Raw genomic sequence first — 115,343 nt, 5'->3', positions numbered from 1 at the left:
GCCACGCGCGCCACAAGCTCCACCATGCCGGGGGACCGCCGAAGCAGACCGTCATCACCGAGCAGCCCCCATGTCAACGCGCGCATCTGCGAAGAGGTGGCGATGGGTCGCCCATCGCCGTGGCGTGCCCAGAGGGATTCGAACCATGCCCGCGGGGTCGCGACATCCACGCGCAGCGCGATTGCCACATCGGCCAGTGCTCGACGCACCTCCAGGGCGGCACGGGCCGATGGCACGAGCACCGTGACAACGCCGCCGTCGAGTAGCTCGGCCACGTGCCCCTGCAGAACCGGCCCGGCCAGCTGCCCGGACTCGTCCACCAGCGTACGGAACCCCATCGCCCCTCGCTTTCTCACGATAGAGTACGTTTGTTCTTGACAGGAGCCTAACACAGAACTACCGTTCCAATGCAAGGGATCCCTCAGTTTTTTTGACCGCTATCGGGGCTCACAGACTCCAGTTGGGCTCCGCGTCCATAGACAGCTCAGCGAGACGCCCGGCCTGAACGTCTCGCAACGCCACGAGCGCAATCATCGCGGCGTTGTCGGTACAGGCCGAGAGAGGAGGAACCGTCACGCGCACGCCCCGTTCGCCGAGCTTCTCGGCATAGGCGGACCGCAGCGCCGGGTTGGCCGCCACGCCGCCCCCCACACAGAAGTCGTCCAAGCTACACGCCTCGACCGCTGTGAGCGCTTTTGACACCTGCACGTCGATCACGGCGGCCTGGAAGCTCGCCGCCAGATCCGGCATGTCGATGGGGCGTCCGGCGCGGTTCTCGGCCTCGATGTACGTGATCACTGCGGTCTTGAGTCCAGAAAGGGAGAAGCGATAGTCATGGCTGTGCAAGAGCGCCCGCGGGAACGCGATGGCGCGCGGGTCGCCCTCGGCGGCGAGCTTGCTGATGACGGGCCCTCCGGGGTATCCGAGCCCCAAAGCCTTCGCCACCTTGTCAAAGGCCTCGCCCACCGCGTCGTCGATGGTCTGACCGAGCACCTCGTAGTCGCCCCAGTCGCGCACATGCACCAGCATGGTGTGTCCGCCGGACACGAGGCTCGCCACGAACGGCGGCTCGAGGTCGGGAGTCTCGAACAGGTTGGCGTACAGGTGCCCCTCCAGATGGTTCACGCCCACAAGGCCGATGCCGGCCATAGCCGCGAGCCCCTTGGAGAAGGCCACGCCAACCACCAGAGCGCCGACAAGCCCAGGGCCCTGCGTCACGCCCACGGCAGCGAGGTCCGTTGCCTGGAGCGGCGCTGTTCCGAGCGCCTCGCCCGCCTGCGCCATGGCCTCCTCGAACACACCCACCACGGCCTCGGTGTGCTTGCGGCTCGCGATCTCGGGGACCACGCCGCCGAAGCGCGCGTGGAAGTCGATCTGCGTCGCCACGACGTTCGCGAGAATCCGCCCGTCACCGGCGATGACGGCCATCGCGGTCTCGTCACAGGAGCTCTCAACGGCCAGCACGATGGGCTGTGCGCCCGCGATAGTCTGCAAGGCCTCATGAGACCGGCTCGGCCGCATCGGAGGCCAGGGGCGCACCTGCGCCGTGGGATCCGGGCGGTCGTCGGCGGAACCCACGGCCAGCGGCAGCGGAGCGTCCATCAGGAGGGCGTCGCGGCCGCTCCCGTAATAGTCCGGGCGCACGGCCACGGTGGAGAACCCGAGCGCCTCGTACAGGGCGACAGCGCCGCGATTCTCGGAGAAGACCTCGAGTGTGGCCTTCTCCGCGCCGAGCATCTGAGCGTCGTACGTCACACGGGCGAGCAGCCTCCGGGCGATGCCCTCGCGCCTCCTCGGTTGTGCGACAGCGACGTCGAGGATCTCCACGGCACCGTCCACCACCATGCCCCCGGCCACGCCCACCAGTTCCCCTTGGTCGTGGGCGACCCACCAGGAGCGCCCGGACTGGGAGAGCTCGTCGGCGAAGAGCGCGGCGGACCACGGGGTGTGCGGCGAGTCCGAGAAGACCGCCACGTCGAGCTCGGCCACTTGGGCCACGTCGTTCAGACCCATGGGGCGCAACTGAAGATGTCTGTCGGCCAGCACATCGTCGCATCCCGTCGTTGCAACGGTCGCGGGTTCCTTCATCCCCAGACGGGCCAGCTCGTTCTCCTCGGCGTCCGAGAGTCGCGTGTACACAGGAAGCACGAGCGCCGGGTCGCCCGACCCGGCTGCCGCCAGACCAGCTGGCGATGCTGCGGCGCGAATCAGGGACTCGCCGGAGGGCGCCCACAAATCCGCAGGGAGCACCGCAGTCAGACCTGCTTCGGCGTAAAGGCCCTGGTACTTTTTGAGCCCGTCACCCGTGAGCTGGATGGACGCCGCATCCGAGCGGGCGGCCCATTCCTCCACCGCCTTTGGCGCCTTAAGGACCCGCTCGGTGCCGAACAACCTCGTGGGGCCCCCATCGTCCAGCTGGTACAGCCCGGGGTAGACCTCACCGCGCATCGCGTCAGCCACCACGCCCACAAGTCCGCGGGCGCCACCCAGCCACGCGCGCCAGGCCACGGCGTCGAGGGTGCTCGCACCATAAAGTGGCAGGTCGCGACCGCAGGACAGACCTTTGGCCGTCGCGATCCCGATACGCACGCCCGTGAACGAGCCCGGGCCTCGCCCGACGATGACGAGCCCCACGTCCTCCATCGTTCTTCCTGCTTTTCCGAGAACCTCAAGGCAGGTCGGGACGAGCTCGACGTTCCCGCGCCGGCGACAGGGGAAGTCGGAAGAGGCCAGGACGGCCACATCCGCGCCATTGCCATCCGGACGCAGCGCCCAGGTGGCCACGGCGCACGCCAGTTGGTCGGTGGATGTGTCGAAGGCCAGGGCAACCAGGCCCTTTTCGTGGTTAGGCATCGAGGAACTCCATCAAAGCGCGAACGGATGAATCGAGCGAGCGGGCGAGCGCGCAGCCGCGCGGGCCGGAGGGCGAGAGCGAGAACAGGCGCGCGGGCTCTTCGCCCGGCGGGCTCGACACGTCGCGCGTTATCGAGATGTCGAGACGGTCGGCCCCGAGGGCGTCCGCGAAGTCCTCCCCCCATTCGACCAGCGATGCGCCCTCGACGCCAACGACGTCGAGCACGCCCGCATCGCCGAGCTGATCCGGGTCGTCGAGCCGGTAGAGGTCAAAATGAAAGAGCGTCAGATTGTCACCCTCGTGCACGGCCTGAATGTTGAAGGTGGGGCTCGTTACCGGCTCGGTTACCCCCAGGGCCGCGGCTGCCCCTTTGGTCAGGTTGGTCTTCCCGGCGCCCAGGTCACCGGAGAGCACCACGACGTCGCCCTCCTCAAGGGACGCACCCAACAACGACCCGAGCGCCCACGTGCCCTCCGGGCCGGTCGTGCGAAAGTGGCCGTCGCCCTCCCACATGACGCAGCGAGCGCCGGACGGCTCGATCTCGGTCGCCCCGGCGGCAAAACGGGTCTCACTCACAGTGCCTCCTCGAGCTGGACTGACAAGGCGACGCGGCAACGCGTCAGCAGGGATGATTGTAGGGCTCCACCCCGTTCTTCATGTCATTGTGAGAGCTCCACCGGGAGACAGGGGCAACCGAGGTGAAAGCGACCCTCGAAGAGCCCCTCGTTCTCCAGGCTGTTCTGAGAACCGTGGCTGCCGAGCGATCTCGTAGGATCCCGTCAAAACAGCAGGAAGAACGGCCGTCAGACCCCACCGTCCGAGCGCGGGAAACGCAGGTCCGGATGCTCTGCCAGCCAGGCCCCGAGCATCGCGAAGTCCGCTTCCAGACTCGCCTGCTTAGTTCGATCATAGATTGCAGCCGCAGGATGGAACACCGGCAGCACGAGAAAGTGGCCGGCCTGGTGGAAACGGCCCCGGAGCGACGTGATGCCCTGGTCGGTCTTGAGGACGAAGCGCGTCGAGAAGTTCCCCAGCGTCACGAGCACATCCGGCCAAATGGACCTGATCTGCTCCCGCAGGAACGGCGAGCAGGCCTCGATCTCTTCGGGACGTGGGTCACGGTTTCCCGGCGGACGGCACTTGAGGACGTTGGCGATGTAGATGTCCGGTCGCCGGAGGCCGGCGACCTCCAAGAGCGCGTCGAGCTTTTTTCCTGCTGCTCCGACGAACGGCTCGCCGGTGAGGTCCTCGTTCTTGCCTGGCGCCTCGCCGATGACCATCACGCGGGCGTTGGGCGACCCCTCACCGAACACGATGTGCGTCCGGGTCTCCCCGAGCGGGCACCGCCGACAGTCGCCGAGCACCGCGCGAATCTCTGGAAGCGTGATCTCCCGGGGACGGGGCTGGGGATGGCCGGGAATCTGGACGAAGCTCACGGCGGTGCCTTTCTCGCAATGACCGGAAGAACGGGGCAGGAGGCGCAGAAACGTCGCCCGCTCGCAACAGCAGGAAGAACGGCTCCCGCGCCAGGCTCGCAAAGCGCGGGCACGACGGGGCTAGCGATAGACCTTCTCGAGGCGCAGGCCGAAGTCGCAGACCACCTCGTAGTTGATGGTGCCGAGCAGCGCCGCCAGGTCGTCGGCCGTGATCGACTCGTCGCCGTCGCGCCCGACCAGCGTGACGACGTCCCCCTCTTGCACCGGACGTACCGGCTTGTACTGACGGGCTGTGTTCACCTCGACCGCGAACATGAACTGGTCCATGCAGATGTTGCCGACCTGCGGCAGCCTCTGCCCGCGGCAGAGAACGTCGACCTTGCCCGACAGCGCGCGGCTATAGCCATCGGCGTAGCCGACCGGCACGGTCGCCACCTGCAGGTTCCCCTTGGTGACACGCCACTTCATGCCATAGCTGACACCCGCACCGACCGGTGGGTACACGGCCCGGGTCACGCGCGCCCGGACGCTCATGACTGGATCGAGCGACAGGTGCGGAACCGTGGCATCGCAGGGCTGCAGGCCGTAGAGCCCCACGCCGACGCGCACCATGTCGTAGTGCGTTTCAGCATGAAGAACGGTGGCGGGCGTGTTGTCGCAGTGCACGAGTCCAGGATCGAGCCCCGCATCGCGAAGCCCGGCCACCGCCTCATCGAAACGGTGCCGCTGCAGCTCCCAGTCCCAGTCCCCCGGCACGTCGGCGGTCGCGAAGTGCGTGAACGTCCCCGCGCACTGAAGGCCGCGGTGGAACTCGAGTTGGTCGCGTACATCGATGACGTCACGCCAGTCCACCCCGGTGCGCGTCATGCCGGTGTCGATGGCCACGTGGTACCGCCCGACCTTGCCCGCCTGAGCGGCCGCCTCGCCATAGGCGAGACCGAAGGAGACGTCGAACACCGACGGCATCAGGTCATATTCGATCAGATCCGGGATGGACGTGACGGGAGGCTGAGAGAGCACGAGGATCGGCTCGGCGATGCCGCTCTCGCGCAGCGCCCGACCTTCGGCAACCGTCGCCACCGCGAACTGGTCCGCGCCCGCCGACCTCATCACGGGCGCGCACGCCGCCGCCCCGTGCCCATACGCGTCGGCTTTGACAACGGCCATGAGCTGGACGCCAGGCTCGAGGCGCGACTTGAACGTGCGCACATTGCGCCGGAGGGCGCCCCGGTCGATCTCGACCCACGCCCAGCGGTCGTCCGGACAGTTCTCGACCATGTCGGCCATCGTCGCGCCTCTCTCACGCGGTTCTCAAATCGGCAGGAAGAACGGAAGCGCCAGCCACCCGGCTCCCCTTCCGTTCTTCATGCTGTTTCGTGTAATCCCAGCTCATCGGCCGGGTCTCGGATCAGCAGGAAGAACGGCAGCGGCATTAGGCCGGTGCGTCTTCGGCGCCGTCGTCCTCCGTCGCTGCCAGCGACGCGCGCTCTTCGAACGCGTCGACCGCCTGCCCGAGCACATCGACCAGATCGCCGGCCATCACGCCCCGCAGCCCGTGCTGCTCGGCCGCCAACGAGCCAGCCACTGCATGCGTCTCCACAGCCATCGCGCATAGCAACGGCAGGAGCTCCTCGTCGGCTAGACCACGAGACAGGAACGCCGCCACGACGCCGCCGAGCACGTCGCCGGAACCGGCCGTTGCAAGACTCGCGGGGCCCGGCTTCGGCAGGAGCGCAATCTCGACGCCGACGCACGCCGTCGTGTCTCCCTTGGTCATCACACAGATGTCGGACCCTCCGTCCGCCCAGACCACGCGGCGCGCGGCCTCGAGCGCGCTCGTCAGCGAATCAGGAGGGGTGTCGCTGAGACCCACCAGGCGTCCGAGCTCGCGGCGATGGGGGGTCAGCACGAGCGGTTGCTCGCGCCGGATCAGCTCGGGGAAGTTGTCGAGCCGGCCCGTCGTCATGCGGGACAGCGCGTTGAGCGCGTCCGCGTCGAGCACGAGCGGGACGTCCGTCTCCAGAAGGCCGGTCACGATGGAAACGGTGTCCGCGTTCACGCCCATGCCGGGGCCCGCCAGGACGCAGTCGCGCTCCTTGGCCATGCGAACGATCTCGGTCTTCGCCTCCACCGAGAAGGTGCCGTCATCGTTGCACGGCAACCCAACCACGGGGATCTCGAGCAAATGCGTGCGACAGACCGTCGCGATGCACTGGGGCACCGCGAGTGTCACATAACCGGCGCCAGAGCGAGCGGCCGCCAGTGCGGCAAGGACCGGCGCGCCGGAGAACCGCTTGGACCCGCCCACCACGAGCACGGTGCCGCGCTCGTACTTGTCCACGTCGGACGTCGGGACCGGCACGACGTCGATGTAGTCGGCCGGGTCGCAGCGCCAGGCCACAGGATCGGCCTCGACTACGAGCCGGTCGGTCTGGTCGGCCAAGGGCGCGAGCACAATCGCGCCGCACGCGTCGCGGCCGCGGCCGGAAAGGAGACCAGGCTTGAGCGCGATCATCGTGACCGTGAGGTCCGCGAAGACGACGGCGCCGGGCGCGTGGCCGGTCTGTGCGGAGAGGCCGCTCGGCACGTCGATGGAGACCACCCGCAAGCCGGAGGTGTTGATCGCGTCGATCCAGATGTCGAACGGCGCGGCCGGCTCGCCGTGGAACCCCGTACCGAGCAGGGCGTCGAGCACCACGGAGGACTCGGCGAGCAGCTGGTCCAGCTCGTCTCGGCTCGGGCCGACCCAGTATTCGACACCTTGGGCCACGGCGCCCTTGGCCACCATGAGCGCCAGAGAGCTCTTGAGGTCGTCGGGTTCTTGCGGGGTCACGACCGTGACCTGCACACCGGCCCGATGGAGGAGCTCGGCGGCCACCCATCCGTCGCCCCCGTTGTTCCCGGTGCCGCAGAACACGGTCACCTTCGTGACGCTGCCGAGGTCGAGGACCTCCTGGGCCGCCGAGTGGCCCGCGCGGCGCATGAGTTCGGCCAGACTGACGCCCTCGAGCGTCAGAGCCTGCTCGACCCTGCGAACGTCCTCGACGTTGAGAACCGGCTGCATGTGAGTGCTCCTTTGTGCACGGGGCCGTCGGGTCCCCGCGTTCGTTTTTCCTGCCAATGCGAGCATACCGAGGTTCGCCCGCCGGCGCCGTGACGTCGCCTCTCCAGTCTGCGGTACCGTTCTTCCTGCTATTCCGACACTCCCCCGTCGCGACCTGACCTCTCGGAACGACAGGAAGAACGATCCAGGTCCTCCGCGTGTTCGGAACGACAGGAAGAACGAGCCGGGTCCGGGTCCGGCTCCACGCGCTCGAGGTCGAGCAGAATCTCCCGGGCCTCCTTGAACGACGCCCTCAGCTCCTGCTCCGCGCTCGGCCGCTCCTCTTTGGGCGGCCTCGCCGACTCCGTCACCGCCACCGCGTTCGCGACGGCCACCTCGTGCGTGTGGGACAGCGAGATCTCCACCTCGACCACGCCCTGCCGCTCGGCCGCCTCGCGCGCCCGCCCTGCCAGCACGGCACTCGGACGCCCCGCGTCGTCGAGCGCCACGGAGACACCCGAAAGCCCCACGCCCCGGAACCCTGTCCCGAGCGCCTTCAGAACGGCCTCCCGAGCAGCGAACCGCGCGGCGTAATGCTCCGCCGGATGCGCCCGCGAGTCACAGTAGGCGCGCTCCTCGGCAGTGAAGAGCCGCTCCTTGAGGCGCGGCGTGCGCTCGAGCGCCCGCTCCATGCGGGGAATCGACACCAAATCGACCCCCACGCCAGCCGTCGGCATGGCTACTCCACCGTGACGGACTTGGCCAGGTTGCGGGGCTTGTCGATGTCGCAGCCTCGGGCGAGGGCCACGTAGCGGGCCAGCATCTGCAGATGCACCACCGCCACGATCGGCACCAGGTACTCCGGAGCGGCCGGCACGAGAAGCAGGTAGTCCGAGAGCTGGGCCGTCTTCTGGTCGCCGTCGGTCGCGACGGTCACGACGGTCGCCCCGCGCGCCTTCACCTCTTGGATGTTGCTCAGGGTCTTGTAGCGCACGCGGTCGTCCGGGCAGATCACGACCACCGGGAACCCCGGGTCGATCAGCGCGATGGGGCCGTGCTTCATCTCGCCCGCCGGGTACGCTTCGGCATGAAGATAGCTGATCTCCTTGAGCTTGAGCGCGCCCTCGGCGGCCGTGGTCGCGTTGAGGCCACGACCGAGGAACAGCGCCGAGCTCGACTCGACGAACGCACGGGCGGCGGCCTCGTCCTGCCAGCTGCGGTGGAGCACCTCGCGGATCATCGCCGGCACACGCTGCAGCTCGTGGAACCGACGCGCCACCTCGCGGGCGCCGAGGTTGCCGTTGCGCTGGGCCAAGAAGAGGGCGATGAGCTCGGCCGCCACCATCTGGGCGGTGTAGGCCTTGGTGGAGGCCACGGAGACCTCGGGGCCCGCCTGCACATAGAGCACGCCGTCGGCTTCGCGGGCCGCAGAGGAGCCGATCACGTTGGTGACCGCGAGCACCTTGGCGCCCGCCGCGTGCATCTTTCTGGCCGAAGCGAGCGTGTCGGCGGTCTCGCCGGATTGCGTGATGATGATGCAGAGCGTGTGGTCCGTGACGAGGACGTCCTCGTAGTTGAACTCGCTCGCCGGCTCGACCGCGACCGGGATGCGCGCCCACTCCTCGATGAGCGGCCGAGCGATGAGGCCCACGTGATAGCTCGTGCCGCACGCGACGATGAAGATGCGGTCGATGGCGGCGATTTCCTCGTCCGTCATGGCGAGCTCGTCGAGACGGACGCCGTCGGGTCCGAGGCGGTCCTTGAGCAGGCGCTCGATGGCCTCCGGCTGCTCGGCGATCTCCTTGGCCATGAAGTCCGGGTAGCCGCCCATGGTCGCGGCCGAGGCGTCCCAATCGATGTCGAACGCGTCCGGCTGATCGACCGGCGACAGGTCGCTCTCGAAAACCTCGATCGTGCCGTCGAGAGACAGGCGGGCCAGCTGCCCGTCGTCGAGGTTGATCACGTGGTTGGTCACGCCCGCCAGGGCCGTGACGTCGGACGCCGCATAGGCACCGGCATCGGTGGACGCGAGGACGAGCGGCGATCCCTGGCGCGCGCAAACGATGGTGCCCGGCGCATCAGCATAAAGAACGGCGAGGGCCCAGGAGCCGACAAGACGGCTCGTGGCGAGCTGAACCGCAAGGAGCAGGTCGCCCTCGGCGTCGCCGGCCAGCGCTTGCTCGATCAGGTGGGCGATCACCTCGGAGTCCGTGTCGCTGGCCATCGTGTGGCCGGCCGCCTCGAGCTCGGCGACGAGCGCCTGGTAGTTCTCGATGATGCCGTTGTGCACCACCGCGACGTTGCCGGTGCAGTCCTGGTGAGGGTGAGCGTTCTTGTCGCTCGGCTCGCCGTGGGTGGCCCAGCGGGTGTGGGCGATGCCACAGGGAGCCTCCGCGTTCTTCCTGCTCAAACGAGAGCAGAGGTCGGCGAGCGCGGCGACGCGCCCCTTGCATTTGACCTGGAGCAGGCCATCGGGGGTCTCGAGCTCCACGCCGGCCGAGTCGTAGCCGCGGTACTCGAGGGTGGTCAGGCCGTCGATCAGGAAGGGAAGCGCCGGTTTGCTACCGGTGTAACCGACAATGCCGCACATGGGGCCTCCTAGAGCCGGGAGACGAACGGGGTGGGCCGGGTCGGGCTCGGCCGTCTCCCATTGTCTCTCTGATTCTCGTTCTTCATGCTGTTTCGCCTACCGTGGCGGTCGGCTGAAAACGCACCGGCCGCGACCGTTCTTCCTGCTATTGCGACTACAGGATTGAAGGGAGGAGGCAGCATGGGAGCATACCCGGCCGCGACCGTTCTTCCTGCTATTGCGACTACAGGGTCTTTGACCTGCGACTTCTCAAAACAGCAGGAAAAACGAACGGGCACGGGGCTCCGATGTCACGCGACGGAGCGCACCACATCGGCCACCGCCGCCGCGATTTCCGAGGCCTCGCCCTCGGTCTCCGCTTCCACCATCACACGCACGAGCGGCTCGGTCCCGCTCGCACGCACCAGGATGCGGCCGTTGCCGGCAAGCCTCTCCTCCGCCTCAGCCACCGCCTGAGCGATCGCCTCGCTGGCCATCACGCCGTCGCGATCCTCCACCGTGACGTTCACAAGCGTCTGCGGGTACAGCCTCACCGGCCGCACGAGCTCGGACAGCGTCTCGCGCTCGGCGCGCATGACCTCCATCACGCGAAGGCTCGTCATGATGCCGTCGCCCGTCTTCTCGATGTCGCCGAAGATGATGTGGCCGGACTGCTCGCCGCCGAGCGAGTAGCCGTTCTCGCGCATGCAGGCGAACACGTTCTTGTCGCCCACGGCGGTCGTCACGTAGTTGAGGGACGCGATGTCGAGGGCCTTGAGGAACCCGAAGTTGCTCATCACCGTGGGCACCACGGTGCCTCCCGAGAGGCGCCCGTGCTTGTTGAGGTACTTGCCGCAGATGTACAGGATGAGGTCGCCGTCCACCACGTGGCCGTTCTCGTCCACGGCGAGGCAGCGGTCGGCGTCGCCGTCATAGGCGAAACCCACGTCGAGCCCCTGCTCCACAACGAGGCGCTGGAGCCGCTCGATGTGCGTGGAGCCGCAGTCCACGTTGATGTTGAAGCCGTCGGGCGCGTTGCTGATGACGCGCACGTCCGCGCCGAGCGCGTCGAAGACCGGCTTGGCCACCGAGGAAGCGGCACCGTTGGCACAGTCCAGCCCCACCTTCACGCCCTGCAGCGAGAAGTTGGCGCTCGAGATCAGGTGCGCGATGTAGCGGTTGCGCCCCTGCATGTAGTCGACCGTACAGCCGATCTGGTTCGCGGTCGCCAGGGGGATCTCGAACTCGTCGTCGATGTACGCCTCGATCTGCTCGAGGACCTCCTCCTCCATCTTGTAGCCCTCGCGGTTCACGAGCTTGATGCCGTTGTCCGTATAGGGGTTGTGGCTCGCGCTGATCATGATGCCGCAGTCGAAGCTGCCGTCGACCACCTCGTAGCAGACGCCCGGGGTGGGGATCACGTGGAGCATGTAGACGTCGGCGCCGGACGCGACGAGGCCGGCGATGATCGCGGACTCGAACATGTAGCTCGAGCGGCGGGTGTCCTTGCCGATGACGATGCGGGCCTTCCTGCCCTGGTCGAGGCCGTAGTGCCAGCCGACGAACCGGCCGATCTTGAAGGCCTGGTCTACGTTGAGCCCCTCGTTGGCGCGCCCCCGGAAGCCATCCGTGCCGAAATACTTCATGGAGTTCGCTCTCCTCCTGCTACGTTGTTGGCATGTTTTGAGGCCGTTCGGCCGCCTATATGGTACCGAAGGCAGAAGAGCGCTCCTGAGCCGACGCCCCCTCTCTAGACAATCTCTTGCTCTCGTTTTTCATGCTGTTGTGAACCGGCACGCCGGCTGGAAGCCTGGCAAAAGCAACGAGCCGCACGGCCGAAAGCCCGCACGTTATGCAGCCTCGAGCATCACGACCTCGAGTCCGGCATCGCGGTACCCCGCCACGACCCGGAATCGCTGCTTCCGCGGGTGGTCGATGCAGGGCAGCCTCGGGGTCATAATCACGTCAACGTTCGGCTCGCCCACCTCTCGCATCGGAATGCCAAACTCGCGAAGCAGCGCGGGAAATGCGAGGGGATCCATAGCCTGCTCGAAGGTGAAGTGCATCACGCGCACCCCCTGACGCTCCAGGCGGTCGTCTCGCAGCGCCTGCGCCGCCCGCACCTCTTCCTCGGAACGGCCGCCGGTCATCTCGAAGTCGCGGTACTTGGCCTTGCCGTCCAGCTCGCCAGCCACAAGGTCGCCGGTCGGAAGCCGCCACAAGTAGTCCACGCGGTACCAGCCAAGACCGTCCGGATTGGCGAATGTCACCTGCAGCTCGGGCACCACGCGGTTCAGCTCGAAGAGCCGCGCCCGCACCTTGGACTCGCCGCCGTTCTCCGAGCGAGCGTCCGCCTGACTCGCGACTACGCGAGCCACACGAATCCCGCGACATCCCTTGTGGCCGCGCTCGAAGAGGGACACCAGGTGCTCCTTCGCAACCCCGAGAACCCGCAAGGCAGAGTCCGCCAAGGCCAGACCGTCCTCGAACCCGAGCCGGCGGATGCATCCGAACAGCAAATCGTCAGCAACGAGGGTCGGCACGCCGTCAACCAGGCGCGCCCGACGGATGTCAATCTCGTGACGCACGAGCCCTGGGATGCGGTGGGCCAGCGACCCGTACTCCACGGCAACGTGCACGGTGTCCAGCTCGGCCTCAGGACATTCGAGGCCAAGCAACAGCGCCGCAGACACGTCGCAGAACACCCAGTCAGGGTGCCGTCGAGACAACCCCCTGACTATGGACAGGTGACGCTCGGCCACGCTGAGGCGCCGCCAGGTCTTCGCACGGATATAGAGGCCCCGCAGAGGGCGCACCAATTCGCCGGCAGCATAGAGACGCCGAAGCCGCGAACCTTCCTGGGGACGCCGCGCGAACGCGCACCGACACTCCTGCTCGGCCTCGTCCAAAAGTCTCTCGACACGCTCCGCCACATCGCCCATGGGTCCCTCCTTTTCTTGATGGAACGACTGTACCATATACAGAACTGTCGTTCTAGTCAAAGGAAGGAATCGGAACGGCACCGCTACCGTTCTTCCTGCTGATGCGAGCGATCCATCCCCGGAAGCACAGCGCTCAGAACAGCAGGAAGAACGGGAGAAAGCCCGCATGAGGCACCGCGCCAAGCAAAAGGCCCGCCGGCTTCTCTGCCAACGGGCCTCCCACAAACCAGATATCGAATCCAGGCTTAACGCTTCGAGAACTGCGGGCGCTTGCGGGCCTTCTTCAGGCCGTACTTCTTGCGCTCGACGGCACGGGCGTCGCGGGTCAGGAACCCAGCCTTCTTCAGCTCGGGGCGATAGTCGCCGGCCTTGAGCAGCGCGCGCGCGACGCCCAGACGGACGGCGCCCGACTGGCCAGAGATGCCGCCACCGTCGCAGTTGGCGAGAACATCGAACTGACCCTGGGTGTCGGTCACACGGAACGGCGCGAGAGCAGCGTCGACCAGCTGCTGACGGCCAAAGTACTCAAGCGCGGGCTTGCCATTCACCAGGAACTTGCCGGTGCCGGGCATGATGCGCACGCGGGCGACGGCCTCCTTACGACGGCCAGTGCCCCAATAAACAACGGTCTTCTCAGCCATCGGTTAGCCCTCCAGCTCAATCTTGACGGGGTTCTGAGCAGCATGCGGGTGCTCCGGGCCAGCGTAGACCTTGAGCTTGGTGAACTGCTTGCGGCCAAGGCGGGTCTTGGGGAGCATGCCCTTCACGGCGTGCTCGATGACACGCTCCGGGTGACGGGCCATGGCCTCCTCGAAGGACTCGAACTTGAGGCCGCCGAGGTACCCCGAGTAACGCCAGTAGGACTTCTGGGCGGCCTTGTTACCGGTAAGCTGGACCTTATCGGCGTTGATGACCACCACGAAGTCACCGGTGTCGGTGTGCGGGGTGAACTGCGGCTTGTTCTTGCCGCGCAGGATCATCGCGATCTGCGTGGCAAGACGGCCGAGGACCATGCCGTCGGCGTCGATGAGCACCCAATTGCGGGCGACCTCGCCGGGCTTGGCGTACTGGGTCGACTTCATTCTTGAAACTCCTCCACGTGCTCGTGCATCGCATTCTTTTAAAGAGGTTACGGGGCTCAGCAAAAGAAGCCCTAGAAGTGTACACCAGGGAGCGGGGACCGCCGACGGGTTTCTCGGCCGCTCCGCAGGCGTCAGGGCCTCGTCACAATCAGGCGGGGTGACCCTTTCCGTTCTTCCTGCTGTTCCGCGCTCTTGGCCGGCCGGAGGCCGAGCGTCGCAACAGCAGGAAGAACGGAGCGAGGTCGGACACTTCGCAATAGCAGGAAGAACGGGTCACGTTCGGGCGCGTCGAAACAGCAGGAAGAACGAACCCGAGTCGAACTGGCGCGACTACAGGCGGTCGAGCAACGACGCCCCCATGCGGCGCCCGTCCACGTACAACTCCAACAGACCGTGGCCATCCGACCCCAGCACGGACATCTCCACCGGCTTGGTCGGAGCGACAACCTCCGCGACGCCTTCCGTTTGGAGCCGACCGATCGTCTCGCGCTGGGCATTGTACCGTTCGGCCCGTGTGTCGAGTGCTTGCAGGTAATACGGATAGTCAGCATAGAGCCGCTTGGCCATCGGCATGAGCGAGTAGCCGTGCCTCTTCTGGTAGCCCCAGTGGCGCGTGAGCACCACCACCAGGCGTTCCGCGCCGTCGGCGAGGGCCCGCTCGACCGGGACGGAATCCGACGTGCCGCCGTCAAGCAGGCGGTTCCCCTGATACTCGACCGTCTCAGAGAGGCAGGGCAGGGACGAGGAGGCCACGATCGCGTCCATGTGCTCCGGCAGGCTTTCCACGTCCAAGTACACGGGGGTTCCGAACGTAAGGTCGGTAGCAACCACCGTGAAGGGTGTCTCGTTGCGATTGAAAGTGGCGTAATCGTAGGGGTCGTAGGACTTGTTGACCTTCTCGTAGAGGAACTCCCGGCTGCTCACATTGCCCGTGGTGGCGTAAGACCACGGCCCCATGAAGTTGGGGTCGTCGCGGTAGGCCAACACGTCACGGCAGAACCGCCCGGGTTGCCCGGCCAAAAAGTTGGCACCATTGATGGCTCCCGCCGACACCCCGTAGACATGGGAGAAATCGGTCTTGCCGTGCTCCGCCAGGACATCGAGGACGCCGGCGGTGAACATGCCGCGCATCCCGCCGCCTTCGAGCACCAGGGCCGTCTTCGTTGCCATGAGATCCTCCTTGAGGTTGAACGCGCTGCAGAGCGTGGGGCGCCGCGTCGCTAAGGGGAGCGACCGGAGAGACGCCCGGAGCGTTTTTCATGCCGTTTCGAGAGCATGGTACCTGACCAGCGATTTCGCGAAACAGCATGAAGAACGGCCGCGGCTCGGCGGCGTGGACCGACCCGGCGAAATGCCACGACCCGTGCCGTGGCCCCCGCGCCGCCGGCCTAGGCCTCTAGCTTGCGCCTGAGCACCTCGAGCCCCAGAATCGCGAGGCCGCCGATAAGGAACGCAACGACGTTGAACGTGGCCAGCGTCATCATCGGCAGCGGCTCATCGAGCGTGGTGGGGCCGCAGACGATCGCGTAGACAGAGCCGACCATGAGGCCGATGAGCACGTGAACCGTCTCGTTGCGGTGCCGCTCGAGCGCCCGCTTCACGAGCTTCACCACCGTCAAGAGGCCGCAAACGCACCCGAGCGCGAACAGGGCCAACGCCGGCACCGTCGAGAAGTCGCCGCCCAGGCAGGCGCGGATCCCGGACATGACCGGCAGGTACAGGCCGAAGATCAACAGGAACGTGGAGCCGGAGATGCCCGGCAGAATCATCGCGGAAATGGCCACCATGGCCGCGAAGAACACGTACAGGCCCGAGCCGAGCGAAAGGCTCGACAGGTCGAGGGCCGGCTGCTCGGCGATCGTCGTGCCACCGGTCGTGTTCGCGAGCGTGATCGCGACGACCGCGCCCGCGCCCAGAAGCACCCAGAGCACGCTGGAGATGCCCCAGCGGAGGTTGGCGCGCTCCTGGCGCACGATGAGCGGAATCGAGAAGACGATGAACCCGAGGAAGACCGAGCTCACCACGTAGATGTGGCTTTCGAAAAGTCGCGTCAGGACGAGCACGGCCGCCACGAAACCGCAGCCCCAGCCGCAGAACAGCTTGACGAGGAAAGCGACCGCGGCCTTGCGCTCCGCGCTCGTGCCCGAGACGAGACGGTCGAGTGACGCAAGCAGGCTGTCATAGATGCCGAGGATGAAGGCCACGGTCCCGCCGGAGACGCCGGGCACGCTGTCGGCAAGTGCCATGAGGAAGCCTCCGAAAGGCACCTGGGGGCCCCTTTTGATGGCGATGGCCTGAGTCACGGGCGTCGGCTTGGCGTGGCGGGGCTGGTGGTCGTTCTGAAGTTGGCTCATGGAGAGGAGTCCCCTTCATCGAGAGTTCAGCAAAAACTTTTTGAGCATACCAGCGGGATTCTCGGAACAGCAGGAAGAACGAGAGACCCGGGGAGGAAAGCCGGAGCGGTCCACGACATCGGCGTTGTTCCTCCACAGGGCGCCCACGACCAGCAGGCGCGCCCCGTTCTTCCTGTCATTGTGAACACGGACGCTCTGACCGTTCTTCCTGCTGTTCCGAACACGGGCGCTCGAGCCGTTCTTCCTGTCATTGTGAGAACTCGTCAGACGGGGCGCTAAGCACCACGTAACGATTCGCCCGGTCGGCGTCGAAGGCGTCGAGAAGATCGAGCCCCGTCACCGTGGCCAGCCGGGCGCACTCGTCGTTCGAAAAGCCGTGGCAATACCTGACGACGTCCTCGCGACCCTGCCACGGGAGCAGCCAGTCGCCGGGGTCCAATTCGACGTTCGGGTGCGTCGCGAGGAACCGGGCGGTCGTCTCGCGCGCCTGCCGCAGCTGACGCTCGCTCTTCTGGAGCTGCCAGAGACTCAGAGCCAGGAGACCGCCGGGCGCGACACACCGAGCCAGGTCGCGAACCAGAGCCTCCCGAGCCGGCGTCCCCGGAATATGGTGCAGCACGCCGAAGCAGACCACGAGGTCGAACCGCCCGCGTTCCTCACGTGCCGGACGCCAGTGGGTCAGATCCGTCTCTCGAAACGCGCTCCCCAGCGGCGGGTCGCCGGAGAGGAGTCGGCAGGAGTCCAGGCCCAGCGCCCGCCACGGCTCGTCGACGGCTCCTCGGAGGAAGCGTTCGAACCGGAAGTTGCCGCAGCCGACATCAAGCACGAGTGGAAGACGACCACGCAGTTGGGCTCTCTCAAAACAGCAGGAAAAACGGGGCACGAGCGTACGCCAGCCTTCCCAGGGTCTTTTCCGAGTGGCCCCGAAGGACGCGGCACAGCTGTCGTAAAAGTGCTCCGTCTCGTCGCGCAAGAGCCGCGCGGTCGCGTCGTCCACCAGCAACTCCCCTCCCGTTCTTCCTGCTGTTCCGAGAAACACCATGTAGAACGCCATGTTCTCAAAACGACAGGAAGAACGGGAGGGGCGGCGATATGCTGGTTCACCGGTCGAGCCGAGGAGTGACATGCCAGCAGAACCCGACATCCTGCGCGAGGCGCTCACCCGCGCCCTGGCCGCTCTTGTCACGGAGCTCCGCACGAGGGCCGAAGGCCCCATGGACGACCAGTGGATCGTGCGGTTCTGCCGAGAGCAGAACCGCGGCGTCTCGGACGTGAGCGCCCATGTGAAGAAACGCGCGCTGCTCCCCGCCTACTGGGATCTCAAACGCAGCCGCCCCGATCTCTGGCGAAGCTGGAACGTGGACGACGAGCTGGAGGCGCGGCTCGTCTCCGTTCTTCAGGCCAAACCGAGAAGGACCGCCTCCGGGGTGGCGACGGTCACGGTGATCGCAAAGCCGTGGCCCTGTTCGGGCTCCTGCCGTTTCTGTCCGAGCGACCTGCGCATGCCCAAAAGCTACCTCGCCGACGAGCCCGCCTGCCAGCGCGCCGAGCAGTGCCTCTTCGATCCGTACCTGCAAGTCAGCAGCCGAATCCGCGTCCTGGCACAGCTTGGGCACCCCGTGGACAAGGTCGAGCTCATCGTCCTTGGCGGCACGTGGACGGACTACCCGGAGGCGTACCGCCGATGGTTCGCCGCCGAGTTGTTCCGCGCGCTCAACGACGGGCTCGGCGATGCGGCCACGCTCGGTCGGAGGAATCGGCGGCGGCAGTACGAGCAGGCAGGGTTCACGCTTTGGCAGGAAGAACGGGAATGGACGGCTCCGAGCGACCCGCAGCTGCGCACGGAGCTCCAAGCCCGCGTGAACGCGGGCGAGCTCACGTACAACGAGGCGTTTCCCCAGCTCTACGGGCCCGCGACGCCATGGGCCGAGGTGTCACGCTGGCAGCGCTGCTCTTCGAACGCGCTACGAGCGGTGCAGACCATGAACGAGACAGCGCCGTGCCGCTGCGTGGGACTCTCCTTTGAGACGCGACCGGACTGCGTCGACCCCGAGACCCTCTGGTCCCTTCGCGAGCTTGGGTGCACGAAAGTACAGATCGGCGTGCAGTCGACCGACGTTTCCCGGCTCGACGGACTTAGTCGCGGAATAGCAGGAGAAACGATTGATGATGCGTTCGCGCTGCTGCGGCTATTCGGCTTCAAGATCCAAGCCCACCAGATGGCCAACCTGCCCGGCGCGACGCCGGCAACGGACCTCGACGACTACCGTCGGCTCGTCTCAGACCCACGGTTTGAACCGGACGAGGTCAAGCTCTACCCCTGCTCGCTCATCGAGGGGACCGGCCTGGTCGAGAACTATCGAGAGGGGCGTTGGCGCCCCTACGAGACGGAGGAGCTTGTGGGGCTCCTCGTCAACGAGCTGGCAGCGACCCCGCGGTTCGTGCGCGTGAGCCGCATGGTACGGGACTTCTCGGCGAAGGACATTGTGGCGGGGAACCGCCAGGCGAACCTGCGACAGGACGTCGAGCGGCGCCTGCGCGACCGGGACCTCCCGGTGCAGGAGATCCGGTTCCGAGAAGTGGCGTTGGCGCCGGAGGGTCCCAGTGATCTGCGCCTGCGAACTCTGCGCTACTTCACCACCGTGTCCGAGGAGCGGTTCCTCGAATGGGTGGCCGAGGATGGGACCCTGCACGGCTTCCTGCGCCTCTCACTCCCCGTTCTTCCTGCTGTTGCGACGGAGCCCGTTCTTCCTGCCGTTGCGAGACCCTCCTCGACACCGGCCCGAGCCGATGCGGCGATGATCCGAGAGGTGCATGTGTACGGACGCGCAGCGCGGCTGGACCAGGAGGGGCAGTGGTCCCAGCACCGTGGCCTCGGCCGCGAGCTGGTGGAGGAGGCGTGCCGTCAGGCACGGGCAGCCGGACGGGTCTCCGTTGCCGTGATCAGCGCGGTCGGGACGCGCGGCTACTATCGAGCGCTCGGCTTCGAGGACGACGGCCTCTACCAGCGGCGATTCCTGGATTGAGACGCCTTCCGTTCTTCCTGCTGTTGCGAGAGCCGCTGCTGCGTCGCATTGGCAAGAAGAACGGTGCGCCACCACAAGCTCCGCTGCAGCAGAGCGGAGGGTTCGCCACAACGCGAAACGACAGGAAGAACGGAAGCGGGCGCCCTTGAGGAGCGCCCGCTTCACGAAACAGCAGGAAGAACACCAACTCGCAACAGCAGGAAGAACGAAACCGCAGGCCAGATGCTAGAACAGCGGCACCACGGCACCGTCGTAGGTGTCCTCGATGTACTGCTTGCACGTGTCGCTCGTCAGCGCCTTCACCAGGGCCTTGGTCTTCTCGGAGTCCTCGTTGCCCTCCTTCACGGCGATGACGTTGCCGTAGGCCTTGGCCGCCTCGCCCTCGTCGCTCTCCACGGCAAGCGCGTCGCTCACGTTCAGCCCCGCGCCCAGCGCGTAGTTGCCGTTGATCGCCGCAAGGTCCACGTCCTGCAGCACGCGCGGCAGCTGGGCGGCCTCGACCTCCTCGATCTGCAGGTTCTTGGGGTTGTCCTCGATGTCCACTACCGTCGCGTTGAGACCGGCGCCGTCCTTGAGCGTGATCAGCCCCTCCTGCTCCAGCAGCAGGAGCGCGCGCGCCTCGTTGGTGGTGTCGTTGGGCACGGCGACGGTGGCACCGTCGGCAAGGTCGTCCAAGGAGCTGGTCTTGCCGGCGTAGAGGCCGAACGGCTCGAAGTGAATCGCGCCCGCGCTGGCCAGGTGCGTGCCGTTCTCCTCGTTGAAGTCGTTCAGGTACGTGATGTGCTGGAAGTAGTTGGCGTCCAGCTCGCCGTCCTCGAGCGCCGTGTTCGGCAGCACGTAGTCGTTGTACTCGACCACCTTGAGGGTGTAGCCGTCCTTGGCCAGCTCGTCCTTGACGGCGTTGAGGATCTCGGCGTGCGGGGTCGGGCTCGCGCCGACCGTGATGGTGGTGTCGCCGGAGGAGGCGGAGGCGCCAGTCGTGGCATCGGCGGTCGAATCGGAGCTGCCGCAGCCGACGAGCGGGGCGGCAAGGGCGGTCAGAGCAAGGGCGAGGGCGCCGCGGCGCTCGATGTACAGGTTCTTCATGTCTCTCTCCTTCAGGTCTTCTGGGCTCCGGCGCCTCTCCCCCGAGGAGCGCACAAACCGCAAGGTCGGAGCCACAATGCACGAAACAGCAGGTAGAACGGAGCCGGCGCAGCGGCTCCTCTCGCAATAGCAGGAAGAACGGGCGGGACAGGACGGCTAGCGGGTCCGCTTGTCAATTTTTGAAACCAACTTGAGGCCGCCCTCTTGGAAGATCTGCACGATGATCACGAGCAGGGCCACCGTGACGAGCATCATGTCGGACTGGTAGCGGTAGTAGCCGTAGTTGATGGCGATGGCGCCCAGGCCGCCGCCCCCGACGAACCCGGCCATGGCCGAGTAGCCGAGGATCGTGGCCAGCGAGATGCAGGCTCCCACGAGCAACGACGGGCCGGCCTCCGGAATGAGGACCTTGGTCACGATCTGCCACGGCGACGAGCCCATGGCCCGCGCCGCCTCGATCACGCCGCTGTCCACTTCCTTGAGCGAGCTCTCCACCATGCGCGCCACGTAGGGAGCGGCAGCCACCACGAGCGGCACGATGGTCGCCGTGGAACCGATGGTGGTGCCCACCACGAGGCGCGTGAAGGGCAGGATCGCGACGAGCAGGATGAGGAACGGCACGGAGCGCAGGATGTTGACCACCACGCCCACGATGAGGTTCACCACGCGGCTCTCGGCGATGCCGCCGCGCCCGGTGATATAGAGGACGACCCCGAGGGGCACGCCGATCACATAGGCGATGGCCGTCGAGACCAACGTCATGTACAGCGTTTCCCAGGTCCCCTGGACCAGGAGGTCGATCATCTGCTGGCTCACGCCGCCCTACCCCTTCTCCGTCGCATCACGATCCGTCGTTGGTGCCATCGCCGCCGGGCATTCGCGCGTCCCCGTTGGCGTCGCCGGCACGGCTGGACATTCGTGCGTCGCCGTTGGCGTCACCGGCGCGGACAGAAGCCGGCGAGAGGGACGGCCCCTCCTCGAAATGGATGTCATGCTCGTGCAGGTAGGTGCGGATCTTATCGCAGGCCGTTTCGTCCTCGGGCATCTGCAACAGCATCTGGCCGAAGGCGTGGCCCCCGATGTCCTGCGTGTTCGCGCCCATGATCGAGACCTGCACGCCACAGGTGAGGGACAGGTCGCTCACCACCGGCAGCGACGACTGCTCGCCGTTGAACGCGATGCGAATCATGCGCGGGGGCAGCTCGCCGCCGAGGCGCCCCTCGATATGGTCGAGGGCGGGCTCGATGAGGCGCTTGGCCGTCTCGCTCCGCGGGTGCAGGAAGACCTCGCGGACGGCGCCTTGTTCTTGGACCGAGCCGTCGGCCATCACGGCCACGCGGTCGCAGACCTGCTCGACGACCTTCATCTCGTGGGTGATCACGACGATGGTGACGTTGAGCCTTTGATTCAGCGACTTGAGCAGGTCGAGCACCGAACGAGTGGCCTCGGGGTCGAGGGCGCTCGTGGCCTCGTCGCAAAGGATGATGTCCGGGTCGCTGGCCAGGGCGCGCGCGATGGCGACGCGCTGCTTCTGGCCGCCGGACAGCTGGGCCGGGTAGGCTTTGGCCTTCTCCGCGAGGCCCACGGTCTCCAACAGCTGCAGGGCCTTCTGGTCGCCCTCGGCTCGGGGGACGCCATCGATGTCCATGGGGTAGCGGACGTTGGCGAGCACCGAGCGTTGCTCCAACAGATTGAACTGCTGAAAGATCATTCCAATCTTCTTGCGGGCGGCACGGAGCTGCTTGGGGCGCAGGTCCATAAGGTTCTGGCCGTTGACCACCACTTCGCCGGACGTGGGACGCTCGAGCAGGTTGATGCAGCGCACGAGCGTGGACTTGCCGGCGCCCGAGAAACCGATGATGCCGAAGACCTCCCCGTCGTTGACGGTGAGCGAGACGTCGCGCACGGCATGGAGGGTGCCGCCGTCGGCGGCCTTGAACTCCTTGTTGAGGTGCTTGAGCTCGATCACGGCGGTTCCTTGGGTGCGGGGTTCTCTGTGGGGCCACTATGAGTGAGACGGAAGCGAAAGTCCACCCAGGGCGCGGGGTTCTGCGGGCGGTTGTAACAAACCGGAGGGCGCGGCCGTTCTTCCTGCTATTGCGACAATGGCGGCCGCACGCTGCGGATTCGCGCAACAGCAGGAAGAACGGATGCGGTTCGACGGCACGTCCGGAACGGCAGGAAGAACGAGCCAGTCCGCAACGACAGGAAGAACGGGCAGGCCCGTCTACTGGGCGTCCACCGCGCCCTGCCAGTCCAAGGCCATCATGTTCCACGAGCCGAACAGCTTGCCGTAGAGGTACTTGTTGCTCGCGGCCTCGTTGGTGAACCACACCCGGCCGTCCTTCTCGACGAGCCCCTCGCTCATGGGCGGCGCGGTCACGGCCCCCATCAGGCTCCGGCTGTCAAGGTACGTCAGCGGCACCGCCTCACCGTTCACCTCGTACGTGCCATCGTCCACGAGCTTGTCCACCGCAAAGCCCGGCAGCTCCGACGGCGACAGCCCCCAGGACTGGGACAGCACCATCACGCCGTCCACCACGCACACACCCTGCACGAGCCCGGGAATCGAGTACACACGAACCGGCTGTTCGCCGTAGTTGCCGTCGCTCGACGGCTCACGCTCGAAGCGGTACATCACGGCGTTGTTCTCGGTGCCGTCTGGGCAGGTGAGGTGCATCTCGTCAGGCGTGTCGTACGGCCCCGCTTTGTAGAAAACGCCGGCGTAGAGGTCCCCGTCGATAATCGTGAGGAAGGCCGGGTCGATGCCAAGGTTGCGCAGGCTCGTCGTTTTGACGGTCGCACCGTCCTCGGCGGACAGCACGTCGTCGAGCGGAGCGACCAGGTAGCCGTTCTCCTCGGTGAGGTAGAGGAACTCGTCGTCGCAGGTCACGCCGCCGCCATGGCCGTCATAGACAGAGCCGTCGGGACGTTCGATAAGGATCTTACTGGTCCGCATGCCATCGACACGATAGAGCGGCGAGGCCGACCCGTCCGTCTCGTAACCGCTGAACAGCCAGCTGCCGTCGGGCGCCTGGACCTCGTCTTGGACGATGAAGCCGTCGTTGGTGCCGGGGATTCCCAGCTCGGCGGTCGCGTGGTCGTAGAAGTTCGCGAACGTGACGCGGCCGACGATGGCGAGCGCCGCCCACGCCACGAGGAGGGCGCCGACAAGGGCTCCCACGACGACGAGGACAACGCGGCCGGGCGCGAGCCGCTTCTTGGGGTGCTGGGACATGGGCCCTCTCTTTGGGTCGGGAGAACGGCCCGGAGCCGTTCGCGAGGTGGCAGCAACAGGCGGGCCTCGCAGAGCGGGCGCCGCGCCGGTTCATTCTGCCTGCTGTTTCGAGCAGAGGGCCAGCTAGCAGCAAATGCTCACAACAGCAGGAAGAACGGGCCGGGCGGGTCGACCCCGTTCTTCCTGCTGTTGTGAGAACCCGCCGCGCCCCTATGAAAAAGGCCCCGGCTGTGCCGAGGCCCCAAGGTTCGGTTTCCGAGCGGCCTAGCGGCCCTCTTCTTCCTTCATCTCTTTGTGGTGGCGGTTGTGCTCGAGCTTGCGCTCCGCCGCACGCTCGGCCTTGGCCTCGCGCCGCTCTTCCTTCTTCTCGTGGCGATCCTCGCGACGCTGGGAGCGGCCCTCTTCCATGACCTCTTCCTCGGCGTGCACGTAGTCGATCTCTTCCTGATCCACGTGGGCGTTGTTCTTGGCGTCCTTCTCGTTCTCGAGAATCTCCTCCTGAACCTCGACGTCGTTCTCGTTGATGTCCGGGTTGCCCGCGACGAGGTCCTGAAGCTCCTCGCGCTTGTGGTTGGCCATGTGCTCGATGTGCTCGGCCTCGACCTTGGTGTGATCCTGCTCATGGGTGTACGGCATCGTGATGCTCCTCGTTGTGCTGGAAAAGCGTGCAGCCGACATATACCCAACCACGCAGATGTTTCCCGGTCACCGAGTGGACTCCGCTCAATTCTCGTTTTGGCAGGAAGAACGGAGGAGCAGCCATCGGGTTAAGCGCCGTTCTTCCTGCTGTTTCGCACACCGGATCCCCCCGCCCGTTTTTCCTGCTGTTCCGCGCACCAAGCCTTCGCGCTGGAAATGTGCGGAACGACAGGAAGAACGGAGGGGCAGGCGCTAGCCGTCCAAGTACCGCGACAGGAACTCCCGCGTGCGGGGCAGTTGCGGGTTCGTGAACATCTGCTTCGGGTCGCCCTGCTCGGCGATCACGCCCCGGTCCATGAACACCACCCGGTCGCTCACGTTCTTGGCGAACGCCATCTCGTGCGTGACCACCACCATCGTCATGCCGTCGGCAGCCAGCTGGCGCATAACCTCGAGCACCTCGCCCACGATCTCGGGGTCGAGGGCGCTCGTGGGCTCGTCGAAGAGCATGATCTCCGGGTTCATGCAGAGCGCCCGCGCGATCGCCACCCGCTGCTTTTGGCCACCGGACAGGCGCCGCACGTCCGCATGCGCGAAGTCCGCGAGGCCCACCTGCTCCAAACGCCTCATCGCCGTCGCTTCTGCCTGTTCTTTCGAGCACAGCTTGAGCGTGAGCGGCGCGAGCGTGCAGTTGTCCAGAACGTCCTTGTTGTTGAAGAGATTGAACGACTGAAACACCATGCCGATCTGCTCGCGCAGCCGGTTGACATCGGTGCTCGGGTCCATGAGGTCCTCGCCATGGAACCACACATGACCAGCGTCAGGGCTTTCCAGCAGGTTGAGGCATCGCAGGAGCGTCGACTTGCCCGAGCCGGACGCGCCGATGATCGTCACGACCTCTCCGTGGGCGACAGAAAGGTCGATGCTCTTGAGCACCTCGTGGTCGCCGAAGCTCTTGCGGAGGCCTTGGACCGAGATGAGCGGGGCCTGTGTGGAAACGGGATAAAGCGGAGAGGTCATGGGCAGCTCCTCGGGTTCTCAGATCAGCAGGAAAAACGGATGGTGCGCGCGCCACCGTTCTTCCTGCCGTTTCGCGCAGCCGCACCCGAAGCTCGGCGCCGTCGCAACAGCAGGAAGAACGGGTCGGGAGCGCCCTAGGCGGTCGTGCTTCCCACGGGGCCCGGGTCGCCCAGGTTGAAGGCCCGCGCCACCCTCGTCAGCAGCCACGAGAACGCCATCGTCAGCACGAGGTAGATGAGCGCCGCCGTCACGTAGTTCTCCAACTGGCTGAAGTAGATGCCCACCACGCTCGTCGTCGCGAACATGAGGTCGAACACGCCAAACACCGACAACACGCTTGAGTCCTTGATGTTGACGATCAGCTCGTTGGACAGTGCGGGAATCGAGTTCTTGATGCCCTGCGGGAACACCACCCGCCGCATGGCCTGCCACTGCGAGAGCCCGAGCGACCGCGCGGCCTCCAGCTGTCCGGGGTCCACGGCCTCGATGCCGCCGCGCAGCACCTCCATCATGTAGGCGGTGGAGTTGAGGGAGATGGTCACGAGGCCGGCCCAGAACGGGGTCCAGATGCCGTTGACCTCGCTCGTCGTAAGCCCGGCACCGCGCAAGATCGCCAGCCCGAGCATCCAGATGATCAGTCCCTGCACCATCATCGGCGTGCCGCGAACCACGGTGGAGTACACCTTCGCAAAGGCGACCCCGAGCCACTTGAAGAACCGGGCGCCGTCGTTGTCGGAGCGGTCCGGCGTTTGGATGCGCAGGAAAACAAGGAGGAGCGCCAGGAAGAACGCGATGATCGTGCCGAAGAACGCCAGCTCAACGGTCGTGAGCACGCCGGTCAGGAACAGCTGACGGCCGTTCCAGAGCATATAGATCATCGCATCGAGAAAGCCCTCGGGCTTGGTGGAAGCCTGCGTGGCCGCGGCGACCGTCTCGCAGAGGTTCGCCACCGGCGCCGCGCAAAAGAGCACAAGAGCGGCAGCCCAGACCACATAGCTGCCGATTCGCAGCGCGGTACGTCCTGTTTGCGTACAGAATGGGCTCTTTGCTCGGTACTGCCTGCCCCAGGCCAGCTTCATCGCGAGCGCCACGAGCGAGACAAGCCACCAGACCGCGAACACGCAATAGCAGGAAGAACAGAAGGCCGGGCCGGGGACGTTCCAGCTCATGAGGGCCACGCACGCCGCGAGCGCGCTCGTGCCGAGCAGCACGTAGGGGTGGTCGTCTCGGAACAGCCGGAAGAACGAGCCGCGACGCTTCGGAGCGCCCGCCGGCACGCTCGGGGCATCGAGCGGGTCAGGCGTCTCAGCCGACCCTTCCAGCCCTGCCTGGCCGGTCAGCGGCTCCGAGTACGGATGGAGGTTCTCCTCCTCTTCGATGACCGCGTGCTCTTTGGGGTCCTGCATAGGCGCTCCTCAGGTGTGACTTCGACGGAAGCGGGCTCGAACAAAACAAAAGGGAAGCAGCCCCAACCCCGCGCGCGGGATGGGGCCGCCTCGAGAACGATGACCGTTGCGCTAGGCCGGCTGGCGCTCGCAGGCCCCGTCCCAGTACTCCTGACGGTCCGCGTCGGAAATGCCCGAGAGGACCTCGTTGATCGAGGCGAGCATCTCGTCCTGGCCCTTGGCGATGCCCACGCTCGCAGGATTGGTGGTCTCGAAGCCGCCGTCCTCGGAGAGCGGCAACGAGACGAGCTCGCTGTTGGTGCTCATGAAGCCGGCCTCGTTCATCTTGCCGTAGGTGCAGGCGTCGCACGCGCCGGCGGCGAGCTGGGAGAGGACGCCCGGCATCGTGTCCACCGGGGTGGCGTGGACAACGCCCTCGATCTCGTCGATGCACTCGTCGTAGAGGGTGCCCTTCTGGCCCATCACGGAGGCGCCGGAGAGCTCCTGGATGTTCGTGCACTCGGCATACGGGCTGCCCTCGAGCACAAAGATGCCGATGGTGTCCTCGATGTAGGGGTTCGAGAAGTCGATGGACTCGCGGCGCTCCTCGGTGTCGCTCATGCCGGCGATGATCACGTCGATCTGACCGGACTGGAGGGCGCCGATAAGGCCGTCCCAGCTGAGCTTGACGGCAACGGGGCTCATGCCGAGGCCTTCGGCGACGGCCTTCGCGATCTGGACGTCGTAGCCGTCGGCGTAGGCGCCCGAGACGTTCTCGATGGGGATCGTGTACTCGGTCTCCTGGGTGGCCTGCCAGTTGTAAGGGGCGTACGCGGCCTCCATGCCCACGCGAAGGGTGGAGGAGTCGGTGGCCTGCTCGGCGTCGGCGCTGGCGGGGCCGCTGGCCGACCCGCACCCTGCGAGCGCACCGGCGAGGACGGTGAGGCCGCCCACCTGGAAGAACTGGCGGCGCTTGAGCAGCCCCTCGAACGAGGTCGACTGCGGCACCTGCGGGGTGTTCTGGTCGTTCATGGCTGCTCCTTCGCAAGCTCTCGGGGCGCACGCGCCCGTTTCAAGACCTTTTGAGCCTAGGCCCGAGTGCGAGGAGGGCCCCGGTCTGTGTATCAAAACGTGACTGCATAGCAACAGTATGCAGAGGGTGGTTTATGCAAACTGACGGAAGAGCGGGCGGACTACGGCGTTATCGCTGGTAGATTGCGCGCCGACCAGGGATGATGCTCGCAAAACGCAGGGACGGACAGCTTCGATATACGCCGCGATATCCACCTGATGGGGAGTTTGTGCGCATAATCGCAGGTGATGATCGAACGGGCACGGCTTCTGCCGCCGACTCTTTGAATACTCTGAAATCCGAGCCGCCCGCCCGTTCTTCCTGTCGTTGCGAGGCGCGCCGTTCTTCCTGCTGTTGCGAGGCGCTCCGTTCTTCCTGCTGTTGCGAGGCGCTCCGTTCTTCCTGCTGTTGCGAGAACCCTGGCGCGTCGCATTGACAGGAAGAACGACCCCGCACGCCGTGCGCGGATTAGCAGGAAGAACGGGCGCGGCTCCCGATGCGCGAAACAACAGGAAGAACGATCCCACAGGCCGGCACGTCGGAACAGCAGGAAGAACGAGGAGGGCGGGGCGGGACCCGTTGGCCCCGCCCCGCCCCACAATGCCCACTTCCGTACGCGCGCCCGCTCCGCGCTACTTGCTCGCCCTCCGGCCACGCCCGCGCGGCGCCGCCTTCTTCTCGGCCTTTCCGGGGCACTCCATGTTCACGCAGATGCGCCACGGCCCCCGCTCGGTCTCAATCTCCACCACGGGCGCCCCGCAATGCTCGCAGGTCTCCCCCGTCGCGCTCAGCTTGCCGCGCGCCGGAAGCGGATAGCTCGTGCCGCACTCGTCATAATTGGTGCACCGGATGAACCGCTTGCCCGTCCTCTCGGACTTGTGGGCCACCAGGTCGCCGTGCCGCCCGGCCTCCGCGCATGCCGCGCACGTGCCCACGACCACGTCCTCCTCGACGTTCGTCGGGCACTGCGGGTTCACGCACTGCTCGTAGGCCTTGCTCCGGAACGGCTTCACGCGCAGACGCGGCGCGCCGCACTCGGGGCACGGCTCGTCGAGCGGCTCGATCTTGTCCCCGTTCCTCCCCGGCACCGGGTACGTGACGTCGCAGTCTGGCCACCCCATGCACCCGATGAACCGCGAGCGTGTGCGCGGCGAGTCCTTCACCACCAGATCCTTGCCGCACTTGGGGCACGTGCCCACCCGGGCATCGGCGGTCACGGCGTCCGAGATCGCGTTGCCCAGGTCGTCCTTGTGCTCGATCAGCGAGTCCATCATGCCGGCGAGCAGCGCGCGGCTCTGGTCCACCACCTGAGACTCGGTCAGGCCGCCCTCGGCCACGTGCGTCATCGACTCCTCGAGCTCGCTCGTCATCTCGGGCGTCGTCACCGTGGGGGCGTACTCGTGCAGCGCCTCGATCACGGCCATGCCCAGCTGGCTCGGCTCGACGGGGTTGTTCTTCAAATACTTGACGTCGAAGAGGCGGTCGATGATCGACGCGCGCGTGGACTTGGTTCCGAGGCCGCGCTTCTCCATCTCTTGAATCAGCTTGCCCTGGCTGTAGCGCGCGGGCGGCTCGGTCTGCTTGGCGTCGAGCGAGAGCGAGTCGACGGCCACCACGTCGCCCGTGGCCAGCTCCGGCAGCTGCTCGTCCTTCTTCATGCCGTAGGGATAGGCCAGACGATAGCCCGGGTACGCCAGCACGTCGCCGGCGGCCGAGAAGGGCTCGCCGTTGATGTCGAGCGACACCTTGGTGCCCTCGATCACGGCCGCGTCCATCAACGTCGCAAGGAAGCGGCGCGCGATGAGATTGTAGAGCTTCCAAGCCGCAGGGTCCAGCTTGTCCGGGTCGCCGACACCGGTGGGATAGATCGGCGGATGGTCGGTGGACTCCTGCTTGCCGCGCGTCGCGTGAATCTGACCGCCCGCCAGGATCTTGTCGCAGGCAGGGCCGTAAGCCGGCACGCCCTTGAGCATCTTGACCTGCGCCTTGAGGTCGAGGGAGCTCGGGTACACGGTGTTGTCGACGCGCGGGTAGCTGATGAGGCCATCCATATAGAGGGACTCGGCGATGCGCATGGTGCGCCCGGGTGCCAGGCCTTCGGCCGCGGCCGCTGCCTGCAGCGACGTCGTGTTGAAGGGCGCCGGCGGCTGAGCCTTGCGGGACTTCTTGGCGACGTCGGTCACCGTTGCCTGCTTGGCGTCCTGGACACGGGCCCAAGCGGCGTCGGCCTCGTCCTTCTTCCAAAAGCGACCCTTGGTGTGACCGACCTTGAACGGCTCGCCGCCCTTGGAACAGGCGCCGGTGATGACCCAGTAGTCCTCGGGGACAAAGGCCTGGCGCTCCTTCTCGCGCGCGACTACGAGGGCAAGCGTGGGCGTCTGCACGCGTCCGGCGCTCCGCACGTTGCCGAGGCCGCCGAACTTGGCCATCGTCAGGTACCGCGTGAGCGCGGCGCCCCAGATGAGGTCGATGTACTGGCGGCTCTCGCCGGCGTCGGCAAGGTCCTGGTCCAGCTCGACGAGGTGGTCGAACGCGTGCTCGATCTCTTGCTTGGTGTACGCAGAGTAGCGGGCGCGGAGGGCAGGCGCGGTCTGGTTCACGTCGCGCACCATCGCGAGGGCGTCGGAGCCGATGAGCTCGCCCTCGCGGTCGAAGTCCGTTGCGATGATGACCTCGTCGGCCTTTTTGGCGAGGTTCTTGAGGGCGCGGATGATGCCCTTCTCGGCCGGCTTCTTCTCGACGGGCGCCCACACGAGGTACGGGAGGCTCGGCACCTTCCAGCCTTTGATGTCGACGCCGTCGGCCGTGAAGGGCTTCTTGGGCTTGCCGGCCTTGGTCACCTGGTTGGCGCCCGAGAAGGGAGGTCGGTCGAGATTCTCGGGCACGCTGGCGGGAAGCACCTCGCCGTCCTCCGTGACCGAGAACCAGCCCTGGTCCGGAGCGTACTGGAGCGCCGTCGGGAAGTCCGGCGCCAGGATGTGGCCGCGAAGGCCGATGCAGACCCAGTCCTCGCCGCCGCGACGGAACCGGTAGATGGGCGTGTCGTAGACCTTGTCGTTCTTGGGCTTACCCGACTCGCTGAGCAGCCGGGCGATTTGCTTGGCCGCGTCGTTCTTCTCTGCGATGACGAGGATCACTGGTGGGCTCCCCTCTGGAGCGGGCCTCGGGACCCGCGTGGATGACCTGGATGGCTCGTGGGTTTGTATCACCGGAGGACGATCTCAAACCTCGAAGCCTGCTCGTGGGGACTCACTATACGGGGATTTCCCAAACGGGCAAGGGGCGAGCCGGCAAACGTTCAGGGGATTTGCAGCGCCTGCGGGCGCCCTCTCGTTCTTCCTGTCGTTTCGCGCATCCGGGGTCACGAACCCTTTTTCCTGTCGTTTCGCGCATCCGGAGCCGCGCCCGTTCTTCCTGTCGTTTCGCGCAGGGGCTCAGAGTCGAGGAGCTCCAACAGCAGGAAGAACGACCATCTCAAAACGGCAGGAAGAACGCTCCCCTCGCAACAGCAGGAAGAACGAAAACGAGAGGGGCACCGTCGCCGGCGCCCCTCTCAAAACAGCAGGAAGAACGAAACCGCAGGTAGATTGGGCAGGTCGAGCAGGATTAGCGCGACTTCGCGATGGCCTTCTCGGCCTTCTCCTCAGCCGCGCGCTCGTAGTCCTCACGATCCCACTGCAGGGCCGCCGCGCCGTCCCGCCGCACGATCACCACGCGGGCCACCGTCAGCGACGCCTCGTACAGCAACACGAGCGCCGCGAACATGAAGAACATCGTCACCGGCGACGCGTCGGGCGTCACAACGGCCGAGAAAACGAGCAGCCCCACATAGATGAAGCGCCAGTTGGTGCGGAACGTCTTGTACGTGACGATGTGCAGGATCGACAGGTAGAAGATGATGAGGGGCACCTGGAACGCCACGCCGAAGCCGATCTCCAACAGCATGAATATGTTGAGGTAGTCCTCGGCGTCGGCCACCTGCACGGCAAAGTCGCGGGTCTGCTCGGCCATCCAGCCGAACGCGGCCGGCTGAATCACGAAGTAGCAGAACACCATCCCGAGGAAGAACAGCGCCACCATGGCGCCAACGGTCGGCACGACCCACTTCTGCTCGTTGGGCTTCAAGGCCGGCAGGATGAAGGCCATGATCTCCCAAATGATGATCGGCGAGCACACGATCATCGCGATGAAGCACGCCACCTTGAAGCGGATCGTGAAGCCGCCGAGCGAGCTCAGCACCGTCAGCTGGCCGCCGTTGGGCAGAAACTGACGGATCGGGTCCATCATGATCTGAATCAGCGTCGGTGTCGCCATATAGATGACGATGGCGGCGACGAGAAGGGCGACCACCACGATGGTCAGGCGCCGGCGGAGTTCGCCGAGGTGGTCCATCAAGGGCATTCTCTGAGGTCCGATAGGCATGGTCGTAGGCCTTAGGCGCGAGCGCTCTGGCCGTCCTCCTCTCCAGCGTTGGCAGGGGCGTCCGCATCCGAGGCGCCGGCGTCGATGTCCGCGTCGTCGTCCGAGACGGGCGCGGCCGGCGTCGCGGCGGCCTTCTTGGGCGCGAGGCCGTACAGGGACGCGACGCTGCGGCGATCCTCCTCCGGCTCCGGCTCGGGCTCGTCCGGCGCCTCCACCGTCGCTGCAGCGGCCGTCGCAGCGGCTGCGGCCTCGGCGGCCTCGCCGCCCGTCTCGGGGGCGCCGCTCGCGAGCGCATCGGCCGCGGCCTCGTCGGCGTTCGCTGCAGCGGCGTCGGCCGCGGCCTGCTTGGCGGCCTTCTCCGCAGCCAGCCGGGCCTTGCGCTCGGCGAAGGTCTCGGTGCGGGTCTGCTGGACGGTCTCGATGTCGAGGTCCGCGTCCTCCTCCACGCCGGCCTTGGCCTTGGCGGCACGCGACCCTTCGTTGGCCGCCTCCTTCATCGGGTCGAGGACCTCGTTCTGCACCACCTTGGTGACGCTGTCCTGCGCGGTGCGGAACTGGCGCAGGCCCTTGCCGAGGGTCCTGCCCATGGCGGGCAGCTTGTCCGGGCCAAAGAGCAGAAACGCGAAGACCAGGATGAGCAGCAGCTCGGTGTCTCCGATGCCGAACACGCGGGCACCTCCTGTCGGGATACAAGGCGAATAGACAGGAGAAGGCCGCCTCGCGGGCGGTCTTCTCCCCATGGGTCGTCTGAACTTATGCAGTGTATGGCCTCTGGCCTCCGCCGTGCAAGGAAGCGTTCAGCCCACGGGCAAAGAATCCCCAGCTATCACGCCTCGTTCACATGGAACTCGGAACCAACGCCCAAAAGCGTCAGCACGCGCAGCACGTTGGGCTGCGGATGGCTCACCGTGAACTCGCTGCCCATCTCGGTGGCGCGGTGCGCGGCCGCCACGAGGACGCCGATACCGGTCGAGTCGATGTACGGCACGGCCTCCAGGTCCACGTCGATCACGGGCGCCTTGTCCTCGAGAACGGCGTCCAGCGCGTTCGTGAGCTCGGTCGCGTTCGAGACGTCGACCTCGCCCTCGATGACGACGCGCGCGCCGTTGTTCACGGCCTGGGTATCGATAGCAAGGCTCATAGATGTGCTCCCTCTTGGCTCTCAGGCGGGCCTCCAAGACCCGCCGGGTCTCTCTTCTCCCCCGCGATCACTTGGTGGTGCCGGCGGTGCCGTCCAGCTTGCTTGCGAGCCCGGCCGCGCCGCCCGAGGACTCCTGGGCGTTGGCGCGCAGGTTCTTGAGCTGCGACTCGGAGTAGGACCTCACGCTCTGGTCCGCCTCGCTCGAGCCCGCCTCGTCGATCGCCTTCTGGTACGCGGCCTCGGCCTGCGAGGTGTCCCCGTTCTTCTCGTACATCATACCGAGGTTGGCCCACACGGTCGCGGAATTCGTCTCGTTGGCGAGGTCTGCTAACAACTCCGTAGCCTTGTCCTTCTCGCCCTCGTAGTAGTAGCAATAGGCGCGATTGATGGCCGCGCCCCTCGCGTCGTCCGAGTCCAGGTTCCCGGCAGCGTCGAGGTAGTCCGTGTACGTGGTCTCCGCGTTCTTCAGCAGCTCAGAGGCCTTGGCCGTCTCGTCGTCGCCGCTCGCGTAGCTCGTCGCGTAGATGCCCCACTCGTAGTAGGCGTTGGCGAGGCGGAGCATCGCGGCCTGGTCGTCGGGGTGCTTCTCAAGGTCCGCTCGGCGCTCCTCCACCTGCGGGCCGTAGGTGCTCGCCGCCTCATCGTAGCTGGCGGGAGCGGTGGAACCCGAGCCGCCCGTGGCGAAGATCTGCGAGAAGGACGGCAGCAGGATCGAGACCACCATGATCACCGAGACCACGATGACGGCGATCTCCTTGCCGGTGCGCTTGCGGCGCTGCTTCTTGGGCAGGGGCGGCAGCTCGTGGGCGGCCTCTTCGTTGGCCTCCTCTTTGGTCTCGGCTTCCACCCGGGCGTCCTGCTCGGCCTCTTCGGCCTGCTTGGAGGCCTCTTCGGCCTGGTCGCGGGCCGCCTTGCGCGCGGCGCGCTCCTCGGGCGTGAGCGGGGTGGGTTTCTGGTGCTTCTTGGACTTGGCCATCGGACGGGTTCCTCCGAGAAGAAACGGACGGACGCCCCGGCGGGCGCCCGGAAACGATCGCGGACGATCGATATCGACGATCACGAACGGTGCGTATTCTACACGGAGCCTTTTGACGGACGCGGCCACGTATACTGACGCGCAGCAGTCTCGAGACCCGCTCGCCCCGTCAAAGGAGGAGCCATGCCAACCTGCTACGAAACCATGGACGACGCCGCGCTCGCCCGAGAGACCGAGCGGCTGCAGGCCGACGTCGACGCCCTGGCGGCCCAGGGTCTCACGCTGGACATGGCGCGCGGCAAGCCGTCGCCCGCGCAGGTGGACCTGTCGCGGCCGGTGCTCGACGTGCTGACAAGCGAGTCGTCGCTCACGGACGACGGCGTGGACGCTGCCAACTACGGCGCGCCCGACGGCCTGCCGAGCGCCCGGCGCCTGATGGCGGAGGTGCTCGAGGTGGACCCGGCGCACGTGATCGTGGCAGGCTCTAGCAGCTTGAACCTGATGTACGACCTGGTGGGCCACGCGTTCACCCGTGGCGTTCGAGGCGCGACGCCCTGGAGCGAGCTGGGCGAGGTCAAGTTCCTGTGCCCGGCCCCCGGGTACGACCGCCACTTCGCGGTGACCGAGCACTTCGGTGTCACCAACGTGCCGGTGCCGATGACCGAGACCGGCCCGGACATGGACCTCGTGGAGCGCCTCGTCGAGACGGACCCCACGGTCAAGGGCATCTGGTGCGTGCCGAAGTACCAGAACCCCACCGGCGTGACGTTCTCGGACGAGACGGTGCGGCGGTTCGCGGGCCTGCGGCCGGCCGCCGAGGATTTCCGCATCTATTGGGACAACGCGTACGTTGTGCACGGCCTCTATGACCAGGACGACGAGCTGCTCAACATCTTTGACGTGCTGGCCGAGACCGGCCGCGAGGACCTCGTGTACGAGTTCGCGTCCACGAGCAAGGTGACGTTCCCGGGCTCGGGCATCGCGTGCGTCGCGGCAAGCCCCAAGGACCTGGACGACATCCGGCTGAGCTCGAACATCCAGCGCGTGTGCTCCGACAAGATCACGCAGCTGATGCACGTGCGGTACTTCTCCGGCCGCGAGGCGGTGGTGGACCACATGGCGCTCATGGCCGAGGTGCTGAGGCCCAAGTTCGAGCTGGTGGAGCAGAAGCTGACGGACGGGCTTGCGGGCCTGGACGTCGCCACGTGGACGAACCCGCGCGGCGGGTACTTTGTGTCCTTCGACGGGCCGGACGGGTCGGCGAAGCGCATCGTCGCGATGTGCCGGGAGGTGGGCGTCACGCTGACGGGCGCCGGCGCGACGTGGCCCTACGGCGACGACCCGCGCGACAGCAACATCCGGATCGCGCCGAGCTACCCGACGCTGGAGGAGCTGGGGCAGGCGCTCGACGTGCTGGTGGCCTGCACGAAGCTCGTGGCGGGGCAGCTGGCGGCCGAGGCCCGGGCCTAGCGCCGGCGCGTTCTTCCTGCTGTTGCGAGACCGCTCGTTCTTCCTGCTGTTGCGAGAGGAACAGGAACGGAGCCAGCCCCTGATTGGGCCGGCTCCGTTTTTCATGCCGTTCCGGGCGGTTTGGAACCCTGTGGACAGCGGCGCTTTAGCAGGAAGAACGGGGCGCGAACCCCGCGGTCGGGTCGCAGAGGCGCGCTCCGTCCTTCGCCGCGTTCTTCCTGCTGTTGCGCGCATCACGGTCGAGACCTGCAGGCTCGCTTTAGCAGGAAGAACGGGGCGCGCGGGTCTACAGGCTCTGCTCGGTCCTTCCGATGATGTCGTCCTGCGTCGCCCGGGACAGGTCGTTGAAGAACGCGCTGTACCCCGCCACGCGCACGATCAGGTCGCGGTGCTTCTCCGGATGCTCCTGCGCGTCCAGCAGCGTCTCGCGCGACACCACGTTGAACTGCACGTGGTACCCGTGCAGGCGGTTGAAGTACGCCCCCAGCATCATCTTGAGCTTCTGCTTGTTCTGCGGCTTGGCGAGCATCGCCGGGGTCATCTTCTGGTTGAGCAGCACGCCGCCGGTGATCTTCTCGGTCGGCAGCTTGGTGATGGACTTGAACACCGCCGTGGGACCGTTCTGGTCGGCGTTGTGCGCCGGCGAGCAGCCCTCGGCCAGCGGCTCGTGCGCGTGACGGCCGTCGGGCGTCGCCATCGTGCCCATGCCCTGGCCCACATTGGCGCTGATGGAGCTCGTGCCCGCATAGCGGATGCCGCCGATGGGGCCGCGCCCGAAGCGCGTGCTGTGGTACTTGGCCACCTCGTCGATGTACGGGTCGTACGCCTCCACGGCCAGCGAGTCCACGTAGTCGTCGTCGTTGCCGTACCTGGGGGTGCCGGCCATGAGCGCCTGGCGCACGGCCTCGCCCTCCTCGCCGGCAAAGTCGCTCACCAGCGCGTCCCACACCTGCTGCGTCGTGAGCCTCTCGTCCTCGAACACGACCTTCTTGAGGGCCGCCAGCGAGTCGGCCATGTTCGCGATCCCCACCTGCAGGCCGCTGATGAAGTCATAGACGGCGCCGCCCTCCTTGATGGTCTTGCCGCGGCCGATGCAGTCGTCGGTCAGCGCCGAGCACAGCACGTCGGGCACGTCGCGCTCGCTCGCGAGGTCGATCGCGTTCTCCACGATCACGGAGGCGCGCGTGAGCTCGCGGATCGTCTTGTCCCAGGCCCCCATCAGCTGGTCGAAGCTTGTCATCTCGGTGAAGCGGCCGTAGTCCTGGGCGAACCGCTTGCCGGTCGTGAGGTCCACGCCGCCGTTCATCGTGCAGAGCAAAAGGCGCGGGAAGTTGAGGTAGCTCATACCGGTGCAGCGGTAGCCCCATTTGCCGGGCACGGCCGTCTCCACGCAGCCGATGGCGGAGTAGTCGTAGGCGTCCTCGCGGGCCACGCCCCACTGGATGAAGCTCGGGACGATGACCTCGTCGTTGTTCATGGCCGGCATGCCGAAGCCAAGGCGCCAGACCTCGACGCACAGGTCGAGGAAGTGCGGGTCGATGGCATGGTGGTAGCGCACCGTGAGGTTGGGCTGCGTGAGGCGCGTCTGCGCGACGGACTGCAGGATGAGGTAGGACAGCGGGTTCACCGCGTCGACCGGCTCGCCGTCGACCAGCCGCTGGCCGCCGATGGTCACGTTCTGGTACATCGGCGAGCCGGCGCTCGAGAGCGTGTGGGTCTGGCTGCGCACCTTGTTGATGGTCAAGGTCTTGATCCAGAGGTTGCCGAGCAGCTCCAGGGCCTCCTGCTCGGTGATGCGGCCCGCCTCGAGGTCCGCCTGCAGGTAGGGCCAGACGTATTGGTCCATGCGGCCGTACGAGAGGGAATGGCCGTTGGACTCGATCTGCAGCACCACCTGCAGCATCCAGACCGCCTGCAGCGCCTCGGCGAACGTGCGCGCGGGCTCGTAGGGCACGCGCTCGCAGCGGTCCGCGATGGCCAGCAGCTCGGAAGCGCGCTCCGGCGTCGCGGTCGCGGCCTGCTCGCGAGCAAGGGCCGCATAGCGCTCGGAGAAGCGCTTCACGGCGGCGATCGTTTCGAGCACCGCGTTATAGAACACGCGCTTGTCGATGGAGGCGGGGTCCGTCAGATCCAGGGCGGCGGACGCCTCGCGGGCGCGCCGCTCGTACCCCGCGAGCCCCTCCGCCAGCACGCGACGATGGTTCACGGCCAGGTGCGCGTCTCCGGCGTTGAGCTTGCCCTCCATGCCGAAGAGACCGGTCTCCATGTAGACCTGGACCTCCTCCGGCAGCAGCGCCTCGCCGCGGGAGCGCAGGTTGTTGTTCTCCCAGAAGGGCGCGACGGAGCGGATCTGGTCCTTGGTCTGGTCGGTGATGTAGAAGACGTCGCCGTCGCGCTTCTCGAACAGGTCCAGCTCGTTCATCACGAACTCGAGCGTGTACTCGGGGAACACCGGCGCGTTGCGGTTCTTGGTGGCCTGGTTGCCGGCGATGAGGGTCTTGTCCTCGATGTACACGGTCATGTGGTCGAGGATGTGGCTCAGCATCCGGGCCCGGCGCATCACCTGCGGCTGGCTCTTGCTCTGCTCGTAGGCCTCGGTGGCGAGAAGCGCGCGCTCGGCGTCGATATAGGGCTTCTCGGACAGCACCTCCTCGCGGAACTCCTGCATACGCGGGGTCAGGGCGCCGAAAAGCTCGGTGGGGTCCTGAGGCTGGGTGTTGTCGAAGCTCAGGTACGGTGCCTGCGGGGCGGCAGTGACGGTCATGGTTCCTCCGAGAAGAAGCGATGAGTAGCATCCTTGGCAAGAGGATACCAGGAAGACGTTTCGTAAGCTATTGTTGTTTCGTACGTAATCAGTGTTAGGTAAGGAGACCCCGTGGAGACTCCCTCCGCCACCGTGTTCAACGTGCAGAAGTTCAGCCTGGACGACGGCCCCGGCATCCGCACCACCGTCTTCTTGAAAGGCTGCCCGCTGCGGTGCGCGTGGTGCGCCAACCCGGAGAGCCAGCTGGGCGCGCCGCAGGTGCTGTGGGACCGCCGGCAGTGCGTGGGGTGCGGGACGTGCGCCGCGGGAAGCGGGGCGGTGACACTGGACGAGAAGGGCGTGCATGTGGACCACGCCCGCGTGAAGGACGCCGAGGCGGTCGCCGGGCTGTGCCCCCACGGCGCGCTGACCGTGGCCGGCGAGACGCGCACCGCCGACGACGTGGCCGAGGAGTGCCTGCAGGACCTGCCCTTCTACCAGGAGTCGGGCGGCGGCGTGACGGTGTCCGGCGGCGAGCCGCTGCTCTGGCCGGACTTCGTGGAGGCGCTCGCGGCACGGATGCACGGGCACGGCGTGCCGATGGCGGTCGAGACCACCGGCTGCGTGAGCGAGGCCGCCTTCGCACGGGCGCTGGAATCACTCGACCTCGTGCTCTTCGACGTGAAGCACCCCAACGAGGCGTGGCACATGGACGGCACGGGGGTCGGGCTCGGCCTCATCCGCAAGAATCTCGTCCAAGCGCTGCGCTGGGCCGAGGCGGGCGGCGAGGTGCTGTTCCGCACCCCCGTGATCTTTGGCTACAACGACGGCGCGGCCGCGGGCATCGCCGAGATGCTGCACGGTGCGGCGCGCGAGGCGGGCTTCTCGGGCACCCCGAGGCTGCAGCTCCTCCCGCTCCATCAGTTCGGCGAGGGAAAGTACGACAAGCTCGGGCGCGAGTACGGTCTCAGGGACGAGAGGCCCCTTCACGAGGAGGACCTGGAGCCGATGGCGGAGGAGCTGCGCGCGCTCGGCATCGACGCCTTCGTGTGACGGCTGCCGGATCGTTCTTCCTGCTGTTGCGACGGGGTCGTTCTTCCTGCTGTTGCGAGAGCGGCACGGCGTTCTTCCTGCTATTGCGACGCCGCAGGTGAACGACCCTGTTCTCGCAACAGCAGGAAGAACGGGGCGGTTTCAGCGGCGGACCACCGTCTCCTCGAGCGGCTTCCGCAGCCCGTGGTTCGCCAAGGGGCCTCCGTCGGCCGCCGGGTGGCCGAGATCAAGGAGCATCAGCACCTCCTCGTTCTCCGGCAGCCCGAAGGCCTCCTTGGCCTCGGCGGGATCGAAGAAGTTGACCCAGCAGCTGCCGAGCCCGCACTCCGCGGCGGCCAGCATCAGGTGCGTCGCGACGATGGACGCGTCCTCGGCGCCCGAGTCCCGCTTCCCGCCCGGGTACGTGAACACGTTCTCGGTGTCCCAGGCCACGAGCAGGACCACCGGCGCCCCGTAACGGCAGGGCGTGATCGAGTCCACCTTATCAAGATCCGTTCTACCTGCTAAAACGTACACGCGCTGCTCCTGCAGGTTCTTGGCCGTGGGGGCCAGGCGCCCGCAACTCAGCACATACTCGAGGTCGCCCGGGTCCACCGGCGTGGGGTCGTACTTCTTGCAGGAGTACCGGGCGGCGGCCAATTCTCGGAACGACATGAAGAACCTCCTGACGGCGGGTGCAGAGTCCTCTAGATTTTAACCAAGCATCAAAGGAGGCCACCGTGGAGCAGTGTGAGCGACGGAAACGCCTGATCGAGCTGCTGTGGAGGGAGCGTGGCGAAGCACCGGACGTCCCCACCACCGACGAGGAGCAGCGCGTCGTCCTGCGCGGCCTGCTGAACCAGCGGCCGCCGATGGCCGCCAACGAGGAGCTCCTCGCGCTCCAGGACGCCTACTTGCAGGAACGCCTGCGCGAAGTGGGCACGGTGGACGCGGACACGCTACCGGTGGCCCAACGTGTCGGCAACTCGGGGCTCTCCCTCTGGCAGGGCGACATCACGCGCCTCTCGGCCGACGCCATCGCCAACGCGGCCAACCACGCCATGCTCGGCTGCTTCCTGCCCGGCCACCACTGCATCGACAACGCGATACACACCTACGCGGGGCTGCAGCTGCGCCTGGCCTGCCATGAGATCATGCAGGGCGGCGAGGCCGTGACCGCTCAGGTGATCGTGACGCCGGCCTTCAACCTGCCCGCGCGCCTCGTGCTCCACGTGACGGGGCCGGTCGCGCACCGACCGGCCACCGAGCAGGACGCCCGAGCGCTCGCCCGCTGCTACGAGAACCTGCTGGATGCGGCCGTAGCAAACGGGTGCCGCACCGTCGCGCTCTGCTGCCTCTCCACCGGCGTCTTCGGTTTTCCGCAAGAGCGAGCGGCCGAGATCGCGGTGGGCACCGTCCGCCAGTGGCTGAAAAACCACCCGCAAGCGCGCCTGCGGGTGGTCTTCAACACGTTCCTGGACAGCGACCAGGCCATCTACGAAAGCCTTCTGGGACCATCAGCCCTGCAATGACGCGCAGATAAGCTATGTCCCCTTTTTGCAGGTTAGGCGAAGCAGCCGTCGAACCAGTCCACGTCGTCCGTGGACTTCATCTTGTCGAGCACGGACTCGTCGCTGATCAGGCCCACCAGGTTGCTCAACACGGTCAGATGCTCGTCGCCCTTGCCAGCGATGCCGAAGAGCAGGTGGGCCTTCTCGCCACCGCCCCAGTCGACGCCCTCGGGGTACTGCAGCACGACCACGCCGGTCTCCTTCACGGCGTCCTTGGCCTCGTTGGTGCCGTGCGGGATCGCGACGCCCATGCCCATGTAGACGCTCGTCAATTCGTCACGCTCGATCATCGCGTCCACGTAGCTCGGGTCCACGCAGCCGAGGTCCACGAGCGCCTGGCCGGTCTGGCGAATCGCCGTCTCCTTGTCCACCGACGGAAGACCAAGGCGGATCGCCTTCGGGCGCACCATCACGTTGGTGTCGGGCTCGGGCTCCGGCTCGGGGGCGGCGGGGGTGGTCTCCATCAGCTCGGCGGCGTTGGAGAGCGTGGTCAACGAGTCATACAGGGCGTCGAGGGCCGGGTCGTCGAGGAAGTTGTCGATCACGACCACCTGGGCCTGCGGGGCGCTCTTCCGGGCACGCTCGGAGAGCACGCGCTGACACACGACGATGGCGGCGTCGGCGGGCACGGTGTCCACGGAGCTGTGCTCAACGGTGAGGTCGGGGCGCATGGCCTTGATGCGGTTGCGGAAGCGGGTGGCGCCCATCGCGGAGGAGCCCATGCCGGCGTCGCAGGCGAAGACGATCTTCGCGTTCTCGGTGTTGCTGATCACGATGGCCTCGGCCGTGCCCGCGATGGCGCGCTTCTCGCTCGTGGCGGCCTCGGGGGCCTCGACGGGCATCGTGCGGACGATCGGCATCGCGATCGCGAAGGACACACCGGCGGCGATGCCGACGCCGATCACGGTCTGGAGCAGCGTGTCGGCGGGCGCCATGGACAGGAAGGCGATGATCGAACCAGGGGACGCCGGGGCCACGAGGCCACAGCCGGTCATCGAGAACCACAGGATGGCCGCAGCGGAGCCACAGATCGGGGCGATGATGACCTTCGGGTTCATCAGCACGTACGGGAAATAGATCTCGTGGATGCCGCCGAAGAAGTGGATGATGGCGGCGCCGGGGGCGGACTGGCGGGTCTTCTCGTCCTTAGCGAAGAGGCAGTAGGCCAAAAGCACGCCTAGGCCGGGACCGGGGTTGGCCTCGAGCATGTACATGATCGAGCGGCCCGTCTCGGCGGCCTGGTTGAGGCCGATGGGGCTGAAGATGCCGTGGTTGAGGGCGTTGTTGAGGAAGAGTACCTTGGCCGGCTCGATGAAGATCGCGAGCAACGGCATGAGGCCGTAGTCGACGAGGGCGCCGACACCGGTGGACAGCACGACGAGGATCACGGACATCACGGGGCCGATGGCGTAGTAACCGACGACAGACATGCCGAGGCCGAGCAGGCCGAGGCTGAAGTTGTCGACGAGCATCTCGAAGCCGCCGGGCGTGTGCTCCTGGCTGAAGGCGTCGACCTTCTTCATGAGCCAGCCGGTCACGGGGCCGATGACCATGGCGCCCATGAGCATCGTGTACTCGGAGCCGACGATGCAGCCCACAGCGGCGATGGCGCCGGCGACGCGGCCGCGGTCCCCGCCGGTGAGGTAGCCGCCCTGCGCGGCGATGAGGATCGGCAACAGGTACGTGAGCATGGGGCTCACGATGCTCGCGAGCTGCTCGTTGGGGAACCAGCCCTTCTCAATGAAAAGGGCCGCCAAGAAGCCCCACGCGATGAACGCGCCGATGTTTGGCATGACCATGGAACTTAAGAACTTGCCGAACTTGGTGACGCTGTCCTTAACTGCCGTTGCTGCCACTGCCGCCTCCTTTGGTACGGATTGCCTGTCTTAGAGCCCGGCGAGGGGCTCGGGGCGCTCCGCGTCGGCTTGCCGTCCCTCTATGTGTTGGAACGACAGCAACGAGTGTAGACAGGTTTGATCCAGCTTCCGTTAAAACGAAAGGATTAGCGCCGAACGGTCGGAATTTCGGTGCCAACGGTTTTTGTTCCAACAAATCTGTGGACAGCACGCTTTTGCTTGACAACAGAAGAGCTGTTGTCAGAATACAAATCAGCTTTTGGCTCAACAGGAACACTCCGTTCCAACCTCGCGTGAAAGGAACCTTCCCCATGAAGACCCGCGCCGTCCGCCTCCACGGAGCCAACGACCTGCGCCTGGAGGAGTTCGAGCTCCCCGCCATCAAAGATGACGAGATCCTCGTACGCATTGTCTCGGACAGCATCTGCATGTCCACCTACAAGTGCGCGACCCTCGGCGAGGACCACAAGCGCACCCGCGACCTCGCGAACCACCCCGCGATCATGGGTCACGAGTTCGCCGGCGACATCGTCGAGGTGGGCGCCAAGTGGGCCGACGAGTACCAGCCGGGCATGCGCTTCACGATCCAGCCGGCCATCAACTGGCAGGGCACGATGTGGTCGCCCGGCTACTCCTACGAGTTCTGCGGCGGCGACGCCACCTACTGCATCCTCCCCGCTGAGGTCATGTACGCCGGCTGCCTGCTCAAGTACCACGGCGAGGCCTACTACGAGGCGAGCCTGGCCGAGCCCATGAGCTGCTCGATCGGCGCCTTCCACGCGGCCTATCACACGCAGATGGGCGTCTACGAGCACTTCATGGGCATCAAGGAGGGCGGCAACCTGGCCATCACGGCAGGTGCGGGCCCGATGGGCCTCGGCGCGCTGACCTACGCGCTCCACTGCGACCGCCGGCCGGGCCTCGTGATGGTGAACGACATCGACCAGGAGCGCCTCGACCGCGCGGCGCAGCTCTTCGACCCCGCAACCGTGAAGGACGAGACGGGCATCGACCTGCACTTCGTGAACACGGCCGGGATGGCCGACCCGGCGGCAGAGCTCATCGCCCTCACGAACGGGCACGGCTACGACGACGTGCTCTGCTACGCGCCGGTGGCCGCCGTGGTGAAGCTGTCGAGCGACATCCTCGGCCGCGACGGCTGCCTCAACTTCTTCGCCGGCCCCACGGACACCGAGTTCACGGCCCCCATCAACTTCTATGACGTGCACTACAACTCGACGCACGTGATGGGCACCACCGGCGGCAACACGGCCGACATGGAGGAGTCGCTCGACCTTTGCGCGCAGGGGCGCATCGACCCGGCCGTCATGGTGACCCACGTGGGCGGCCTGGACGCGGCGGCCGAGGCCACGCTTAACCTGCCGAAGATCCCCGGCGGCAAGAAGCTCATCTACCCGCCGATCGACATGCCGCTCGTGGCGCTCGACGACCTGCGCTCCAAGGCCGGCGAGGACCCGCGCTACGGCGAGCTGGCGGACATCGTCGACGCGAACCGCGGCCTCTGGTGCGCCGAGGCGGAGCAGTACCTGCTGAGCCACTGGGGCTAACGCCTCGGCAGTAGCGATACGATAAGTCCCGCCTTTCGAAACGCAAAAGGGAGGGACGCGACCGTGGGGAAGCGCGCGATGACGCAAGAGATGCTCGCCCGGCGCGACAGAATCGTCGCGCTGGTCAACCAACAGGGGACGGTCTCGTTCGCCCAGATCAAGGCCGCCCTCCCCCACGTGAGCGAGATGACGATCCGCACGGACCTCAAGGCCCTCGACCAGGAGCGCCGCATCGTGCGCATCCACGGCGGGGCCCGGTCCGTTTCGTTCGTCGTGGGCACGGACGACCTGTTGGACCTCCGCGCGGTTCGCAACGTGGACGAGAAGAAGACCGTCGCCGCCAAGGCCGCCGCGCTTGTGGAGCCCAACACCACCCTCTTCATCGACTCCGGCTCCACCACCGCCCTCATGGCCGCAGAGCTCCCCGACGAGCACTTCATCGCGTTCACCAACAGCCTGGCCGTCGCGGGCGAGCTGGCGCATCGGGCCCACGCGGAGTCGTTCCTCATCGGCGGCCGCATCAACCGCTTCTCGCTCTGCACGGACGGCGTGCGGGCGCAGCAGCACGTGGAGAGCCTTGCGTTCGACCAGTTCTTCATGGGCGTGACCAGCTACAGCCCCGAGTGCGGCTTCAGCTGCGGCTCCGACGAGGAGGCGCTCCTCAAGCGGCTCTGCATCAACCGTGCCGAGAAGACCGTCGCGCTCATGGACAGCTCAAAGGTGGACGTCCGCAACACCTTTGGCATCTGCGCATTGGACCAAGTGGACGTCGTGGTGTCCGACGGCGAGCTGCCCCAGGACTTCCTGGACGCCTGTCGGGACGCCGGCGTCCAGGTGCTGTAGGAATGAGCGCCCGGCGGGTTTTGACTCATTGACAGCGGTCGCTGCGGTTCTACTCTGGTTTCAATGCGGGTTCAGTCATCGGTCAGCAAAGGAGAGCACCGTGATCTACACCGTCACCCTCAACCCCGCGCTCGACAAGACCGTCTACGTGGATGATTTCGAGCTGGACTCCGTCAACCGCGTGCGCACGCACCGCGAGGACCCGGGCGGCAAGGGCATCAACGTGTCCAAGGTGATCCGTGCGCTCGGCGGGGACTCGCGGGCGCTCGCGCTGCTCGGCGGAGCAACCGGCGCGCACATCCAAGAGATGCTGGCCGAGGCGGGCGTGGACTGCTGGGCGTTCGAGGTCGTGGGCGAGACGCGCACCAACACCAAGATCGTCGACGAGGTGCGGCACACCAACACCGACGTCAACGAGCCGGGCCCCACCGTGGGCCGTCAGACGCTGGACGACATGCTCGCCGTGCTCTCGGACACCGTCGAGGAGGGTGACGTGGTGGTGCTGTCCGGCAGCCTGCCCAAGGGCGCGCCTGCGGACACGTACCGTACCTGGACGCTCGCGCTCAAGGAGGCCGGCGCGAAGGTCTTCGTGGACGCGGACGGCGAGGCGTTCACGCTGGCGCTGGAGGCGGCGCCGTCGCTGGTGAAGCCGAACGAGATCGAGCTGGGCGCCATGCTCGGCCGCAAGCTGGACACCGACGAGAAGGTCGTGGAAGCCGCGCGCGAGCTGGTGGCGCAGGGCATCGAGCGCGTCGTGGTGTCGCGCGGCGGCGACGGCGCGGCGCTCGTGGACGACGGTGCCGTGGTGCTCGCGCGGAGCCCCAAGGTGAAGGTGGGCTCGACCGTGGGCTGCGGCGACTCGGTGGTGGCGGCGCTGGCGCTCGCGAACCAGCGAGGCCTGAGCCCGCAGGACACGATGATCCTGGCGACCGCGACGGGGTCCGCGAACGCGATGATGACGGGCACGCAGCCGGCCCCGGCGCAGCTGGTGGTGGAGCTGCAGCCGCAGGTGGAGCTGGCGTAGCAGCGGCCAATCGTTCTTCCTGCCAAAACGCGCACATCGTTCTTCATGCCAAAGCGTGCACGGGGCAGCCTCCACAGGCTGCCCCGTTTTTCCTGTCGTTTCGTACCTGCGCCCCAGGCGCCGCATCGGATGCCACGCGCAGCCCCATGCAAAAGGCCGGGCGCCCCACCAACAAGGGGGCGCCCGGCCTCTCAAAACGGCAGGAAGAACGAACCTCTCGAAACAACAGAAAGAACGGGCCTCTCGCAACAGCAGGAAGAACGAGAGACGGGCCGGCGTTACTCGTAGTCCACCATGTCGGTGCCGAGCACCACGAGCACATCCGCACCGTTGTCCGTGTACGTCCCCGTGCCGTTCAGCACCCGCACCTCGCCGCCGAGCGCCTTCGCCACGGCCTCCGCGTTGGCCTTTTGGCTCTCGTCGAAGTACACCACCGCCGTTGTGTCGTAGTGGTTCACCGCGGTGCCGGCGTTCGTGGCCCACCCGTAGGTCGCGAGGCTCTGCGACACACGCCCGGCCAGACCGTCCACGCCGGCGGCGTTCAACACCTCGACGGTTCCGGTCTGGTCTCTCTTCAAGTCGTCGTCCGACGTGTTGGCCACGCTGCCCGCGCCCGCCGTAGAGTCGGTCGCGGCGGTGCCGCCCTCGTTCTTCACGTTGGTCGTGCCGCCGGCCGCATCGCCTGCGGGGTCGTCGTCGGCGCTCTCATAGGGCGAGAGGCCTTGGTTCACGCGTTGCATCATCGTGCGCCACGCATCGGTGTCACAGATCTCGTACCAGGTGTTGTTCACGTAGGAGGACGTCGTGGGCTCCATGCCCGTGTAAACGTCCGTGTCCATGTTGATGCCCTTCATCTCGCTCGCGAGGTTGAGGATGTCCGTGAGCGACAGGTCGGTGGTCACAGAGTCCGCCAGCTTCGAGATGCTCGCCGTCATCGTGGCCGTGTCGCTCGCGAGGATCTTCTTGCAGATGGCGGCGATCACCATGCGCTGGTTGGCGGCGCGGTACAGGTCGCCGTCGCCGTAGTTGTCGTAGGCGTGGCGGCTACGGCAGAGCGTGAGCGCCTGCTGGCCGTTGAGGGTCTGCCGGCCGGCCTTGATGGGCTCGCCGGCCATCGGGTCGTTGATGTCGATGGGCACATCCACCTCGATGCCGCCCAGCGTGTCCACAATCTCGGCGAAGTGGTCGAAATCGATCTCGGCGTAATGCGAGATGGGCACGCCGGCGAACTCGCTGACCACGTCCACGGCGTAGCTCGGGCCGCCGAACGAGTAGGCCGCGTTGATCTTTTGCTGGCCATGCTCGCCGAGGTCGACCAGCGTGTCGCGATGTATCGAGACGAGCGTCACCTGCGGCGTCTGCGGGTCGATGCGCGCCAACATGATGGAGTCGCTGCGGTAGTAGGAGTCGTCCTTGCCGTACTCGTCGCTCTCCGCGCGCTCCTCGGACTTGTCCACGCCGAGCAGCAGCATGTAGAACGGGTCCTCCTTCGAGGTCTGCTGCGTGAGCGCCTGCAAGAGATTGCCGTCGACACCCTTGTTGAGGCGCGACTGGACGTCGTTGAGGTACCAGGCGAGTCCGGCGATGACGCCCACGGCCACAACGGCCACGGCAATGAGCGCCACCTTGACGCCCTTCCTGAGGCGCCGCTTCTTGAGCTTGGCGCCGTAGTGCTCCTGAGCGCTGTCGCGGCTCAGGTCGGGGGTCTGCGGCTCCTGGATATCGGGCTTTTGCTTCACTCGTCCTCTCCAGACTGAGGAACCCGCGAGGCGCGCGGGGACGGCAGATGAGACGGAGGGCCAATCGGTCAGCCCTCCGGATAGGGGCGGCTCGGCAGCTCAGCACGATGCTTCAAGCTGACTGAACGCTGTCCATGGTAAACGCTCGCGCGTTATCAGTCTCCTCGGGAGCGGCCGAGCCCAAAGCTCCAACAGAAGGCCCAAGCGACTGAAATCAGCGTAATGACAGGACACTCGATCCAGGCGTTCGGTTTGGAGCGCTTCTTGTGCAGAAGGCCACCGCCCAGAGTGCGCTCGTTACTATGAGCCTGCGACACGGCTCGAAAGGAATCTAAGCTTGTCACAGAAGAACCGCCCGCAACGACAGCTCTCCAACGCGTCCTCGCTCTCGCGCGAGCGCTCCGCCAACCGTTACGTCACCAAGCGGCACCAGCAGAAGCGGCGCCGCGGCGTGAAGGGCGTCCTGGTCGGCGTCGGCGTCGTCGCGGCCTGCGCGGTGGTGGGTCTCGCGATCTACCTCGGCACCATCCAGTCGCGCCTGTCCGCGGGCGTGGACTCGGGGCTGCTCTCGTCGCTCACGCGCACCACCGTGACCAAGCCGTTCTACATGCTGCTGCTCGGCACCGACAAGTCCGCCGAGCGCGAGGAGACCGGCTCCACCGACGGCGTCTATCGCTCGGACTCGATCATGCTCGCGCGCATCGACCCCGCCAGCAAGGAGGTGACGCTCGTCTCCATCGAGCGCGACATCCTCGTGGACATGGGCGACCACGGCGAGCAGAAGGTCAACGCCGCGTACACCATCGGCGGGGCGGGCTACGAAGTGGACATGGTGAGCAAACTGGCGGGCGTGGACATCTCGCACTACGCCGAGATCAACTTCGACGAGTTCGTCAAGGTGGTGGACACCATCGGCGGCATCGACGTCGACATCAAGATCGATTTGGACGACGACCTGGCCGGGCTGCACCTCAAGGCGGGCCGGCAGACCATCAACGGAGAGCAGGCCCTCGCCCTCTGCCGGGCGCGCCACGCCTACGACAACTACGGAGGCGGCGACTACTACCGCACCGCGAACCAACGCATGGTGATCGGCGCCATCCTCAAGAAGATCCTCGCGAGCAGCCCCGCCACCATCGCGGCAAGCGTGAACCAACTGGCCGGCTCCGTGACCACGGACCTGTCGCTGACGGACATCCTGTCGCTCGCCGGCTCCTTCCGGGGCTTCGACCCGTCGACCAACCTGATGAGCGGCCTCACCCCCACCGAGTCCAAGTACATCAACGGCGGTTGGTACGACGTGATCAAGGAGGACGAGTGGCGAACGATGATGGAGCGCGTGAACGCGGGCCTGTCGCCCTACGCGAGCGAGGACGACGACTTCACGCGCGACGTCGCGGGCTCCTCGAGCGCCATCAAGAACGACGACGGCACAGGCAGTTCCAGCAGCTCTGGTGCGAGCGGCACAAGCGGGTCGACCAGCGCGACCGGCGGCACGGTGCTCGTGATGAACGGGGCGGGCGTGAACGGCCTGGCTGGGTCGGTGGCGACATCGCTGCGGAGCGCCGGCTACACCTGCGAGGCGGTGTCGGCGGACACCTTTGACCACTCGACGACCGAGGTCCTCGCGGTGGGCAACGGCAACCAAGGACTCGCACTTGCAGTGGCGGACCGCCTGGGTCTCTCAGTGACGGGCGTGCTGACGGCCGCGCCGAGCGGGACACCCGAGGGCTTCGACCCCGCAGTGGTGGTGATCCTGGGCCAGGATATGGCCGACAAGTACTAGCCCCGTCGTACGTGATGGGTGAAGCGACCCGCCACAACGCGGGCATGCCGTTCTTCCTGCTGTTCCACGAAACAGCAGGAAGAACGGGCCAAGGCCTCGCCGTGATCTGAGAAGCGCGCGCCGATCTGCCGACCTCCTGCTCCACGTGCCGAGAGTCCCTAACCTTGGAACGGCACCACGTGCGCCACGGCGTCAGCGCAGCTCACCGGCTCGCCCTCGTTGTCTAGATCAACCAACGTGTACACACGGCTGCCCATGCCCAGCTCCTCCATGTACGAGAGCTGCCTCAGGCCGTGCCGCGTCTCGATGCGCTCCACTAGGTCATGGTTGTCCTCCGGCTTCATTGCGTACACGAGGTCCACGCAGGCCTGATCGAGCGCGCAGACGTCCTCGCTCGCGAGGATCCCGACGTTCGGCGTCACCACCGGCATCGCCGCCGTGCCCTCGCAGTCGCAGCTCACGGACATGTTGCGCATCACGTTGACGAACGTGATCGCGCCCGCGAAGTGGTCGCACGTGGCCTTGGTGCTCTCGGTCATGCGCTCCATGAACTCCTCGGCGGCGATGTCCCACTGATTGTCCTGGCCGGGCGTCGTGTGGATCTGCGCCTTGCCCACGCGGCCGTCGGCGCACCCGATGCCGAGGTTCTTGTTGGAACCGCCAAAGCCACCCTGCGTGTGGCCCTTGAAGTGCGTCAGCGCCACGAGCGAGTCGTACTCCGCCAGATGGCTCCCCATCGAGATGTCGTCGCGCCATTTGCCGCCCTCGACGGGCCAGCTCACGGTGCCGTCCTCGTCAAGGATGTCGACCGGCGCGAAGGTCCAGCCGTTGTGGGCGATGGTCTCGCGGTGCTGCTCTGTGGTGTACCGATCGCCCTGGTAATAGGTGTTGGTCTCAACGATGGATGGCTCCAGGTCGTCCGCCGCCAGCTCGTTCGCGAACAGCTCCGCGACCCACTCGCGAGGGATGATGTTGGGGCCGTCCTTCTCGCCCGTGTGCAGCTTCACCGCAACGCGGCCGCGCACGGGGCCGGACACCGCGCGATAGACCTTGCGCAGCCCCTCGGCCGAGAGATCGCGCGTGAAATAGACGGTCGACGGCTCGCCGGTGCGCTCCTCGGGGGGCGCGTACACGTCGCCGCCGGTGCCGGGAACCGGTTTTTCTTGGGCCACTGGGTGCTCCTTTCTCCGGACGCCGCTACGCGCGCTCGTCGCGCCGGCGCACCGCCGACAGCACCAGCGGAATCGTGACCAACTGCACGACGATGCCCGGCAGGCCGGTCGCGGTCGCTGCAACCTCGGCCGCCAGCGGCACGAGCCCGAGCAGCACCACCAACGCGCGGCCGCTCAGCTGCACGAGCAGCACCTGCACCACCACTGGCAACCGGGACTCACGCACGAGCCCCGCCACTGCCCCGTAGCAAGCCAGCTCCACCACCATCACGGGCAGGATCGCCACGGCCGGCATGCCCGTCACGGCAAAGCTCGCCAGCGGCGACAGCACGCCCGCCGCCACGCCCGCGACCGGCCCCGCCAAGAAGCCCACGAGCAACACCGGCAGGTGCATCGGCAGCCACACGGAGCCAAGGGACGCGCCGAGCCCCAACGCACCGGCCACAAGGTGCACCACCTGGGGCAATGCAACGGCCGCAGCAACTGCGGCACCCACGGCCCACGCCTGCGTCGGCGCGGGCAGCGCCACCGCACGTCTCGCGTTCCGATCCATACTGCTCCTCTCATCCGTCCTGTTAAGCTCACTTTCAAAGGATAGCGCCCGCACTCAAGGGAAATCAGCATCACTAACGAGAAGGGGGCACCATGTCCGACGACAACGACTGGGGATGCTTCGGCTGCTTCGCGTTGATTCTCGGCATCGGCGTGGTCGGCGCCGCGCTGGAAGCCCTCGGCGCGTTCCTCGCACGGGTGTGGCCGGCTCTCCTCGGCGCCGGCGTGGCCGTGGGCCTGTGGTTCCTGCTGCGCGCAGTCTGGCGCGAGGCCGTCGCCGAGAAACCCGACGACCGTCGCATCCAGGCCGGTCTCGCCATGGCCCCCGTCGACCGCAAGTTCTGGGCGGCCGCCGCGTGCGCGGGCGTCGGCCTCTTGGTCTTCCTGCTGGCGGTGCTGCTGTGACGCGGCCATTGGCTCGCGAGGTAAGAATACCCTATTTGCATCTCTACTAGTGGTAAGAATCTGTTATTCTTACCTCGCGACGTGAGACGTAATCGGCGGAGGTGTCATGGCTCGCCGAGGTAGCCCCGTGCTCGAGTACAAAAGCAGCGAAGAGAGCGAATGGCTGAAGATGGCCTGCGCCCTCTCGAACTGCCGTGGCGGCACCCTGGAGATCACCGCCGAAGACACCGAGAGGCCACCCGACCTGGACGAGCTGGTGCTGGCCATCGAGAACGCTGTCAACGGCTCCATCGAGCCGCGCCCTTTGCTCTCGGTCCAGACGGACCCCGAGAGGGGCGCGGCCGTCGTTCGCGTGGCCCCTGGCCCCGCGACCCCCTACCTCTATCGCGCCAAGGCCTACCGGCAGTCGGGTACGGCGGCCATCGAGGTCGACCAGACCGAGCGTGTTCGCCTGGAGCTCCAAGGCCTCGACATCACCTTCGACCGCCTGCCCTCCGAGCGTCAGGACCTCACGTTCCATCGGCTTGGAGCAGCGCTGATTGAGGGGCTCGGGCTTGCCGGGTTCAACGCCGACACCCTCCGCGCGCTCGGCCTTTATCAGGATGGGCGCGGCTACGACAATGCCGCAGCCCTCCTGGCCGACGAGAACGGCTTTCCCGTGATGGAGCTCGTCCGGTACGGACGCGATCACAACGAGATTGTCAAAAGGGAGCGCCTGCAGGGGGTCTCGGTGCTTGAGGCACTCGAACGGGCCGAGGCGTGGCACCGCGACCTCTACGTGCGCGAGCGCGTGACCGGCGACGGCCAGCTCGAGACCGTCGAGGTGGTTCCCCTGCCGGCGTTCCGCTCGGCCGTGGCCACGGCGCTCGCGCAGCGGGACTGGCTTCTCCCCGAGCCCGTCGTGGTCACGATGGACGAGCACGGGGTGACCGTGACGTCCCCGGGCGAGTTGCCGAGCGGCATGACGATGGGCAGCTACCTGGCCGGCGCGCCTTCTTTGCTCAGGAACCCCGAACTGGCCACCGTCTTCCTCCGCCTCGGTCTCGTTGCGAACCTTGGGTCGGGAGTGCGCAGCATGAGGGCCGCGTACGAGGGCTCCCTCGCCAATCCGATGTTCGAGTTCGGGGACAGTGCCGTCACGGTACACCTGCCCGCCTACGACCAGCCGAACCTGACCCCAACAGAACGGCGGGTTCTCACGTGCCTCGTCACCGAGGGGCCCTCGACGAGAGCCCGGGTGGCCGCCGCCACCGGCTTCGCGCCTTCCACCGCGAGCAAGACGTTGGCGACGCTCTGCGCGATGGGCCTGGCCGTCCGGAGCGGCGGCGGACGCTCGACCACCTATCACGCAGCAGGCACCGAAGCCGACTAGGAGCCCCTATGCGCATCGCCCACATCGCCGACATCCACGCCGGCAAACGCCTGCACGGTCACGACCTTGCGACGGACCTCGCCCACGTGCTGCACGAAGTGGCGGAGACCTGCGTCGCCGAACAGGTCCAGGCGCTCCTCATTGCCGGCGACCTCTATGACTCGCGCCAGCCCTCCCCTGCGGCCGTGAGCACGGTGAGCCGGTTCTTCTCGGAACTGGCAGCGGCCGGCATCGAGACCGTATGCATCCCGGGCAACCACGACTCCGCAGAGCACGTGAGCTACGCGAGCGACCCGCTGGCCCAACAGGGCATTCACGTGATGGGCGCCTACACACAACCCATCGAACCCATTCTGCTGGAGGACGAGCACGGCCCTGTCGCCGTGTGGCCCATGCCCTTCGTACGGCCACCCGAGGTGCGCCGAGCGCTTGGCGTCGACGTGGCCAGCTACACGGAGGCACTCGCAGCAGCCGTGTCCGCGATGCCGCTGAAGCCCGGAACCCGCAACGTGCTGCTCGCCCACCAGTTCGTGACCGACGGCGGGGTGGGGCCGGAGCGCTCGGAGAGCGAGGTGGTGGTCGGCGGCCTCGACAACGTGGACGCGAGAATCTTCGACGGATTCGAGTACGTCGCGCTCGGGCACCTGCACCGTCCGCAGCGCGTGCGCAGCGAGCGCATGCGCTACGCCGGGTCCCCGCTCAAGTACTCCACGAGCGAAGCGGGCACGCCCAAGACGATGCCCATCGTGGACATCGGGCCCAAACCCACGGACGGTCTTGCGCCCATCGCGACGCGCCTCGTGCCCCTCGAGCCTCTCCACGACCTCCGAGTGGTCACGGGGCCGCTCGACGAGCTGGTCTCCGACGAGGTGGTGTCCGCAGCAAACGCCGAGGACTACGTGTACGCCCAGCTCACGGATCAGACGCCGCTGCTCGGCCCCATGGCGGCGCTCCGCGACGCCTACCCCAACGTGCTCGGCTTCTGTTACCTGGGGTCGGAGACCGCAGCCAGCTCGCAGCCCTCGGAGGCGCCCCCCAGCGAGGACAAGGGCAGGGACGAGCTCTTCTGCGACTTCTTCAGGGCCCAGACCGGCACGGAGATCACCGAGCCGCAGCTCGCCCTGCTCCGCTCCGTGCTCGACGACCTTTCCCGGGAGGCCTGATGCGCCCGACCACGCTCACCATCTGCGGCTTCGGTCCCTACGCGGGCGAGGAGACCGTCGACTTCTCTCGCCTCGGCACCGAAGGGCTCTATCTCGTGACCGGCGACACCGGCGCGGGCAAGTCCACGATCTTCGACGCGATCGCGTACGCCCTCTACGGAGAGGGCGCGACGCCCGGCCGTGACAGGGCGTCGCTCCGCTCGGACCACGCAGAACCCGACACGCCCACCTTTGTGCGCCTCACGTTCGAGCTGCGCGGCAACACATACACCATTGAGCGCAACCCCACGTACTGGCGCCCCCACAAGCGCAAGAAAGGGGAGCTCGCCAAGCAAGAGGCCGGCGTCACGCTCACGCTGCCGGATGGCTCCGTCATCACCTCCACCCGAAGGGCCGACCTCGCGGTGGCCGAGCTGTTGGGGCTCGATCGGGACGAGTTCGCCCAGATCGTGATGATCGCCCAGGGCGACTTCCAGCGGCTCCTCAAGGCGTCGAGCAGCGAGCGCGTGGGGCTCTTCCGTCAGCTGTTCCAAACGGGGTGGGCCCAGGACCTGCAGCAGGCGCTCGGTCGGCGTGAACGCGCGCTGGCCGCCGAGAGCGCGGCCGTCCGGGAGCGCGGGCTTGCAGCAGCCCGACGTGCCGTCGTTGATCCGACGTTGGCAGATGAGGAGGGCGCCGCGCCCGAGGCGGCGACGGAGCTGAGCGGCTGGCTCGAGTCTCAGGGCACCCGACCCGAACAGGCGGCAGCGTGCCTGGACACCTTGATCGAGCACGACGAATCCGAGGAGCGGCGCGCGCAAGCGGAGGACGAGCGTATCGGCCGGGAGCGGGAGCGCGTGGCGGCGGCGACGGCACAGGTCGCCGAGCGCGAAAAGAGCGAGCGCGAGCATGCGACGGCGGTGGAGCAGCTGCGCGCGCTGGAGCCGCGACAGGCCGAGGCCCGTGCGGCTGTGGAACGGTGCGCCGCCCAGAGGCCCCTGGCCCAGAAGCTGCGCGACGCCGTCGCCGTGGAGAAGAACGCGCTCGGGTCCTACGCCGCGCTGACGCAGGCCACGGCCGAAAGGGACCAGGCGCGAGAGGTTCTCGAGGCGTTGGCGGCGCAGGAGACCCAGGAGGCCGAGGCCGCAGGCGTCGAGGCCCGCACGGTCGAGGACCTCGAGACGCGGCTCCGCGAGACCGACGTGAACGCCGACGCCGAGCGGGACGCACGACAATGGCGCGCTCAGGCACCGGAAGTGATGCGACGAGTGACCGAACAGCGCGAGCGCCTCGAAGGGCTCCTTGCGCAGGAGGCGGGCCTCTCGGACGAGGAGCGGACGGCGCGGGCGGACGCACAGAACGCCGCGAACGCGTACGCCGCTGCTCGACTGCAGGCGGATCGGGCCGCCAACGCCTATCGGGCCGCAAAACGGGCCTTCGACGACGGCGCGGCGGGCCGGCTGGCGCAGGCGCTCGCACCCGGCACGGCCTGCCCGGTGTGCGGCTCTCGGGAGCATCCGCGCCCGGCGCCGATGGCGCACGACGTGCCCACCGAGGAGGCCGTGCGTGACGCCGAGCGGGCAATGAGCGCCGCCGAACAGGCCAGTTCCCGCGCGGCGGTGACGAGTGGCCAAGCGCAGACGGCGCTCGAGGCTGCGACCAGGGCTTTGGAAGAGCTCGTCGCACGCGAGGGCGCGCGGTCGGCGCTGGAGAAGGCCCTCGCCGAGACCCGCGAGGAGCAGCGCGCCGCCGAGCAGCGCACCCGCGAGGCGGACGCCGCCATCGCGCGCATCGAGGATCTGCAGCAGCGGCTCACCCGCGCGCACGAGAGCCTGAGCCAACACCAGGACGCGCTCCGGGGCCTCCGGGACCGGCGCGCCGAGAAGCGCCGGGCGCTCGATGTGGCCGCCGAGCGGGTCTCGTCCCTGCGGGCGGGCCTCGCCCACGAGACGGAGGAGGAGGCCCGCGCCGCGCTCGAGGCAAAAGAGGCCGAGCTCGCCGCCTTGGAGACGGCGGCGCGTCAGGCAGAGCAACGCCTTCAGGCCATCAACGAGGAGCGCTCGCGCCTCATCGGACGGCGCGACGGGCTGGCGAGGCGCCTCCAGGAGCTGCCACAGCTCGACGCCGGGGACCTTCGCAGCGAGAGCGCCCGGATCGCCGCCGCGAAACAGGCGAACGACGACCTCCGCACGGCCGTGGCCGGTCGTCTCAACGTGAACCGCCAATGTGCCGCAGAACTGCGCGCCGTGGCCCGAGACCAGGCCGAGTTGGAGGAGCGCGCCCGAGACCTCTCGGCCCTCTGCGCGGCCACGAACCGCACGGGCAAGCTCGGCAAGGTGACGTTCGAGGCCTACCTGCAGATGCACCGTCTCGACCAAGTGCTCGCCGCCGCCAACCAGCGGTACCGGGCCATGAGCGCTGGGCGCTACGAGCTCGTGCGTTACGACCCCGAGGCCGGCGGCTCCGGTTCCGGACTCGCGATCAGCGTGAAAGACGCGTACACCGGCAAGGTGCGGAGCGCCGGGACGCTCTCCGGTGGCGAGAGCTTCGAGGCGTCGCTCGCGTTGGCGCTCGGGCTCTCCGACGTGGTGCAGGCCCACGCCGGCGGGGTGTCGCTCGACTGCCTCTTCGTGGACGAGGGCTTCGGCACGCTCGACCCCGAGGCTCTCAACCGCACCGTGTCCACGCTCATGCGGCTCACCGGCGGCCACAAGCTCGTGGGCGCGATCAGCCACGTGCCGGCCATGCGCGAGGCCATCGACAAGCAGATCGTGGTCACGGCCTCCGAGCAAGGCTCCGCCATCCGCGTCGAGGCCTAACCTCCCAGGGTGCGTGGCACCCCAGTAGGTTTCCGCCGAGAGTGCCACGCATCCTGGGAGGTTTTCACTCGCAAAAGTAACCCGAGGTTGACAGACTCCCTTCGACGGGGCGAGAATGCCATCAGTTTACCAACGCCAACTCTTCGGAGATGACCCGCCATGGCAGTGGCACTGATGGCAGCAGAGCGGACCCGGAGCACCTCTCGACACGCGACGACACCCCGACCCGGCGCCGGCCTGCCCCTCTCGATGGCCCGCGCCGGCGACGCCGTGACCGTGACCCGCGTGCGTGGCCGCGAGGACTTCACGCGCCACCTGGCGGAGCTTGGCTTCGTCCCCGGCGCCGTCGTGGAGGTCGTGAGCCAGGGCGCCTCGGGCACGATCGTCCGCGTCAAGGGATGCCAGCTGGGACTCGACCGCGACACCGCCAAGCGCATCTCCACCCAATAACGTTCGTGCTCTTTCCTGCCTAGCCCGGTGCTCCCCAAGGCGCCGGGCTTTTCGCGCCCATGCGTCACACAGCACCACGTCAATCTGCGGCATCGTACCGAACCCGCCGCTTGAGAGAAAGGGAGCAGACATGACACTGGCAGAGGTCCCGATCGGCGGTGAGTGCACCGTCGTGAAGCTCACGGGCGACGGCGCGGTCAAGCGCCGGATCATGGACATGGGCATCACGCGGGGCACGCGCGTCACCGTGATCAAGGTCGCACCGCTGGGCGACCCGCTCGAACTGGCCGTGCGCGGCTACGAGCTGTCGCTGCGCAAGGCGGACGCCGCAACCATCGAGGTCAGTCAATGAGTCAGCACCCGACGGGTTCTGACTCGTAGGCCCGCGTCGAACACAACGCGACCAGACGCGGGCAGAGGTGGGACCACACCTCAGCACCGACAAAAAAGGGAGAACCATGGCCATCACCATTGCCCTTGCCGGCAACCCCAACTGCGGCAAGACCACCCTCTTCAACCAGCTCACCGGCTCCAACGGCTACGTGGGCAACTGGCCCGGCGTCACCGTGGAGAAGCTCGAGGCCCCGTGGCGCAAGAACAAGGACGTCGTGATCACGGACCTGCCGGGCATCTACTCGCTCTCGCCCTACTCCCCTGAAGAGGTCGTCAGCCGCGACCACCTCGTAAAGGACCGACCGTCCGCCGTCATCGACCTCGTGGACGTCACCAACCTCGAGCGCAACCTCTACCTCACCACGCAGGTGCTCGAGTGCGGCCTCCCCACCGTCGTCGGGCTCAACATGTGCGACCTGCTCGAGAAGAGCGGCGACCAGCTGGACGTCGACGCCCTGAGCAGCGAGCTCGGCTGCCCCGTCGTCAAGGGCTCCGCGCTCCGCTCCCAGGGGCTCGACCAGCTCATGGGCACGGCCGAGAGTCTCGCAACGACAGGAAGAACGGGCCGGGCGCCCCGGGTGTTCTCGCCGCGCGTCGAGAAGGCCATCCAAGAGACCGCCGACGTCCTCAAGCCGCACCTTTCCGCCGGCCAGCCCGAGCGCTGGTTCGCCATCAAGGCCTTCGAGGGCGACGAGAAGGCCCTCGACACCCTCGGCCTCCCGGCCGCGTCGCTCGCCGCCATCGGCACCATCCGTGCCGGCGTCGAGGCCGAGCTGGACGACGACGCCGAGTCCATCATCACCACCGAGCGCTACGACTGGATCGAGGGCGTGATGCGCCGCTGCGTCGTCAAGGCGCCCAAGGCCCTCACCACCTCCGAAAAGATCGACCGGGTGGTCACGAACCGCATCCTCGGCCTCCCCATCTTTGTGTGTGTGATGGTGCTCGTGTACTACCTGGCCGTCTCCACGGTGGGCACCTGGGGCACCGACTGGGCCAACGACGGGCTCTTCGGCGACGGCTGGTTCCTCTCACCGGCCGCCGCCCAGTCCTACGAGGAGGCCCAGGGCGCCTACGACGACGAGGACTACGGCACCGTGGTCGACGAGTACCTCGCCGCAGCCGACGCCGCCGGCGTTGACACCGACGGCGTCGCCGAGGCCATCGAGAGCGGGGACGCCGCGCGCGTCCAGGCCTTTGCCGAGGCCGCGAGCGCGGCCGGTGTGACCGTCCCCGACGCCCCGCTGCACGACGCCGACGGCAACTTCCTCGACTCCGAGGGCAACGTGGTCCTCACCGACGCCGAGGACGACCCGCTCCTCTCCGACGGCCAGACCCTCGCGTACCACGACACCATCGACGCCGAGGCCTTCCTTGCGGCCGCCAACGCCGAGGAGCCCATCCCCGGCGAGTACGGCGTCTACGTGCCCGGCGTGCCGGTGGTGGTGGAGGGCTGGCTCGACGACGCCGGCGCCTCCGAGCTGGTGAAGTCCCTCGTGCTCGACGGCATCGTCGGCGGCGTGGGCTCCATCCTCGGCTTCGTGCCGCAGATGATCGTGCTCTTCCTGCTCCTCTGCTTCCTCGAGGACTGCGGCTACATGAGCCGCGTGGCCTTCGTCATGGACCGCGCGTTCCGCCGCTTCGGCCTCTCGGGCAAGTCCTTCATCCCGCTGCTCGTGAGCTCCGGCTGCGGCGTCCCCGGCATCATGGCCACCAAGACCATCGAGAACGACCGCGACCGCCGCATGACCGTCATGCTCACCACGATGATCCCCTGCGGCGCCAAGACCCCGATCATCGCCCTGCTCATGGGCGTGTTGATCGGCGGCACCGAGGGCTGGTGGATCGCCCCGTTCTTCTACTTCCTCGGCCTCGCTGCGGTGATCGTCTCCGCGATCATGCTCAAGAAGACCAAGCCCTTCGCGGGCGAGCCGGCGCCGTTCGTGATGGAGCTGCCCGCGTACCACCTCCCGGCCCTCAAGAGCTACCTGCTCCACGTGTGGGAGCGCGTCTGGGCGTTCATCCGCAAGGCCGGCACGATCATCTTCGTGGCCTGCGTGGGCGTGTGGTTCCTGTCCAACTTCGGCGTGGCCGGCTGGGACAGCGGCTCTGGCGCCTTCGGGTTCCTGCCCGAGATGGCCGACGCGCCCGAGAACTACATGAACTGGTCGATGCTCGCCGGCGTGGGCAACGCGATCGCCTGGATCTTCGCGCCGCTCGGCTTTGGCACCTGGCAGGCCGCCGCGTGCTCGCTCTCCGCGCTCATCGCCAAGGAGAACCTCGTGTCCACCTTTGGCGTGCTCTTCGGTCTCGGCGAGGTCGGCGAGGGCTCCGCGCTCCTCTGGGCCACGTTCGCGCAGATGTTCACCGTGGGCGGCACGCTGTCCCTCGGTGCGATGCTCGCTTTTGTGGCGTTCAACATGCTTGACGCCCCGTGCTTCGCGGCCATCGGCACCATCCGCCGCCAGATGGCGGACACCAAGTGGTTCTGGGCCGCTATCGCCTACCAGTGCGGCTTCGGCTGGGTCGTGGGCCTCATCATCAACCAGCTGTGGGAGCTGTTCGCGCTGGGGAACTTCGGGTTCTGGACCGTGGTGGCGATCCTGTGCCTGGCCGGCATCATCATCCAGCTGTTCCGCCCGATGCCGCGCGCAACGGAGAAGCCCGCGCGCCAAGAGGCCTAGCTGCAGAAGGGGACGGAGCGTTTTTGCAGGTCGTTGCGATATCTATCTGCAGAATTGCTCCGTCCCCTTTCACACGTCCCCTTTTGCAGGTCACATCATGCCGGTGCGCGCCAGCTGCGCGCGGATCCAGTCGCCCGTCCGAGCCGCCAGCGGTCGCACGGCCAGCACCAGCACGGCGCCCCCGGCCACAAAGCCCAGCAGGCACCCCGCGTTCACCAGGAAGTCGCCGCCGTACACCCCGGCGATCGCCCCCTGCATGCACCCCATCGAATGCGTGAACGGCAGCCAGGGGTACAGCGCCTGAAAGAACGGCATCGAGAGTTGCACCGGCATCTGGCCGCCGGACCCGCCGATCTGGACCACGAGCAACAGCAGCGTGGCCGCCTTGCCCAGGTCCCCGAACGCCGCCGTGAGCCCGAACGCGATGGACGAGAACGCGAGCCCCGTCAGGCAGAACGCGAGATAGCACAGCCCCAGGTGGTCGCACTGCACCTGCACGAAGAACACGTTGCCCGTGGCCATGAGCAGCGCCTGCGCCTCGGCCACCGCCACAAAGAACAGCCAGGTGCCCACGTACGCCTGCCATGGCCGCACGCCGTCGAGACGCACCGCCAGTTTGTCCCGCAGGATGATCACCGAGAACAATGCCCCGATGAAGAGCCCCATCGACGAGTAGAACGGTGCCATCGCAGAGCCGTTGTTGGCCACCGCGTACACCGCGCGCTTGTCCACCCGCACCGGCGCGGCGATCATGCGGGCGAGGCCGCCGGCGTCCGTCCCGATCAGCTTGCGCGCCTCCGCCAGGTCCTCAGAATCGAGCGCCGCCGACAGCCGCGCCGCGCCGTCGCGCACCGTGGCCGCCGCGTCCTCCAGCGTGGCCGCCGCCGAGAGGAGCGCGTCGTGCACGTCGCCCAAAGCGTCCGCCGTGTCCCGACCAGCCGTGGCCAGCGGGGACGCAGCAGCCTTGAGCTGCGACAGCGCGGCCTGCACATCCTCTCCGAAGGACCCGAGACCCGCGTCCAGCGATGCCCCGGCCGCACGGGCTGCCTCTTCCTGGAGGGCCTGGACCGCAGCAATCGCAGCGTCAATGGCCCCGAGCGCCGCCGCGCGCTGCTCGGCCGGAACGCCTGCCGCGTCCTGCGCCGCCGCCGTCGCGGCGCTCAGCCCCCTCTCGGCAGCCTGCACCGCCTGCTGCGCCTGTTGAAGCGCCGCGAGCGCCGCATTGTCCGGATCGGCCGCCCCAACTGCGGCGACAGCGGCCCCATAGGCGTCGTCCAGGGCCTGCAGGTCCGCCCGGAGCGCCCCGAGCGTCTCGACCAGCGCCGCCGGGTCCCCGCTCGCATCACCGAACGCCCGGTCCACGGACGTTCGCAGCGCCGCGAGCGACGAGGCCGCGCCGCCCAGCCCAGACCCCGCCAGCGACTCCCCGTCGCTCAGCGTCGCTCGCGCGCTGCCGAGCGCGCTCGCCGCATCGCCCGCCACCGGCGCAGCGGCCTCGGACAACGCCTGAGCCTGCCCGAGCCCGTCCGCCGACGCCGACGTCAGCGCCTTTGCCTGTCCGAGCAGTGCCGCGAAGGTTCGCGCGAGCGCCGCGTCGTTCCCTAGCTGCGTCGCCGCGCCCGACAGCCGGTTCGCCAACTCGCGGCCGTAGGTCGCAAGGCCGCCGTCCTCGGCGTCGCCGGACAGGTCGCCGAGCGCCTCGAGCGCTACCCGGCTCACGGTGGCCTGGAAGCTCTCGCTCACCTCTTCCCGCAGGTCGCCCATGCCGATCGACGTCACGTGCGAGGCCACGGGGTTGAGCTTCTCGTTCACGTAGTACTGAATCTGCGCCTGTTGGTCGCCGCCGGTCAGCACGCCGGCGAGGCGCGCCGAGAAGCCCTCCGGAATCACCACCGCCGCGTAGTACTCGCCGGACCGCACGCCGGCGAACGCCTCCGATCCTGTCGTGAACTGCCAATCGAAGTCCTTGTTGGAGCGCAGGTCGTCGACGATCTCGTCGCCGGCGCTCACCGTGACCGGCGCCACCGACGCCGTGTAGCCGGCGTCCTCGTTGGCCACCGCCACTTTGAGCGACCCCGTGTTCGCGGCCGGGTCCCAGAACGCGAGGATGTTGACCCACGCGAAGAGGCACGGCAGCAACACGAGCCCGGCGATGACCACCCAGCCCACGAGGCTCCCGCGCAGCCGCCGGAAGCCGTCCAAGAACACGCGAAGGACGCCCCTCATCGCTCGTCCTCCCCGTCCGGGTGAGACAGATCAAAGAGACGAGACCGTCTCACCCCCTCGCCCGCACCCCGATGAGACGATCCTGTCTCTTTGATCTGTCTCATCTGGTCTGTGTCGTCCGCGTCGAGCACGCGCAGCTTGTCCGGCAGCGACACGTGCAGGAACGCGATCACGACCAGGTACGCGTCCGTCACCACGACCACCGCCACGAGCCAGGCCAGCAACAGCAGCTTGTCGCCCACGCTGGCCCGCACGAGCGCGATCAGCACCGGCACCGCCATGAACTGCAGCGCCAGCCCCGCCCACGCGATGCGCTTCAACAACCGGTAGTGCCGCTCGAACCACGCGGCCCGGCCCGCGAGCCGCTCGCGGTACTCCGGGTCGCGCAGCACCAGCCGCAGAATCGTCACCTGCCGGTACCGCAGCTGCGCCGGCGCCTGCTCGCCCTGGAAGAGCCCAGAGTCGGCGGCCTCGCGATCGAGCAGCAGCGTCAGGTTGTACGCCCACTTCCCCACAGCAAGCCCGATGAACAGCCCCGCCGGCACGAACAGCAGCACAAGCACCGCCAGGTCCTGCCAGTACTGCAGCCCGTAGAACCCCGCGACCGCCTCCCGCATGGCATCAATCGCATAGGTGAACGGCAGCCACGGATGGAGCGCAGAGAAGAACTCCGGCATCATCTGCACCGGGTAGAGGCCGCTCGACCCCGGAATCTGCAGGAACAGCAGGAGCGCCGCCAGCGCCTTGCCCACATACCGGAACGCCTGGGCGAGCGCGTAGATCAGGTTCACGTACACAAGCCCCGCCACCACGCCCGCGAACACGAACGCCGCCGGACTCTCGCACTGGATGCCGAGCGCCACGTCTCCCCCGCACGCAATGAGCGGAGGGAACACCGCGAGCAGCATCAGCAGGAGCCATCGCCCCAGGTACGCCTGCGTGGGCGAGAAGTCCGGAAGCCCGTCCGGGTCCACGCGCAACTTGAACAGACCGAGGAACACGAACCCCGCGACCCAGAGGCCAACGTTGGTGAAGAACGGGCACACGCCGGAGCCGTAGTTCTTCACGGGATACACGGCCACCGTGTCGAGCGCGACGGGGTCGGCGAGAAACGCGGCGGTCCTCTCGGCGTCGACGTTCGAGAGTTGATGCACGTCCACCGCAAGCGACGAGGCCTGCAGCTCACGGATCGCCGCCAGCGTGCCCTCCAGGGACTCGCTCGCGGCATCGATGGCCGACGTCGCGTCCCCGGTCGCGGCCTGTGCCTGCGCCACCGCACTCGCAAGCCCCTGCACCGACGCCTGGGCCGAGGCCACCGCCGGCTCCAACGCGCCCACCAGCCCAGCCGTCGCGCCGAGCGCCGCCGAGAGCGAGGAGAGCGCGCCGCCCGCGTCCGGCGCCAGCTTCTCCCGGAGCGCCTCCGCACCGGACGACAGCGATGCCGCTCCCTGGGTGGCGCCGACGTTCACCGTGCGCGCGACGTCGAGCAGACCCTTCGCCGTGTCCGAGACCGCCGAGAGGTCCCCCTCGAGCGCACCGAGCATGTCCGAGGCCGCGGCGTCCGCAGACTTCAGGGCCTCGAGCGCGCCCGCGACCTCGGCGTTGTCCGCGGCCAACGGCTCCAGCGCCGAGACCAGCGACGACGTCTGAGTCTGTGCCGCCCGTGCCCCGGCCAGCGCCTGTCGGGCATCCGCCTCGGCACCGATCAGCGACGACGACGTCGCACCCAGCGCCGCGCCCGCCTCCGTCGCCGCCGTGCCCAGCTCTGCTCCCGCAGACCCCATGGCCCCGGCCAGCGAGAGCGAGGACCGCGCCACGTCGCCGTCCGCCGACGCCAGCGCGTCCTGCGCCCGCTGGGCCGCGTCCCGCAGCTGCGGCAACGACGCGGCAAGGTCCGCAAGCGCCGAGCCGGACTTCTCGGCGGCGTCGGCGGCGCTCGCCAGCGCCGGGCCCGCGTCCGCGAGCGCGGACCTCACCGAGCCCAGCGCGTCGGTCGCCTGTTGCACGGCTCCCGCAAGGTCCGTCTCGCCGGATGCGCCCGCAGCCCCCGCCGCGCCCGCCACGGCCACGCCCTTGTCGATGGCCGCCGTCGCCACCGTCTTCACAAAGGACGCGTCCACCTGCTCCTTGATGGCCGCGACGCCCGCGTCCGTGAAGTTGGGAGCCGCGGCGCTGATCTTCTCGTTGAGGTAGTAGTCGAGCGTGGGCGGGTCCTCGCCGTCCGTGAGCACGCCCGCCAAGTCGCGGCTGAAGCCCTCGGGAATCACCACTGCGGCGAAGCACTCGCCGGACTCCACAGCCGCGACGCCCTGATCGGCCGAGTCGTAGAAGCGCCACCCCAGCTCGTGGTTCTCGCGAAGGCCGGCCACCACGGCCTCGCCGGCGTCGAGCAAGCCCACTCCGGGCACCTCGGCGCCCGCGTCCTCGTTGGCCACGGCGACCGCGACGCCGTCCGTCCGCTCATAGGGATCCCAATTGGCAAGCGTCAGGTACCAGCCATAGGCGCTCGGCAGCACACAAGCCCCCGCCACCAGCAACAGGGCGACGGGGTTCGTGACCAGGCGCTTGAGGTCGCGCCGGAAGATGGCAAAGACCACGCGCCAATACCGGCGCAAACGCTGGCGCATCCACGCCCCCTCGGGTCAAAGGACAGTCCTCGGGTGCGTACCCAAGTCAAAGGGGACGGGACGCCGTGGCCCTACTCCTGAGGCAGCGCGCCCAGCGTGTCCAGGCGCTCGCGCAGCGCCTCGCGGATGAAGGTCGCGCGCTTCTCGCCGAGAGCGTCGATGGCCAGCGCCCAGCTCTCCGGGTACGTCACGAGCGACGTCACCTTGGGGCCGGCCACCACCTTGGGCTTGGGCTGCCAGTCCCAGTACTTGAACACCGTCGCCGGCGTCAGCCCCAGCGCGCAGATCGCGTCCTCCATGTGGCTGTCCGGGTTCGCCTGGCGCCAGTCGTAGACCGCCTGGGCCTTGTTCCCGCTGGTCATCGCAGTGGCCGCATTCTCCGGGTCCCAGTCCCACCAACGGCAGATGGTCTGATAGGTGACGCCGAGCGCCTCGCACGCCTCATGTCGCGTTCCCTCTGGATGCTCTTGACGCCAGCGATACACCTTGTCTTTGCAGGACTTGCGGCCGCGCGACTCAAAGGTCTCTTCCATGGGATTCCTATCGCCGTGATGACATTGCCTTCGCACCTCAGTGTACAAGACTGCGTTTATATAGGAGTCAGTTCACAAAGTGGGGACATCCCCACCCATAGAGGCTCGGGCTTTTGGTATGGTTCTTAGAACCTGAAACATATCTCAATAGCAGCTAAGGACGTGCTATGGCGCACCAGACCCCCACCCAGCGGCACGACGCCCCCGAACAGCCCACCCCCCGGCTCGGCAAGGCCCGCGCTCGCTTCGCGGGCATCGTCGCAGCCATCGCGCTCGCAGCCCTCGCCGTGGGCTACGGTGTGACCGCGACGTCCCTCGACCTCTCGCCGGCACCCGAAGCCGCAGCGGAAGCCGCAGAGCCCGAGCAACCGGAGGCCGTCACGGCGCAGGCCGCTGAGCCGGCGGAGGCCGCCGGCGACACGGACGCCGACGCCGCCAAGACTCCGGTCAAGGAGCCCGAGGCCGCCGACGAAGCCGCGTCCGAGAAGCCCGAGCAGGCCGACGAGCCCGCAGCCGAGAAGCCCGAGCAGGCCGCTCAAGAGACGCCCGCCCCGCTCGTCATCGCGGACCTCGCCCAGGCCTCGTTCGCCCACGGAGACAAGCCCGCGAGCCACACCAGGTACATCATGCTGCACGACACCGCGATGGATTGCGCCGCCGACGGCGTGGTGGCCCACTGGCTCGCCAACAACGACGGCCAGATCGCCTCGCACTTCATCGTCGACCGCGACGGCACCGTGTCGCAGTGCGTGCCGCTCGACCAGGTCGCCTACCACGCCGGCCACGGCGACGACGCCAGCTACCAGCGCTACGGCGTCGACTCCATGAACGCCTGGTCCATCGGCATCGAGCTCTCCCACGCGGCGGGCGAGGACTACCCCGAAGCGCAGCTCGACGCCCTCGACCGGCTCGTCGCCCATATTGACGAGTGGTCCGGCACGCAGCTGGAGATCATCGACCACAAGATGTGGCGCTCGGGCAACGTGGACACGTCCGAGCAGTTCGCGACCCATCTGGCAAACTACCGCACGAACCGCACACACAATCCCTGATTTCCTCCCGAGGTGCCACGCATCCTGGGAGGTTTCCTCCTGGGGTGCCACGCATCTCGGGTGGTTTGCGTATTTATCGGGCGCGTGAGGGTCGGCCGTGGGTTTGGGTGTCACCGGAATGACACCTGGGTCGGTCGAGCTGGGCGCCATCTGCGGTTTTCCTAGCGGCGCTGGCTTCGGGTGTCGATTAATTGACACCTGGAGTCAGCGGGCTTTGACCGAGATGACCCAGAGCCTGGCCAGAGGAGTCCTCGGGAGCTCCGGCCCCGCACGGAGAGCGACAACCGGCCCATCGCTCACAGTTGGAGCTACTTCGACTCACACCCTGGGTACCAGCGCGCTGACCTGCATGTTTCAGCCGTCGCCCCTCGTGCGAGGGGCGACTCAGCAGCAGCCCGAACTTTCGACCCTCGTTCGCGTTTCAACCCACGCCCCTCATGCGAGGGGCGACTGACCACGTTGGACCTGAGCGGCATGTCCCCTGTGTTTCAACCCACGCCCCTCATGCGAGGGGCGACGTCCTTGGGCGTGTAGGTGCGCCCGCCCTTCGTGTTTCAACCCACGCCCCTCGTGCGAGGGGCGACGTCGCTGAGTGCGGCACGCACGGCCTCTGACCAGTTTCAACCCACGCCCCTCATGCGAGGGGCGACTCACCCGGACGCGATGGTGTACGCGGGTCACGAGTTTCAACCCACGCCCCTCATGCGAGGGGCGACCTGAACGTTTGGGTGGTGAGCCACACCGGTAGGACGTTTCAACCCACGCCCCTCATGCGAGGGGCGACCCATGACAATGTCCTCGGCGTCCTTGTTCAGGCGGTTTCAACCCACGCCCCTCATGCGAGGGGCGACGATGGCGTCCGCGATCTTGGCGAGGTTGTCGTCGTTTCAACCCACGCCCCTCATGCGAGGGGCGACGCCCAGTACATCATGGGGTTCGCCGAGATGGACTCGTTTCAACCCACGCCCCTCATGCGAGGGGCGACGTTCTCTTTCGCCGCCTGCTTCTCCGAGTAGGTCAATGTTTCAACCCACGCCCCTCATGCGAGGGGCGACCAACAACATGCCTCCATATCTGGCTGTGTACATGTGGTTTCAACCCACGCCCCTCATGCGAGGGGCGACGAGACGGGAGGTGACGCGCATGGCAACGGAAGCGCGTTTCAACCCACGCCCCTCATGCGAGGGGCGACCGGTGATGGCCCTGACGAGCCTGAACCGGACGATGTTTCAACCCACGCCCCTCATGCGAGGGGCGACTCCACTGCCTGCAGCGGGACGTCAGCCGACATGAGTTTCAACCCACGCCCCTCATGCGAGGGGCGACGTTGGAGCCGTCTATCATGCCGACGGCCTGATAGTTTCAACCCACGCCCCTCATGCGAGGGGCGACGCAACACGCGCTCCTGCGGGTGCGGGGAGGCCGAGTTTCAACCCACGCCCCTCATGCGAGGGGCGACCCCTCCTCCACTTGGGCAAAACCCGTGGCCTTGTCGTTTCAACCCACGCCCCTCATGCGAGGGGCGACGCCTAGGTGGTGTCCGACACCGGGTGACTCCCGGAAGGTTTCAACCCACGCCCCTCATGCGAGGGGCGACTACGCGAGCCCTTCCGGTGCGCAGAGCATCCGAACGTTTCAACCCACGCCCCTCATGCGAGGGGCGACCGGCCTTGAAGGGCGTGCTGGTGAGCGGCCGGGGGTTTCAACCCACGCCCCTCATGCGAGGGGCGACCAAAAAGACCTCAGAAGAAGCTCCCCCCGATTTCAGTTTCAACCCACGCCCCTCATGCGAGGGGCGACCAAGCTCAGACTTTGGCTGATCAATACATAAAAGTTTCAACCCACGCCCCTCATGCGAGGGGCGACACGATCACAGAGTGGCGTAGGCGCGGCAAAGAGGTTTCAACCCACGCCCCTCATGCGAGGGGCGACGAGGGCGCGCCGCGCCCTTGAGGCTCGTCGAAAGGAGTTTCAACCCACGCCCCTCATGCGAGGGGCGACCAGCCCACCTGGTTGGGGCCGTTGGCGAGCGGCTGGTTTCAACCCACGCCCCTCATGCGAGGGGCGACCGTCACGGAGACCATGGAGGCCGATTACTCCAAGTTTCAACCCACGCCCCTCATGCGAGGGGCGACACCCGTCAACCACCTTCATCATCGACGCGGACAAGTTTCAACCCACGCCCCTCATGCGAGGGGCGACGCCTGCGGGCGCTGCGTGGACGAGACCGAGGAGAGCGTTTCAACCCACGCCCCTCATGCGAGGGGCGACCGAGCCGGACGGTGAACGCGCGGCCATCCGAACGGTTTCAACCCACGCCCCTCATGCGAGGGGCGACGTGCCGCCGGACGGCTACTGCGTGATGTGGGAGCCGTTTCAACCCACGCCCCTCATGCGAGGGGCGACCCAAGAGGGTCGCAGGAGCCTAGGCTCCGGGTGAGTTTCAACCCACGCCCCTCATGCGAGGGGCGACAGCCGGACGGCATCGGCATCGACGCTGTGCCCGAGTTTCAACCCACGCCCCTCATGCGAGGGGCGACGCCGACCTGTGCCCGGAATGTCTGAGGAGCCTGGACGTTTCAACCCACGCCCCTCATGCGAGGGGCGACCACACGGGGTCCCACCGCGATGTGCGGGAGTCCCGGTTTCAACCCACGCCCCTCATGCGAGGGGCGACATGGCGTCGGCGATCTGGGTCAGCTTGTCGTGTTTCAACCCACGCCCCTCATGCGAGGGGCGACGCCGTGAGCTGCTCGGCTGGTGGGACAGCCGCAAGGGTTTCAACCCACGCCCCTCATGCGAGGGGCGACATGGCGCCGGCCGCGTCAGCCCTCGATAAGGCCATCGTTTCAACCCACGCCCCTCATGCGAGGGGCGACCGACCTGGTCCAGGGTCGCGTACTTCGAGTCGTAGTTTCAACCCACGCCCCTCATGCGAGGGGCGACCAGCGATGTCTCCGGGTACCAACCAAAGCATCTGTTTCAACCCACGCCCCTCATGCGAGGGGCGACGGGGCCGCCGGTCCGCCCGATCGCGCCGGCGGGTTTCAACCCACGCCCCTCATGCGAGGGGCGACCACGGGGTTCCACCGCGATGTGCGGGAGTCCCGGTTTCAACCCACGCCCCTCATGCGAGGGGCGACGACGCTCCCATCGCCGACGCGAACGTGGCGGTCTAGTTTCAACCCACGCCCCTCATGCGAGGGGCGACCGTCGTCGCCCACCTCGGTGTGCATGAGGAAGTAGTTTCAACCCACGCCCCTCATGCGAGGGGCGACTCTGCGAGTTGGCACCGCCAGTGCCAGAGCCAGCGTTGTTTCAACCCACGCCCCTCATGCGAGGGGCGACTCTGCGAGTTGGCACCGCCAGTGCCAGAGCCAGCGTTGTTTCAACCCACGCCCCTCATGCGAGGGGCGACGCGTGCGAATCTTCTGACCCTCCACGTACTTGCGGTTTCAACCCACGCCCCTCATGCGAGGGGCGACTCTCGTATGACTCGAACGCCGAGAACCGCCCGTGGTTTCAACCCACGCCCCTCATGCGAGGGGCGACACGACGACGCCGGCGGCACGATCGTCCACTTCCTGTTTCAACCCACGCCCCTCATGCGAGGGGCGACCGTGCCTCCTTAGGTCCTCCCCGCACATCGGGCAGTTTCAACCCACGCCCCTCATGCGAGGGGCGACGTGGCGGGCGGCGACGCCGTGCTGCGACGTGCCGGTTTCAACCCACGCCCCTCATGCGAGGAGCGACCGCACCAGCGAGGAAGCCGTCAAGCTCGATGTTCTTGTTTCAACCCACGCCCCTCATGCGAGGGGCGACGCTTGTCCGACAGCTCGTCCAGCAGGCTCCGTGGCGTTTCAACCCACGCCCCTCATGCGAGGGGCGACTGTCCAGGTACTTGGGGTTCATGCGGTTCCTCTCTAAGTTTCAACCCACGCCCCTCATGCGAGGGGCGACGCCGCGCAGGTCGCCCCCGTAGCCCTTGGGGAAGTGGTTTCAACCCACGCCCCTCATGCGAGGGGCGACCTCTGGTAGTAGTAGTCGGCGTCTATCTTACGGTTGTTTCAACCCACGCCCCTCATGCGAGGGGCGACAATCAGGTCCTTGATGTCGGCCAGGTCGTGCCGTTTCAACCCACGCCCCTCATGCGAGGGGCGACGGTCTTGCTGCCCTCGGACAGCAGCACGATGGGGTTTCAACCCACGCCCCTCATGCGAGGGGCGACACGAGGTTCGCGGCCAGCGCCCCCGCCTCCGCGTTGTTTCAACCCACGCCCCTCATGCAAGGGGCGACGGGACGGGTCGATGAGATGCAATGCGACACACAAGTTTCAACCCACGCCCCTCATGCGAGGGGCGACACTGCACCTCGTTTACGTCGCAGACGCTGATGTTGTTTCAACCCACGCCCCTCATGCGAGGGGCGACTCGCTGGGAGCGGCGGCCGCCAACGTGGTGCCGCAGGGTTTCAACCCACGCCCCTCATGCGAGGGGCGACGCGCCGCGACCGACAGCTTTCCCATGTCCTCTTGTTTCAACCCACGCCCCTCATGCGAGGGGCGACACGAGCAGCTGCGGCATCGAGCGCATTATCACCGTTTCAACCCACGCCCCTCATGCGAGGGGCGACCCCACTCTATGAGGCACTGTCGGTACGTCCTGTCCGTTTCAACCCACGCCCCTCATGCGAGGGGCGACACCGGGACGGCCCCGGCGTCCGCGCACCATGCCCAGTTTCAACCCACGCCCCTCATGCGAGGGGCGACCACATGCGGCTGCACCAGAGCGACGAGGTATCCGTGTTTCAACCCACGCCCCTCATGCGAGGGGCGACCGCGACCCTCTGCGACCTGGTCTGCTTCGCCGAGTTTCAACCCACGCCCCTCATGCGAGGGGCGACCCGCACGCCGGTCACGCCCAACGCCAACGCCCAGTTTCAACCCACGCCCCTCATGCGAGGGGCGACCCTAGAGGCGGCGCTCCACCGCGAGTTCGAGGACCGGTTTCAACCCACGCCCCTCATGCGAGGGGCGACCTGGCTTCCGTTGTCCATGGCGTCCACCTCCTCGCCAGTTTCAACCCACGCCCCTCATGCGAGGGGCGACTTGGCGACAGCCGTTCCGATGCTCTTGGCAGCGTTTCAACCCACGCCCCTCATGCGAGGGGCGACGCGGCGTAGTCAGAGCGCCTGCGGTCTTGCCCATTGTTTCAACCCACGCCCCTCATGCGAGGGGCGACATCTTTAGTGCGCTGTAGAGTGCCCTCTCCTCGGGTTTCAACCCACGCCCCTCATGCGAGGGGCGACGCAAACGAGGTCATCAGCGGCGCATGGGGAAACGGTTTCAACCCACGCCCCTCATGCGAGGGGCGACGAGAGTCAGGGCGATTGCCGTCATGCGGTTCCTAGTTTCAACCCACGCCCCTCATGCGAGGGGCGACTGGAGCGTCCCGGCAAGCCCGCTGAGCGTCTTCTGGTTTCAACCCACGCCCCTCATGCGAGGGGCGACTCGCGCCTCATCGACGGGGCGCGTGAGGAATGCGTTTCAACCCACGCCCCTCATGCGAGGGGCGACTCATAGGTGCAGTAGTGGTCGGTACCGAGCCTGTGTTTCAACCCACGCCCCTCATGCGAGGGGCGACGCTCTTGCCGCTGTGCACCGCGTCGTGGAGGTCGCGGTTTCAACCCACGCCCCTCATGCGAGGGGCGACGTGATGCACCCGGGCACGCTCGGCCTCGGGCAGTTTCAACCCACGCCCCTCATGCGAGGGGCGACGATGCCGCTGAAGAACGACGACACCTGGGACGTGTTTCAACCCACGCCCCTCATGCGAGGGGCGACTCTTTGCAAGGCTCTGGCCGCCGTTCGCCTCGGGTTTCAACCCACGCCCCTCATGCGAGGGGCGACGCACGTACGTCGCGCTGACTGGCCGTCTTCACCAGTTTCAACCCACGCCCCTCATGCGAGGGGCGACGTTTGCTGCTGACATTTCGCGCGACTTCTCGTCGTTTCAACCCACGCCCCTCATGCGAGGGGCGACGTGGGCGTGGCCGGCCGCCTCCTCGGTCTGGTACGCGTTTCAACCCACGCCCCTCATGCGAGGGGCGACCCGTGACCGTCTCGCCCGTGATCAGCGCCATCACGCGTTTCAACCCACGCCCCTCATGCGAGGGGCGACCGACGAGACGCCGGACCCCTTGGGCGACACCGAGGTTTCAACCCACGCCCCTCATGCGAGGGGCGACGCCATGGCCGCCTCGCACCAATCCTCGTCCGAGTTTCAACCCACGCCCCTCATGCGAGGGGCGACCACGGTGCTGCGCGGCTGGTACGCCCACCACGTCAAGTTTCAACCCACGCCCCTCATGCGAGGGGCGACTCCAGGCGCACGGCCGTGTCGCCGCGCTCGGTGCGGTTTCAACCCACGCCCCTCATGCGAGGGGCGACCGAGCCTGAAGGGGTTCCAGAGCAGGAGGAATGGTTTCAACCCACGCCCCTCATGCGAGGGGCGACTGCTACCGAACCCCAATTGCACGCTATGCCCCTCTGGCGTTTCAACCCACGCCCCTCATGCGAGGGGCGACTGTTCGACTTGCCCATGAGCATCTGGGCACCAGCTGTTTCAACCCACGCCCCTCATGCGAGGGGCGACCCTGCGCAGCTCGTCCTGGCGCATGGCTAGTCCAGGTTTCAACCCACGCCCCTCATGCGAGGGGCGACAGGTCACCTGGGCCGTGTAGCTCCCCCCCGTCTGGTTTCAACCCACGCCCCTCATGCGAGGGGCGACCGCCGCCGGGGCTCTACGTGATGGAGCCGCATAGGTTTCAACCCACGCCCCTCATGCGAGGGGCGACGAGGCTCGACGTGAGCGTCGGCGGTGCCACGCTGTTTCAACCCACGCCCCTCATGCGAGGGGCGACTCGTAGCTGACTGCAAGGCCGTGTTCTCGAAGATGTTTCAACCCACGCCCCTCATGCGAGGGGCGACACGAGGTGCCGTCGGACATGACGCGCTCGACATCGTTTCAACCCACGCCCCTCATGCGAGGGGCGACTCGGAGCTTGAGGGGTTGTCGTTGCTCACGCCGAAGTTTCAACCCACGCCCCTCATGCGAGGGGCGACAAGACGGCAGAGTTCGTCAACCGTCATGCCGAGTTTCAACCCACGCCCCTCATGCGAGGGGCGACCTATCGAGATGAAGTAGTCCCATGCGACGGCGCTGTTTCAACCCACGCCCCTCATGCGAGGGGCGACACGCTACATCGCCTCCGTCTCAGTGGACTCGATGTTTCAACCCACGCCCCTCATGCGAGGGGCGACGTGGAGGCCATCCACACGGTGCAGGAGGAGATGGGTTTCAACCCACGCCCCTCATGCGAGGGGCGACGAGTGGCTCTGGTACAAGCGCAACGCCCGGCAGGTTTCAACCCACGCCCCTCATGCGAGGGGCGACGGCCCGCGCTCGCATCGGTCGAGCTGCGCCGTGGTGTTTCAACCCACGCCCCTCATGCGAGGGGCGACCTAGCGATGGCGGCGGCGTTCACCATATTCGAGTTTCAACCCACGCCCCTCATGCGAGGGGCGACCGTGGGCGCGTAAGGAGGAGTCATGTTCACCAGCAAGTTTCAACCCACGCCCCTCATGCGAGGGGCGACCAGCTGCTCGGCCACGACATCGACCAAGGCCTCGCGTTTCAACCCACGCCCCTCATGCGAGGGGCGACGCTCCACCGCAGGACGGACGGCCTCGTGATCGAGTTTCAACCCACGCCCCTCATGCGAGGGGCGACTCTGCGGCTCGAAGGCCGAGATGGTCACCAACAGTTTCAACCCACGCCCCTCATGCGAGGGGCGACATTTCTGTTGAGAGCGGTCAGGTGACGATCGAATCGTTTCAACCCACGCCCCTCATGCGAGGGGCGACGGGGCCGGACTGAAGTTCGGCTTCGTGAACGAGGTTTCAACCCACGCCCCTCATGCGAGGGGCGACTATCCGCTACGAGTCGGTTCCCGACGCCCCCGGTGGGTTTCAACCCACGCCCCTCATGCGAGGGGCGACACTTCAACCATCGGACCGACTTCGTCGGGTTCATGTGGGTTTCAACCCACGCCCCTCATGCGAGGGGCGACGCTGTACATGGACATGCCGGAGCCGATGCAACGTTGGTTTCAACCCACGCCCCTCATGCGAGGGGCGACGGGGATGTACGGCGTGTCGGTGGAGGACGCCCAGTTTCAACCCACGCCCCTCATGCGAGGGGCGACCAACGGGTTCGCGAGCCAGCCGGGGCTCCAGTGGTTTCAACCCACGCCCCTCATGCGAGGGGCGACGTGGTCATGACGGTGAGGACCTATGCGGACGTGTCGTTTCAACCCACGCCCCTCATGCGAGGGGCGACAAACCTCCGACCGAATAGGAGCCAGACATGGCAGTTTCAACCCACGCCCCTCATGCGAGGGGCGACTCCACAACCAGAGGAGGTGGGGTCATTGCGCTGGTTTCAACCCACGCCCCTCATGCGAGGGGCGACTGATGGGCGGGAGAGGACCCACCAGCGCTTCGCTGTTTCAACCCACGCCCCTCATGCGAGGGGCGACCAACACCCGTACAGTACCGACCCCTATATAGAAGTTTCAACCCACGCCCCTCATGCGAGGGGCGACGGCTCCGCGACGTGGACGAGCGGCGAGAACACCGTGTTTCAACCCACGCCCCTCATGCGAGGGGCGACGGCTGTAGCTGCCGCATGGCGGCGTCCATGCCCGAGTTTCAACCCACGCCCCTCATGCGAGGGGCGACCAGGCCGCGAGAGAGCGTCTTCTTCGGCGACGGGTCGTTTCAACCCACGCCCCTCATGCGAGGGGCGACTCCCGATCTGGTCGATGGCCCTCTCGATGTTCGAGGTCGTTTCAACCCACGCCCCTCATGCGAGGGGCGACGAGGCCCGGGTGGACTCCATGCAGGTGGGCGGGACGTTTCAACCCACGCCCCTCATGCGAGGGGCGACCGACCACCCCGGACACCTTGGGCACGATGGGCTCGTTTCAACCCACGCCCCTCATGCGAGGGGCGACCAGGCGATGCCCGGGCAGATGGACCAGCTGGCGTTTCAACCCACGCCCCTCATGCGAGGGGCGACGGACGGCTACTGCGTGATGTGGGGGCCGGGGGAGGTTTCAACCCACGCCCCTCATGCGAGGGGCGACTGGACCTGGCCGACGACATCGCCCTCATGGGCGAGTTTCAACCCACGCCCCTCATGCGAGGGGCGACGGCTGCAGGGCTACAAGACGCAGGTGGACGAGCTGTTTCAACCCACGCCCCTCATGCGAGGGGCGACGGCGGGCGCCGACTGCTGGCAGGTGCTGACGTCCGTGTTTCAACCCACGCCCCTCATGCGAGGGGCGACCCTGCAACTTCACGGTCGCCAACTTCAAGCTCGAGTTTCAACCCACGCCCCTCATGCGAGGGGCGACCGTTCATAACCGGCAAGAAGGAGGCCGAGAACTACGTTTCAACCCACGCCCCTCATGCGAGGGGCGACGCATCGTTGTCGGCGTTCCACGCAGCGAACGGGTCGTTTCAACCCACGCCCCTCATGCGAGGGGCGACATGCTCAGCGCCTCACGAGGGTGGCTCGAAGGGGTTTCAACCCACGCCCCTCATGCGAGGGGCGACGCGCCGGCCGGTCTGTCGCTTGTCGCAGAACTCGTTTCAACCCACGCCCCTCATGCGAGGGGCGACAGTCGGAGATACGGTTCGTGCGGTCCTCGTTCATGTTTCAACCCACGCCCCTCATGCGAGGGGCGACCCTTCGTCGGCAGGATGACTATATCGCCGTTGGTGGTGTTTCAACCCACGCCCCTCATGCGAGGGGCGACCATGTCATCCGAGACATCGATTGCCGAGGCGTAGTTTCAACCCACGCCCCTCATGCGAGGGGCGACCGCCTGTGCCCCGCTTCCTCCAACGTAATGGTAGTTTCAACCCACGCCCCTCATGCGAGGGGCGACATTCTCCTTCCACGTACACCGACACGGCGTCGATGTTTCAACCCACGCCCCTCATGCGAGGGGCGACTGCGCATGTCGCAGCGCGAGTCCTTGTACAGCAGTTTCAACCCACGCCCCTCATGCGAGGGGCGACGTCACGAGGTCGGCGACCACGTTCTCCCTCAGGTTTCAACCCACGCCCCTCATGCGAGGGGCGACCGCGCTTGTCGCGGACGGCGCTCTTCTTCACCTCGTTTCAACCCACGCCCCTCATGCGAGGGGCGACTGTTGCGGTTCGTGTCATACGAGCAGCGCGCGTTCTGGTTTCAACCCACGCCCCTCATGCGAGGGGCGACCTCGCCTTGATGAGTTCGCGGCTGTCGAACGCGTTTCAACCCACGCCCCTCATGCGAGGGGCGACAGGCAGCAGGCAACTTGAACGCCGTCGCTGGCGGTTTCAACCCACGCCCCTCATGCGAGGGGCGACCCGCGTGACGTTGGACGAGATCAAGGCCGTCGTGTTTCAACCCACGCCCCTCATGCGAGGGGCGACCACCTGGGCCGTGTAGCTCCCCCCCGTCTGTTGGTTTCAACCCACGCCCCTCATGCGAGGGGCGACGTCGCCACAGGCGATGCACTTGCCGGCGCGGACGTTTCAACCCACGCCCCTCATGCGAGGGGCGACCAGCGCCTCACGAGGGTGGCTCGAAGGGGTCGTGTTTCAACCCACGCCCCTCATGCGAGGGGCGACCTCTTTTAGCTCTTCCAGTTCTTCCTCGGAGTAGTTTCAACCCACGCCCCTCATGCGAGGGGCGACGGTAACTTTGGTCGGTAATTTGACACGTCAACCTGTTTCAACCCACGCCCCTCATGCGAGGGGCGACGCCGTGAAATGGTGCGACCAGAACGGGAGCTACGGTTTCAACCCACGCCCCTCATGCGAGGGGCGACTGGGAACGCCCTCAAGTACCTTCTGAGGGCTGGCAGGTTTCAACCCACGCCCCTCATGCGAGGGGCGACGCGCCTGTACCGAGGAAGGATTCAGGCGCAGAAGGTTTCAACCCACGCCCCTCATGCGAGGGGCGACGCCATTTCCAAGTGAAACCGTTATTCGCCATCGTTGTTTCAACCCACGCCCCTCATGCGAGGGGCGACTTGCCAGACGGCATGGTGGCTTTCATCGAATCTGGTTTCAACCCACGCCCCTCATGCGAGGGGCGACCGCCTTTGTTTCCATCACGACGCGCCCAGTTCCGTTTCAACCCACGCCCCTCATGCGAGGGGCGACCGTCGCTCGCCCTTCCCTTCTCGGCCTCCATGTTGGTTTCAACCCACGCCCCTCATGCGAGGGGCGACTCGTCTCAGCCGTTAGCGTGTAGCTGCCAGAAAGTGTTTCAACCCACGCCCCTCATGCGAGGGGCGACGATGGCAATCATCAATGGTGAGGACAATGACGAGGTTTCAACCCACGCCCCTCATGCGAGGGGCGACGGAGCCTATGCCCGCTGGCGGCGAGCCGAAGCCGTTTCAACCCACGCCCCTCATGCGAGGGGCGACGATTGAAGGGAGGAGGCAGCATGGGAGCATAGTTTCAACCCACGCCCCTCATGCGAGGGGCGACCAAGACCTTCGCGGAGCTTGACGCAATCCGCGAGTTTCAACCCACGCCCCTCATGCGAGGGGCGACGTCGGGGAGAACGTCATATCGTGGCGCGGAGACGTCAGTTTCAACCCACGCCCCTCATGCGAGGGGCGACGCTCGCCGCAGCCCCCTCGACTTCGGGCGTCTTGTTTCAACCCACGCCCCTCATGCGAGGGGCGACGCAACCTTGCAAGCGTAGGAATACATATCGTCGTTTCAACCCACGCCCCTCATGCGAGGGGCGACCCGGTTTGGTCGCTGGCAATGCGCGCGGGTATGTGTTTCAACCCACGCCCCTCATGCGAGGGGCGACATGCGATGCCAGTGCTTGCGTCAGTCTTGATTGGTTTCAACCCACGCCCCTCATGCGAGGGGCGACACCGGCATACGAGCTATCGTCATACTCGCGGCTGTTTCAACCCACGCCCCTCATGCGAGGGGCGACCGAGCGGTTCGTTTGGCAAATGTATTGGCTACCGGTTTCAACCCACGCCCCTCATGCGAGGGGCGACAGCGGCCGCAGTTCTTGTTCACGGCCCCCTTGTTGTTTCAACCCACGCCCCTCATGCGAGGGGCGACAACCTGGTAGCGTTTGAAGGTGGTCACGAAAAAGTTTCAACCCACGCCCCTCATGCGAGGGGCGACGGTGAAGGCGGGCGGCAACAAGCGAGGGTTCCTGTTTCAACCCACGCCCCTCATGCGAGGGGCGACAGAGAGGGGTGACGGCGGCTTCGGAAGCACGGGGTTTCAACCCACGCCCCTCATGCGAGGGGCGACAGGATCCCGACCTCGGAGCTTCATTTCCGCATGCTGTTTCAACCCACGCCCCTCATGCGAGGGGCGACGGCCATGGTCTTTGCGTCCTTGCCGTCGTCGTTGGCGTTTCAACCCACGCCCCTCATGCGAGGGGCGACGCTTCGAGTGCGACGGTGTGAAGTACCGCGAGATGTTTCAACCCACGCCCCTCATGCGAGGGGCGACCCCCTCTGTCACATAGTATAAGTTGCCAGTCGATGTTTCAACCCACGCCCCTCATGCGAGGGGCGACAGTAACGGACTGCCTAGAAGAAGGGGCGACCATGTTTCAACCCACGCCCCTCATGCGAGGGGCGACGCGGCATTCTCTGCAAGGACTTCAACGTAAGGGGTTTCAACCCACGCCCCTCATGCGAGGGGCGACTACCATTAGCCCCATAATCCCTTACGACCCCAAGTTTCAACCCACGCCCCTCATGCGAGGGGCGACCTCGGATTGGATTGCAACCATCTCGCCAAGTCGGTTTCAACCCACGCCCCTCATGCGAGGGGCGATCAATGTCCGCAAGGGAATAGTTGCGGTAGTGGTTGTTTCAACCCACGCCCCTCATGCGAGGGGCGATCCAAGCTGACGGGGTTCGCCTGCCGCATCACCGTTTCAACCCACGCCCCTCATGCGAGGGGCGACGCAACAGTATGTGGCAGCGGCACCCACGGACACAAGATGAGCGCGCTCGTCCCACCGCCCCATGCCCTAACGGCCGGCGAGAGGACAAAAGCCGCGCCAAACACGGTGCGAACCTCCGGCGTTTCCCTGAGCGGCCCACCTTCGCACCTAGAACGAGAGGAACCCCTCCGCCTCATAGCCCGGCCTCGCCCCATGATGCTCGATGCGCTTCTCGTAGCCGCGCCCCATCTTGTAAAACCGCAGGCTGTCCTTCTCCAGATCGACAACGCCCAACAGCTTGTCTCGGACCACGGCGAACGTCGCCGCGTCCGCGCAGCACTCGAACACCGACGCCTGCACACGCTGTCCGTAGTCGGTACAGATCTTTGCCACCTTGCGCAGCCTTCGGCGCCCCTCGGCCGTCTCGGTGTTCACGTCGTAGGCAATGACCACAAACATGTCCGCTCATTTCCAGAAGAACGGCGGGTAGCCGTCCAAATCGCCCCGAAGGTGCTTGGCCAGTAGCATGGCCTGCGCGAACGGCACCTCTCCCCAGCGTATCTTCTCTTTCAAATAGGGATGCGTGACCTCACGGCGCTTTCTCGCCTGCCACTGCTCCAGCACGCGCCTGCGCGCCCGCGCCGCGATTCGCACCTCGCCGGTCTCGCGCGTCTCGAAGTCCTTCGGCCCCACCACCTGGTTGTTGATCAGCGTGAGCACGAAACGGTCCACGAACACCGGGCGGAGCTCTTCCATCAAATCCAGAGCCAAGGAACGCCGTCCCGCTCGATCGCAGTGGAGGAACCCAACAAAGCAGTCCAGCCCTGCGGCCTCCAGGGCGCCGGCACAATCGGTGGCCAAAAGGCTGTAGGCGAACGACAGCAGCGCGTTCACAGAATCCAAGGGAGGGCGCCGGCTCCGACCTCCAAAGGAGAAGAACTCGCGGTTGCGAAGCACCAGCTCGCCGAAGACGCCGAAATACTCCGAGGCGGCATTCCCCTCCACCGCCCGGACGGTTGCAACGTCCGGTGCGCTCTCCAGCCTCCCCAGGGCTGCCTGCAGGCGAGCCGACGCCGTGGCGACCCGCTCCCCGTCCAGTCGCAGCCCGTGGTCCCGCACGCTCCGCTCCAGCAGCCAGCGACAGTTGAACACCTTTCCCTGAATGAACGCCCGCGCCACCGCTGTGGACGCCTCGGCGCAGTCAGCCCGTCGATACTGCTCGCGCCGCAAGAGCACGTTCCCGTGCGTCTCGCCGGTCGTCCGAGCCAGAAACTGGCCCGTCGGGCTGAAAAAGGCCAGCGTGACGCCGTCCTGGGCACACTTCCCCATCAAAGCAGGGCTGGCTCCGCGGTACGAGAAGCTCACGATGCTCTCGAGCGTGTGCAACGGCACGCGACCAATCACCTGGTCCGAGCCCTTCACGACAACGTTCTCGCCCTCGAGCGCCAGGTACGCGTCCTCGGTCTCCACGTACAACGTGTTCCTGAGCTTTCTCACTGGCCCTCCCGCACGTGCCGGCCCACGTAAGATGCGACGCTCTCGCGATGCTCGAGCGAGGGCAGGCATTCGGTTTTCAAGGAGCACGAGCCACAGGCCCTGCCGGCTCGGGCGCGCGGCGTGTGACCCGCGCGAACAAGGCTCCACATCTCCTGCGTCATCTCCTGAACCCGCGCCCGCAATCCGGCGTCAAGCGCCACCGATTCCCGCGAGCGGGTCTGGCCGTAATAGAGGAACCCCTCGGGGATGTCCGTGCAGAGCATCTCTTCCAGGCACAGCGCCTGCGCGCAGAGCTGCAGACGGTCGGCATCGTTGGCCTTCGGACGGCCCCGCTTGTACTCCACTGGCGCCGCCGACCAAAGCCCCGGCTCTCCCGGCAGCGGAAAGCCGTTCGGCGCCTGCCGGAACTCCACGACGTCGCACACGCCGTGGAGCCCGAGCCTTCGCGAGGAGACCGCCAGCCCTCGTTCGATGATCAGGTCGCCCCGGTGCTCCCTGGCCTTCTCGTCATGGGCCCGCTTGTGCATAAGTGCCCCGGAGACTGTGAGGTAGTTCTCGCTCCAAAGGCCCTCGATGTGGATGAGCGCCCACTGCCTGCGGCAGAACGAGAAGTGCTGCAGACCGGAGATGGCCAGGGAGTCGTCGGCGTCCATGGCTAGACCTTCACCTCGACCGTCACGCCCGCCGGCATGTCTTCCTCGTTCACCACAATCGGCCCGTAGTCCGAGAAGGACCCGGGAACGTCCACGCCCTCCTTCTTCTGGCAGGTCACGCGGTCGAACAGCTTGTAGGACGGCTCGTTGCCCAGCTCGCTCTCGTGCTCGAACACCACGAGGCGCCGCACCGACATCTTGCCGCGAGCAGCGGAGCGGTCGATCTCGAACATGTTGGCCAGCGCCTGCCAGAGCAGCTCCAGGTCCTCATTGGAGAAGCCGGTGCTCTTGCGCGCCAAGTTGGCCGAGACGAAGCCCTCCATGCGGTACAGGCCGTAGGGCACCACGTACTTGCGGCCCATCTCGTTGCCCTTTTTCTCCGCGTCCTCCTCCGTGGTGATGGCAACGCGCGTGATGGTGACCTCCTGCGGGATGATGGGGTCCACGCTGCGCGAGAACGTGAACTGCACCGGCCCCCGCACCTGGCCGCAGTTGAGGTTGCCCTTCACGAAGGTGGTCATCACGGCGCCAAAGGTGCGCACGTCGTAGAAGGTCTGGCACATGTAGTCGCGGATCATCACGTTGAGCTCGGGGTTGGTCTTCTTGGCCTTCTTGATGGCCGCCGCGAGGTCCTTCTGATCGGGGTCCATGCCGACGGCCTCCACGGCCCGACGGTCACTGCGGTTGAGCGGCACGCCCTCCTTGATGTAGATGTCGAAGCCCGGCTCGTCCTCCTTGGCGGCCTCGATGTAGTTGCGCACCTTGCGCTTGATGCAGACGTCCGTGACGATGCCGTGCCCGTCCTCGGGCGTCACACGTGGCAGGTTGCCGGCGTCGGGGTCGCCGTTGGGGTTGCCGTTCTCCACGTCGAAGTACAGGACAAAGTCGTAGCGGTGCTTGATGGGTTCTGCCATGGCTAGTTCTCCTCTGTGAGCTCGGTGACCTCGATGACCTCTTCCTCGCTGGCCTCGTCCTCGGTACGTTTGCGGAAGAAGGCCTGGCGCTGCTGGTAGTAACCCACGTAGAACGTGAAGCGCTCCTCCATCGTGAAGCGCAGGGGCGCGTCTGCGGCGCGCGTCATGAGCTTCTCCACCAAGCGCTCGCGGTTGATTGCAAAGTTGTGCGTCCTGCCGTCGTGGGAGAGCTTGCGGAGATGCTTGTTCGCAAGATCCAGGAGCGTCGGGAAGGTCGTGGCAGGGGTCGAACTCGCCGAGTCCAGGAAGCGGTCCCGGATGGTGGCGTTGATCGACGGCTGAGCGCACGACTGGATGTTCTCCAGCACGGCAAACAAACGACCCAGCACATATGCGGCGTCGTCGCGCTGCTCATTGAGCTCCGCGGTCATGGTCTCCTCGCTTTCGTTGCAGTTCTTTATCAAATAGGCCTTGAGCATGGCCGCCTGCGGATAGGACACGTTGCGGTTCGCCTGGACGCGCAGGACGACGTTCTTCGCCAGGGCCTCCGGGTAGCGCCCATTTGTGAGCATCGCGTCAAGCAAGGACGAGCCGAGGATCGAGCTCAAAGGGCTCTTGGTCGCGTGAGGGTTCTCGGTCTCCTTGACGATGCGCCAGGGCGACAGGTACGCGGGCTCGAAGGGCGCGTGCTCGATGCGCAAGCGCCGGTAATGGGCGTCCAGATTGCTCAGCACGTCGCCGAACTCGCCCTGCCAGAAGAACCGGAGAGAGAGGCGCGCCGCATTGGGCGCCAGTCCCGCCACATAGAAGGGCGCCCGGGTCACCGGCACCTCGGCCAACGGGGCGCCGGTGCGCACGGCTTCGAACAGCCCCGCAAGACGCTGGTCGGTCTCCTTGACGTCCTGTAGGGTGAGCGCCCGTTCCTCTTCCTTGTCCACGCGCTGCCCCCGCTTGCGAAGCTCCGCGCGCTTGCGGCGCCGCTCCAGACGCTCGGCGTCCGGATCCACGGCCTGGCTGAACAGGCGCGCCACATCGTCGTCGTGGAGCGTGGCCCAGTACACGACCGTGGTGTCTCCGATGCGCAGCCGATGCCGCGGGTCACCGAGCAGGTAGTTCAGAGCAGTGCCGTACTGGAAGGCCACCGACTCGCTCACCGGCGCGTTGCTGCCCTGGGTCTGGCCGTAGGACTCGAACGCCTCCAGGTTGAACCCCACCAGCGTGGCTCCCGAGGACTGCGCGCCCGGCACGCCTTTGATCGCAGGGTGCAAGCGGGCGACGGGGCCGCGCTTGTGCGAGACCAGGCAGACGCGCTCCTCCGCATCCGGCGACGGGGCCCGGGCCAGGTCGTCGATGCGGACCCGGACGTCGTCGCACCCGAGCACCTGCTGAAGAACCCCGTCGCGGCTCACAGCGAACACGAGGAACCCGCTCTTCAACAGGTCCCGGCTCCTTTGGATCTCCGGGTGCTCCAACGCGCCCGCAGGGTCCCACGACTCAAAGAACGCGAGCACCGGCGCCGCGGACTCCACGCCGTCGAGCGCCTCGCGGTGCTCTTCTCGAGACGCCTGAAAGCACTCGAGCGTACGCGCCTCTTTGCCCGGATCTCCAACGCCGAGAAGGTATTGGGCCGTGTCGGCGAGCAGGTTCGCCGCGACACCGGAGGAGCGTTTCTTGGGCGTGGGAACCGAGAACGTCCAGGACTCGTCCTTGCCGGCTCCGTTGATGCCCAGCAGGTTCCCCTGCTCGTCCAGCACAATCTGGGCCACCACCTTCTGGGGCGCCCAGCCGGGGCGCGCCATTTCGTCAGGCGCCTCCTCGGTCTTGTAGCGGTAATACTCCGCCAGGGCAGAGAGCAGCATCAGCGGAACACCTCGCTTCCCGCCACGTCGACGACCCCGTCGCGCATAACGGCATGGAAGAACATGGGCTGGATGTTCGCCGGGTCGGAGTAGTCGAGGTCGTACAGCATGAGGCCGAGGTCGCGCTCGCCGGTGCCGGCGTAGAAACCCTGCGGCTCCTCGTCCATGGGCACGGGCCTGAAGTCGGCGCTGCACTCGCGCGTTCCCAGGTAGGGCTGCGAGAAGCATTGGCCCTTCTGGATACGACGGTTGAGCATGGAGATGAACTTGGCCGGCGTGTCGGTGGGAGCCGCCGCGGGAGTCAGGTCGAAGTGAAAGTCCACGACGTACCGGACGTTCGTGAGCATCACGTTGGCCCGTTGCTGCACCACGTCCGAGCGCACCACGCTGGGCAGCGGCCGGCCCTTGCCGATGGCCGTCTTCATAACGTTGGCGCTGGCTTTGCTGCCCAGCTCGTTGCGACGCACGCTCGTGCGCTCGATGGGGTTGAGCACGTGGATGCGGTCGATGACGTACCTCATCCCCGGGTGCCAGAACACCGCCTCGATGGCGCCGCGCAACGCCGAGGGCGTCGGCACGTCGTAGCTGTACCGCTCCACCGAAAGCTCGGGGCGCGAGAAGAGCGCGTACGGGGCGGAGAACTCGATACGGGTTCCTTTGGCCATGGATTCCTCCTTTCTGTTTTTCGTTCAGATGGGACACAGAAGAACATATCCGCGCTTCAGTAGAATAGGGAAAGGAATAGCATTATTAGGGGATAAACGGCAGCATGTGCGCGCGCGAACGGAGCTCTGAGATAATCCGCTCGTCATGCGGCACGTCGCCCCATGGGGATTGAAACAGTAGGAGGGGCAGGGACTCCCCGGATGGAGCGGGCGCCCGTCTCGTCGGGCGCCCGCTCGGACTCACAGGAACTGGCCCCGGCCTCCTGCCTCCTCGAACACGAGCCCCACGTCCCCGTGGTAGAGCGACGGGTCGTCCAAAACGAACAGGCCGTCCCCCACCGGCGTCAGTGCGCCGGCGTTCGCAAGCGCGGCGCGCTGGTTAGGCCACAACGAGACCGACCACCGACCCAGACGCCTCAGCAACGCACGGTCGCCCCCGCCGGACAGTAGCGCCTCCAGGTCTTTCTGGTTGTCCTCGCACGGAATCACAACGGTGTCCGTCGGCCCGTCGATCAGCGAGAACTCCCGGGCGACGGTCTCGAAGGGCATCGAGTCCACCGTGGCACCGTCGATGAGACGCAGGATGCCCTTCTTGTCGAGGGCCCGCCAATCGCCCGCGCCTTGACCGAGGAGCGCGGAGAAGAAGCGCCGCAGAACCTCGGGGCTGCCCAGGTCCGGCAGCTGGCCACCGGGCACGCGCCCCTCCAATGCCCGCTGCACCCGAGACAGGCCTTCGCGGTTTCGCGTCTCTTCCGGAATCTTGTAGCCGGCCGCCGGCTCGAAGAGATAGACGACGCTCTCCTCTACGCTCCGGCGCCCTTCTCGGTTGCAGCGCCCAGCGGCCTGCACCACGCTGTCGAGACCGGCGAGAGCCCGGTACACCACGGGAAAGTCGACGTCCACGCCGGCCTCCACCAGGCTGGTCGAGACCAGGGTGCATGGCTCGTCATCCTTCAGACGCCGACGCACTTCCTTGAGCACGCGCTCCCGGTCGTGCAGGTGCATGTTGGTGCTCAAGTGGAAAACGCCCTCGCGACCCTTCAGGAGTTCAAAGACCGCGCGGGCCTGCTTCTTCGAGTTGACGATGCAGAGCGCTTGGTGCTCATCGGCCAGTCGTTCCGCCAGCTCGTCATCTTCCAACAGGTCAAGCCACTGATACGAGACACGTCGCAGCTCCGTGAAGAGACGGTCCACATTGGGCGCGATCTCCCGCACCGGCCCGATGCGATGGCCCTCCATCAAGGCGTGGAATCCCGGCTGTGTGGCCGTGCAGAAGACCACCGTGCAGCCATAACGGCGCACCAGCTCCTCCAGCGCGGCCATCGCCGGAGCCAGCTGCTGCAGGGGCAGCGACTGCGCCTCGTCCAGCACGATCACGCTGCTCGCGATGTTGTGCAGCTTCCGAGCCTTGGAGGGCTTGTTGGAGAAGAGGGACTCGAACAGCTGGACCGTCGTGGTGGCCACAACGGGCGCGTCCCAGTTCTCGGAAGCCAGGCGCAGGCGCTCGGCCTGCTCGGACGACCCGGGCGTGTCGGGGTCCTCCAACGAGTCGAAGTCAAAGTTCGAATGATGTTCCAGCACGTTGGACGCGCCGAGCGCCTCGCGGAAGACCCGGGCGTTCTGGTCGATGATCGAGGTGTAGGGGATGGCGTAAATCACCCGCTGTTTGCCGTGGGCCACCGCGTGGTGCAGCGCGAACCGCAGGGACGCCAGCGTCTTGCCGCCTCCCGTGGGGACGGTGAGGGTGAAGATGCCCGGCGCGAGCTGGGCAGCGTCGCGGGCGGCGTTGGACACCTCGCGACGCAAGGAGGCGAGCTCGGCAGCCTTGCCCTCGGCCGGCTTCCGAGCACAGAGGCCGTCCAGATGGCGCTCGAGGCGCTCGATGAGTGCCTCGAGACTTTCGTAGGGTTGCGAGCGGCCTGCGCCTTTCATGAAGCGTTCCGTGCATAGGAAGTCCGCGTCCACCAGGCAGGAGAAGACCATGCGCGTCCAGAACGCCTGAGTGAACGGCGCGAAGTAGTCGCCGACGACGCCACGAGGGGCCGGGTCGGTATCGAGGAACGGCTCGGGCCACCCGGGCACGCTCTCTGCCAGCGGCGGCCGTTGACGCTTGAAAGCGTCGAAGGGCGGGATGTGCCCCTTGCGGGCTCTCGCCAGACGTGCCATGAGGGTGTGGCCGAAGGCCGCAGCCACCGCCCCGCCATCTGGGAGACCGCCGTGATGGCCGGCCGCGCAATAGGCCAGCAGCTGGAGCCAAAGGCCGACCTCGTGGTGATTCTCGAGGTCCTCGCCGAGGTTCCACAACATGAGCGCCCCAGCGGTGGCATGGTCCACCTTGTCGCCCTGCTCCAACAGTCTCCGCTGGAACGCATGGGAGAACTTGCCGGCGTCGTGCGCCAGGCCGAGCAACCTGACCAACTCTTCCGAGCTGTCATCCTCGGTGGAGAAGGCAGCCGCGAACTCGGCCGCCATGGCGGCCACCTCGTCCAGATGCGTGCCCACGGTCTCCCTGCGACCGTCGTCCGACTCGTGTGCGAAGTACTCCTCGTCGCCCGAAGCCATGCGCGTCCCCTCGATTGCCTGATTGCATCGATGATAGACGTTCCGTTACAGCTTGTCATCAGCAAACCGCCTGGGGTGCCACGCATCTGGGGAGGTTTCCTCCTGGGGTGCCACGCACCCTGGGTGGTTTGCTCATTTATCGGGCGCGTGAGGGTTGGCCGTGGGACTGCATGAGCGGCTGGTTCTCGACGAAGAGGGCCCGCAGGTCGTGCGCCAGCCTCGCCGCGAGCCTCTCGGTCGTCCCGACTTCCCGGCGCGGGTATGCGAGCGTCCGGTAGCGCACGTCGATGCGCCGCACGAAGCCGGAGAAGCAGGCCATGAGGCGCCTGCGCTCTGCAAGGTCTAGATTCTCGAACGCGTCGTGGCCGTTCTTGAGCGAACCGACGTGGAAGGGAACGTCGGGAAGCCCCTTCGCCGCCAAATCGGCATGGTAGCCGGCCACCGCCCTGTCGATGGGCATGGCCTGGTCGTGAAAGACGAGCGTCACAAGATAAAACCCCGACGGACCCTCCTGCTCCCCAGACTCGTCGACGAGGATGCTCAGCTCGGCCACGCGGCCTCCTAGGGCAAAAAGAAAGCCGAGGGACATCCCCCGGCGCTCTGGAAGTGTACTGTCATACGACGTCACCAACACCCTTATACCACACCCGAAGGCACTCTGAACAAGACGGGCGGTTTTCGACGCTTTCAATACCCCGGGGTCCCACGACCAGCGGAGGGGGTCGGAAGGGTCGGAAACCGCCGTCTCGCGGCCATGAGAGCCTCAAAGAGAGATTCGACCCAAAAGGTCGTCATGCGCATAGAACACAAGAACAAGGCCAGCGAGCAAAACGCCCGCTGGCCTGCAATCATGCACTGGAGCCAGTTATCAGACTTGAACTGATGACCCCCGCTTTACGAGAGCGGTGCTCTACCGACTGAGCTAAACTGGCACGTCTGCGTTTTCTCCCGCAGCGAACGTTGACTATACCGGTTGGCGAGTCGTCTGGCAAGCGTCCACAGGCTGGCTACAGCCTGCCGAGCACACCGCGCATGAGCTTGGCGAAGTCGTCCTGGTGGGCCTTGGCGTAGGCGAGCACCGTCTCGTGGCTCACGCCGGGGGCGCCCGCAGCGTTCGCGCTCACAGTGAGACCGAGCACGTTCATGCCGAGCGCGTGGGCCATGATCACCTCGTTCACCACGGACATCGCGGTGAAGTTGGCGCCCATGAGCTCCATCGCGCGCACCTCGGCGGGGCTCTCGAAACTGGGGCCGGTGATGCCGGCAAGGACGCCGCAGGTGAGCTGGATGCGCTCGTCCCGGGCGACGGCCTGGCACAGGGACCGCAGGTAGGGCGTGTAGGCGTCGCTCATATCGACGAACGGCGTGTCGACGTCGCGCAGGTCCTCGGGGTCGATGAGGGGGTTCTGGCCGGTGAGGTTGAGCTGGTCGGTGATGAGGCCGAGGCCGAGAGGGGCGCGCCCGGGCACGGCGCCCGACGCAGCGGCGAAGATCATCGTGCGGCACCCCAGATGGTGGGCGTGGCGGACGAGCGAGCACACCTGCGCCACGTTGTAGCCCTGGTACAGGTGCACGCGGCCGGGATAGAGAATCACGGGCACATCGTCGATGGTGCCGATGACCACCTCGAAGTTGTGGCCGGGGACCGGCGCGGCACCCACGGGAAAGCCCGGCACGTCCGCGTACGGGATGCGCCGGACCGGCTTGACCAGCTGCGCCAAGTAGCCCAAGCCGCTGCCCAGGCTGATGGCCACGGGATGCTCCATGGAGGGATGGACCACCTCGACCTCGTTCTCGGTGTGCACGGGGAACCCCTTTCTTTTGATCCGCGCGGCCGCAATGCCGTCGCCCGGCACGAGCCGCCCTGAGAAACTGCCGTCGTACACCTGCCCGCAGCCGCAGCTGGGGCTCTTGGCCTTGAGGATGCAGAGGTCGGCGCCGGCCGCTTGCGCCCGCTCGACCGCCCGAGTCGCGCCGGCGAGGAACGCCTGCGTGACGTCCTCCCCCGTCTCGAGCACCACACGGGCGCCGCGCTGCTCCGCCGGGGGGCGCGGCGAGACGAGGCCGCCGTCCGTCTCGGGACAGACGGGGATCGCGTTCACGCCCGGCTGCGCGAGCAGGCGCCGCACGGCGTCACAGGGCTTGGAGCCGCCGTCGTAACGGCAGGGGGCGCCGAGCAGGCACTGGCTCACCAGGACGTTCAAGCGCTCTCCCTTCTCGGCGACGGTGCCCTCCAGTGTAGCGGTGACGATAGAAAATGGGGCGACCCCGTCGCCGGAGCCGCCCCGTGTGCATTTGGGGACTGTCCCTCAATGCACGTTGTAGGTTTGATGTTAGGAGACCATCTCTCCGATGTTGATCGACGCCTTCGCGAACAGGCCGTTCACGTAGGTGGTCCACTTGGAGCTCGCCGTGCCCGCGACCTGCGAGTACTGCTGGTAAGCCACGTAGTAGGCGGTCATCGCCTGGTTGTAGCTGGCGGAGTCGCTCGTGAAGTCCATGTCGGACATGGCGGCGTAGTAGGGACCGTCCTTGCGGGCCCAGGTGTTGGCGTTCTTGTCCCACTCGTCGCCGAGGAGGTTGACGATGTACTCGCCATAGGTGGCGTTCTTGGTGTCGTACTCGTCCTCGGACGCGGGCGTGGCGGGAGACTCCGGCATCGTGCCGGCGGAGGCGTCGGAGCCCACCACCTGGTCGTAGAGCTTCTTCACTCCGGCGGACTGGCGAACCACGGTCTTGACCGCGTCCTCGGACATGCCATAGGTGCTGGCCAGGCTCTTGAAATCGGAGGAGCCGAGGGTGTCCTGGGCGTAGGTGGTCATGTCCTCATCGGACACGGTGATGCCCGCGGCCTCGACGGCTTGGTTGAGGATCTGGTTCTGGGCATAGGCGAGCACGTCGCTCGCGGCCGGGAAGGCGTAGGTGCCGTCGTCCTTGCGGGCGGACTCGAGGCCCGAGCCAGTCTCGAACACCTCGCGGGCGGTCACGTCGTGGGAGCTGCCCTCGTAGGTGTAGGTGGCCACCGTGGCGTCGAGCTCCCCCTCGCTCAGGGTGGTCTTGCCGGAGACAGCGCCGCCGACGCCGCCGAGCAGGAAGCGACCGATCACGAGGCCAAGAGCCAGGCACACGACACCGATGACGATGCAGAACACGAGCGGCAGCTGGTGCGCGGGCTTCTTGTCGGGGCTCTGAGCGGGTCCCTCCTCCACATGGATGGTGGTGGGCTCGCCGTCCATCGGGCTCACCTGGCGCTTCTTCTTATCTGCCATGGGGGCTGATCCTCCCTTAAGGTTCGATAGATGCCGATAGGCGTTAACACTAACAAAGCTCGGCGAATCCCGCGTGAAGGACCGCCGAGCTTCTCGTTCTCTGAGCGTGCATTTGGGGACTGTCCCTAAATGCACATGTGCAAAAGGGGACTGTCCCTAAATGCACATCACCGCTTTCGCCACGGCCTCGCCGTAGGCCGAGCAGGACACGGCGCCCTCGGTGGAGCCGGTCAGGTTGCGGCGGATGTCATAGGTCACGTCGACGCCTGCGGCCAGCACGGTGCGGACCGCCTGGCGCACGGCCTCGGCCGCGGCCTTCTCGCCCAGATGCTCGAGCATCATGGCCGCCGAGAGGATCAGCGCCGTGGGATTGGCCTCGTCCTTGCCGGCGTGCTTGGGCGCGGAGCCGTGCACCGCCTCGAAGATCGCGCAGTCCTTACCAATGTTGGCGCCCGGCGCGAGACCGAGGCCGCCCACGAGGCCGGCGCAGAGGTCGGACAGGATGTCGCCATAGAGGTTCGGCAGCACGAGGACGTCGAACTGCTGGGGGTCGAGGACGAGGCCCATGCAGGTGGCGTCGACGATGCGCGTCTCGAACTCGATGCCCGGGTACTGCTCGGCCACGCGCTCGGCCGTGTGCATGAAGAGGCCGTCGGTCGCCTTCATGATGTTGGCCTTGTGCACAGCGCACACCTTGTGGCGGCCGTTGTCCACCGCGTACTCGAAGGCGGCGCGCACGATGCGCTCGGAGCCCTCGGGGCTGATGGGCTTGATGGAGATGGCCGAGCCCGGGCGGATCTTGCCGGGGAAGTCCTTGTCCACCGCCTGGATGATGTGGTTGGCCTCCGGGCTGCCGGAGTCGTACTCCACGCCGGCGTAGAGGTCCTCGGTGTTCTCGCGCACGACGGTGAGGTCCACGCTCGTGTAGCGGGAGCCGTCGCCGGGCATCGAGACGCAGGGGCGCATGTTGGCGTAGAGGTCGAAGCGGTGGCGGAGCGCCACGTTGACGCTGCGGAAGCCGCAACCGATGGGCGTGGTGGTGGGGCCCTTGATGGCGCACTTGACCTCGGCCACCGCGTCGCAGGTCCGCTCGGGGAGCGGCGTGCCGAACTCCTCCATCGCGCACTCGCCGGCGGGCTCCTCGCGCCAATGGATGTCGACGCCGGTCGCGTCGACGACGCGCCGCATGGCGGCGGAGATCTCGGGGCCGATACCGTCGCCGGGGATGAGCACAACCTCGTGGGACATAGGTACCTCTTTCGAGCGTGGGGGCAGTCCGGCGCACCAGTATGAAGGGACAATGCTGCGGGTGCGTTTCCACGCGGAAGAGAAAACGGGTCGGGCGCCTTTTCTCGGCCGCCGGCGCGGCTGCGCGAGAAGAAGCGCCCGACCCGCTGCCCCGCGGGCCTTTTAGGCCTCGCAGGCCTCCACGATCTGCTCGGAGTAGCTCTTGATGAAGGGCATCGAGGACTTCTCGGCGTCGAACGCCACGCGGTCGTGCACAGCCCGCTTCACGTCGTCCGAGATGTTGCCCTGCGCGAACTCGAGCAGCGCCGCGAGCATCTCACGGAACTCCGGGTCGCCGTGGTAGCACTGGACCGCCTCGTCGAGCAGCGCCCAGGCCTCGGCCGAGCGCTCCGGCGCGCTCTTGCCCTCGCGCGCGATGAACCGGAACCCGGCCAGGCGCACCATCGAGGAGCCCTCGTCGAAGAGGGCCGCCTCGGCGTCGTCCATCGCGCCCTCGACGAGGTCCGCGTCCACGCCGGCAACGAGCGACAGCGCGTTCAGCAGCTCCCAACGGGTCTGAGCCTCCGGGCGCTGCAGCCCGTCCATCAGCTGCTCGGCGAACGGCACGAGCGCGGACGGGTCCTCCTCGGCGGCCAGCGCCACCTCGTGCGCGGCCTCCTGGCGCCCGCGACGGCTCGGCCCGGCCAGCGCGGCCACCAGAACGTCCAAGGAAAGGTCTGCCATGGGTCCTCCTCCATACACAAGGCGCCCGCCGCTGTTCCGGCGGGCGCGCCTAGCTGCGATTCCCTCGTCCCATTGTATCTTTCAGGGACGATGCGAGCGGTCCGTCACCGGCCGCGGCCCTTGCGGTCGCCCGGATCCGCCACGCTCATGAGCTCCGGCTCGTCCGTCTCGGGCTCGCCTGCCGGCTTGCGCCGCGCCCAACCGCCGGTCGCGGACTTCTCGGCCGCTGCCTTGGACTTCGCTGCGGCGCGCTTGTTCGAGCGGTTGAAGAACCGGTCGTGCGCCTTCCACGGGCCGACGCTGGCGCCGTAGCCCATCTTGAGGCCCGCGATCGCACCGCCGAGCATGCCGACGGTCAGAAACGCGAGCGTGACCCAGCCGGTGAGCCACACGAGAAGGGACGCCCCGATGCCCACCGCGTAGGCGATGCCGTTGTACTTCCAGTAGGTCCTCTTGTCCGGCGCCTTCTGGCCCCACTCGTCGCCGATGTGGAAGCCGATGATGATCCCGAAGAGCGCGAGCAACAGGCCGACCACGGCCCAGGCAAAGCCCGCGTCCGAGAGACCCGCGGTCGCGACGTCCGTCGTGGCCTCAGTGTCCATGGAGCTCCTTTAGTGGTGGTCGTGGCCACAGCCGCAGTCGTGATGGCCGCAGCAGTGGTCGTCGTGGTCGTGATGGTGGTCGTGGCCGCAGCCGCAGGCGCCCTGCTCGGCGCGGTCGAAGTCGTCCGCGTGGTCGTCCGGCACGTCCACCGGTGCGCAGGACCAGTCGAGGCCGGCGGCGATGGCGTCGCTCTCGGGCTCGTAGAGCACCTCGAGCGCCTGCGTGCCCAGCTGGCCGCCGCCGATGGCGTCGAGTGTGGCGTACAGCGTGTGCGCCGTCGTCGCGCCGGGGAGCGCGAGGCCGAGGTCGTCCGCCGTCATGAGCGCGTCGTTCAGGTCCTTCGCGAAGTGCGTCACCTTGAAGCCGGGCTTCCAGTCGGATGCGACGGCCTTCGGGCCGAGGTCGCGGAGCGCGCGGCTGTCGCCCATGCCGGAGCCCACGAGCTCGAGCATGGCCTGTTCGTCGAGCCCGTAGGCGCGCGCGAAGGCCACGGCCTCCGCCATGCCGAGCATCGCGCCCGCGAGGGACAGCTGGTTGCAGAGCTTCGCGGCCTGGCCGGAGCCGGGCTTGCCGAAGAACACGATCCTCTCGGCAAAGGCGTTGAGCACCGGCAGCACCGGGGCGGCCTTCTCGGCCGTGGTGCCCGCCATGAGGGTGAGGGTGCCGGCCTCGGCCCCCGCCTGGCCGCCGGTCACGGGGCAGTCGAACGCGTGGCAGTCCATGGACTCGGCAGCGTTGGAGAGTTCCTCGGCCAGGTCCGGCATCGAGCTGGTGAGGTCGACCATCCAGAGCCCCGGCGCCGCGGAGCCGAGAAGGCCGTCCGTGCCGAGGTAGACGTCCTCGACGTCCTCGGGCGTGCCGACCATCGTGAGCACGCAGTCGGCGCCAGCCGCAGCGAGCGCCGGGGTGTCGGCCCAGTGGGCGCCCGCGCTCACCAGGTCGCGCGCCGCGTCCCGCGTGCGGGTCGTGACGGTGACGTCGAAGCCGGCGTCCATCAGGTGGCGCGCGATGGGGGCACCCATGATGCCCGTGCCCACCACAGCGACGCGCTTGATCTTCTTCGAGCCCTTCATGCGATTCCCTCTCATCAATTCAATAACCTCCTGTGGTGCCACGCACCCTGGGAGGTTTCCTCCTGTGGTGCGTGGCACCCTGGGAGGTTACTTGCGGCGCAGGCCCACCTTGGACGCGATGCGCCCGGACAGGCCCTGGTCCTCCCGGCGGTCGCTGCCCCAGAACACCATGGCCACCATGCCCGGGCCCACGTGGCTTCCGATGACGGGGCTGATGGAGCTGCGGATCACGGGGATGTCCTCGCAACCGGGCTCCTTGCGGAGCAGCCCCTCGAGCCAGTCGCCGTCCTTCTCCGCGTCGGCGGTCATGATGCCCACGGGCATCGAGCGCTCGCCGGCGCTCTTCTCGCGGAAGTCCTCGATGATCGCGCGGAGGGCCTTCTTGCGGCCGCGGCACATGCGCGTGAGCGACAGCGCGCCGGACTCGTCGTAGGACAGCTCGGGCTTGATGTCGAGCTTGCCGCCGAGCGACGCCGCCGCCGCAGGGATGCGGCCGCCGCGGGCCAGCGCGTCGAAGCTGTCGAGCGTGAAGTACCCGTGCACGAAGTAGCGGGCCTCCTCGGCCCAGGTGGCGAGGTCCTTGGCGGTGGCGCCGAGGTTGGCCTGGTGCACGGCCTCCATCACGAGCAGCTGCGTGGCCGCCGACGGGCACTTGTTGTCCACCACGTAGAGCTCGAAGTCCGGGTACTCCTGGCGGATCATCTCGGCGGCCGTGCGGGCGGAGTCGATCGACGAGGAGAGCGCCCGGGTGAACCCGAGGTAGATGGAGGGGACCCCCTTCTTGGCAGCCTCCTCGAAGACCTCGTGGTAGCGCCCCGGCGTGACGGCCGAGGTGGTGGGGTAGTCGCCGTGGCGCATGCCCTCGTAGAACTCGTGGGCCGAGACGGTCTGGAACAGGTCGTCGATGTGCTCCTCGCCGTTCAGCACGTAGGGGAAGCCGATCATCGTGACGCCAAGGGCGCGCGCGATGGCGGGGTCGAAGTCGCCGCAGCTGTCCACGATGATGTTGACGTGCGGGTTGGGGCGGAAGGTCTTGGCCAGGGCGGCGGCGTCGGTGGCGACGCTCTTGGCTGCGCGCTCGGCCTCCTTGGCGCCCTTTGCAGCCTCCTTCGCGGCCTCCTTCTCGGCGCGCTCCGCTTCTTTGGCCTCCGCCTTGGCCTGCCTGGCGGCGGCCTTCGCAGCGGCCTTGGCCTCTCGTGCGGCCTCTTTCTCGGCCTGCTTGGCGGCCTTGGGGTCGAGGGACAGGGACTCAGCGGACTCCGTGCTCACAAAGGTCCTCTCGCTCGGGGACAGGAAAACGTTCAAATGCAAATGCCCATTATCCCGTGCGCGGGGCGCGCCCACTACGGGCCCGCGCCCGTCTTCACCCAGTTTCTAGGATGTGCATTTGGGGACTGTCCCTAAATGCACATCGATGGTCAAAGGAAAGGCCCCGGTTGCCGGGGCCTTTCGGAGCGCTACTTCTGGTCCTTCTCGGACTCCGGCTTGAGGATGCCGTAGCCGCCGCTCTTGCGGTGGTAGATCACGTGCGTGTTGCCCGTCTGCATGTCCTCGAACACATAGAAGTCGTGGCCGAGCAGGTCCGCCTGCACGAGCGCGTCCTCCTCGGTGAGCTTGGTGACCGGGATGTACTTGGTGCGGACGAGGGCGTCGTCGTCCTCCTCGGAGAGCACCTGCTTCTCGTCGTTGAGGATGGTCTGCTCCTCCTGCGTGCCGGCCTTGATCTGGTTCCGCGGCTGCTTGCCCGGCTTCCGGCGGTCGAGGATCTTGGTCTTGAACTTGCGCATCTGGCGCTCGACCATGCGCGCGGCCTCGTCGATGGCGGCGTACATGTCCTCCTTGGCGGCCTCCACACGGATCACGGCGCCGTGCACGTGCACGGTGACCTCGCAGATGTCAGTGGTCTTGGTGCTCTTGTAGTGCTCGACGCGCAGGACCACGTCGCAGGTGATGGGGTCGATGTCGAACACCTTGAGGGCGTCGCCGACCTTCTGCTCCACGCGCTCGCGCAGGGCGTCGGTGACCTGAATCTTGCGGCCGATAACCGTGATCTCCATGATGCAAACCTCTCCCGAATGCCTAAGGCGCAGCGACGCCGCGCCCTTCTTCCCTCGTTGCTACCCCACTTTGGCTGAAGGGAAAATGAAGAGTCGCGAATACGCCCAATCTTCAAAGGCGAACGGCTCGGTGAGGCGGGCGACCGTGCAAGACGGCTATCCGATGTCGGTCACCGCGTTGGAGCCGGCAGTGGACCCGTCCATCGCACCGGAGCTCGGGACCGAGATGCCGTCCGAATCGGCGCCGTTGCCCGTGCCGACGTCCGTCGGCACCGGGGTCCCCTCGTCCTTCTCGGTGAACGTGACACCCTTGATCTGGAGGTCCGCCGTCAGCGCGGGCATCGACCCGACCCACTGGGAGCGGGCCACCGCGATGACGCCGCCGCTCACGAGCGAGTCCATCGCCGCCTGGACCTTCTCCTGCAGCTCGGTGTTGGCCGCCGAGACCCCCACGCCGATCGTGCTCGGCACGTCGAGCAGCCCCGCGAGGCTCATGTCGCCGAAGCGATGGGCCAAGTAGCCGCCCGGCAGCGCCGGCGACACCACGTAGTCCACAGAGCCGTCTCGGAGGGCTTCGAACGCTTCGTCCAGCGTGTCGTAGCCCTTCTGGGTCACGAGCAGGTCGCTCTCATCCAGCAGGTGCGCGGACAGGGAATTGGTCTGGACGCCCACCGTCGTGCCACCAAGGTCCGTGGCCGCGATGGGGACTTCGGGAGAGTCGCCGCGCGCGAACACGCCGGTGGCGCTCTCCAGATACGTCGAGACCACCACCATGTCGCCGGCCGTCGAGGAGTCCACCCCCATCACCACGTCCACGTTCTGCGCCGTGGCGTCGGCGGCGCTCTCCACGGGCACGAAGACGGCCTCGAGCCCGAGCGCCTGGGCCAGGGCAGCGCCGGCCGTCACGTCGATGCCCTCGTAGGCGCCCCCCGCCTCCACCAGTTCGGGCACGCCGTTGCTCGTGAGCAGGCCGATGCGCAGCTTGCCGTCCTCGACGATGGCGGGGCTCGACACCTGCGCCTCGAGCTTGCGCTGGGCCTCCGCCTCCTGAACCGTGGTCAGCGTCACAGCCGAGCAGCCGGCCAGGACGATGAGGGCACAGGCGGCGAGCACGGCGGCACCGATGGTGCGAAGCCACGAGCGTGACTGGTTGTTGCAGGCCATCGGCCGTTCCTCTCCGCTGTGCAGGCCCCGCGGCCGGGGCCAGGCTCCCATCAGGCCCCCTGCCGGCTGACCTGGTCTTCGACCCCACACTCGCGCACGGGGGCCGTCGCTTCCGGCGCCGCGGCGCCTCCACTCTTGGCCCTCTCCCCCGGCGGGGCGCCTTCGCCCCGCTGTGTGGGTGGGCGGGGGGTGCGACTTACTTCTAGGACGAGCCGTGATCGCCCGGCCGCGCACGACCGGACTTACGTGGATCCTTTGGGCCTCGTCTGCCATGGACTAGGGCGCGCCTCGGCGACACCGAGGGACGCCCGCAACCACAGACCCGGCAAGGGAACCCGTGGAGTATACCAGCGGTTTATGGAGAAGAACGGAGGCGCGGGAGCCGCGCTTAAGAACACCTTGAAAGCGACCGCCGCGCTGGGGCGCGGTGGCGCTCACCAGGCCCGTGTGGCCGTCGCAGTCCACACGTGTCCCGCGCCGCGGGAGACAAGGGCCTCGCGAGCGGCCTGAATCGAGGCGCCGGTGGTGAGCACGTCGTCCACGAGCAGGAGGTTCGCGCCCGCCACGTTGCCGAGCACCTCGAAGGACCCCCGGGCGTTCGCGGCGCGCCCTTCTCGGCCGAGCCCGCGCTGGTCGGCCGCGCGGTTATGGATGAGGACGTCCGCGAGCGCGAGCCCGAGCATCGGGGCCAGGTGCCGGGCCACGAGCTCCATGTGGTCGAAGCCGCGGCGCCGGTAGGCCTCGGCGGTGGCCGGCACGAAGACGAGCGCGTCCACCGCGCCGAGGTCGAGCGGACTCAAGGGCGGCAGCGGCGGGGGCTCGTCCGGCCCGAGGGGCCTCCCCGCACCCGCCAGCTCGGGACGGCCGGGCCACGAGGCCGCCTCGTCCACAGCCGTCGCGATGGCGGCCGCGAGAACCGGGGCCAGGCGCGCCTCGTGGCCGTCCTTGTACGTGCGAACGAGCCGGGCGGCCGTGCCGCGATGAAGCAGCGCCGAGACGCACGCGTCGCCGTCCCAGCGGCCGCGACACTCGGTGCACACGAGGTGGCCGAACGGCGCGCCACAGCGAGGGCACGCCCAGCGCTGGTCGATCCAGGGGAGCTTGGCCGCGCAGTCGGCGCAGAGCACCGACCCCGGGTCGTCGCAGCCGACGCACCGGGTGGGCCAGAGCAGTTCTTGCACGGCCTCGCGGGCCGCGATGAGATGCGAGCGCGCCATGGGACCTCCGGCGCGGCCGCACAAGGGAGGGAGGGCTCCATCCTAGCGCGAGCGCGGCGGGATGCCGCTGGGCCGGCAGCGAGCGCGCCCTTCGTGCGGCCCTCCGGCTACTCCACACGCAGAAGGGCGACCTTGCAGCGCCGCTCGCAGGAGACCGCGTGCTCGGCGTCCGGCGCGAAGACCATCTGCTCGCCGGCGTGCACGGTGTGGGCGCGGCCCTCGTACTCAACGGTCGCCTCGCCCTCGAGCACCAGGAAGAGCGCGTCCGCACCTGCGGTGTGGGCGGCCAGCTGCTGCTCGTAATCGAAGGCCAGCAGCATCAGCTTGACGCCGGTGCCGTCGAGTACGGCCTCGCGGGCCACCTCGCCGTCGCGGTAGTCGATGAGGTCGGCGAGCACCGCGCGCTTGTTGAGGTGCAGGCCGCCGTGGAGCTGCACGTCCTCGGGCAAAGGAACCGTCACAAAGAGCGAGCGATGCTCGGCAGAGATGCCCATGTCCTGACCCGGCGCGGTGACGAACGCCATCCCCTGCCCCAGACGGCCGAAGTCCTTCTCGGGCACCGTCTTGGGCTCGTCGTCGGCGAGGTCGTCCGCGCTCTCCACACGGCGCACGTCCGCACCCTCTGCCACGGCCAGGTCCACGTCGTCCTTGGTGATGGCTGGACGCTCGGGCGCGTCCTTCTCCTTGCCGGCGCGGGCGATACGGACCTGCCCGTCGATGCCGAGGGCCAGGTGCCCGCGCCCGTGACGGCGCGGGGCCGCGTCGGCGCCGGCGCCGAGCGACACGGCGCGCACGTCGCCGTTCTCGGTGGTGAAGATCACGTTGTTCTCAATCTGGTGTTCCGCGACGGGGAACAGGTCGGCGAGCTTGAAGGTCTTGCCCTGGGGCACGGACATGGCGACTCCTTTGGTCTGGACGGATCCGATCGACTGAAGTGGCTATGCCCGAGAAGCGCCCCTTGAACGGGCGAGGCCGACGCGAGCGGCAAAACAACAGGCGCAGCGCCTCGGCCGAGCGCGGGGCTCAGCGGCCCGAGGGGCCCTTCGTGTCGGACGGCTTCGCGGCGGCGGTCACGCGGGACGCGCTCATGGCACGGGCGTAGAAGAACGCGCCCACAAGGCCCGCCAGCGCGAATGCGGCGGCCACGGTCATCGCGGCGCCAAAACCGGTGGCCGTGGCAGCGGCCTCGGATGCGCCGCCGGAGGTCGCGCTGCCGGTCGCGGCCGTCATCACGCCCACGAAGAGCGAGGATCCGATGGACGCGGCGATCATCACCGACGTGTTGATGATCGCGGTGCCGCCCTGGTCCTCGCCGGGCGCGAGGCGTCGCAGCCCGGCGGTCTGCGAGGGCGACATCACGAAGCCCACGCCCGCGTACACCGCGACGGTCAGGAGCGTCACGGCCACGAGACCGGCGCCGCCCTCGGCCATGGCCACCATCACGACAAGGGCACCGAGGACCAGCGCGAAGCCCGCCGGCAGCAGCGGCCACTCGCCGGACGCGTCCATGATCCGGCCGCCCCACACGCTCGTGCCGGCGTTCACGGCCACGGCGGGCAGGATCAGCAGGCCGGCCACGAAGGACGTCGTGGCGAAGGCGCCCTCGTAGTACAGCGGCAGCAGCACGCTGAGCGAGAAGCTCATCATCATCGCGACCATTGTGAAGAGCACCGCCGGCCAGAACGCACCGTTGAAGAACGGGCGCAGGTTGAGCAGCGGTGTCTCGAGCGCGAACTGCCGGCGCGCGAACAGGGCAAGCAGAACCACCGCGACCACGAGCAGCGCGACGCCGAGAGCCGGGTTGCTCGTCACCGAGCCGATGCCCAGCACGAGGACCGTGAGCCCGCAGGCCATGAGGACGAGGGACGCGACGTCGAGGGAGACCTTCTCGGGCACGTTCACCGTGCGCACGGCCTTGAGGCCGAGCAGCCCGAGAATCAGCGACGCCACGCCCGGCAGTACGAAGATGGCGCGCCAGCCAAAGAGGGTGTCGGCGAGGCCGGACAGCACCGGGCCGAGCGCGGGGCCGAGCGTGATGCACGCGGTGCCGACGGCGAGGAAGAGTCCGAGGCGCGGCTTGGGCGCGCAGGCGAGCACGACGTTCATCATGAGCGGGAAGAGGATGCCGGAGCCCACGGCCTGGATCAGTCGGCAGGGCAAGAGCATCCCGTAGCTGGGCGCAACGAGGCAGAGCAGCTCGCCGGCGACGAGCGCCGCGACGGCCGTGAAAAAGAGCCCGCGCGTCGAGAAGCGCCGGGACAGGAAGCCCGTGGACGCGGTCATGATCGACGCGACGACCATGTAGCCGGTGATGAGCCATTGGCCGGTGTCGGTGCCGATGGCCAGGTCCTGACAGAGCTCCGGGAGCGCCACGTTGACGATGTTCTCGTTGAACGCCGCAACGAACGTGGCGAGATACACGACGAGCAGGAAGAAGCCGTCGCCCGGCGCGAGCTTGTCGGGCGCGGCCGGTGGGGTTTGGGTTTGTGCCATAGGGAACCTCCTCGGCGCAGGCCACAGGGACCGGCCAGGGAGGGGCAGTCGCGGCGGCCAATTGGACCTACGCCACGTCGTCGCGACTGCTCATTGACAGTCGGCCATCCTAGCACCTCGGACGGCCGCCGTCACATAATCTTTCAAACGTGACAAAAGGCTCTGACCCCTTTGTCACGCGGTTGCTGGAGTTATCGGCCGAGGAAGCGGTTCGCGTTGGCCCAGAGAGCGGCGGCTGTGGCGCGCGGCTCGTCCAGGCCTGCGTCCGCCCGCAGCTCCTCCATCGCGGCCACGGTGAGCGCCACCATCGCCGGCTCGCATTCCTGGCCGCGCAGCGGCATGGGCGCCAGGTACGGCGAGTCCGTCTCGGAGAGCAGCTGTCCCACCGGGCAGCTGAGCATCGCGTCGCGGATGTCCTCGCTGTTCTTGAACGTCATCGCCCCGCCGAACGCGATGAAGCAGCCACGCTCCGCGAACGGGCGCAGCACCGCCGGCCCGCTCGTGAAGCAGTGCAGGTCCACACCGGCGGCGGGCAGCCCCGTCTCGTCCATCACGGCCAGCGCATCCGCGTGGGCGAGCGCCGCAGGGTCGTCGTCGGCGTCGCGCAGGTGCAGCTCGACGGGCAGGTCGCGCTCCACGGCCAGCGCCAGCTGCCGGCGGAACGCCTCGATCTGGACCTCCCGCGGCACATCGCAGTGATAGTCCAGGCCGATCTCGCCGATCCCCAGGCACCGCGGCTGCTCAAGGAACGCGAGCAGCGCGTCCCAGCGCGACGGGTCCGCCAACAAATCCCCAGCTCCGTAGGGGTGAACGCCGGCCAGCGTCCAAACGTTGTCCACCAGCGGCGGCACGTCCGAGAACGCCGGGGGCTCCACGCCCGCGTCCGCCGCGACGGCCAGCGCCTCGCGGGCTTCTCGGACCCAGGCGTCCATCTGCTCCGCCGACGCCGCCGGGTCCTTCGCGTCCTCCGTCGGGTCCAGCGGCACGGCCATCAACCGCACGCCCGCCAGCGCCGCCCGGGCGATCGCGAGCGCCGGGTCGTGCTGCCGGAACACCGTCAGGTGCCCGTGGGTGTCCGCAATGGGAGCCAGCGCCCGCGGGCACGCCACCGGGCGCCCCTTCTTGGTGTGGAACAGCTCGCCTTGCGCAAGCGTGTCGAGCAGAGCAGGCATCCGGGCCCCTTTCGTCGGCGTGTGCCTCGCCATTGTGGAGCAAACGCCGGCGGGAGGGGCCGTGCGGCCGCCGGGGACGGAGTTTGCGCTGCATTCGCAATCCAAAGCGCCGTGCGCACATCAAATGCGGCATCGTCGCAGGTGGGAGATTCAGCATCGCAACCAGCGTTGGCTTGTGTTGTATTCGCAAACCCAACCGGCGCCCGTGGGAGCCGTAGCGTTGCAATCGCAAACCCAACCGGCGCCCGCGAGAGGCGTAGCGTTGCAATCGCAAACCCAACTGCCACACGCGCGGGCCTCTGGACCATCGCGCGGCGGTCCTGGTTAGACTGTTTCCCAACAACCCCAGCAAGGAGGCTGCATGCCGGAGCAGGACACGGGCTTCTCGGAGGCGCTCGCCCTCGCGCGCCGGTTCCGCGACGAGCGCGACTGGGCGCAGTTCCACAACCCGAAAGACCTCGCGGCGTCCATTGCCATCGAGGCCGGCGAGCTGCTCGAGACCTTCCAGTGGTCGGGCGCGGACCTGCAGCGCGAGGACCGCCGTGCCGAGACGGTCGACGAGCTGGCGGACGTCCTGCTCTACTGCGTCTATCTCGCGGACGCTCTCGGCGTCGACGCGCCGACGATCATGGCCGACAAGCTCGCCCGCAACGGGCGCCGCTACCCCACCGAGAAGGCCCGGGGCAACGCGCGGAAATGGAGCGCGGAATGAGGCGCACCGTGCCCACGGCGACGCACGCCCAGGTGCCCCAGGGCGCGCCGTTTCGTCTCGAGACGTCGCCCTTCCGTCCCGGCACGCCTCAAGCCATTGAAGTCGCAACCATCGGTGAGGACAAGATCGTCGACTGGCCCGTGGTCTACATCCTCACCGGAGACAGAGACGCCTACGTGGGGCAGACCACGAACGCCTACCGGCGCATGCTCCAGCACGCGAAGAGCAAGCGGAAGAGGCGCTTCGACCAGGCCACCTTCATCTTCAACGACGAGCTCAACACGTCGGCGGCCGTTGACTACGAGCACCGCCTCATCGGCTGCCTGCACGCCGACGGCCGTTACCGCGTGACCAACCGGAACAACGGGCTCGAGGACACGAACTACTTCTCGAAGGCCGAGTACGGCGAGATGTTCGAGGCGCTCTGGCAGGACCTGCGCGACAGGGGCATCGCCGAGAACCCGCTCTCGCGCATCGAGGACTCGGACGTATTCAAGTACAGCCCCTACAAAAGCCTGACGCTCGACCAGTACGACGCGCTTCGCCGGATCATGGAGGCCATCAAGGCGGACGACTCCGAGAAGCGCCCCATCGTCATCGAGGGGACACCGGGCACCGGAAAGACCGTCCTGGCGGTCCATCTCATGAAGATGCTCAAGGACGACCCCCGCTACCACGACCTCAACGTCAAGCTGCTCGAGCCCGTCACCTCCGTGCGGACGACCCTGCGGGATTCGCTCGGCACCGTGGCCGGCCTGCGCAAGAAGGACGTCATCAGCCCCTTCGACCTCAAGAACCCCCGGTACGGCTTCGTGTCCGCGGACGTGAAGAGCATCGACGTGCTGCTGGTGGACGAGGCGCACAAGCTCAAGCAGAGAAAGAACCTCGGCCGGCAGAGGAAGAACTATCGGAACGCCTGCGACGCTCTGGGGCTCGACGCGGACGCCACGCAGCTGGACTGGGCGCTGAGCCAGGCGAAGCTGGCCGTCCTTTTCTACGACCCCCTGCAGGCCATCGGCCCCAATTGCATCACGCCGGAGCAGATGAGCGACCGGCTCGGGCTTGCAACCAGGAACCCCATCACGCTCACGACCCAAATGCGCGTGAAGGGCGGCAGGGAGTACGTGCGCTATGTCATGGACGTGCTGAACGGGCGCGACCCGGAGCCGCGCGACTTCGGGGACTATGAGCTGGTGCTCCACGATGACTTCGACGACTTCTACGACTCGTTCCAGGACACCTGGGAGCGCCACGACCTCACACGCATGGCGGCCGGATTTGGCTGGCCGTGGGTCACTCGTCCGGACGAGAACCCCCGGCCCGGCCTTCATTTTGAAGGCCACGACTTCGAGCTGGGCCACATCGACCTTCGCTGGAACAGCACCAACGACGCGTGGGTCGCGCTCGGCCTTGAGGACCCCTTCTACGCGCACGAGGTGGGGTGCATTCATTCCACCCAGGGCTATGACCTGAGCTACGCCTATGTGATCATCGCCCCGGATGCCCGGCTGGACGCGAGGACGGGCGCGATCGCCTGCGACCGGGTCCACTATTACGACTCCACGGGCAGGGACGGGGCCACGCAGGAGGAGCTCGACGCGTTCATCCGCAACATCTACTACGTGCTGCTGACGCGTGGCATCTACGGCACGCACATCTACGTGGTGGACCCGGAGCTGCGGGCACACCTGCGCAGGTACTTCTAATCGCGCGCGGACGCGGCGCTCAGGGCCGGGGCTCATTTGTGCGAACCGTTTTCCGCAGCCCGAGCCTTCTGCGCCGACCGCGGAGTCGACGCCCACGAGCACGTCCGCCTTGCAGGAGTTGCTCGCGAGCGCCAGCGACGAGCGGCCGCGCGCCGGCGATAGCATTGTATTCGCAAGTCAAAGCGCCGCGCGCGCATCAAATGCGGCATCGTCGCAGGTGGGCGATTCAGCATCGCAACCACCTTTGGTTTGTATTGCATTCACAAGCGCAACGGGCGTCCGGAAGGGCGATAACGTTGCATTTGCAAGCGCAACTGGCATGCGCCGGCGATGGCGTTGTATTCGCAAACCCAATGGCCGCATGCGCGGGCGATACCGTTGCATTTGCAAGCCAAAGTACCCCACGCGCCAACGATAGCGTTGCATTTGCAAGCGCAACCGGCATGCGCCGGCGATGGCGTTGCAATCGCAAACCCAACGGCCGCCTGTGGCGGCGACAGCGTTGCATTTGCAAACCCAACCACCGCCCGCGCTCCGCGAGCCACAGAAAAGGGCGAACCGCTCATCTCGAGCAGTCCGCCCCGTTCTCAGGTGGTGGAGGCGCGGAGAATCGAACTCCGGTCCTACATAACCCCCTGGCAGGCATCTCCAGGCTCAGCCACCGATTCGGGTTTTAGACGGAGCGGGTACGGTGGCCCAACGACTCCGTCCGAGTTGGTTCGGTCTTAGGACCTGGCATACCAACGACGTCCAGATCCGCATCTCCCTCAGATGACACTCGGCGCGGGTCGGGAGTGCTCCCGCGTCAAGCGCGCTGGTTAGTTAAGACTAAGCAGCGAGGGCGTAAGCCCCAGAGAATTCGTTGTCGTCAATTCAATTTGACGGGACCCCTGTTTAACGTGGCGAGGAGACCACGGCCTGCTTCCTGCCTCAGGGCCATCCAGTCGAAACCAGTCGCCCCCTTGATGAAGCGCTCACCAGCTTACCATGCAAATGGGGACGGGGCCATTTTGCAGATGCATTCCGCAACTACCTGCAATAGTGCTCCGTCCCCTTTTGCAGGAAACTAGTCCTCCTCGACCAGCTCGAAGAGCTCGGGGCCCACGCCGCACACGGGGCACACGTAGTCCTCCGGAAGCTCCGGCTCGTCGATGGTGACCTCGTAGCCGCAAACGGTGCAGCGGAAGGTGTACTGCTTGTCGTCAGCCATGGTGACTCCTTTGATCCTCTCATGACCCGCGTCATGATGACGCGGCTTTGAAGGTCACTGTACCCTCAAGGCCGCGTAGGTTACCAGCTCAGCTTTCTGGTTCCTACCACATACGAACGACCCACACGTAATTGCAGAGAATCAGCGCGACGAGGCTGCACAGGCTGATGATCAGGCCGGCAGCGGCGTAGCCCTTGCCGAGAGGGCCATAGCCCTGGTCGGCCATGAAGTAGCCGATGGCGCTCAGCACCACGCCGGCCGCCCACGCGCACCAGCAAAGACCCGGCACCCAGCACAGGCACAGCGCGACGAGCGCGCAGATGAAGCCGGCAATGGCGATCTCGTTGCGGGGGATCTGGATGTTCTTGTTCTCGTTCTCGACCATGACGAGCCATCTCCTTGAAGGTCGGGCGTTTTCACATCGATAAATGTGCCCACATCAAGGAACGGCCGAGCGACCCGACAAGTGAAACACCAGAACGCGAGCGGCGTGGACGCTTCGGTCAAAGCGATTTGTCCGGGGTTGGACGCTTCGGTCAAAGCGATTTGTCCACGCTCCGGCCCGCTGGAGCGTGGACAAACGGCTCTCTCCCAAGCGTCCAGCGGTTCCCCGCAACGGGCTCCCCTCCTTTGCGGGGGACCGTTTCCCCACAAGGGCGCCTTCCCGGGCCATGCGCGCACGGGCGGCACGCGGGCGTCGTTTCCCCGCAACGGGCGCCCTTGTCTTGTGCGGAATCGTTTCCCCGCAACCGGCCGCGCGAGGAGCGCGGACAAACGGCTCTCTCCCGAGCGTCCAAGCGTGGACAAACGGCTCTCTCCGAAGCGTCCGCGGGACGGGTTCGCCTCACTCCAGCCCGGCTTGCCGCTCGAGCGTCTCCACGCGGCGTTCGAGCACGGCGTTCTGCACCTCAAGCTCCTGCACCCGCGCGATGAGCTCCGTGCGCGAATGGTTCTCCAACGGCTCCCGCGGGCGCATCTCACGCGTCGAGGAGCGCACCGGCTCCTTGCCGGCCGCCCGCTCCCTCGCCCATCGCCGCAGGGTCGTCAGCGGGAGCCCCAGTCGCTTGGCGACCTGCTGTGTGGGCTCGCCGCCCATCGCATCCATCACGTCCAGTGCGGTCTGGCGTGTTTCTCGGTCGTACATAGCGCCTCAATCTGCCACAAGCGGCGCCCCGGACCTGCCAAGGCGCCGCTCTCGCTTCACTTCGTCGCTGGCCGGTCAAGCCTCCTGCGCACGCACCTTGCGCACGACCAGAGCAGCCGTGAGCGCCACGAGCGCCCCCAGAGCCAGATACAGGAAGCTGTCCGTCAGCGGGTCGCCCGTGGTGGGAGTGCCTCCGAAGCCCCGGAACGACGTGCCACCCGACGGCCTCACCACAGCACCGGGGTCGCCCACCTTCAGCAGGAAGTTCTGGAACGTGGGCGGCTGCCCGGAACCGTCGTAAGCCACGGTGCCCACGAGGCCGCCTTCACCGTCGTCGGTCACGGTGACCGCCACCCCGACGGTCCGCTCGTCGTACTCCGTGTTCGCGTCTGTGCCCTTGACCTCGGAGAGCGTGTAGCGGTACACGCCCGTCTTGTCGTGGACGAGCGGCGCGAACGCGACCAAGCCGCTGGCGTCGTTCGTTGCGGTGGCCACCACCGCGCCAGCGGCATCCTTCAACTGGAAGGTGTACGCGCCGGCTGCGAGGTCCGCCTTCTCGTCCGTCACCGCGCCGCCACGCTTCACGCCGAGGGCCTTGTGAGCCTTGACGGCGGGCGTGCGACCCTCAGGCCACGCGGCCGCGTAGCGATTGGCGAACTCCGCCGCGTCGAACTTCGCCCCGTCCTTCATGATGCGCACGATGACGCGGGGCTGGTCGGTGGCTTCGTCGCGAAGCACCTGAATCGTCACGTCGTACACGGCCGCGTCCAGCGTCCAGCCGTTCTGGGCCGCCGTGGTCTGCTTCAGCGTGTACTCATAGGTCCCGAGCCCCGGCAGCTCCACCGAGAAGGAGCCCGAGCCCTCGCCGCGGAAGTCCTGGGTCTGCGCCGGCGTCACCGTGAGCGTCTGCGCGTCGCCGGGCCTCCCGTCCTCGGGCGTGAGCACAACGGTGCATGCGGGCGACCGCACGTCGGGCGTCGTGTCGCTCTCGTACGTCACCGTGACGGGCACGGTGGCCGTCGTGTTGTAAGGCGCGGCCTGGGCGAGCCCTGGCACCGCGACCAACGCGCACGCTGCCAGGACGAGCGCCACCAGACACCTCCGGAGAGGCCGGAGCAAGGCCGCAAACCCAGCGGCGGGGAGTGTAGTGCGTGTAACCGTCATGTCTGTGTCCTCACTCGTTATTGCTGGCAGCCGTCTCGCCCACCACGCGGCAGACAAGGACGGTCCTCTCGTTGGCCGACCCCGACGCGCAGGTGGAGAGCGCGATGAGCTGGTCCGTCGGCCGCAGGGCGCCCCCGCGCGAGTGAACGCTCAGGCCCTCGATGCGCGAGACCACGCGCGCCATGCCGTCCGACGTCACCGGCAGGTTGTAGAGAGCGCCGTCGTACGCGTCCGCGGAGAGCAGGGCCACGGTCTCCAGCTGCAGCGTGCGGTCGGGCAGCCACAACGTGCCGGTGGTGTTCGCCCGGAAGAACCCCTCGTCGCGGTACAGGTCCAGGTCCCCGAACATCTTTGACTCCGCCATGTGGTGCCCCATCACCACGGAGTAGGGATCGGAGAAGTCCCGGGCCGCGCCCTTGCCGAGGAAGATGCTCCCGGAGGGGGCGAACTCCCCAAAAACGTCCTTGTTGAGGTACTCAAAGTCGTCCTCGCCCTGCACCACGGGGTAGTCGATGTGGGTGCCGTCCAGCCGCAGCCAGGCGACCACATCCGGATTGAGCGCCAGAAGCTCCCGAAAGCTGGGACCGTTCGGCCCCATGTACTCCATGAGCCGGGCGTTGACCTCGTCCGGAGCATGGAGCACGCGCCAGGAATCCCACAGCGAGTACCCCGAGAAGAGCAGCGCGCAGGCGATCGCGAGGACGATCGCGCCGTTGACCGCGCGGTCGAACCCGCGCGCTGCTCGATAGGCCGTAGTGCTAGTCATCAGAACCACATGCGGCAACCTCGTTTAGAAGTTGTCCGCGTCCTTCTTGTGGCGACGGGAGATCACGAGGGCGCCAACGCCAGCACCAGCAGCAGCGAGACCGCCGATGTAGGGCAGGAAGGTGACGGCGAGGCCGGTGATCGTGGTCGCGGTCTTGGTGTTGGTCACGGTGACGGTGTCGGTCTCGCCGTTGGCGAGGTTACCGTCGAAGCCAGTGGCCGTGACCTTGTAGCCGTCCGCGCCTTCGGTCTCCTTCATGTCCGCCGTGATGTCGACGGAGCCCTCCTTGATGGTGTAGGTGGCGCCATCGGGCAGGTTGTTGATGGTCACGTTCTCGTCGTGATGCAGGTCAATAGAAACGGTGGCCGACCCGTTGGCGTCAGCCGTGAACGTGGTGGTCTCGCCGCCATTGGTGTAGCTGTAGGTCGCGTTGGGCTCGAGGCCGGTCAGCGTCACCGTGAACGAGAACTCCTTGGCGGTGTCGGCCTGGTTGCCGTCCACCTTCTTGGTGAGCGAGAGGACCGCGTTGTCCACGGCGGTGTTCACGAACGTGCCGCCATTCTCGTCCTGCTTGTTGTCGGAGGGGTCGGAGACCGTGATGCCCTGGACCTTCACAGTCTTGGCGACAGGGTCGTCGTACACGACCTGCACCTTCACGACGTAGGAAGCGTTCGCCGTGTTGTAGCTGTAGTTCTTGTTGGTGGTCGGGTTCTCGGTCAGCGTGAAGCTGTAGACGCCCGGGGTCGCGAAGTCCACGTTGGCGAACGCGCTCGCGAACGACACGGTGCCTGCAGGGGCCGTCGTGCCGGCGGCAGCTGCAAGCGTCACCGGGACGGTGCCGTTCACGGCGAGCGCGTTCCCGTTGTAGGTCACGGACCCGGCAATGGTGCCGACGGTGTCGGTGACGCCCGTGTACGTGAGCGTGAAGTCCTGGCTCGTCACCTTGTGGAGCTCTGCGGGCATCTGGGTCCAGCTCTTGGTGAGCAGGTTGCCCGTGCTATCGACCGTCACCGCCAGCGCGCTCACCGGCATCGCGAACAGCGTCGCGCTCATCGCCAGCGCCGCGATGGTCTTCTTCGCATCAAACTTCATTCGTGGCCTCCTTGTGACCGTGTGTCGCGGTGGGGCAACCCGCGAGTCTGCTTTCTCTCAAACGGGAGCCCCGTCCCGCTCCCGCCTGGCGCCCTGCCAGGCGTCTATATCTCTCGACGCCGTAGCAGGGTGATGACCTTGCCTTGGACGTCGTCGATGCCAACCGTTCCGAACTCGCGGCTGTCCTCGGCCGCGGTCCTTCCGTCGCCCAGCACGAAGTACTGGTCGTGGCCCACCGTCACCGGGTACGAGGGGCCATCGTGTGCGGGCATCGTCGGCTGCCCGTAAAGCGTGTCCTGGATGTAGCCGTTGATCTTCAGCTGGCCGTCCTCCGTGACCTCCACGCGATCCCCGGGCACCGCGACGATGCGACCTGTGAGGAGACGCCCGTCGTGCTCGTACACCACGAGGTCCCGGGCCGCGAGCTCCCTGTCCAACCGGTAGAAGAGGGCCAGGTCGCCGTCCCCCGCCGTCGGCCTCATCCCGTTTCCCTCCACCTGGGCGAAGCCGAACACCCACGTGAAAGCCCCGACAAGCACGGCGACCAGCACCGCGAGCTTGAGAAGCGCCCCGCGCACCGTGTGCCACGCGCTGGCGCGCTCCTTGCGCTCGGCGATCGTCGTCTGCGTTGGCTCCTTGCGCCCCGCGACGACGTCGCCGCTCAGAACCCTCGCTGGCCGCTCTGTGCGGACGCGAGGTCCCGTTGCAGCAGCGCGATCGTCTGGTCGCGCTCCTGGAGCAGGGCCTGGTAGCGGGCCTCCTGCTCCTGGTACAACGAGCGGTACATCTCGTCGATTCGCCCCACCTTGGTCCACACGTCCGGCTCGCTGACACCCCAGAGGCTGCGTCGGAACTTCATCGTTCGAAGTTTCTCCGCGATGGATTGGAGGGAGGTGCCGGGGCCGACGTCGCGCGCCGCCAGATGCAGCTGCGACTGGGGGATGGACCGGGGCTCGCGTTTCTTCTTCAGCGATCTCTACTCCTCCCTGCTTCGCGCGAAGGCATGGGCCCCCGCAGCGCCGGCGCCTGCTAGAGCAACGGTCATGAGGACCATGAAGGGTGTGGTGTTGTCGGAGTAGCCGACGATGGGAGCGGCCTCGGAGGTGTTCACATACGCGACCGTGACCGCCTTGGAGCTGTTCGGGATGGTGGCCTCGGTAGAGAAAGCCAGCTTGTTGTCGCCAGCATCCGAGCCCTTGACCTCGGACCCGTTGATGGCCGTGGTCATGCCCGTGACGTTGTCGCGAACCTCGGACACCGCATGAGCGCCCGGCATCAGGCCGTTAATCGTGACGGTCTCTCCGTGCTTGAGCTGGAAGGACAGCTTTTCGTTCTCCACCTTTTGCTCGACGTTGTTCACGTAGTAGGTGCCGTTCGGCACGTCCACCGTGAAGTTGAACGACTCGTTCACGTTGCCCATGTTGCCAGCAACGGTCTTGGAGATGACGAGCTTGGTCTTCGGAACGGGCACGGTGGGGATCTCGTACGAATCGCTGCCGGGGGCTTCCGTGGACGAGCCGCCCGTTGTCTCCTGGAGCACGGTGTAATCCACCTGGGTGCCGTCTGCGTTGGTGGGCAGCTCAAGGGAGTCGCCGTCGCTCTTCGCCGCCTCTTGGTAGGCCTCGGGCTTGAGCTTCACTTTGAACTCGATGGCGTATTTCGCCCCGTCTTCGAGCTTGCCCACCGACGAGAGGTCCCACTTCACGTGGCCGCTTGCGTCGATGTTTGCTTTCGGTGCGTCCGCCCACGGCTCGTCGTTCTTGTAGTACGTGAAACCGCTATTCACCATCTCTTGGGCGGGCAACTCGTACTCCACCCACTGGCTTAGAACGTCGGTGATGACGACGTCCTTGTAGCTCGCGGAGTTTGTGATCTCCTGAGCGATGTTGGCGAGAGCGGCGTTGAGGGAGTCGGCGTTCGTGCCGTCATAAACCTCTTTCTCGTCGAACGTCTTTGTCACACGGTTGCTGAACTCCTTCATATCGTCGGCGGCGTCTGCTCCGTTGTAAATCGAATAGAGGGCCTTCACGTTGGCGGGCAGGCCATTCGCGGCCGCAACGGCGGCGTCAAGATTCTTGCCGTCGTTGTCGTCACTGCCTGAACCGGCGACTACGCCATTGGCATTGAGGCGGAACGTTGGCTTACCGTCCGAGAGGAAGATGACGTAGGCCGGCGTCTCGAGATGCTGACCCGCGAGCTGGCCCGCTTTACGAAGAGCCGCGTCCCAGTTGGTGCCGCCCTCGGCGCTCATGTTGTTCACTGCCGTATCGAACCCAGTGGTGTTCCCTTTGCTAAAAGGACCACTCACGGTGCCGACATTGGTGTCGAAGGGGATGAGGGTCACTTTCACGTTGTCCTGGGCGAGAAGGGTGTTACCCATGGTGCGAAGAGCCCCTTTGGCGACGTCCATACGCGTGGTGCCGACCGCGCGATAGACGTCCCCTGTGTAAAGCTGGCCGGTATCCTTGACGGTGAAGGTGAATACGTAGTTGGGATTCCAGAAGGATCCCGTGTTTTCTCTGCGAACATCCAGCTCCACGTAGTTGCCGTCCACCAGGCCATAGGCAGTGGATCCGACGTACGGACCGAAGTACCGATTGTAGCTACTCGGATCCACAAGGCTATAGCTCGTGATGCCACTTAGCACCTCCCCCATCGACCCCGACGTGTCCACCACCACGTACACGTTGGCGCCCTGGCTTGTGGTCGAGGTCTCGGACGCGCCGGTCACGTCAAGACGGATGGTCACGGTGCCGTCCTCGTTGAGTTGCGCGGTCTTGGTATGGGCGGGAGCCGAGAGCGCTGCCCACGCCGGCGTCGCCGCCACCAGCAACGCCACCCCGAGGCACGCGACCACTAGAGCGAGGGCAGCCTTGAATCGTTTAGCCATGTCTCCGCCTTCTCTGTGTGCCGTTAAGCACGTTTAGGGTTCAAATCATTCCGGCGCGCAGAGGCCCCGTCGCCTAGCGGCCGGGGACCCTCCTCCCGAGCGGGTAACACGCACTAAATCTATACCGCTGCGCGGATGGCTTGTCAATCCCAGAGTGGATCTTGATCTATTGCGTATATCAAAGTCTGCAACTGCAGATAACAGCTCGAAAATCCCAGCTAACACCGGTTTCTTTGAGTGCCTCATTAGTGGCGTGTTGTCAGTTGGCAACACTCACGTAGTCACTCTCACGACACCATGTGCTGCGCCGCAGCTCCAAGGTTCGCGATTCTAAAGAAAGGGCGGCTCCGAGAGCCGCCCTCGTAGGTGCCCATTTGTGTTTCGGCAACTTTCGTGCGGTTGCCGTTATCAATCTCCCTCACTTATGCGGGTTTTTGGGTTCACCGCAGGCATCTTCATGAATTCTTGGAAATCGATGCCGCGCGATCGCAAATGGCAGGACGCCCGTCGCTATTTCCCTTGCCTCGCGCGGTACTGCTCGCGAACCCAGCGGCCGGAGTCGCTCAGCTGGTCCGGCGCCCAGTCGCTCGTCACGCCGGATCCCGCCGCGACCAGGTCCGCCGTCTCGTCCTTGTCGGCCAGCGCCCACACGATGTAGCTCACGTCATGCTCGTCCAAGAAGTCGAGCCATGCCTGGGACTCCTCGTAGTCGTTGGCCCCATCGCCCGACGCGTCGCACATCCCGAACTCGCTCACGATCACTGGCGGCTTGGCGTTGAGCGCCTCCTCCACGCGGTCGCGCAGCCACTGCCCGTGGCTCGCGGCGTAGAAGTGCACCGCGTACAGCAGGTTCTCGAAGCCAAGCGGCGCGGCCTGGGCGTCGTCGATGTCCTGGCTCCACGTGGGCGTGCCCACGATGACCACGGCGTCCGGCGCGTTGGCGCGGATCGTCGGAATCACGGCGTTCGCGTAGTCGGTGACGTGCTCCCAGCTGGTGTCGCCGTTGGGCTCGTTGCAGACCTCATAGAGCACGTTGGGCGACCCGGCGAACTCGGCGCTCATCTCGGCGAAGAACTCGATGGCCGCGT

At 66.9% G+C, this 115,343-nt stretch carries 86 protein-coding genes, 1 tRNA gene, 1 other RNA gene and 1 CRISPR repeat array (2 of these 89 cut by a window edge); of the genes, 18 read left to right on the top strand and 70 right to left on the bottom strand.

All coding sequences use genetic code 11. The features are described from left to right. The 15 genes from QJ043_RS05235 to QJ043_RS05165 form a co-directional block, all read right to left on the bottom strand. Nucleotides 1-338, bottom strand: partial view of a PD-(D/E)XK nuclease family protein gene (locus tag QJ043_RS05235; RefSeq protein WP_283713730.1) — the 5' end (the start) only. 2,638 nt of this gene lie to the left of the window's left edge; 338 of the gene's 2,976 nt are visible here — the first part of the coding sequence; the start codon lies at nt 336-338; its stop codon lies off the left edge, out of view. Nucleotides 339-447: 109 nt separating this feature from the next. Continuing rightward, complete coding sequence (tsaD, locus tag QJ043_RS05230) at nt 448-2,853, bottom strand: tRNA (adenosine(37)-N6)-threonylcarbamoyltransferase complex transferase subunit TsaD (protein ID WP_283713731.1); 2,406 nt, start codon at nt 2,851-2,853, stop codon at nt 448-450. Continuing rightward, nucleotides 2,846-3,430 carry a tRNA (adenosine(37)-N6)-threonylcarbamoyltransferase complex ATPase subunit type 1 TsaE gene (tsaE, locus tag QJ043_RS05225; RefSeq protein WP_283713732.1) on the bottom strand — a complete coding sequence of 195 codons (585 nt, stop codon included), beginning with the start codon at nt 3,428-3,430 and terminating at the stop codon, nt 2,846-2,848. Before tsaE ends, tsaD begins: the two co-directional genes overlap by 8 nt. 227 nt (nt 3,431-3,657) lie before the next feature. Next, nucleotides 3,658-4,290: a uracil-DNA glycosylase gene (locus QJ043_RS05220; protein WP_283713733.1), complete on the bottom strand. Its 633-nt coding sequence runs from the start codon at nt 4,288-4,290 to the stop codon at nt 3,658-3,660. A gap of 120 nt (nt 4,291-4,410) precedes the next feature. Further along, nucleotides 4,411-5,568 carry an alanine racemase gene (gene alr / locus QJ043_RS05215; protein WP_347177748.1) on the bottom strand — a complete coding sequence of 386 codons (1,158 nt, stop codon included), beginning with the start codon at nt 5,566-5,568 and terminating at the stop codon, nt 4,411-4,413. A gap of 154 nt (nt 5,569-5,722) precedes the next feature. Then, nucleotides 5,723-7,354, bottom strand: coding sequence for an NAD(P)H-hydrate dehydratase (locus tag QJ043_RS05210; RefSeq protein WP_283713735.1), 1,632 nt, complete (start codon nt 7,352-7,354; stop codon nt 5,723-5,725). A gap of 128 nt (nt 7,355-7,482) precedes the next feature. Continuing rightward, nucleotides 7,483-8,070, bottom strand: coding sequence for a holo-ACP synthase (gene acpS, locus QJ043_RS05205; RefSeq protein ID WP_283713736.1), 588 nt, complete (start codon nt 8,068-8,070; stop codon nt 7,483-7,485). 2 nt (nt 8,071-8,072) lie between these two features. Next, entirely contained in the window at nt 8,073-9,923 is a 1,851-nt protein-coding gene (glmS, locus tag QJ043_RS05200; protein WP_283713737.1) for a glutamine--fructose-6-phosphate transaminase (isomerizing), read from the bottom strand. 290 nt (nt 9,924-10,213) lie between these two features. Further along, nucleotides 10,214-11,548 carry a phosphoglucosamine mutase gene (gene glmM, locus QJ043_RS05195; protein WP_283713738.1) on the bottom strand — a complete coding sequence of 445 codons (1,335 nt, stop codon included), beginning with the start codon at nt 11,546-11,548 and terminating at the stop codon, nt 10,214-10,216. 204 nt (nt 11,549-11,752) lie between these two features. Further along, on the bottom strand, nt 11,753-12,844 hold the full coding sequence (locus QJ043_RS05190) for a hypothetical protein (protein ID WP_283713739.1): 1,092 nt from the start codon (nt 12,842-12,844) through the stop codon (nt 11,753-11,755). Nucleotides 12,845-13,089: 245 nt separating this feature from the next. Next, a complete protein-coding gene (gene rpsI, locus QJ043_RS05185) occupies nt 13,090-13,485 on the bottom strand; it encodes a 30S ribosomal protein S9 (protein WP_283713740.1) in 396 nt (131 codons plus the stop codon). A 3-nt stretch (nt 13,486-13,488) separates the two neighbouring features. Further along, nucleotides 13,489-13,926, bottom strand: coding sequence for a 50S ribosomal protein L13 (gene rplM / locus QJ043_RS05180; protein WP_283713741.1), 438 nt, complete (start codon nt 13,924-13,926; stop codon nt 13,489-13,491). A 330-nt stretch (nt 13,927-14,256) separates the two neighbouring features. Further along, nucleotides 14,257-15,096, bottom strand: a complete 840-nt coding sequence (locus QJ043_RS05175; protein WP_283713742.1) for a patatin-like phospholipase family protein — start codon at nt 15,094-15,096, stop codon at nt 14,257-14,259. A gap of 218 nt (nt 15,097-15,314) precedes the next feature. Then, nucleotides 15,315-16,280, bottom strand: a complete 966-nt coding sequence (locus tag QJ043_RS05170) for a DUF368 domain-containing protein (RefSeq protein WP_283713743.1) — start codon at nt 16,278-16,280, stop codon at nt 15,315-15,317. Nucleotides 16,281-16,527: 247 nt separating this feature from the next. Then, nucleotides 16,528-17,277 (bottom strand): class I SAM-dependent methyltransferase, encoded by a 750-nt coding sequence (locus tag QJ043_RS05165; RefSeq protein WP_283713744.1) that lies wholly within the window; start codon nt 17,275-17,277, stop codon nt 16,528-16,530. A 127-nt stretch (nt 17,278-17,404) separates the two neighbouring features. Here QJ043_RS05165 and QJ043_RS05160 point away from each other — a divergent pair, with 127 nt between their 5' ends. Further along, entirely contained in the window at nt 17,405-19,306 is a 1,902-nt protein-coding gene (locus QJ043_RS05160) for an elongator complex protein 3 (protein ID WP_283713745.1), read from the top strand. A gap of 225 nt (nt 19,307-19,531) precedes the next feature. Here QJ043_RS05160 and QJ043_RS05155 read toward each other — a convergent pair whose 3' ends face one another. The 13 genes from QJ043_RS05155 to QJ043_RS05095 form a co-directional block, all read right to left on the bottom strand. Continuing rightward, the gene (locus tag QJ043_RS05155; RefSeq protein WP_283713746.1) at nt 19,532-20,392 is read right to left on the bottom strand and encodes a MetQ/NlpA family ABC transporter substrate-binding protein; all 861 of its coding nucleotides are present in this window, start codon (nt 20,390-20,392) and stop codon (nt 19,532-19,534) included. Nucleotides 20,393-20,548: 156 nt separating this feature from the next. Next, nucleotides 20,549-21,208 (bottom strand): methionine ABC transporter permease, encoded by a 660-nt coding sequence (locus QJ043_RS05150; RefSeq protein ID WP_283713747.1) that lies wholly within the window; start codon nt 21,206-21,208, stop codon nt 20,549-20,551. Between the two features lie 25 nt (nt 21,209-21,233). Beyond that, on the bottom strand, nt 21,234-22,361 hold the full coding sequence (locus QJ043_RS05145; RefSeq protein WP_283713748.1) for a methionine ABC transporter ATP-binding protein: 1,128 nt from the start codon (nt 22,359-22,361) through the stop codon (nt 21,234-21,236). Between the two features lie 258 nt (nt 22,362-22,619). After that, a complete protein-coding gene (locus QJ043_RS05140; protein WP_283713749.1) occupies nt 22,620-23,630 on the bottom strand; it encodes a hypothetical protein in 1,011 nt (336 codons plus the stop codon). Nucleotides 23,631-23,894: 264 nt separating this feature from the next. Next, nucleotides 23,895-24,266: a hypothetical protein gene (locus QJ043_RS05135; protein ID WP_283713750.1), complete on the bottom strand. Its 372-nt coding sequence runs from the start codon at nt 24,264-24,266 to the stop codon at nt 23,895-23,897. A gap of 255 nt (nt 24,267-24,521) precedes the next feature. Continuing rightward, nucleotides 24,522-25,289 carry an amino acid ABC transporter ATP-binding protein gene (locus tag QJ043_RS05130; protein ID WP_283713751.1) on the bottom strand — a complete coding sequence of 256 codons (768 nt, stop codon included), beginning with the start codon at nt 25,287-25,289 and terminating at the stop codon, nt 24,522-24,524. A gap of 134 nt (nt 25,290-25,423) precedes the next feature. Next, entirely contained in the window at nt 25,424-26,695 is a 1,272-nt protein-coding gene (locus tag QJ043_RS05125; protein ID WP_283713752.1) for an amino acid ABC transporter permease, read from the bottom strand. Between the two features lie 111 nt (nt 26,696-26,806). Beyond that, nucleotides 26,807-27,706, bottom strand: coding sequence for a transporter substrate-binding domain-containing protein (locus QJ043_RS05120; RefSeq protein WP_283713753.1), 900 nt, complete (start codon nt 27,704-27,706; stop codon nt 26,807-26,809). A 672-nt stretch (nt 27,707-28,378) separates the two neighbouring features. Next, entirely contained in the window at nt 28,379-30,883 is a 2,505-nt protein-coding gene (locus tag QJ043_RS05115; RefSeq protein ID WP_283713754.1) for a DNA topoisomerase I, read from the bottom strand. A 469-nt stretch (nt 30,884-31,352) separates the two neighbouring features. Beyond that, the gene (tatC, locus tag QJ043_RS05110; protein ID WP_283713755.1) at nt 31,353-32,168 is read right to left on the bottom strand and encodes a twin-arginine translocase subunit TatC; all 816 of its coding nucleotides are present in this window, start codon (nt 32,166-32,168) and stop codon (nt 31,353-31,355) included. A gap of 11 nt (nt 32,169-32,179) precedes the next feature. Continuing rightward, complete coding sequence (locus tag QJ043_RS05105; RefSeq protein WP_283713756.1) at nt 32,180-32,836, bottom strand: Sec-independent protein translocase subunit TatA/TatB; 657 nt, start codon at nt 32,834-32,836, stop codon at nt 32,180-32,182. 158 nt (nt 32,837-32,994) lie between these two features. After that, nucleotides 32,995-33,309: an STAS domain-containing protein gene (locus tag QJ043_RS05100; protein WP_283713757.1), complete on the bottom strand. Its 315-nt coding sequence runs from the start codon at nt 33,307-33,309 to the stop codon at nt 32,995-32,997. 67 nt (nt 33,310-33,376) lie between these two features. Next, the gene (locus tag QJ043_RS05095) at nt 33,377-34,285 is read right to left on the bottom strand and encodes a tetratricopeptide repeat protein (protein WP_283713758.1); all 909 of its coding nucleotides are present in this window, start codon (nt 34,283-34,285) and stop codon (nt 33,377-33,379) included. 183 nt (nt 34,286-34,468) lie between these two features. On the opposite strand from QJ043_RS05095, the gene QJ043_RS05090 reads away from it, so the two are divergent. After that, on the top strand, nt 34,469-35,755 hold the full coding sequence (locus tag QJ043_RS05090; RefSeq protein WP_283713759.1) for an aspartate aminotransferase type Ic: 1,287 nt from the start codon (nt 34,469-34,471) through the stop codon (nt 35,753-35,755). 286 nt (nt 35,756-36,041) lie between these two features. On the opposite strand, the gene QJ043_RS05085 is transcribed toward QJ043_RS05090, so the two are convergent. After that, complete coding sequence (locus QJ043_RS05085) at nt 36,042-38,519, bottom strand: glycyl radical protein (RefSeq protein ID WP_283713760.1); 2,478 nt, start codon at nt 38,517-38,519, stop codon at nt 36,042-36,044. Between the two features lie 111 nt (nt 38,520-38,630). Between QJ043_RS05085 and QJ043_RS05080 the strand changes: the two genes are divergently transcribed. Further along, complete coding sequence (locus QJ043_RS05080; protein WP_283713761.1) at nt 38,631-39,551, top strand: glycyl-radical enzyme activating protein; 921 nt, start codon at nt 38,631-38,633, stop codon at nt 39,549-39,551. A 141-nt stretch (nt 39,552-39,692) separates the two neighbouring features. Here QJ043_RS05080 and QJ043_RS05075 read toward each other — a convergent pair whose 3' ends face one another. Further along, entirely contained in the window at nt 39,693-40,205 is a 513-nt protein-coding gene (locus QJ043_RS05075) for a nitroreductase family protein (RefSeq protein WP_283713762.1), read from the bottom strand. A 65-nt stretch (nt 40,206-40,270) separates the two neighbouring features. Between QJ043_RS05075 and QJ043_RS05070 the strand changes: the two genes are divergently transcribed. Continuing rightward, nucleotides 40,271-41,062, top strand: a complete 792-nt coding sequence (locus QJ043_RS05070; RefSeq protein ID WP_283713763.1) for a protein-ADP-ribose hydrolase — start codon at nt 40,271-40,273, stop codon at nt 41,060-41,062. A 32-nt stretch (nt 41,063-41,094) separates the two neighbouring features. Here QJ043_RS05070 and QJ043_RS05065 read toward each other — a convergent pair whose 3' ends face one another. Beyond that, nucleotides 41,095-42,957, bottom strand: coding sequence for a PTS mannitol transporter subunit IICBA (locus tag QJ043_RS05065; protein WP_283713764.1), 1,863 nt, complete (start codon nt 42,955-42,957; stop codon nt 41,095-41,097). A 311-nt stretch (nt 42,958-43,268) separates the two neighbouring features. Here QJ043_RS05065 and QJ043_RS05060 point away from each other — a divergent pair, with 311 nt between their 5' ends. From QJ043_RS05060 to pfkB, 3 genes are all read left to right on the top strand, one after another. Continuing rightward, on the top strand, nt 43,269-44,525 hold the full coding sequence (locus QJ043_RS05060; RefSeq protein ID WP_283713765.1) for a zinc-binding dehydrogenase: 1,257 nt from the start codon (nt 43,269-43,271) through the stop codon (nt 44,523-44,525). 63 nt (nt 44,526-44,588) lie between these two features. Next, on the top strand, nt 44,589-45,368 hold the full coding sequence (locus QJ043_RS05055; protein ID WP_283713766.1) for a DeoR/GlpR family DNA-binding transcription regulator: 780 nt from the start codon (nt 44,589-44,591) through the stop codon (nt 45,366-45,368). Between the two features lie 100 nt (nt 45,369-45,468). Then, nucleotides 45,469-46,392, top strand: coding sequence for a 1-phosphofructokinase (pfkB, locus tag QJ043_RS05050; protein WP_283713767.1), 924 nt, complete (start codon nt 45,469-45,471; stop codon nt 46,390-46,392). A gap of 278 nt (nt 46,393-46,670) precedes the next feature. Here the strand turns inward: pfkB and QJ043_RS05045 are convergent, their stop codons facing one another. Then, nucleotides 46,671-48,131 carry an LCP family protein gene (locus tag QJ043_RS05045; RefSeq protein ID WP_283713768.1) on the bottom strand — a complete coding sequence of 487 codons (1,461 nt, stop codon included), beginning with the start codon at nt 48,129-48,131 and terminating at the stop codon, nt 46,671-46,673. Nucleotides 48,132-48,468: 337 nt separating this feature from the next. Between QJ043_RS05045 and QJ043_RS05040 the strand changes: the two genes are divergently transcribed. Continuing rightward, entirely contained in the window at nt 48,469-49,917 is a 1,449-nt protein-coding gene (locus QJ043_RS05040; RefSeq protein ID WP_283713769.1) for an LCP family protein, read from the top strand. 158 nt (nt 49,918-50,075) lie between these two features. Here QJ043_RS05040 and QJ043_RS05035 read toward each other — a convergent pair whose 3' ends face one another. Together QJ043_RS05035 and QJ043_RS05030 are read right to left on the bottom strand one after the other, a co-directional pair. Continuing rightward, on the bottom strand, nt 50,076-51,089 hold the full coding sequence (locus tag QJ043_RS05035) for a DUF362 domain-containing protein (protein WP_283713770.1): 1,014 nt from the start codon (nt 51,087-51,089) through the stop codon (nt 50,076-50,078). Nucleotides 51,090-51,114: 25 nt separating this feature from the next. Then, a complete protein-coding gene (locus QJ043_RS05030) occupies nt 51,115-51,642 on the bottom strand; it encodes an ECF transporter S component (protein ID WP_283713771.1) in 528 nt (175 codons plus the stop codon). Nucleotides 51,643-51,734: 92 nt separating this feature from the next. On the opposite strand from QJ043_RS05030, the gene QJ043_RS05025 reads away from it, so the two are divergent. The 7 genes from QJ043_RS05025 (at nt 51,735) to feoB (ending at nt 60,906) form a co-directional block, all read left to right on the top strand. After that, the gene (locus tag QJ043_RS05025; protein ID WP_283713772.1) at nt 51,735-52,046 is read left to right on the top strand and encodes a hypothetical protein; all 312 of its coding nucleotides are present in this window, start codon (nt 51,735-51,737) and stop codon (nt 52,044-52,046) included. 106 nt (nt 52,047-52,152) lie between these two features. Further along, nucleotides 52,153-53,418, top strand: coding sequence for an ATP-binding protein (locus QJ043_RS05020; protein WP_283713773.1), 1,266 nt, complete (start codon nt 52,153-52,155; stop codon nt 53,416-53,418). Nucleotides 53,419-53,426: 8 nt separating this feature from the next. Then, entirely contained in the window at nt 53,427-54,581 is a 1,155-nt protein-coding gene (locus tag QJ043_RS05015; protein ID WP_283713774.1) for an exonuclease SbcCD subunit D, read from the top strand. Then, nucleotides 54,581-57,379, top strand: coding sequence for an AAA family ATPase (locus tag QJ043_RS05010; RefSeq protein WP_283713775.1), 2,799 nt, complete (start codon nt 54,581-54,583; stop codon nt 57,377-57,379). The genes QJ043_RS05015 and QJ043_RS05010 overlap by 1 nt, the downstream gene beginning before the upstream one ends. 159 nt (nt 57,380-57,538) lie before the next feature. Next, the gene (locus tag QJ043_RS05005) at nt 57,539-57,829 is read left to right on the top strand and encodes a FeoA family protein (RefSeq protein WP_283713776.1); all 291 of its coding nucleotides are present in this window, start codon (nt 57,539-57,541) and stop codon (nt 57,827-57,829) included. Nucleotides 57,830-57,959: 130 nt separating this feature from the next. Beyond that, on the top strand, nt 57,960-58,181 hold the full coding sequence (locus tag QJ043_RS05000; RefSeq protein ID WP_283713777.1) for a FeoA family protein: 222 nt from the start codon (nt 57,960-57,962) through the stop codon (nt 58,179-58,181). Between the two features lie 106 nt (nt 58,182-58,287). Beyond that, the gene (gene feoB / locus QJ043_RS04995) at nt 58,288-60,906 is read left to right on the top strand and encodes a ferrous iron transporter B (RefSeq protein ID WP_283713778.1); all 2,619 of its coding nucleotides are present in this window, start codon (nt 58,288-58,290) and stop codon (nt 60,904-60,906) included. Between the two features lie 90 nt (nt 60,907-60,996). Here feoB and QJ043_RS04990 read toward each other — a convergent pair whose 3' ends face one another. The 3 genes from QJ043_RS04990 to QJ043_RS04980 form a co-directional block, all read right to left on the bottom strand. Beyond that, nucleotides 60,997-63,132, bottom strand: coding sequence for a YhgE/Pip domain-containing protein (locus QJ043_RS04990; RefSeq protein ID WP_283713779.1), 2,136 nt, complete (start codon nt 63,130-63,132; stop codon nt 60,997-60,999). Beyond that, nucleotides 63,129-65,759, bottom strand: coding sequence for a YhgE/Pip domain-containing protein (locus tag QJ043_RS04985; RefSeq protein WP_283713780.1), 2,631 nt, complete (start codon nt 65,757-65,759; stop codon nt 63,129-63,131). Before QJ043_RS04985 ends, QJ043_RS04990 begins: the two co-directional genes overlap by 4 nt. Before the next feature lie 71 nt (nt 65,760-65,830). Next, complete coding sequence (locus tag QJ043_RS04980) at nt 65,831-66,292, bottom strand: hypothetical protein (protein WP_283713781.1); 462 nt, start codon at nt 66,290-66,292, stop codon at nt 65,831-65,833. 167 nt (nt 66,293-66,459) lie between these two features. Here QJ043_RS04980 and QJ043_RS04975 point away from each other — a divergent pair, with 167 nt between their 5' ends. Then, nucleotides 66,460-67,344, top strand: a complete 885-nt coding sequence (locus QJ043_RS04975) for an N-acetylmuramoyl-L-alanine amidase (RefSeq protein ID WP_283713782.1) — start codon at nt 66,460-66,462, stop codon at nt 67,342-67,344. Nucleotides 67,345-67,695: 351 nt separating this feature from the next. Next, nucleotides 67,696-80,423: direct repeats of the CRISPR family, unit length 33 nt; unit sequence GTTTCAACCCACGCCCCTCATGCGAGGGGCGAC. 147 nt (nt 80,424-80,570) lie between these two features. On the opposite strand, the gene cas2 is transcribed toward QJ043_RS04975, so the two are convergent. From cas2 to QJ043_RS04865, 22 genes are all read right to left on the bottom strand, one after another. After that, nucleotides 80,571-80,861, bottom strand: coding sequence for a CRISPR-associated endonuclease Cas2 (gene cas2, locus QJ043_RS04970; protein ID WP_283714075.1), 291 nt, complete (start codon nt 80,859-80,861; stop codon nt 80,571-80,573). Nucleotides 80,862-80,867: 6 nt separating this feature from the next. Beyond that, on the bottom strand, nt 80,868-81,899 hold the full coding sequence (gene cas1c, locus QJ043_RS04965) for a type I-C CRISPR-associated endonuclease Cas1c (RefSeq protein WP_283714074.1): 1,032 nt from the start codon (nt 81,897-81,899) through the stop codon (nt 80,868-80,870). Further along, on the bottom strand, nt 81,896-82,552 hold the full coding sequence (gene cas4, locus QJ043_RS04960; protein WP_283714073.1) for a CRISPR-associated protein Cas4: 657 nt from the start codon (nt 82,550-82,552) through the stop codon (nt 81,896-81,898). Before cas4 ends, cas1c begins: the two co-directional genes overlap by 4 nt. Nucleotides 82,553-82,554: 2 nt before the next feature. Next, nucleotides 82,555-83,466: a type I-C CRISPR-associated protein Cas7/Csd2 gene (gene cas7c / locus QJ043_RS04955; protein ID WP_283722750.1), complete on the bottom strand. Its 912-nt coding sequence runs from the start codon at nt 83,464-83,466 to the stop codon at nt 82,555-82,557. A 2-nt stretch (nt 83,467-83,468) separates the two neighbouring features. Continuing rightward, nucleotides 83,469-85,325: a type I-C CRISPR-associated protein Cas8c/Csd1 gene (gene cas8c, locus QJ043_RS04950; protein ID WP_283714071.1), complete on the bottom strand. Its 1,857-nt coding sequence runs from the start codon at nt 85,323-85,325 to the stop codon at nt 83,469-83,471. Next, nucleotides 85,325-85,990: a type I-C CRISPR-associated protein Cas5c gene (gene cas5c, locus QJ043_RS04945; RefSeq protein ID WP_283714070.1), complete on the bottom strand. Its 666-nt coding sequence runs from the start codon at nt 85,988-85,990 to the stop codon at nt 85,325-85,327. The genes cas8c and cas5c overlap by 1 nt, the downstream gene beginning before the upstream one ends. A 240-nt stretch (nt 85,991-86,230) precedes the next feature. Continuing rightward, nucleotides 86,231-88,552 (bottom strand): CRISPR-associated helicase Cas3', encoded by a 2,322-nt coding sequence (gene cas3 / locus QJ043_RS04940; RefSeq protein ID WP_283714069.1) that lies wholly within the window; start codon nt 88,550-88,552, stop codon nt 86,231-86,233. Nucleotides 88,553-88,688: 136 nt separating this feature from the next. Next, the gene (locus QJ043_RS04935; protein WP_283714068.1) at nt 88,689-89,105 is read right to left on the bottom strand and encodes a hypothetical protein; all 417 of its coding nucleotides are present in this window, start codon (nt 89,103-89,105) and stop codon (nt 88,689-88,691) included. 303 nt (nt 89,106-89,408) lie between these two features. After that, nucleotides 89,409-89,484: transfer RNA gene (locus QJ043_RS04930), tRNA-Thr, on the bottom strand. A 75-nt stretch (nt 89,485-89,559) separates the two neighbouring features. Next, nucleotides 89,560-90,756 carry a purine-nucleoside phosphorylase gene (locus tag QJ043_RS04925; RefSeq protein ID WP_283714067.1) on the bottom strand — a complete coding sequence of 399 codons (1,197 nt, stop codon included), beginning with the start codon at nt 90,754-90,756 and terminating at the stop codon, nt 89,560-89,562. Nucleotides 90,757-90,885: 129 nt separating this feature from the next. After that, nucleotides 90,886-91,821, bottom strand: coding sequence for a hypothetical protein (locus QJ043_RS04920; RefSeq protein WP_283714066.1), 936 nt, complete (start codon nt 91,819-91,821; stop codon nt 90,886-90,888). 156 nt (nt 91,822-91,977) lie between these two features. Then, entirely contained in the window at nt 91,978-93,069 is a 1,092-nt protein-coding gene (locus QJ043_RS04915; protein WP_283714065.1) for an isocitrate/isopropylmalate dehydrogenase family protein, read from the bottom strand. 162 nt (nt 93,070-93,231) lie between these two features. Then, the gene (locus QJ043_RS04910; protein WP_283714064.1) at nt 93,232-93,792 is read right to left on the bottom strand and encodes a hypothetical protein; all 561 of its coding nucleotides are present in this window, start codon (nt 93,790-93,792) and stop codon (nt 93,232-93,234) included. A 104-nt stretch (nt 93,793-93,896) separates the two neighbouring features. Next, a complete protein-coding gene (locus QJ043_RS04905; protein WP_283714063.1) occupies nt 93,897-94,394 on the bottom strand; it encodes a hypothetical protein in 498 nt (165 codons plus the stop codon). Nucleotides 94,395-94,403: 9 nt separating this feature from the next. Beyond that, complete coding sequence (locus tag QJ043_RS04900; RefSeq protein ID WP_283714062.1) at nt 94,404-95,468, bottom strand: NAD(P)-dependent oxidoreductase; 1,065 nt, start codon at nt 95,466-95,468, stop codon at nt 94,404-94,406. Nucleotides 95,469-95,555: 87 nt separating this feature from the next. Next, complete coding sequence (locus QJ043_RS04895) at nt 95,556-96,737, bottom strand: DegV family protein (RefSeq protein WP_347177753.1); 1,182 nt, start codon at nt 96,735-96,737, stop codon at nt 95,556-95,558. Nucleotides 96,738-96,925: 188 nt separating this feature from the next. Beyond that, complete coding sequence (gene hpf, locus QJ043_RS04890) at nt 96,926-97,525, bottom strand: ribosome hibernation-promoting factor, HPF/YfiA family (protein ID WP_283714061.1); 600 nt, start codon at nt 97,523-97,525, stop codon at nt 96,926-96,928. A gap of 156 nt (nt 97,526-97,681) precedes the next feature. Next, nucleotides 97,682-98,689 carry a substrate-binding periplasmic protein gene (locus QJ043_RS04885; RefSeq protein WP_283714060.1) on the bottom strand — a complete coding sequence of 336 codons (1,008 nt, stop codon included), beginning with the start codon at nt 98,687-98,689 and terminating at the stop codon, nt 97,682-97,684. Nucleotides 98,690-99,123: 434 nt separating this feature from the next. Next, complete coding sequence (locus QJ043_RS04880; protein ID WP_283714059.1) at nt 99,124-99,906, bottom strand: ComFC family protein; 783 nt, start codon at nt 99,904-99,906, stop codon at nt 99,124-99,126. Between the two features lie 107 nt (nt 99,907-100,013). Then, nucleotides 100,014-100,802 carry a cupin domain-containing protein gene (locus QJ043_RS04875; RefSeq protein ID WP_283714058.1) on the bottom strand — a complete coding sequence of 263 codons (789 nt, stop codon included), beginning with the start codon at nt 100,800-100,802 and terminating at the stop codon, nt 100,014-100,016. A 127-nt stretch (nt 100,803-100,929) separates the two neighbouring features. Continuing rightward, entirely contained in the window at nt 100,930-102,399 is a 1,470-nt protein-coding gene (locus QJ043_RS04870; protein WP_283714057.1) for an MFS transporter, read from the bottom strand. Nucleotides 102,400-102,590: 191 nt separating this feature from the next. After that, on the bottom strand, nt 102,591-103,571 hold the full coding sequence (locus tag QJ043_RS04865) for a TatD family hydrolase (RefSeq protein WP_283714056.1): 981 nt from the start codon (nt 103,569-103,571) through the stop codon (nt 102,591-102,593). Nucleotides 103,572-103,932: 361 nt separating this feature from the next. Between QJ043_RS04865 and QJ043_RS04860 the strand changes: the two genes are divergently transcribed. Both QJ043_RS04860 and QJ043_RS04855 read left to right on the top strand, forming a co-directional pair. Beyond that, on the top strand, nt 103,933-104,283 hold the full coding sequence (locus QJ043_RS04860) for a nucleotide pyrophosphohydrolase (protein WP_283714055.1): 351 nt from the start codon (nt 103,933-103,935) through the stop codon (nt 104,281-104,283). Next, on the top strand, nt 104,280-105,989 hold the full coding sequence (locus tag QJ043_RS04855) for a DNA/RNA helicase domain-containing protein (RefSeq protein ID WP_283714054.1): 1,710 nt from the start codon (nt 104,280-104,282) through the stop codon (nt 105,987-105,989). The genes QJ043_RS04860 and QJ043_RS04855 overlap by 4 nt, the downstream gene beginning before the upstream one ends. Before the next feature lie 592 nt (nt 105,990-106,581). On the opposite strand, the gene ssrA is transcribed toward QJ043_RS04855, so the two are convergent. From ssrA to QJ043_RS04800, 11 genes are all read right to left on the bottom strand, one after another. Continuing rightward, nucleotides 106,582-106,951, bottom strand: a transfer-messenger RNA (tmRNA) gene (ssrA, locus tag QJ043_RS04850). A 104-nt stretch (nt 106,952-107,055) separates the two neighbouring features. After that, nucleotides 107,056-107,199 (bottom strand): rubredoxin-like domain-containing protein, encoded by a 144-nt coding sequence (locus tag QJ043_RS04845; protein WP_283714053.1) that lies wholly within the window; start codon nt 107,197-107,199, stop codon nt 107,056-107,058. A 103-nt stretch (nt 107,200-107,302) separates the two neighbouring features. Then, nucleotides 107,303-107,584 (bottom strand): hypothetical protein, encoded by a 282-nt coding sequence (locus QJ043_RS04840; protein ID WP_283714052.1) that lies wholly within the window; start codon nt 107,582-107,584, stop codon nt 107,303-107,305. 459 nt (nt 107,585-108,043) lie between these two features. After that, nucleotides 108,044-108,343 carry a hypothetical protein gene (locus tag QJ043_RS04835; RefSeq protein ID WP_283714051.1) on the bottom strand — a complete coding sequence of 100 codons (300 nt, stop codon included), beginning with the start codon at nt 108,341-108,343 and terminating at the stop codon, nt 108,044-108,046. Nucleotides 108,344-108,418: 75 nt separating this feature from the next. Next, complete coding sequence (locus QJ043_RS04830) at nt 108,419-109,435, bottom strand: Spy0128 family protein (protein WP_283714085.1); 1,017 nt, start codon at nt 109,433-109,435, stop codon at nt 108,419-108,421. Between the two features lie 82 nt (nt 109,436-109,517). Beyond that, on the bottom strand, nt 109,518-110,273 hold the full coding sequence (locus QJ043_RS04825; protein WP_283714084.1) for a class B sortase: 756 nt from the start codon (nt 110,271-110,273) through the stop codon (nt 109,518-109,520). A 24-nt stretch (nt 110,274-110,297) separates the two neighbouring features. Beyond that, nucleotides 110,298-111,365 carry a DUF7601 domain-containing protein gene (locus QJ043_RS04820; RefSeq protein WP_283714083.1) on the bottom strand — a complete coding sequence of 356 codons (1,068 nt, stop codon included), beginning with the start codon at nt 111,363-111,365 and terminating at the stop codon, nt 110,298-110,300. A 104-nt stretch (nt 111,366-111,469) separates the two neighbouring features. After that, a complete protein-coding gene (gene lepB / locus QJ043_RS04815; protein WP_283714082.1) occupies nt 111,470-111,943 on the bottom strand; it encodes a signal peptidase I in 474 nt (157 codons plus the stop codon). 83 nt (nt 111,944-112,026) lie between these two features. After that, on the bottom strand, nt 112,027-112,224 hold the full coding sequence (locus tag QJ043_RS04810; protein ID WP_283714081.1) for a hypothetical protein: 198 nt from the start codon (nt 112,222-112,224) through the stop codon (nt 112,027-112,029). A gap of 117 nt (nt 112,225-112,341) precedes the next feature. Further along, entirely contained in the window at nt 112,342-114,255 is a 1,914-nt protein-coding gene (locus tag QJ043_RS04805; RefSeq protein ID WP_283722749.1) for a vWA domain-containing protein, read from the bottom strand. Nucleotides 114,256-114,765: 510 nt separating this feature from the next. Beyond that, nucleotides 114,766-115,343 carry the 3' portion of a glycoside hydrolase family 5 protein gene (locus QJ043_RS04800; RefSeq protein WP_283722747.1) on the bottom strand. Its footprint extends 523 nt past the window's final position, so the window shows 578 of its 1,101 coding nt (coding positions 524-1,101); its start codon lies beyond the right edge, outside the window; its stop codon occupies nt 114,766-114,768.

Source organism: Kribbibacterium absianum (assembly GCF_030067705.1).
Lineage (GTDB): Bacteria > Actinomycetota > Coriobacteriia > Coriobacteriales > Atopobiaceae > Kribbibacterium > Kribbibacterium absianum.
Note: the sequence above shows the minus strand (reverse complement) of the source record. Positions and strands in the feature narration are given on the sequence as shown.

What these genes read in the sequence shown, in the direction of transcription:
- QJ043_RS05075 (WP_283713762.1), bottom strand. Translation starts at nt 40,205, where the DNA reads ATGTCGTTCCGAGAATTGGCCGCCGCCCGGTACTCCTGCAAGAAGTAC.
- cas3 (WP_283714069.1), bottom strand. Translation starts at nt 88,552, where the DNA reads ATGGCTTCGGGCGACGAGGAGTACTTCGCACACGAGTCGGACGACGGT.
- QJ043_RS04820 (WP_283714083.1), bottom strand. Translation starts at nt 111,365, where the DNA reads ATGAAGTTTGATGCGAAGAAGACCATCGCGGCGCTGGCGATGAGCGCG.
- QJ043_RS04985 (WP_283713780.1), bottom strand. Translation starts at nt 65,759, where the DNA reads ATGCGCCAGCGTTTGCGCCGGTATTGGCGCGTGGTCTTTGCCATCTTC.
- QJ043_RS05125 (WP_283713752.1), bottom strand. Translation starts at nt 26,695, where the DNA reads ATGCAGGACCCCAAAGAGCACGCGGTCATCGAAGAGGAGGAGAACCTC.
- rpsI (WP_283713740.1), bottom strand. Translation starts at nt 13,485, where the DNA reads ATGGCTGAGAAGACCGTTGTTTATTGGGGCACTGGCCGTCGTAAGGAG.
- QJ043_RS05005 (WP_283713776.1), top strand. Translation starts at nt 57,539, where the DNA reads ATGGCAGTGGCACTGATGGCAGCAGAGCGGACCCGGAGCACCTCTCGA.
- cas7c (WP_283722750.1), bottom strand. Translation starts at nt 83,466, where the DNA reads ATGGCAGAACCCATCAAGCACCGCTACGACTTTGTCCTGTACTTCGAC.
- QJ043_RS04875 (WP_283714058.1), bottom strand. Translation starts at nt 100,802, where the DNA reads ATGTCCGTGCCCCAGGGCAAGACCTTCAAGCTCGCCGACCTGTTCCCC.
- QJ043_RS04870 (WP_283714057.1), bottom strand. Translation starts at nt 102,399, where the DNA reads ATGGCACAAACCCAAACCCCACCGGCCGCGCCCGACAAGCTCGCGCCG.
- QJ043_RS04910 (WP_283714064.1), bottom strand. Translation starts at nt 93,792, where the DNA reads ATGGCAGACCTTTCCTTGGACGTTCTGGTGGCCGCGCTGGCCGGGCCG.
- QJ043_RS05100 (WP_283713757.1), bottom strand. Translation starts at nt 33,309, where the DNA reads ATGAGCCTTGCTATCGATACCCAGGCCGTGAACAACGGCGCGCGCGTC.
- glmS (WP_283713737.1), bottom strand. Translation starts at nt 9,923, where the DNA reads ATGTGCGGCATTGTCGGTTACACCGGTAGCAAACCGGCGCTTCCCTTC.
- QJ043_RS04990 (WP_283713779.1), bottom strand. Translation starts at nt 63,132, where the DNA reads ATGAGGGGCGTCCTTCGCGTGTTCTTGGACGGCTTCCGGCGGCTGCGC.
- QJ043_RS05030 (WP_283713771.1), bottom strand. Translation starts at nt 51,642, where the DNA reads ATGGATCGGAACGCGAGACGTGCGGTGGCGCTGCCCGCGCCGACGCAG.
- QJ043_RS04835 (WP_283714051.1), bottom strand. Translation starts at nt 108,343, where the DNA reads ATGTACGACCGAGAAACACGCCAGACCGCACTGGACGTGATGGATGCG.
- alr (WP_347177748.1), bottom strand. Translation starts at nt 5,568, where the DNA reads ATGGTCGAGAACTGTCCGGACGACCGCTGGGCGTGGGTCGAGATCGAC.
- rplM (WP_283713741.1), bottom strand. Translation starts at nt 13,926, where the DNA reads ATGAAGTCGACCCAGTACGCCAAGCCCGGCGAGGTCGCCCGCAATTGG.
- QJ043_RS05025 (WP_283713772.1), top strand. Translation starts at nt 51,735, where the DNA reads ATGTCCGACGACAACGACTGGGGATGCTTCGGCTGCTTCGCGTTGATT.
- QJ043_RS05140 (WP_283713749.1), bottom strand. Translation starts at nt 23,630, where the DNA reads ATGTCCCAGCACCCCAAGAAGCGGCTCGCGCCCGGCCGCGTTGTCCTC.
- cas2 (WP_283714075.1), bottom strand. Translation starts at nt 80,861, where the DNA reads ATGTTTGTGGTCATTGCCTACGACGTGAACACCGAGACGGCCGAGGGG.
- QJ043_RS04980 (WP_283713781.1), bottom strand. Translation starts at nt 66,292, where the DNA reads ATGGAAGAGACCTTTGAGTCGCGCGGCCGCAAGTCCTGCAAAGACAAG.
- QJ043_RS04825 (WP_283714084.1), bottom strand. Translation starts at nt 110,273, where the DNA reads ATGACTAGCACTACGGCCTATCGAGCAGCGCGCGGGTTCGACCGCGCG.
- QJ043_RS04810 (WP_283714081.1), bottom strand. Translation starts at nt 112,224, where the DNA reads ATGAAGTTCCGACGCAGCCTCTGGGGTGTCAGCGAGCCGGACGTGTGG.
- QJ043_RS05095 (WP_283713758.1), bottom strand. Translation starts at nt 34,285, where the DNA reads ATGGCCAAGTCCAAGAAGCACCAGAAACCCACCCCGCTCACGCCCGAG.
- QJ043_RS04860 (WP_283714055.1), top strand. Translation starts at nt 103,933, where the DNA reads ATGCCGGAGCAGGACACGGGCTTCTCGGAGGCGCTCGCCCTCGCGCGC.
- QJ043_RS05135 (WP_283713750.1), bottom strand. Translation starts at nt 24,266, where the DNA reads ATGCCGTACACCCATGAGCAGGATCACACCAAGGTCGAGGCCGAGCAC.
- tatC (WP_283713755.1), bottom strand. Translation starts at nt 32,168, where the DNA reads ATGCCTATCGGACCTCAGAGAATGCCCTTGATGGACCACCTCGGCGAA.
- QJ043_RS04855 (WP_283714054.1), top strand. Translation starts at nt 104,280, where the DNA reads ATGAGGCGCACCGTGCCCACGGCGACGCACGCCCAGGTGCCCCAGGGC.
- QJ043_RS04920 (WP_283714066.1), bottom strand. Translation starts at nt 91,821, where the DNA reads ATGGCAGATAAGAAGAAGCGCCAGGTGAGCCCGATGGACGGCGAGCCC.
- QJ043_RS05090 (WP_283713759.1), top strand. Translation starts at nt 34,469, where the DNA reads ATGCCAACCTGCTACGAAACCATGGACGACGCCGCGCTCGCCCGAGAG.
- QJ043_RS04975 (WP_283713782.1), top strand. Translation starts at nt 66,460, where the DNA reads ATGGCGCACCAGACCCCCACCCAGCGGCACGACGCCCCCGAACAGCCC.
- QJ043_RS04840 (WP_283714052.1), bottom strand. Translation starts at nt 107,584, where the DNA reads ATGGTCGAGAACGAGAACAAGAACATCCAGATCCCCCGCAACGAGATC.
- QJ043_RS05120 (WP_283713753.1), bottom strand. Translation starts at nt 27,706, where the DNA reads ATGAACGACCAGAACACCCCGCAGGTGCCGCAGTCGACCTCGTTCGAG.
- QJ043_RS04845 (WP_283714053.1), bottom strand. Translation starts at nt 107,199, where the DNA reads ATGGCTGACGACAAGCAGTACACCTTCCGCTGCACCGTTTGCGGCTAC.
- QJ043_RS05160 (WP_283713745.1), top strand. Translation starts at nt 17,405, where the DNA reads ATGCCAGCAGAACCCGACATCCTGCGCGAGGCGCTCACCCGCGCCCTG.
- QJ043_RS05155 (WP_283713746.1), bottom strand. Translation starts at nt 20,392, where the DNA reads ATGAAGAACCTGTACATCGAGCGCCGCGGCGCCCTCGCCCTTGCTCTG.
- QJ043_RS04805 (WP_283722749.1), bottom strand. Translation starts at nt 114,255, where the DNA reads ATGGCTAAACGATTCAAGGCTGCCCTCGCTCTAGTGGTCGCGTGCCTC.
- QJ043_RS04915 (WP_283714065.1), bottom strand. Translation starts at nt 93,069, where the DNA reads ATGTCCCACGAGGTTGTGCTCATCCCCGGCGACGGTATCGGCCCCGAG.
- QJ043_RS04865 (WP_283714056.1), bottom strand. Translation starts at nt 103,571, where the DNA reads ATGCCTGCTCTGCTCGACACGCTTGCGCAAGGCGAGCTGTTCCACACC.
- QJ043_RS05175 (WP_283713742.1), bottom strand. Translation starts at nt 15,096, where the DNA reads ATGGCAACGAAGACGGCCCTGGTGCTCGAAGGCGGCGGGATGCGCGGC.
- cas5c (WP_283714070.1), bottom strand. Translation starts at nt 85,990, where the DNA reads ATGGCCAAAGGAACCCGTATCGAGTTCTCCGCCCCGTACGCGCTCTTC.
- cas8c (WP_283714071.1), bottom strand. Translation starts at nt 85,325, where the DNA reads ATGCTGCTCTCTGCCCTGGCGGAGTATTACCGCTACAAGACCGAGGAG.
- acpS (WP_283713736.1), bottom strand. Translation starts at nt 8,070, where the DNA reads ATGCCGACGGCTGGCGTGGGGGTCGATTTGGTGTCGATTCCCCGCATG.
- QJ043_RS05020 (WP_283713773.1), top strand. Translation starts at nt 52,153, where the DNA reads ATGGCTCGCCGAGGTAGCCCCGTGCTCGAGTACAAAAGCAGCGAAGAG.
- QJ043_RS05210 (WP_283713735.1), bottom strand. Translation starts at nt 7,354, where the DNA reads ATGCAGCCGGTTCTCAACGTCGAGGACGTTCGCAGGGTCGAGCAGGCT.
- QJ043_RS04885 (WP_283714060.1), bottom strand. Translation starts at nt 98,689, where the DNA reads ATGGCCTGCAACAACCAGTCACGCTCGTGGCTTCGCACCATCGGTGCC.
- QJ043_RS04880 (WP_283714059.1), bottom strand. Translation starts at nt 99,906, where the DNA reads ATGGCGCGCTCGCATCTCATCGCGGCCCGCGAGGCCGTGCAAGAACTG.
- QJ043_RS05130 (WP_283713751.1), bottom strand. Translation starts at nt 25,289, where the DNA reads ATGACCTCTCCGCTTTATCCCGTTTCCACACAGGCCCCGCTCATCTCG.
- QJ043_RS05170 (WP_283713743.1), bottom strand. Translation starts at nt 16,280, where the DNA reads ATGAGCCAACTTCAGAACGACCACCAGCCCCGCCACGCCAAGCCGACG.
- glmM (WP_283713738.1), bottom strand. Translation starts at nt 11,548, where the DNA reads ATGAAGTATTTCGGCACGGATGGCTTCCGGGGGCGCGCCAACGAGGGG.
- hpf (WP_283714061.1), bottom strand. Translation starts at nt 97,525, where the DNA reads ATGGAGATCACGGTTATCGGCCGCAAGATTCAGGTCACCGACGCCCTG.
- QJ043_RS05060 (WP_283713765.1), top strand. Translation starts at nt 43,269, where the DNA reads ATGAAGACCCGCGCCGTCCGCCTCCACGGAGCCAACGACCTGCGCCTG.
- QJ043_RS05000 (WP_283713777.1), top strand. Translation starts at nt 57,960, where the DNA reads ATGACACTGGCAGAGGTCCCGATCGGCGGTGAGTGCACCGTCGTGAAG.
- tsaD (WP_283713731.1), bottom strand. Translation starts at nt 2,853, where the DNA reads ATGCCTAACCACGAAAAGGGCCTGGTTGCCCTGGCCTTCGACACATCC.
- QJ043_RS04905 (WP_283714063.1), bottom strand. Translation starts at nt 94,394, where the DNA reads ATGGACACTGAGGCCACGACGGACGTCGCGACCGCGGGTCTCTCGGAC.
- QJ043_RS05010 (WP_283713775.1), top strand. Translation starts at nt 54,581, where the DNA reads ATGCGCCCGACCACGCTCACCATCTGCGGCTTCGGTCCCTACGCGGGC.
- QJ043_RS05085 (WP_283713760.1), bottom strand. Translation starts at nt 38,519, where the DNA reads ATGACCGTCACTGCCGCCCCGCAGGCACCGTACCTGAGCTTCGACAAC.
- QJ043_RS05015 (WP_283713774.1), top strand. Translation starts at nt 53,427, where the DNA reads ATGCGCATCGCCCACATCGCCGACATCCACGCCGGCAAACGCCTGCAC.
- QJ043_RS05190 (WP_283713739.1), bottom strand. Translation starts at nt 12,844, where the DNA reads ATGGGCGATGTGGCGGAGCGTGTCGAGAGACTTTTGGACGAGGCCGAG.
- QJ043_RS04900 (WP_283714062.1), bottom strand. Translation starts at nt 95,468, where the DNA reads ATGAAGGGCTCGAAGAAGATCAAGCGCGTCGCTGTGGTGGGCACGGGC.
- feoB (WP_283713778.1), top strand. Translation starts at nt 58,288, where the DNA reads ATGGCCATCACCATTGCCCTTGCCGGCAACCCCAACTGCGGCAAGACC.
- cas4 (WP_283714073.1), bottom strand. Translation starts at nt 82,552, where the DNA reads ATGGACGCCGACGACTCCCTGGCCATCTCCGGTCTGCAGCACTTCTCG.